Raw genomic sequence first — 108,191 nt, forward strand, 5'->3', positions numbered from 1 at the left:
GCCGAGTAGTAGAAGCTGTGCCAGACGGCCTCGCCCACGGGGATGCCGTCGATGAGCATCCGCGGGAAGAGGAGTGCGGCGAGCAGCGCCTCGATGACGAGGGCGCTGATGGCGACGGTCGCGAGCAGCGAGCCGATTTCCCCGAGCCGCACCGCCTGCCCCTCGGCGACCGGGCCGTGGTGCATGCGCAGCGGGTTGGTGTCGCTCGCGGCGATCAGCCGGGCACGCAGGCCGAGCTTGCGCGAGATGGCCAGGCCCAGGATGCTCGCCAGCGTCAGCACCCCGAGAGCACCGATCTGCACACCGATGTAGACGATGGTGTGGCCGAAGGCCGACCAGTGGGTGGCCATGTCGACGGTGGACAGGCCCGTCACGCAGATCACCGAGACCGCTGTGAAGAGGGCGTCGGCCAGCGGGGTCATCTTGCCGTCGGTGGCCGCGATCGGGAGCGAGAACAGGATCGTGAAGATCAGGATGAGCACCGCGAAGATCAGGATCGCGAAGCGCGAGGGCGAGTTCTCCGAGAACTCCCGCATGCCGTCGCGGATGCGACCCGCCAGAGTGGCACTCCGATTGAACGGATTGGGTCGTGCCGGGAGGGTACGGGCGCTCACCGCAGCAATGCTACTCGGCGGCCCGTGCCGCCAGCGGCGGGTTTGACGCGGATCCGGGCCCTGCCCACTACCCTGGTCGCATGGCCGACATCTTCTCCGTGATCGCTGACCCGACCCGGCGTCAGCTGCTGTCGCTGCTGCTGGAGCGGTACGTCTCCGCGGAGTCGGCCACCGCCTCCGGAGCCTCGGAGGGCGAGTACAGCGTCTCGGAGCTCGTCGGCCACCTCGAGCTGAGCCAGCCGACCGTGTCGAAGCACCTCAAGGTGCTGCGCGACGCCGGCCTCGTCGCCGTGCGCGAGGAGGGTCAGCACCGCTTCTACAAGATCGACGTCGCCCCGCTGGAGGACGTCGAGGACTGGCTGATCCCCTTCCTCTCCGCCGACTTCGACACCGCCGAGGAGGATGCCCTGTGGGACAACGCCTCCGACGCCGTGCGTTCGGCCGCGGCGACCTTCGGCCAGAACGTGGGGCGGCGGGCGGCGCAGACCTCGCACGCGGTCAAGTCGGTCACCGAAGACCTTGTCTCCAAGCTCCGCCGCTAGCCGTTCCCGCGGGGGCTCCCGGCGCACTATAGTTTCGCCATGACCACCTCCTCGTCCGAGCTCGGCGACGTGAAGTTCCTCACCGTCGCCGAAGTGGCCGAGATGATGCGGGTGTCGAAGATGACGGTCTACCGTCTCGTGCACGCCGGAGATCTGCCGGCCATCCGCTTCGGCCGCTCCTTCCGGGTGCCCGAGTCGGCGGTCGCCGTGGCCCTCAAGAACCACATCGCCGACACCGCCTGACGGCGACTGCTACACTTCTCCGAGGCTCTTTCTGCCCCTGGCCGCCGTTCTCGTGCGGTCATCCCCGAAACGTGTGAGGTCTGTGTGGGTTCTGTAATCAAGAAGCGACGCAAGCGCATGGCGAAGAAGAAGCACCGCAAGCTGCTTCGCAAGACTCGCCACCAGCGTCGCAACAAGAAGTAGCGCCGAGGCTTCCGCCTCGCCGTTGCGCGAGCAGAGCGTCAGACCTTCGGGCCTGGCGCTTTTTGCTTAGGCTGGCGCCATGCCCCTCTTCTGCGCCACCCTCGTCGTGCGCGACGCGGTCACGAAGCTCGACGCCCTGGCGATCGTGGCGCTGGCGGCGGATGCGGTGGTCACCGACGCGGGCACCATGCGACCCCGGGTGGTGCTGCCGGGCGGCGCCTGGGTCGAGGTCGAGATCCCGAAGTTCGGCGAGCCGCCGCCGCTCGCCCTCGACGTCTACTCGGAGCTCGGCGACGACCACGCGAAGATCGCCGCGCTGGCGCTGCTCACCCGCCTCGAGGAGCGGACGGCCTGGACGGTGAAGCCCGACTTCGTGCTCTGAGCGGGGCGTGATACCGTCTTCGTGGCTTGTCACTGCTCTCGCAGGCAACACCGCAGCTGTTCTCGACGTCGACGACAGCACGAGTGTCCCTAGGAGTGAATGTGTGCGAGGCGAAGCCATGATCGTGCGGCGGGTGCTGAACAACAGCGTGGTCGACGCGCTCGACGACTCCCTGCAGGAGGTCATCGTCTTCGGCCGGGGCATCGGCTTCGCGTCGAAGCCCGGCGACACGATCGACCAGTCGATGATCGAGAAGATCTTCCGGCTCGACGACGACGCCGCCAGCCGGCACTTCGCCTCGATCGTCGGCAGCGTGCCGGCCGACGTGCTCTCGGCCACCGCCGACCTCGTGACCCGGGCTCGCGCCGAGCTGACGGCGAAGATCAGCGACAGCCTCTACGCCTCGCTCGCCGACCACCTCTCCTTCGCCGTGCAGCGCGTGCGCTCAGGCGAGCAGTTCACGGTGCCGCTCGCCGTGGAGGTGCAGCGCTTCTACCCGAGCGAGTACGCCTTCGCCCGCAGCGCGGTGGCCGAGCTGAACAGCCGGCTCGGCATCGAGCTGCCACCCGAGGAGGCGACGAGCATCGCCCTGCACGTGATCAACGCGCAGGTGGGCGGAGCCGCCGACAGCGCGACACGCATGATGGAGCTCACCCGCTCGGTGCTCGACATCGTGCGCCTGCACTTCGGGCTCGACTACCGCGACGACGACCCGGCCTACCTCCGCTTCGTCACGCACGTGCGCTTCTTCGCCCAGCGGGTGCTGCTCGGCGAGTCGGTGCAGCGCGACGACGCAGAGCTGCTGCAGCTGCTGCGCACGCAGAAGCCGGCGGCGTTCGTGTCGGTCGACAAGGTCGACGCCTTCGTGATGCGCAGTCACGGCCACGCGATGAGCGCCTCGGAGAAGGTCTATCTCGGGCTGCACATCGCCAACTTCCTGTAGTCCGCACCACCCGTTCCACCCGTTCCATCCGTCCCACCGAAACCGAACAGTCACACCGAATCCGAAGCCGCGTCAGGGCAACCGCGTGAAGCCGGGATTCTCTATCGAGGAGAGTTCCATGAAGTACGAACGAGACGCCGCCGCGATCATCGCGGCGGTCGGCGGCGAGGAGAACATCTCCTCGCTGTACCACTGCGTCACCCGCCTGCGCTTCGGCCTGCGCGACAACGCGAAGGCCGACCAGGGCGCGCTGCAGGCCATCGCGCCCGTGATGGGCGTGAACGACGCCGGCACCCAGTACCAGGTGGTCATCGGCAACGACGTCCCCGACGTGTACCGCGCGATCGTCGCCGAGCTGCCGCGGCTGGCGCCCGCCGAGGGGGCCGACGGCGCGGGCCCGTCCGAGGCCGCCGACACCGTCGAGCCCACCGGCAACCCGGTCAAGCGCGCCTTCGCCCGCTTCCTCGACTTCATCTCGGGCACCTTCGCGCCCATCCTGCCCGCCATCGCCGGCGCCGGTCTGCTGAAGGGTGTGCTCGCCCTGATCAATGCCTTCGGCTGGGTCGACCCGCAGTCGCAGACGTTCCTGATCTTCTCGGCCATCGCCGACGCGGTGTTCTTCTTCCTGCCGGTGATCGTCGCGATCTCCGCCGCCCGCAAGCTCGGCGCCAACCCCTACGTCGCCGGCTCCCTCGGCGCCGTGCTGGTCTACCCGGCGCTGACCGCGCTGCTCGGAGCGGGCGATCCGGTCGGGCTGCTGGGCATCCCCGTCACGAACGTGTCGTACTCGTACTCGGTCATCCCGGTGCTGCTCGGCGTGTACCTGATGTCGTGGGTCGAGCGCGGGCTCACCCGCGTCATCCCGTCGTTCCTCAAGCTGACCGTCGTGCCCATGCTCACCCTCGTCGTGGTGGCCCCCATCACGCTCGTCGCGCTCGGACCCCTCGGCACCTTCGTCGGCAACGGCATCGCGGGCGGCATCAACTGGGCGCTCGACAACGGTGGGGCGCCGGCCGGCTTCGTGATCGGCGCGCTGCTGCCGCTGATCATCATGACGGGCATGCACTACGCGCTGGTGCCGTTCATCCTGCAGAACCTGGCCACGCTCGGCTTCGACAAGTTCCTGCCGCTGACCTACGTGCAGACCTTCGCCACCGCCGGCGCCGTGTTCGGCGTCTTCCTCCGCGCGAAGAACTCGCAGGTCAAGGCCCTCTCGCTCTCGACGACCTTCACGGCGCTGATGGGCGTCACCGAGCCGGCCCTGTACGGACTCGCGCTGCCGCTGCGCCGGCCCCTGATCGCCTCGATGGCCGGCGCCGGCGTGGGCGGAGCGATCTCGCTCGGCCTCGGCGTGAAGGCCTACGTGCTCGCCGGCAACGGCGGGCTCCCCGGGCTGCCGGGGCTCGTGGGCGAGACGTTCATCTGGGCGATCGTCGGCATCGCCGTGGCGTTCGTGGTGTCGACCGTGGTCGCGATGGTGCTGGGGGTCGACGAGTCGATCCTGGCGCGCACGGCCGAGACGGCGACGGGGGCGGCGAAGGCTGCGCCCGCCCAGGGTGCGGCGGGTGCGGTCACCGGTACCGCCGCCGGTGCCGCCGTGCCGGCCTCGACTGCTGCGGCTCCGGATGCCCGTCCCGCCGCCCTGGCCACGACGCCCGATGCCCGGCTGATCGGCGAGATCGTCTCGTCGCCGATGACCGGTGAGCTGGTGTCGCTCGACGACGTGCCCGACAGCACCTTCTCCAAGCGCCTGGTCGGTGACGGCACGGCGATCCGCCCGATGGTCGGCATCGTCGACTCCCCGGTCGACGGCGAGGTCGTGACGGTCTTCCCGACCAAGCACGCCATCGGCCTGCGCAGCGACTCGGGCATCGAGGTGCTGATCCACGTCGGGCTCGACACCGTCGCCCTGAAGGGCGAGGGCTTCCAGAGCCGGGTCGCCGCCGGCGACCGCGTGCACGTCGGCGACCGGCTGCTCGACTTCGACCTCGAGGCGATCAGCCGCACGAACGATCCACTGAGCGTGATCGTGATCACGAACTCCGGCGACTACGGCATCGACCCGGGCACGACGGGGCCGGTGCGGTCGGGCGACGCGCTGATCCGCGTCACGCCCGCCGCGACCGGCGAGCCGGTGGGCGCCACCGAGGGGGCCGTTCGATGAGCGCCGGGACCGCGCATCCGGAATCGGAGGCGACCGCGGGGATGACCACGACGCCGACCGCGACCGACCCGGCCCCGCACGGAGCGACCGGGCCGTTCCCCGAGGGGTTCCTCTGGGGGGTCGCCTTCGCCGCCAACCAGGTCGAGGGCGGCTTCGACGAGGGCGGCAAGGGCCTGTCGCAGGCCGACGTCATCCCGTTCCGCACCGCCCGCGACTACGTCGACATCAGCGCGCTGATGAAGGCGAGCGACGAGACCATCGCCGAAGCGGCGGCCACCCCCGGCGCGGCCGGCTACCCGAAGCGGTCGGGGAGCGACTTCTACCACCGCTGGGAGGGCGACGTCGAGCTCTTCGCCGAGCTCGGCCTCTCGGCGCTGCGGATGTCGATCGCCTGGTCGCGCATCTTCCCCACCGGGGTGGAGACCGAGCCGAACGAGGAGGGGCTGCTGTTCTACGAGCGCCTCTTCTCCCGGCTGCGCGAGCGCGGCATCGAGCCGGTGGTGACGATGTCGCACTACGAGATGCCGCTGCACCTCGTCACCGAGTACGGCGGCTGGACGAACCGGGCGGTGATCGGGCACTTCGAGCGGTACGCCCGCACGATCGTGACCCGCTTCCGCGGACTCGTGCACTACTGGCTGACCTTCAACGAGATCAACACGACCGTGATCGAGCCGTACACCGGGGGAGGGGTGATCGAGCGCGAGCCTGCTCCCGGCGTCGACCCGCGGCAGGCCTCCTACCAGGCGCTGCACCACCAGTTCGTGGCGAGCGCCCTGGCCGTGCGACTCGTGCACGAGCTCGATCCGGATGCGCGGGTCGGCTGCATGCTCGCCCGGATGGCGCACTACCCGGCGTCGAGCGACCCGGCCGACGTGGTGAAGGCGCAGTTCGACAACAACCTGAATCTGTTCCACACCGACGTGCAGGTGCGCGGACGCTACCCGGGCACCGTCCGCCGCTTCTGGCGGGATCAGGGCATCGACGTCGTCATGGAACCGGGCGACGAGGCGCTGCTGGCGGAGGGGACGGTGGACTTCCTCTCGTTCAGCTACTACATGAGCCTGGTGTCGTCGGTGTCGCTCGAGAAGTACGGAGCCACGGGCGGCAACCTGTTCTCCACGATCAAGAACCCGCACCTGCCCACCACGGAATGGGGCTGGCACTTCGACCCCGAGGGCCTGCGCTACGTGCTCGACGACCTGTGGGACCGGTACGGCATCCCGCTCTTCATCGTCGAGAACGGTCTGGGTGCGACCGACGTGCTGGAGGGCTCGGCGGCGGATGCGGCGGCCGGCACCCCGGACACCAGAGCCGTGCACGACCCCTACCGCGTTGACTACTTCGTGCAGCACCTCCGCCAGGTGCGGGAGGCGATCGCCGACGGCGTGGAGCTGCTCGGCTACACGGCGTGGGGCGGGCTCGACATCGTCAGCGCCTCGACCTCGCAGATGACGAAGCGGTACGGCGTCGTCTACGTCGACGCGGACGACCTGGGGAACGGGTCGTACGACCGCATACGGAAGGACAGCTTCTTCTGGTACCAGCGGCTGGTCGCGACGAACGGGGCGGTGCTCGACGAGGGCTGACGGTCGCATGTCGCGGGTCGCGGGTCGCGGCTCGCGCTCGGGTGGCGCTCGCGCTCGGGTGGCGCCCGGGTCGCACCGTGGGGGAGAGGGCGGAACGCCTAGGCTTGGGGCGTGGCCGCCGTCTCCCTCACCTTCATCGCCAAGCCGGGGTGTCATCTCTGCGACGACGCCCGTGCCGTAGTGCGCGAGGTCATCGGCTCGCTGGCCCCCGCGGTCGAGGTCGAGGTGACCGAGCTGTCGATCCTCGACAACCCGGCGCTGATGGACGAGTTCGCCGAGGAGATCCCGGTCGTGATGATCGAGGGTCGTGTCCACACCATCTGGCGGGTCGAGCCGGCCCGTCTCCGCACCGCCCTGCAGGAGGCCGCCTCATGATCCGACACGTCGTGGCCTGGAAGGTCGCCGCCACCGAGCCCGCGGAGGCCGCCGCGGCCGCCGCCGAGATCACCCGCCTGCTCGCATCGCTGACCTCGCTCGTGCCGTCGATCTCGTCGCTCACCGTCGGGCCGAACATGGCCTACTTCGAGTCGAACTGGGACGTGGTGCTGGTCGCCGACTTCGAGACGCTCGCCGACCTCGACGCGTACCAGGTGCATCCGTCGCACCAGGCCGTGGTGCCCCAGATCAAGGCGCTCGTCTCCCAGCGGGCGGCCGTCGACTTCGAGCTGTGAGCTCGGCGCCCTCGCCATCGCCGTTCGAGGTGCGCACCGAGCGACTGCTGCTGCGTCGCTGGCGTCCGGATGATCGGCCACCCTTCGCCGCGATGAACGCCGACCCCGAGGTGATGCGCTACTTCCCGGCGCCCCTCACGCAGTCCGAGAGCGACGCGCTCGCCGCACGCGCCGACGCCTCGTTCGCGGAGCGCGGCTACGGACTCTGGGCGCTCGAGCTGCGGGAGTCGGGGGAGTTCCTCGGCTTCACCGGCCTCGCGCCGATGCCCGATGGCTTCGGCGGGGTCGAGGTCGGCTGGCGCCTCGCGCGGCCGTTCTGGGGTGCGGGGTATGCGACCGAGGCGGCGCGGGCGAGCATCCGCTTCGCCTTCGACACGCTCGGGCTCGACGAGGTGAGCTCGGTGACTTCGGTGATCAACGAGCGCTCGCAGGCCGTCATGCGCCGGCTCGGCATGGTGCCGGTCGAGCATTTCGACAGCCCCCGTGTGCCGGCCGGCTCACCGCTGGTGCCGCACGTGCGCTACGCACTCGCGGCCCCGCGCCCTACGGCGTGAGCCGCGTCGGGCCGCGCGCTACGGCGTGAGCCGCTCCGGGCCGCGCCCTACGGCGTGAGCCGCGTCGGGCCGCGGAACAGGTAGACGACCTCGCGCAGGTTCGTCTGGTGCAGCATGAGCATCAGCACGCGCGACAGGCCCATGCCGAAACCGCCGTGCGGCGGCACGCCGTAGCGGAAGAAGTCGAGGTAGAAGCCGAGCTCCTCGGGGTCGAGCCCCTTCTCCTTCGCCTGCTCGATCAGCACCTCGACGCGGTGCTCGCGCTGCGCGCCGGTCGAGATCTCGACGCCGTTGTAGACGAGGTCGTAGCTGTTGGTGACGGTCTCGTCGCCCGCGTTCCGCATGTGGTAGAACGGGCGGATGCTCGCCGCGTAGTCGGTGAGGAAGACGAAGTCGTGGCCGTAGGTCTCCTTGACGTAGGCCGCGATCTGGCGCTCGCCCTCCGGGTCCATGTCGTCGTCCTCGCGGGGCACGACGTAGCCGCGGTCGGCCACGATCTGCTTCGCCTCGGCGAGCGGGATTCGCGGGAACGGCTGCGTCGGAACCTCGATGTCGACGTCGAAGAGGGCCTTGATCTCCTCGCCGTGCTTCTCCTTCACGGCGCGCAGGCCGGCGACCATGAGCTCCTCGTGGAGCTGCATGACGTCTTCGTGCGAGTCGATCCAGGAGATCTCGGCGTCGACGCTCGTGAACTCGGTGGCGTGACGGCTGGTGAAGCTGGGGTCGGCGCGGAACGCGGGCCCGACCTCGAAGACCTTGCCGAAGCCCGCGGGCTGCGCCATCTGCTTGAAGAACTGCGGGCTCTGCGAGAGGTAGGCCTTGGTCTCGAAGTACTCGACCTCGAACAGCTCGGCGCGCGACTCGCTGGCCGAGGCCATGAGCTTCGGGGTGTGGATCTCGATGAAGTCGTGCTCGACCCAGTAGGTGCGCCAGGCGTGCTCGAGCGTGGTCTGCACGCGGAAGACGAGGTTCTGCTCGGGGCGGCGCAGGTCGAGAAAGCGCCAGTCCATGCGCTTGTCGATGCCGGAGTCGGCCGCGATGGGCGTCTCGGGGATGGCGGCGGTGACGACCTCGAGGCTCGCGAGCTTGACCTCGATGCCGCCGAGCTTCACGCGCTCGTCATGCTTCAGCTCGCCCGTGACGGTGATGAATGAGCCCTGGGCGAGGCCCGAGATGGTCTCGGCGACCTCGACGGTGTCGTCGGTGCGCGGGTTCACGAGCTGCACGGCGCCGGACTCGTCGCGCAGGACGACGAACTGCACCTTCTTCTGATCGCGAACGGTGTCGACCCACCCGGAGACGGTCACGGGGCCGTCGTCGAGGGCGGAGAGGTTCTTGACGAGGGTGCGGGTTGAGGCGCTCACGGGTTCGGTCACGGTAGAGAAGTCTACCTGCGCCGCCGCGGCGCACGAGGGCCGGCGGCGGCGCAGGACCGAGCGGACCGGACTGCACGCCGGCGGGCTCGGACTGAGCGGCGGGACTGCACGCCCGGCTGCTCAGGGTCTGGGGCTGAGGTGCTGCGTCAGGCCTTGCGGGTGGGCACGCGGTGGTAGCCGTCGATGCCGATGGCACGGACGGTGGCGACGATGCCGGCGAGGGAGACGAGAGCGAATGCGGAGAGCGTGATGAGAGTCATGAGTAAGCCTTTCTGTCTCCTATTTCATCGCCAGAAACTGTTCAGCACAATCGCATAGTTCTACACGTCTCATGTAGCTCGCCTTCACAATCGATGAGCCGCTCGTTCTCGGCAAAAGCTCGGGTGGGGCGCTCGTAGACTTGACGGGTGCCCGCCCGCCAGATCCACCTCGTCCGCCACGGAGAAGTCTTCAACCCGACCGGCGTGCTCTACGGCCGCATCCCGGGCTTCGGACTCTCCGAGCTGGGGCACCGCATGGCCGCGGCGGCCGCGGCCGACATCGTGGCGCGCGACCGGCCGGTCGCCGCTCTGTACACCTCTCCTCTGCAGCGGGCACGCGAATCCGGTCGCCCCATCGCCGAGGCCCTGGGTCTCGAGCCCTCGATCGAAGACCGCATCATCGAACCCACGAACGCCTTCGAGGGCCGGCGCATGGAGGGCAAGGGCGGCGCGCTCCGCGACCCCCGCATGTGGCGCTTCCTCTGGAACCCGTGGCTGCCGGCCTGGGGCGAGCACTTCACCTCGATAGCGGGGCGGATGCGCGCGGCGATGACCGACGCGCACGCCGCCGCCGAGGCAGCCGGCGAGGCGGGCGACGTCGTGATGGTCAGCCACCAGCTCCCCATCTGGATGGCGCACCGCTCCATCGTGGGCGAATCCCTTCCGCACGACCCCCGCAAGCGCCGCTGCTCCCTCTCGAGCATCACCAGCTTCGAGCTGCACGACGGGAAGCTGGTCGAAGTCGGCTACAGCGATCCTGCGGCCGGGCTGCAGGCCGAGGCCACCGACGTGGGGGCGGTATGACGGTCACCCGCTCGCGCGCTCGCGTCGGCGTCGCCGCCGGGTTGGCGCTCGTCGCCCTGCTGCTGGCCGGATGCTCGAACGACCCCCTGGCCGAGCAGTACCTCGAGGGCAGCGGCAAGGGCTACATCTCGGGTGACGGCACCGTCACCGAGGTCGACGAGGCCGATCGCGGCGAGCCGATCGCGTTCGAGGGAACCGACGAGAACGGCGACCCCGTCAGCTCGGCCGACTACGCCGGCCAGGTGCTCGTTCTGAACTTCTGGTATGCCGGCTGCGCCCCGTGCCGCGCCGAGGCACCCGACCTCGAGAAGCTGAACACCGAGTACGCGGGCACCGGCGCCTCCTTCCTGGGCGTCAACGTGCGCGACCAGGCGGCCACCGCCCGCTCCTTCGCCGAGACCTACGGCGTCACCTACCCCTCCATCGTCGACACCGACGGAGCGCTGCAGTACGCCTTCGCCGGAACGGTGGCCCCGAACGCGGTGCCGACCACGCTCGTGCTCGACACCGAGGGCCGCGTGGCGGCGCGCATCCTGGGCCGGGTGAGCGAGCCGGCCATCCTGGACACGCTGATCAAGACGAGCCTCGGCACCCTGCCCGAGCCCGGTGCGACCTCGTCCCCGTCGCCCACCCCGGCTGCCGGCTGACGTGAACAATCCCTTCGCCGAGATCGTCCTGAGCGGACAGCTGCTGCTCGCCATCCCGATCGCCCTGCTCGCGGGGCTCGTGTCGTTCGCGTCGCCGTGCGTGCTGCCGCTCGTGCCGGGGTACCTCGGGTACGTGAGCGGTATCGCGGGCATCCCGTCGCCGGCGTCGGGTTCGACCTCGCAGGCCGAGGCGCGCAAGGCGGCGAAGGATGCCCGGCGGCGCATGCTCCTCGGCATCTCGCTCTTCGTGCTGGGCTTCTCGCTCGTCTTCCTCGCCTACTCCGCCGCGTTCGGGGCTCTCGGCACCTGGCTGTTCCGCTGGCAGGACCTGATCACCCGCATCATGGGCGTCGTCGTGATCGCGCTCGGACTCGTCTTCATCGGGCAGTTCAGCTTCCTGCAGCGCACGCTGAAGCCGGCGTTCCGCCCGGCGACCGGCCTCGCGGGCGCTCCGGTGCTCGGCATCGTGTTCGGCCTCGGCTGGACCCCGTGCATCGGCCCGACACTCGGAGCCATCCAGGCACTCAGCCTCACCAGCGGCTCGGCCTGGAACGGCCTGCTGCTCGGCTTCTTCTACTGCATCGGCCTCGGCGTGCCGTTCCTGCTGGTGGCCCTGGGGCTCAACTGGGTCACCGGGTCGGTCGCATTCCTCAAGCGGCACATCCGCACGATCAACATCGTCGGGGGCGTGCTGCTGGTCGTCATCGGCCTGCTGATGGTGACCGGGCTCTGGTCGCTGTGGATCTACGAGCTGCAGGCGGTGATCTCCGGTTTTGTCCCGTCCATCTGATCACATCGACTCTCCCGATCCTTCGCGGCGGACTCCGGCCGGCGGCTCCGGTTCCGGCTCCGACGACGTCGCGCTGCCGAAGCTCGGCTTCGTCGGATACCTGCGCTGGTTCTGGCGGCAGCTCACGAGCATGCGCACGGCGCTGTTCCTGCTGCTCCTGCTCGCCCTCGCGGCGGTACCGGGCTCCCTCGTGCCGCAGCGCGCCGCCGACCCGAACGGCGTCACCCAGTACTTCGTCGACAACCCCGACCTCGCGCCGGTGCTCGACAAGATCCAGGCCTTCGACGTCTACACCTCGGTCTGGTTCTCGTCGATCTACCTGCTGCTGTTCGTCTCGCTGATCGGCTGCATCATCCCGCGCACGAAGCACCACTTCGATGCGCTCCGCGCGAAGCCGCCCCGCACCCCGGCTCGGCTGTCGCGGCTGGCCGGGTTCACGACGCGCGAGGTGCCCGCGACCTCCGCCGCCTCCGTCGTCGACTCGGCTCGCACGCTGCTGAAGCGGCAGCGCTACCGCACCGTCGTGTTCACCGGCGTCGACCGGGCCTCGGGCCTCGAGACCGCTTCGGTGTCGGCCGAACGCGGCTACCTGCGTGAGACCGGCAACCTGGTGTTCCACTCGGCGCTCGTCGGCATCCTTCTGGCCGTGGGCATCGGCGGGGGATTCGGCTATCAGGGCCAGCGCGTGGTGGTCGAGGGCCAGACCTTCGTGAACACCCTGCTCGCCTACGACTCGTTCAACCCGGGCCGCTTCTTCAGCGACGGGGCCCTCTCGCCCTACCAGATCACCCTCGACTCCTTCTCGGCGACCTACGAGACGCAGTCGCTGAAGGCCTTCGGCCAGCCGCTCGACTACACGGCCGCCGTCACGACCACCGACGCCGACGGGTCGGTCTCCGACGCGGACATCAAGGTGAACGACCCGCTGAAGATCGGCGGCACCGACGTCTACCTGCTCGGGAACGGCTACGCCCCGACGATCACGGTGCGCAACCCCGCGGGCGACGTCGTGTTCACCGACTCGGTGCCGTTCCTGCCGCAGGATGCGAACCTCACCTCGCTCGGCGTGGTCAAGGTTCCGGATGGCCTGCCCGATCAGGTGGGAATGATCGGGTTCTTCTACCCGACCCAGTCCGAGGCGCAGTCCGGTGTCTACTTCTCGTCGTTCCCCGACCTGCAGTACCCGGTGCTGACGCTCAACGTCTACGACGGCGACCTCGGATTGAACGACGGCGTCCCGGCGTCCGTCTACTCGCTCGACACCGACACGATGAACCAGCTGACCGGCGGCGCCACCGGCGTCGACTCGATCGAGCTGAAGCCGGGCGACACCGCCGAGCTGCCGAACGGCCTCGGCACCGTCTCGCTCGACGGCGTCAAGCGCTTCGCCTCCTTCGACGTGCACCACGACGCGACGCAGGGCTGGGTGCTGCTGTTCGCGCTGCTCGTGCTGGCCGGGCTGCTCACGTCGCTGTTCATCCCGCGGCGGCGACTGTGGGTCAAGGCGACTGCGCGGGCCGACGGATCGGTGCACGTGGAGTACGCCGGGCTGGCGCGCGGGGACGACCCGCGACTGGTGGAGGCGGTGGCGGCGCTGGCCGACAAGCACGCCGGCAGCGCTCCGGCGGAAGCAGCTCCGTCCACAGGCTCGCCGACTCCCGGCACACCCCCCGATACCAAGGCTTAGGCTTCTACCGTGACGCAAACCCTCGACGAGATCTCGATCATCCTCATCTACTCGGCGATGGCCGTGTACGCGCTCGCGTTCATCGCGTTCGCGCTCGATCTCGCTCGCCGCTCGTCGACGGTGAAGTCGGCCGTCGGAGCCTCGGCCTCGGCCGTCTCGACCCCGGTGTCCGCCTCGGTCACGCCCGAGCTGGCGACGGTCGGCGGCTCATCCTCGTCCCGTCCAGTGCGTGGCGCGGGTGCCGACGACTCGGATGCGGGCCTCGTGTCGCTGGCCGGGGTCGACGCCGCCGGTCGCCGCTCGATCGCGCTGCGTCTCGGCGTCTCGTTCACGATCCTCGCCTTCGTCGTGCAGCTCGCCGGCGTCATCCTCCGCGGCGTCGCGGCCTCGCGGGTGCCGTGGGCGAACATGTACGAGTTCTCGATCACGGGAACGCTGCTGATCGTGGCTGTCTTCCTCGTGGTGCTGCTGCGCGAGGACCTGCGCTTCCTCGGCACCTTCGTCACCGGCCTCGTGCTCATCCTGCTCGGCGTCAGCGCCGTGAACTACTACGTCAGCGTCGCCCCGCTGCCGCCGGCGCTGCAGTCGGCGTGGCTCGTCATCCACGTGCTGGTGGCCATCCTCGGCACCGCGTTCTTCGCCCTGGGCGGAGCGCTGTCGGTCATCCAGCTGCTGCAGACCAAGGGCGACTCGGTCTCCCGCCTGGCCACCACGCTGCGCCTGCGCTTCCTCAAGACCCTGCCCGACGCCGAGACCCTCGAGCGTCTGGCCTACCGCGTCAACATCGTCGGCTTCGTCTTCTGGACCTTCACGCTCATCGCCGGCGCCATCTGGGCCGAGCGCGCCTGGGGCCGCTACTGGGGGTGGGACACTAAAGAGGTCTGGACCTTCATCATCTGGGTGATCTACGCCGGCTACATCCACGCCCGCGCGACCCGCGGCTGGCGCGGCTCCCGTTCGGCATGGCTCGCCATCGTCGGCTTCTCGGCCGTGCTCTTCAACTTCGGAGTGGTGAACGTCTTCTTCAAGGGTCTGCACGCGTACTCGGGCCTGTGATCGGCTGATCGACCCCCTGGCCCCATCGCCCCATCGCCCCATCGCCTCTGCGGTGGTCAGCGGGCGAGGTGGGCGTGGGTGCGGGTGACGCGATCGGCCCACCACTGCCGGCGAGCATCCGTCGCCCGGTGCTCGACGAGCAGCGCGGGGTCGACGCGGGGGCGCTCGACCGGGATCGTGCCGCCGCGGGGCACGAGGCTCTCGCCCGGCGGCACGACGTCGCCGGTGAACAGATCGACGGTGGCCAGGCCGCAGTCGTAGTCGAGCTCGGGCAGGGCGGCCGCGAGATGCGCCCCCATCGCGATGCCGACGGAGCTCTCCAGGGCCGACGAGACCACGGCCGGCAGGCCCGCCTCGGCGACGATCCTCAGTGCGCGGGCCACCCCGCCGAGGGGCTGCGCCTTGATCACGATGAGGTCGGCGGCGCCCGCCCGCGCCACTGCGATCGGATCCTCCGCCTTGCGCACGCTCTCGTCGGCGGCGATCGCGATGCCGAGCGACTCACCGACCCGCTCGCGGATCTCGACCAGCTCCTCGACGCTCGCGCACGGCTGCTCGACGTACTCGAGGTCGAACTCGGCCAGGCTGCGGATGGCGTGCTCCGCCTCGTCGACGTTCCAGCCGCCGTTCGCGTCGATGCGCACCCGCCCCTCGGCGCCCACGATCTCGCGGGCCCGGCGCACCCGCGCGACGTCGTCGTCGAGCGTCTGGCCGCGCTCGGCGACCTTGACCTTCACGGTGCGGCAGCCGTCGTACCGCGCCAGCACCCCCTCGACCTGCTCGGCGGCCACCGCCGGCAGCGTCGCATTGACGCGGATGCTCGTGCGCCCCGCCACGCCTGCCGGAACCTCGTTCCAGCCGAAGTCGACCGCCGCCCGCAGCCACGTGCCGGCCTCGGCGTCGCCGTACTCGGGGAAGGGGGAGAACTCGGTCCAGCCGCGGGGGCCCTCGAAGAGGGCGAGCTCGCGGACGGTCTGGCCGCGGAACCGCGTGTTCAGCGGGATCGCCACCACGTGCATCCGCTCGAGGAGGTCGTCGAGCTCGGGCAGGATCGGATCGTCCACGATGTCATCCACAGCACAATCCTCGACCCCGCACTCGTTCTCCACAAACGCTCACGCGTCCCGGTTCTCCACAATCGCACCGTCCGCGGAGCGGCGCGGGCTGAGCCGCGTAGCCTTGGAGCATGACCGACCAGAGCACCGTCTCCGACATCTTCGACCCGTCAGCGTGGGTCGTCGCCCCGGGTTCCGAGGGCTTCACCGACATCACCTACCACCTCGACACCGAGGGGCAGGTGGCGCGCATCGCCTTCGACCGGCCCGAGGTGCGCAACGCCTTCCGGCCGAAGACGGTCGACGAGCTCTACAGTGCCCTCGACGACGCCCGGCAGAACCCGCGGGTGGGCGTGGTGCTGCTCACCGGCAACGGGCCGAGCCCGCGTGACGGCGGCTGGGCGTTCTGCAGCGGCGGCGACCAGCGCATCCGCGGCCGCGACGGCTACAAGTACTCCGACGAGGAGACCGCGGCGGGTATCGACCCGGCGCGCGCGGGCCGCCTGCACATCCTCGAGGTGCAACGGCTCATCCGCTTCATGCCCAAGGTCGTCATCGCGGTCGTGCCGGGCTGGGCGGCGGGCGGCGGCCACTCGCTGCACGCGGTCTGCGACCTCACCATCGCCAGCGCGGAGCACGGTCGCTTCAAGCAGACCGACGCCGACGTCGGCTCCTTCGACGCCGGTTACGGCAGCGCCTACTACGCCCGGCAGATCGGGCAGAAGCTCGCCCGCGAGGTGTTCTTCCTGGCCGAGGAGTACAGCGCGCAGCGGGCCTACGAGATGGGCGCCGTGAACAAGGTCGTGCCGCACGCCGAGCTCGAGACCGAGGCCCTGGCCTGGGCCCGCATCATCCTCGGCAAGTCGCCGACGGCGATCCGCATGCTGAAGTACGCGTTCAACGCGGTCGACGACGGCCTGGTCGGCCAGCAGATCTTCGCGGGCGAGGCCACCCGCCTCGCCTACGGCAGCGACGAGGCGGTCGAGGGCCGCGACTCCTTCCTCGAGAAGCGGGCGCCCGACTGGTCGGCCTTCCCGTACCACTACTGATGCCGCCCCCACCCGAGGTCGTCCCCACGATCGCGGCCTCCGAGGTCGTGTCGTGACGCGGCGGCTCGAGGTCGTGGCCGGGCTGTCCGCCCCGGAGTTCTCCGCGCGGCTCCGCGAGGCGCTGTCGAACGACGGCCCGGCGCTGCTCCCGCGCGAGACCGGATCGGCGCCATCCGTCCCCTCGTCCGGTGCTGCGGCGTCGTCGTCGCTCTCGTCGTCCGGCCAGCCGGCAGCCGCAGAGGCGCCGCTCGGCGACGCGGGCGCCGTGGCCGCGGTTCCCCTGGCGGGGGAGGTACCCAAGGCCGTGGCGCTCGTGATCGAGACGTCGGGATCGACGGGGGTGCCCAAGCGCGTGGCGTTGAGTGCGGATGCACTTCTCGCCTCGGCGGCCGCGTCGGAGCAGGCGCTCGGCGGCCCGGGGCAGTGGCTCCTCGCGCTGCCGACCCACTACGTGGCCGGGGTGCAGGTGCTGGTGCGCTCGATCGCCGCCGGGTCGGAGCCGGTCGTGCATCCACCCGGTCACTTCTCGCCCGAGACCTTCGCCGCGCTCGCCCGACGCCTCGAGCTGCCGCTTCGCTTCAGCTCGCTGGTGCCGGCCCAGCTGGCCCGGCTCGTCGAGGCGGCCGAAGGTGATCGGGGCATCCGTCGGGCGGTCGCACGGTTCGACGCGATCCTCATCGGCGGTCAGGCGCTGCCCGATCCGCTGCGCGAGCGGGCGCTCGATCTCGGTTTCGCCGTCGTGCGCACCTACGGCGCGAGCGAGACCGCCGGCGGCTGCGTCTACGACGGACAGCCGATCGGCCGCACCCTCGTCCGCCTCCACGCGGGGGAGCTCGAGATCGCCGGCCCGTCGCTGGCCGAGGGCTACCTCGGCGACGACGAGCTCACGGCCGCCCGCTTCCACAGCGACGAGGGCCACCGCTGGTACCGCACCAGCGACGCCGGCACGGTCGTCGACGGCCTGGTGACGGTCACCGGCCGCCTCGACGACCTCATCATCTCGGGCGGCATCAAGGTCTCGCTCGGCCGGGTCGAACGCCTCGTGCAGTCCCAGCCGGGTCTCGAGCAGGCGGTCGTCGTCCCGCGAGACAGCGAACGCTGGGGCCAGGTCGGCGTCGTCGTGACCGAAGACCCCTCGACCGTGGCCCCGGTTGTCGAGCTCTCGGGACCGCGCCTCGACCGTCTCCGCGAGGCCGTCGTCGCCGAAGCCGGCCGAGCGGCCGCTCCCGCGGCCCTCGTCCACGTCCGCGCCCTGCCCCGCCTCTCCTCGGGCAAGCCCGACCGGGTCCTCATCGAACGCCTCGTCGCGGGCGGCGCCCCCGGCATCGCCCCGCCGAACCCCGATCCCCGCTCGGTGCCGAGTGGCGACGGGGCCCTTCCCGCCCCGCTCACAGACGACGCCGCGCCACGAGAATAGAATCAGCCCCGATGTCCAAGACGAAGAAGCGCCCCTCCGGCCACCCCGCCCGCTCCGCCGCGCCGCGAAGCGGCGCCCGCACCGCTCCAGGGCGCGCGCCCGCCGCCCGCCCGGCCGGCCGGCGATCGGCGGCGGGAGCGTGGATCGCCGGTGCGCGCATCCGCACGCTGACGCTCGGCGTCGCCCCGGTCGCAATCGGTACCGGGGCGGGCATGGTGGCGAGCGACTTCGACATCTCGAAGACCCTCGTCGCGCTCTGCCTGCTCGTCGCGATCTTCCTGCAGATCGGCGTCAACTACGCCAACGACTACTCCGACGGAGTGCGCGGCACCGACGACGTGCGCGTCGGGCCTCCCCGTCTCACGGGGTCCGGCCTCGTGCCGGCGAAGCGCGTGCTCGTGGTCGCCCTGGTCTTCTTCGGGCTGGCCGCGGCCTCCGGGCTGGCGATCGTCATCATCACCGGCCACTGGTGGCTGCTCGCCGTCGGTGCCGCCGCCATCGCCGCGGGCTGGTTCTACACCGGCGGCAAGCATCCCTACGGCTACTACGGTCTCGGCGAGATCTTCGTCTTCGCCTTCTTCGGCATCGTCGCGACGGCCGGCACGACCTTCATCCTCGCCGGCGACGTCAACTTCGAGGGCTGGGTCGGCGGAGTGGCCGCCGGGGCGATCGCGTGCGCGGTGCTGATGGCCAACAACATCCGCGACATCGACCAGGACCGACTCGTGAAGAAGCGCACGCTGGCGGTGCTGATCGGGCGCACGGCCTCGCGCATCCTGTACGTGTTCTGGCTGCTGGTGGCCTACGTGGTGCTGGCCTTCTTCGCGCTGATCTACCCCAAGGCGTGGCTGGTGTTCTTCACCCTGCTGCTGACTGTGCCGGCGACGATCATCATGTTCACCGCGCGCACACCCAAGGAGTACGTCACCGTGCTGAAGCTCACGAGCTTCTTCGGCCTGCTCTACGGCGTGGGCCTCGGGCTGTCGTTCGCCTACTGAGGGTTGATCGAGCCGCAGTGACTCACTGGGTGCGGCGGTCGGTGCCGTCGACGGCGCTGTCCTCGACGTCCTCGTCCTCGGTCGAGCCGGCCTTGCGGGCCGGAGCCGCACCGGGGTCGGAGGCGGGCGTCGGGCGGCCGGCCTGTCCGCGGTTCTGGCGCGCCTCGTAGAGCGAACGCGCGGCCTCTTCGCGCGGCTTCCGAAGGAAGATGATCGAGATGCAGAGCGAGATGATCGCGGCGATGACGGCGGCGATCCACGGCTCGATGCGCAGCAGGTAGAGGACGGTCAGCACGACGGCGAAGATCCCCACACGGATGAGGGTGTACACGAGCCACGTACGTCCAGGATTCACACCCCGAGTCTAGAACGGGCATCCTGACCGCCTGCCCGACAGCCCGCCGACCACCTGCCCCGACGCCCGCCGACCACCTGCCCCGACGCCCGCCGACCACCTGCCCGAGGCCCGCCGGCCAGCCGGCCGAACCCTCGCCGTGAGCCGCCCGGCCGACCCTGGGAATCCCACCCCCAGCGCACGACGAACACGCAGTCCGCTCCCGGATCCCGGGGGTACAGTTACGACATGGCTCGCGTACTCCTAGCCCTCGTCATCGTGGTCGTGGCATTCACCGTGTACGCCCTCGTCGACTGCCTGATGGTGCCGAAGTCGCGCGTGAAAGCTCTTCCCCGCATCGCCTGGGTCTTCATCATCATCCTGTTCACGCCGATCGGCGGCATCCTGTGGCTGGTCATCGGCCGCGGGCGCCGGTCTAACACACCACCCGTGCGGGCGATGGGGCCCGACGACGACCCCGACTTCCTCGGCACCATCCGCCCTGTTCGCGATCCCGACGACGACGAGCGCCTCCGCGACCTCGAGCGCCGCCTCGCCGAGACCGACGACGAGCAGGACAACCCCCGCGCCGAACGGTGACCCTCAGCCCCGCGGCGACCTTCGCCCACCGGCTCGTCGACGCCTTCATCGACCTCGGCGTGCGCCATGCGGTCGTCTCACCCGGATCCCGCTCGCAGGCCCTCGCCCTCGCCCTGGCCGACGCCGAGACCCGCGGGCGCATCACCCTCCACGTCCGCATCGACGAGCGAGTCGCCGCCTTCACCGCACTCGGCCTCGCCCGGGAGTCGGGCATGCCGGCGCTCGTCGTCACCACGTCGGGCACCGCGGTCGCGAACCTCCTCCCCGCCGTCGTCGAGGCGAGCCACTCGGGCGTACCGATGATCGTGCTGAGCGGCGACCGCCCCGCGCACCTCCGCGGCACCGGCTCGAACCAGACCACCTGGCAGCCCGGTCTCTTCGGCCGCTTCACCCGCCTCGAGCTCGACGTCCCGCCACCCACCCTCACCAGGCTGCCGGATGCCCGAGCCCTCGCCGCCCGCACCCTGTCGGCCGCCCGGCCCACCCCCGCGCCGGCCGTGCCCGCGGGTGGCGGGCACGCCCCCCGTCACGACGACTCAGGGCGGGCTGATGACGGATCGACGATGATCGGCGCCGGACCGGTGCACCTCAATCTGCAGTTCGTCGAACCGCTCTCGGGGGACGTGCTCCCGGAGGAGGCGACGGTCGAGGACGACCCGGCCACCGCATCCGTCGACCACCCGGGTGGCGCGGTCGCAGCTGGGGCGGCAGCGCCCCGCACCGTCCACCTCGACCGAGGCCCGCGCACCCTCGTCATCGCCGGGGCCGACGCCGGCGAGCGCGCCAACGCCTTCGCCCTGCACGCCGGCCTGCCCCTGATCGCGGAGGTGTCGAGCGGCGCCCGCTTCGGCCCGAACCTCGTCAGCGCCTACCGCACCCTGCTCGACCACCCCGACTTCGGCGGCCGGGTCGAACGTGCCGTCGTGTTCGGACACCCCACGCTCAGCCGTCAGGTGCCCGCCCTGCTCGCCCGTGACGACGTCGAGACGATCGTGGTGCGGGGTCACGGTGAGGCGGTGGTCCCGCATCCGGAGACCCTCGTCGTCGACGTGATCACCGCCGACCCCGACGACCGCAGCGACCGCGCAGCCCGGGCCTGGACGGGCCAGTGGGTCTTCGCGGGGCGCGAGCTGCTCGAGGAGCAGTCGGCGGCCGACGACGTCGCCGCGCCCCTGATCATGCCGGGCGGCTCGGCCGACGTGGCCGGCGCGCGGGAGTATGCGAAGGCCGAGCTCGCTGCGCTGCGTGCCCCGGTCACGCGCCGGTTCCTGGCCGACGCCGTCTGGCGGGCGACCTGGCCGCACGACCGGCTGGTGCTCGGGGCATCGAGGCTCATCCGCGAGGTCGACGCGGCGGTCGGCGGCAAGAAGATCGTCGTGCACGCGAACCGCGGCCTCGCCGGCATCGACGGCACCGTCTCCACCGCGATCGGCATCGCCCTAGCCGCGCAGACGGGCTCTGCTGCCGGCGGACGCACGGGCACGACCCGCGTGCTGCTCGGCGACGTCACCCTGCTGCACGACGCCGGCGGCCTGAACGTGCCGCCCGGAGAGCCGCGCCCCCGCGTGCAGCTCGTCGTCGGCAACGACGGCGGCGGCACCATCTTCGACGGCCTCGAGGTGGCCGGAACCGCGGCTCGCGACCCCTTCGACCGGGTGATGTTCACGCCCCAGAACGTCGATCTGGCCGCGCTGGCGCAGGCTTTCGGATGGTCGTACCGCACCGTCTCCACCCGGGGAGACCTCGACTCGGCCCTCGCGTCGCCCCCCGCGGGCTTCAGCCTGCTCGAGGTGCCGCTGCCGCGCTGAGCACCCGCTCCAGCGCGCTCGCTGATCCTCCTCGCGTCGCACCTCGGCGCGCGTCATCTCGTCCTGCACCATCGCGGCGACTCCGGATCTTCTCCACAGACCCGCCCCGGCGACCGCGCTGTCAGCCCCGCGAACTAGGCTCGACCCGTGACCGAAACCACCGCATCCGCAGCTCTCGAGACCCTCAGCCGGGTCTTCGGGTACGACTCGTTCCGAGGCGACCAGGCGGAGGTCATCGATCACGTCATCGGGGGCGGCGACGCCGTGGTGCTGATGCCCACGGGTGCGGGCAAGTCGCTCTGCTACCAGGTGCCGTCGCTCGTGCGGCACGGCACCGGCGTGGTCGTCTCGCCGCTCATCGCGCTCATGCACGACCAGGTCGAGGCCATGAAGGCCGTCGGTGTGAAGGCGGCGTTCCTCAACTCGACGCAGGACGCGAGCGAGCGCGCGGGGGTCGAGCGCGACTACCTCGCGGGCGACCTCGACCTGCTCTACGTCGCGCCCGAGCGGCTTTCGAGCGAGAGCACGAAGCGGTTCCTCGAGAGCGGCGACATCGCGCTGTTCGCGATCGACGAGGCGCACTGCGTGTCGCAGTGGGGGCACGACTTCCGGCCCGACTACCTCGCGCTGGCCGAGCTGGCCGAGCGCTGGCCCGACGTTCCACGCATCGCCCTCACGGCGACGGCCACCGAGGCCACCCACAAGGAGATCACGCAGCGGCTGTCGATGGGGCAGGCGAAGCACTTCGTGGCGAGCTTCGACCGGCCGAACATCCAGTACCGCATCGACCCCAAGGTCGAGGTGCGCAAGCAGCTGCTGTCGTTCATCCGTTCGGAGCACTCTGGCGACGCGGGCATCGTCTACGCGATGTCGCGCAACACCGTCGAGAAGACGGCGCAGTTCCTGGCGGCCAACGGTGTCGACGCGATGCCGTACCACGCGGGGCTCGACTCGCGGCTGAGGGCGCAGACGCAGGCGCGGTTCCTCCGCGACGAGGGCGTCGTGATCGTGGCCACCATCGCGTTCGGCATGGGCATCGACAAGCCCGACGTGCGCTTCGTGGCGCACATCGACCTGCCCAAGTCGGTCGAGGGGTACTACCAGGAGACCGGCCGTGCGGGCCGTGACGGATTGCCGTCGACCGCGTGGATGGCGTACGGGCTGAACGACGTCGTGCAGCAGCGGCGCATGATCGACGAGTCGCCGGGCGATCTCGCGCATCGGCGCCGGCTGTCGGCGCACCTCGACGCGATGCTCGCGCTCTGCGAGACCGTGAGCTGCCGCCGGCAGAACCTGCTGGGCTACTTCGGCCAGAAGAGCGAGCCCTGCGGCAACTGCGACACCTGCCTGACGCCACCCGAGTCGTGGGACGGCACGGTGGCGGCCCAGAAGCTGCTCTCCACCGTCGTGCGGCTCGACCGGGAGCGCAATCAGCGCTTCGGCGCGGGTCACCTGGTCGACATCCTGAGGGGCAAGCGCACCGAGCGGGTCGGGCAGTGGAAGCACGACGAGTTGAGCACCTGGGGCATCGGCACCGAGCTGAGCGAGCAGCAGTGGCGCGGGGTCGTGCGGCAGCTGCTGGCGCAGGGGCTGCTCGCGGTGAACGACGATGGCTACGGCACGCTCGTCATCACGGCCGACAGCGCGGCGGTGCTCTCGGGCTCGCGCACCGTGCAGCTGCGCAAGGAGCCGGAGCGCGTCGCGACCCGCGGCGGCTCGAGCTCGGGGTCGGGATCGTCGCGCGGCGGCAGCCGTTCGGCGGCGAAAGACGATCTCAACGAGGCCGACGCGGCGCTCTTCGAGGAGCTGCGCGCCTGGCGCGCGGCCACGGCGAAGCAGCAGGGCGTGCCGGCCTACGTGGTGTTCCACGACGCCACGCTCGCGACCATCGCCTCCCTGCGCCCCGGCACGGTCTCGGCCCTCGAGGGCGTCGCGGGCATCGGCGACCGCAAGCGCGAGTCGTACGGCGCGGGCCTCGTCGAGGTCGTCACGGCCGGCGCCTTCGACCCCTCGTCGCTCCCGGCCCCCGATTCCGACGGTGAGGCTGCTCCCTCCGCTGCGCCTGCGTCGACCGGCGCTCGTGGCTCGGGCGGCCGAGGCCGCACCGGCTCGGGTGGCGCGCGGCGCGACGGCAACCGTCGGCCCGGTGCCTCGCGCTTCACGGCCGCCGCCGAGCCCCCCTTCGACGACGTGCCGCCGTTCGACGACGTGCCACCCGACGCGATCTACGACGAGGCGCCCCCGTACGACGACGAGGACGCGCCACCGCTGTACCCCTGACCGACCAGCTCCGTCGTCATCGGGGTCTCGACGCCGATGGAGGTGGCGGTGGAGGTGGCGGTGGGGCGAGCGGTGATCGAGGCGGCAGACTCGGGGGATGACGTTTCCCGGGCCGACCGATATCGCCGCCGAGCTCGAGCAGGTGACCGCGCACTGGACGCCGCGGGTCGTGGGGCGGGTGAACGACCAGTACGTGAAGGTCGCGAAGCTGCTCGGCGAGCTCGTCTGGCACGCCCATGAGAACGAGGACGAGATGTTCCTCGTCGTGTCCGGGCAGCTCGTGATCCAGATCAAGGATGCCGAGGACGTCGAACTCGGCCCGGGCCAGTTCTTCGTGGTGCCACGCGGCGTCCGGCACAATCCGGTGGCGAAGGAGGAGGTGCACATCGTCCTGATCGAGACGGTCACCACCGCTCACACGGGCGACGTCACCGTGGAGGGCACCGTGCCCCTCGATCGTCAGCTGGGCGAGTTCCGCTAGTCGGGAATCTAGTCGGAGGTCGTGCCGTCGTCGGGGGTGGCCGGCAGCGCGAGGGATCGGTGTGCCTGCGCGAGGGCCTCGTCGAAGTCGGCCTCGGGGTCGGTGAGGAGGTGCGCCGTGGCGAGGGCGTGGGCGCGGACGTCGGGACGGGCATCCGTCGACGCGGTGTCGAGGGCCGGGCGGGACGGTTCGCCCAGGCGCTGGAACGACTGCGTCAGGCTCAGGCGGAGGTCGCGGTCACCGCGGCCGAGCTGAGACGCCAGAGCGGAGGCGAGGGCGGCCCGGTGCTCGTCGTCGGGCGCCAGGCCCGAGGCGGTGCGCCAGGCGTTGCGGGCGACGATGTCGTCGGCGTCCGTGAGGAGTGCGGTCGTGATCGCCGGGTACGTGCGGGGGTCGCCGACCTTCGACAGGGTGTGCAGCGCCTGACTGCGCGCCTGCGCGATGGGGGAGTCGAGCTCGGGGAGGAGCAGGTCGACCACGGTGTCGCGGTTGTGGCGGGTGAGCGCCCAGGTGAGCATGTCCCGCACGAAGAAGTCGGGTTCGACCCGGCACTGTCCGACCAGCACCCGCGCATAGGCGTCGGCCGGGCGGGTGCCTGCGGTCAGTGCGGCCTGCAGGCGGCTCGACGCATCCGGAGCGCTCAGGGCGAGGCGGAGGCGGGTGGTGGCGCCGGCCGCGTCCGTGTCGCTCATCCCCCGGACCTCCAACCAGACAGGCACGCCGATCGGCCCGCCATCGTCCAGCGTACGACGGCGGGCCGACCGAGCGGGAGGAGGTCAGCCCTTCAGCAGCAGCGTGTACACCTTCGCGATCCGACCGTCCCGTACGAAGCACGAGTCGACACCCCGCACCACCGGCGGCTGCCCCTCCGGCCCGAGGTTCCAGGCCAGGTACCCCATGTCGTGGTTGACGTAGATCGAGCCGGCCTCCGAGAAGACGAAGCCGGGGGCGCCTTCGAGCAGGGCGCCGGCCTTGGCGTCGAGGGCGTCCCAGCCCTCGACGACCTCGTCGGGGTCGAGGAACACCACGTCCTCGGTGTAGGTGCGCTCGATCGCCGCGCGGCGGAGCGCGGGGTCGCGCTGCCCGAAGACCTCGTGGAGGTTGGCCTTCATCAGGCTCTCGATCTGCTCGATGGGCTCGGGCTGTGCGTGCTGCTCGGTCATGGTCGTCTCATCTCATCTTTCTCGATAACGCGAATGGGTCAGGCAGGGCGAGGCTCACGGCCGCGACGCCGCCGGTCGGTCCAGTCGAACACGAGGTTCCGCTCCGCGATCCATCCGGCTGGGGGAGGCACATCTGCTCGGGGATCGCCGGGCGAGTGCGTTCTGGGGCGACGACTCCCGCTGAGCCGAGTCAGGCATTGCTGCTGCCGCGCTCGAAGGCGACGACGGGCGCGTCGAAGGGGCCGCTGATGGAGCAGAAGGTGGTGGTCTTCAGCTCGTCGCTGTCGGAGGACCACTCGACGTGCATCATCAGGGCGTTCGGGTCGTCGGACACGTCCGTGGTGATCTTCTCCTCGGCGATCGGGTTGGTGTCGGCGGGGTCGAACGGGGTGAAGGTGCCGGTCATGCCGGCGAGGTCGTCAGTCGCGTACTGCACGCAGGTCGCGTAGGCCGCCTCCAGGTCGTAGGACGCCGGGGCGGCCGGCGCGCTGGTCGGGGTGGCCGGCTCGCTGGTGGGAGCGGGGGTCGTGGACGTGGGGGTCGCTGTCGGTGCGGCCGTCCGGCTGGCGCTGGCCGTCGGCGACGGAGCCGGGGTCGACGTGCATCCCGCCAGGAGGATCGCCGAGGTCAGTACGGCAGCGGCGGCGGAAGCAGGGCGCGCAAGGCGGGGAAGTCTCATGCCCCGAGCGTACGACGACTCCTACTGATGCAGGTCGGCCTGGTAGACCTTGCGGAATGCGTCCTTGCGGGCGATCTTCCCGCCGCGGAACTCGTAGATGTCGCAGCCCCGGGTCGTCTGAGTCGTTCCGTCGGGGCCCGGGCCGGTGAACGACCAGGTGGCCGCCCCGCGCGGCCCGGCGATGATGGGGTTCTCCTCCTCGTGCCGCTCGTGTCCCGTGTCGAAGGCGAGCATAATCGCGAAGCCCTCACGCACCTGCTCCTTCCCCGACCAGGTCTGGCCGGGCTCAGGGCCGACGGATGCGCTATAGACGCAGTCGTCGGTGACGTGACTCATCAGCGCCTCGAGGTCGTGACGGGTCCAGGCATCGCTGAACGCCGCCAGCACCTCGGGCGTCATCTCACTCGTGCTGCGGTCGGTCGGAAGGGAATCAGTCATGAGTGAACTCTCTCATCGGCTCGTCAAGATGTCTCGCACGAGTTTGCGGGGCGCCCGCTCGCCCGTCCAGGTCCTCTTCCGGTCATGTCCGGAAGAGGACGCCCACCGTCGTTCAGGCGCGGCAGGTCAGAGAGGTGAACGAGGACTGGGAGGTCCCGCCGGACGCGACATAGCCCTCAGGCAGTGACGTGTCGGCCCGGAGCGTCCAGGGTGCGGTGATCGAGGTCGACAGCGTCGTGCTGATCGTCATCGTCATGCCGGCCGGAAGCCCGGCGGTGAGCACAATCAGGCGGGAGGTCTCCGTGAGGTAGTTCACGCTCGCGCTGCCGCGGTGACACCGACCTCGCCGATGGTCGTCGCGCCCGTGACGGCGACGGTGATCGTGGTGCGCGCGAGCAGGGGCACGGTCGGGCCGGCCGTGAGGAGGAACCCCGGGCCGCCGGATCCCGGCACACTGCAGGAGGGGGAGAGGCGGTACGCCCCCGCATCGAGCGAGGACGCGGCCGCCAGAGGGGCGGCGACAGCGAGCGCGACGACCGGGGCTCCCCAGACGGCGGCACGCACAACCGCCCGGCGACCCACGCTGACGTCCCCGAGGTGGGTGGCTGGTGCTCCGGTCATCGTGTTCTCTCTCACACAGCGGCGCGGTTCGACCTGCACACGTTACCGCCCGCCCGGTCCGAAATCGACAGTCGTAGTCGCCGGACGGCGAACCGAGCGGCATCCTGCAGGATCTGCGTGGCTGGCATCATCGAAGGCATGAGTGAATCCCCGGTCCAGCGAAACACCGTGAACGCCTTCGAGCTGGCCGGAGCGCCGAGTTTCGCGTCGATCGAGGTGCAGCGCATCACCATCGCCGCCGGTGTCCATCCGGGAGCGCACTGGCACAACGGGCCGGTTCTCGGTCTCATCGAGGCCGGGTCGGTGTTCTTCCAGGTGGGAGCCGAGCCCGAAGCGGTCCTGCGTGCCGGCGACACGTTCTATGAGCCCGGGTACGCGACGATCACGCGTTTCGACGCGACCGACGAGGGAGTCACCTTCCTCGCCTGGCTCCCGGTACCGAGTGGGATCGAGCCGGCGGTGACGATGGGCGAGCTCCCTCGCTGATCGACGATGCCGGTCGTCGAAAGTGAATCGGTAGCAGTCCCGGGATCCGGCCTCTCCACTGCGTCAGTCGCGCGTCAGCGGCCGTGTGTGCGCACGAACTCGGCGACGACCCGGGCGCACTCGTCGGGTGACTGGAACGTGGTGTCGACCTCCACGTCGTAGGAGACGCCGGTGTGGACGACGGATGCCTGCCGCCGCGCCATGCCGGCCACCCGGTCGCCGCGCGCGGCCTCGCGTGCCGCCGCGACCTCAGGATCGCATCGGACGCCGACACAGATCAGGGTCTCTGCGCCGAAGGCCGCGCGGAGGCGTCGCTGTCCGGCGCCCCCGGACAGCAGCACCTCATCGAGGATGAGGTGAGCTCCGGACTTGACCATCGAGCCCAGCCCGGAGTACCAGGCGTCCTCTAGCCGGGTGTACTCCTCGCTGAGCAGCACGGCGCCTTCTGCGTCGAAGCCGAAGCCGATGCCGGATCGCGGGCTGTCGCCGCGGCCGGGGAGGGCCTCGATGAAAGTGTCGACGCCGAACGTCAGCCAGATCCCGGGCAGGAGCTCCTGCAGGGCCCGGGCCACGGTCGACTTGCCCGAGCTCGACCCGCCGTTGAGCACGATCATCCGGGCGCTCGGTCTCGCTGGCATGCCTCGATCGTAGATCGTGCCTCAAGGTGGCTAGGACTTCTCAGCCGGGCGCGCGCCCTGCCTCAGTACTTGGCCAACTCGCGAACCTCGACCGAGCCGTAGAGCGGCGCCCGTCGCGCGGCCCGAACCGCCTCGTCGTGACTCGAGCAGTCGAGCAGGTAGTACCCGACGAGACCGGCCCGGGCCGGCGTCGTGCCGGCGGGGCCGTCCGGCGTGGAAGGGTCGGTCGTGATGGAAACGCCCCCACCGGCCTCGGCGAACTGCCCAGATGCGACGAAGATCCCGTCGTCCCGGAGTGACGCTCCGTAGTCGGCCCAGGCCGCGTAGTCCTCCGCCGAGCCGCCCCCCGCGTAGCTGCCGTCGGACCACATCATGAGCATGACCTTCATCGAACCTCCCGCGCGTCGTCCGACAACTGTCCCACCTGCCTGCGCTCTACGACAAGGTTGTGGTCGTCGCGACAAGGGGCGAGCGGCTATGATCCGCTGAGCACCTCGACTGTCATGCGGCGCAGGGCGAGGCGCGGCCCGAAGATCGCAGCCCACGCGAGCACGAACAAGGCCGCCGCAGCGAGAACCCTGATGAGCGGCATCGGCGATGGCGCGCCGGCGCGGGCACGATCGCGGTCCCGAGCCGGATCAGACGCGGCACGAACACCGGCGATGCGTCAGATGCCGGATGCGCGCCCGCCCGCCGCGCGAGACTCATGCAGACCAGTCCCGACGAAGGGATCCCAGTGGCCCTTGAAGATCACCAGCACGGAGAGGGAGGACGGACGATGGGTCTGTTCGGTCGCAAGAAGATGACGCCGCAGCCCGCGTCTCGTCGACCGATCCGGGTGGCGCGGTGGCCATCCACGTCGACTAGTGGTTGCAGCAGCCACTCGAGGAGGCGATGGAGCCCTGAACCTGCGGGCGGGTCAGGTGCGGGCGGCCAGGAGCTCCTGCATGTACTGGATCTCGCCCGACTGGGCGAAGACGATGGCCTTCGCCAGGGCGGTGACGAGCGGGTTCGTGGTGCGCGAGAGCGCGGCCTCGGCCATCTCGACGCCGCCCTGGTGGTGGGCGATCATCAGCTGGAGGAAGAGGGTCTCGGCCTCCACCCCGGTGAGGGAGGAGAGGCGGTCGAGGTCGGCGGAGGTCGCCATGCCCGGCATGGGCTCGCCGGGCACCATGGGGGCGGGGGTGCCGGCGGCGGTGTCGCCAGCGGCGGCGTCGCCTGTGGCGTCCGAGGCCGCGGTGGGGGAGGCCGCGCCGCCGTGGCCGTGGCCGTCGGAGCCGTCGAGGGTGGGCTGGAGCATCCACGTCATCTCGGGCTGGGTCGAGGCCTGGGGGAGGCCCCAGGCGTTCAGCCACGCGTACATCTGGCCCGACTGCTGCGCCTGCGAGGTCGCGATGTCGTAGGCCAGCGAGCGGATGGCCGGGTCGTCGCTCTGCTCGCGGATGATCAGGGCCATCTGCACGGCCTGGTCGTGGTGGGTCTGCATGTTCCGGGCGAAGCCGGCCTCGACGCCGGTGTCCGTGGGCGTCGCGGTGCGGGGGGCGGCGAGCCAGCCGGCCGAGAACGCCACGATCGCCACGAGCACCGCGGCCACGATCGCCGCGAGGGTGAGGCGGCCGCGAGAGGGGCGCCGAGCATCCGGAGCCGCGGTCGCGGGCGAGGAATCAGCGACCGAGGGATCAGCGAGCGAGGGATCAGCGACCGAGGAGTCAGCGGGCGAGGAGTCGGGCACCCCGCTCAGGCCACCTTGCCGGCTGCGTCGAGACCGCCGGTGCACGCGGCGCCGGGCTCGGGGGCGTCGTTCGAGCGCCAGAACTTCTGCACGAAGTCGCCGAGGCGCTCGTCGTCGACGCCGTCGAGGAAGACCTGGTTGCCCCAGGCGGAGGCGACGACGGGGGCGGCGATGCCCTCGTAGGGCGAGAGCACCACGTAGGTGTCGGGCAGCTTGGAGCGCAGGGTCTCGACGCCGGCCTCGTCGACGACGGCGGGGTCGTAGGTGACCCAGACGGCTCCGTGCTCGAGCGCGTGCACCGCGTTCTCGTTCGGCACCTGCTGGTCGTAGACGCCGCAGTTCAGCCAGACGGCGTTGTGGTCGCCGCCGGCCGGAGGGGTCTGGGCGTAGTCGACGGTGGTCGAGACGTGGTTCGAGGTGAGGTTGTCGTAGCTCTGGAGCTCGCCGATCGAGATCGACGCCGGGTCGACCTTGGGCTCGGCGCTCGTGACGACGAAGGTGATGACGAGACCGAGCGCGATCACACCGGCCGCGGCGCCGCCGAAGATGCCGATGCGGCGGTTGCGCTGCTGCTTCTTCTGCTGCGCGACCATCTGCGCGACCTTCTCGGCGCGGCGGGCTTCGCGCTCCTGCTTGACCGTGAGCTTCTTGGCCTGGTCTTTGGCCTTCGGGGGCACGGAGGAGGAGGAATCGGTGGGCACGGGTCTCATTTCGACGAACGGGAGCAGGGCAGGTTGAAGCGACAACCATTATGAGACTGCCGTAGCCACCTATGAAAACGCAGTGAGCAGGACGGCGCAACGAGCTCGATGGCGCCGTGCACAGAACCATAGCCCGCGCGGCATGCGATGCGTGCGAGCATCGGGGCATGTTCAAGACGATCGCCCGGGGCCTCGCCCGCCCCCTCGCCGGCGCGGTCTACCGGCCGACGGTGATCGGGCGGGAGCTCGTTCCCCGTGAGGGCGCCGTGCTGCTCGCGAGCAACCACCTCAGCTTCATGGACAGCGTGGTCATCACGGTCATCGCACCCCGCGACGTCCGCTTCCTCGCCAAAGAGGAGTACTTCACCGGAGCGGGCCTGAAGGGTCGCGTGTCGAAGACCTTCTTCGAGTCGATCGGGGCCATCCCCGTCGACCGCGAAAGCGCCACCGCGGCCCAGGACTCTCTCGAGCGCGGTCGCGAGGTGCTGGATTCGGGCGGCGCCTTCGCGATCTACCCCGAGGGCACCCGCTCGCGCGACGGCCGGCTCTACCGGGGGCGCACCGGGGTCGCCTGGCTAGGCCTGACCACCGGATGCCCGATCGTGCCGGTCGCGCTCAGCGGCACCGAGAACCTGCAACCCGACGGCGCTCGCGTTCCCCGGGTGACTCCGGTGACCATCCGCTTCGGCGAGCCGATCCAATCAGCGGGCTACGGCGAGGCGGGCTCGGCGCGGGCGCGGCGGAGGCTCACCGACGACGTGATGGCGGCCATCGCCGCGATGTCGGGGCAGGAGCTCGCGAACGCCTACAACGAGCCCCCCGCCTCGGGCGTGGTGGAGCGGGTGCGCCGGGCGATGCACCGCAACGACCCGGGCGGGGCGACGCCCGACTGACGCGGCGGGCGGACGGGCGGGAAGAAGGCGACCGAGCATGGCCCGCGTGACGCCCGCGAGCCGCAGCGCTGCCTGCCCGCCCGCCTACCAGCGCGTGCGTGCAGCCGGCCCCGGCGCGATCGTCACGTCCAGCGCCGCCACCGCCTGCCCCTCGCCGTCGACGAACGCGAGCGACACCGGCTCTTCGCCGGCGACCAGCACCGACGACGCCCCGCCCTCGTAGGGGTTGTACGCATCCCCCCACTGCACCATCGCCCCGATCACGACCGCGAGCCCCCGCCCCGCCTCGGTGAGGTGGTAGCTCGAGCGTTCGCGCGAACCCGGGGCCCGGTACGGCCGCTTCTCGAGCACGCCGCTGTCGACGAGCTTCGCCAGGCGCGCGCTCAGGATGTCGCTCGGGGCCCCCAGCGAGTCCTTGAACTCCGAGAAGCGGGTGAGCCCGCGGAAGGCGTCGCGCACGACGAGCAGCGACCACTTCTCGCCGACCACGTCGAGCGTGCGCACGATCTGGCACCGGGGCCCGTCGGCGGGCCGGCTCGCGGGGTCGCTCATGGCCACCATGGTACGTCCGGACCGCCTGTATTGGAAATTCCAACTCAGACCGCTACTGTGGCGGCATGACGAGAGCAGTGCGCTTCGGGCGCCGGGGGACGTTCTGGGCGGCAGCCGCGGTGCTGGCGCTGTGCCTGTGGTCGAGCGGGGCGGCCAGCGTGCTGTACCCGAGCTACGCCGCCGAGTGGTCGCTGCCGCCGGTGGTGACCACGTCGGTGTTCGGCGCCTATCCGGTGGCCCTGCTGATCGTGCTGCTCCTGTTCGGCGGCATCAGCGACGCGATCGGCCGTCGCCGCGCGATGCTGCTCGGCATCGCGCTGCTCGCCGTCGCCGCCCTCGTGTTCGCGGTCGCCCCGAACGTCGGCTGGCTCTTCGCCGGCCGCATCCTTCAGGGCGTCGGAACCGGCTTCGCGCTCGGTGCCGCCAGCGCAGCGCTCGTCGAGCACAACCCCTGGTCCAACCCCCGCCGGGCGAGCTCGATGACGACCGTCTCGACCTCCACCGGCCTGACCCTCGCGCTGGTGGTCTCGGGGCTCCTGGCGCAGTACGCCCCGCTTCCGCTCGTCCTCGGCTTCGTGGTGCTGTTCGTGCTGGCGCTCCTCGCCTTCGTGGCCGTGCTGCTGACCCCCGACGACCGTCCCACGGCGACGACGGGTCAGGATGCGCGGTCCGCCTTCCGCCCGCAGGCCCTCCGTCTGCCGCGGGGCATCGCCCTCGCCTTCGCCGCCGCGACGCTCTCCGTCGCCACCGCCTACAGCGTCGGCGCGATCTTCCTCTCGCTCGGCGCCCAGATGGCGCGCGAGCTGACCGGCACCACCGACCTGCTCGTGGTCGGCGCCCTGCTCGGCGTCTCCTCGGCGACCATCGGCGTGACGGCGCTGCTGCTCGGCAGGGTGCCCGCCGTGCCGGCGATCGTCATCGGCGGCATCGTCTCGCTGGCCGGCCTCGGCCTGATGGCGGCGGCCGCGTCGTCCGGATCTCTGCTGCTCTTCTTCGCCTGGTGCATCGTCGGCGGCATCGGTTACTCCTTCGCGTTCACGGGCGGTCTCGGGCTGGCGAACCGCGCGGCCCCCGCCTCGCACCGCGGCGCCGTGCTCTCGCTGCTCTACCTCTTCTCCTACCTGCTGCAGGCGCTCACCGCGATCGGCGCGGGTGCCGCGGCGACGGCGCTCGGCCTCGCGACCGCCGTCGACCTCGCAGCGCCCGCGCTCGCGGTGCTCGCCCTGGCGACGATCGTCCTGGCGCTCGTCGAGCGGATGCGCGACCGCCCGGCCACGCTCACCAACCCCGGCCCTTTGTCTGCCTCGGTGGGTGGATCCTGAGAACGACTGTGGGATGTCCACAGTGCGCCGTGCACCCCTTCGGCCCCCGTTTGTAGGCCCGTCACCGGCCGTTTCGCGCTCTCCTGCACTCCTCCTACCGTGGGATCAGCCACGACGACGAGGATGACGATGACGAACACGATCGAGAACACGCAGGGCTCCGAGCAGAAGCCCGACACCGACGCCGCCCGCATCGACAGCGAGCTCGACGCCTCGGCCCGGCTGCCCAGGCGCTCCACGGGCAGCGGTGTGGTCGTCGCCCGCACCGACGTCGAGTGGCTCGGCCGCTACCTGCTCGGCAGCTGGGCCGAGGTGCGTCTCGCCGCCCGCGAGCTGACCGCGCGCCCCGAGATGCAGCGCATCGAGGGCCAGAGCGTCGCCGAGCACCGCGAGCGCGTCTTCGGCCAGCTGAAGCTGCTGGTGGAGGACGGCCAGGTGCACCGCGCCTTCCCGAAGTCGGTCGGCGGCGAGGACGACCACGGCGGCAACATCGCCGGCTTCGAGGAGCTCGTCACGGCCGACCCGAGCCTGCAGATCAAGTCGGGCGTGCAGTGGGGCCTGTTCGGCGCCGCCGTGCTGCACCTCGGCACCGAGTACCACCACCGCACCTTCCTGCCCGGCATCATGAGCCTCGAGGTGCCCGGTGCCTTCGCCATGACCGAGACGGGGCACGGCTCCGACGTCGCCGCCATCGGCACCACCGCCACCTTCGACGAGGCCACAGGCGAGTTCGTGATCGACACGCCCTTCCGCGGGGCCTGGAAGGACTACCTCGGCAACGCCGCGAAGCACGGCATCGCCGCGGTGCTGTTCGCGCAGCTCATCACGAAGAACGTCAACCACGGTGTGCACGCCTTCTACGTGCCGCTCCGCGACGCGGCCACCGGCGAGTTCCTGCCCGGCATCGGCGGCGAGGACGACGGCCTGAAGGGCGGCCTGAACGGCATCGACAACGGTCGGCTGCACTTCGACGGCGTGCGCATCCCGCGCGCCAACCTGCTGAACCGCTACGGCGACGTCAGCGCCGAGGGCGAGTACTCCAGCAGCATCGCGAGCCCCGGCCGCCGCTTCTTCACCATGCTCGGCACCCTCGTGCAGGGCCGCGTCTCGCTGGACGGCGCCTCGGTGGCCGCCGCGAAGATCGCGCTCACGATCGCCGTCACCTACGGCAACGAGCGCCGCCAGTTCACCGCCGGCAGCGACACCGACGAGGAGGTGCTGCTCGACTACCAGCTGCACCAGAAGCGCCTGATGCCCAAGCTCGCCACCACCTACGCAGCGAGCTTCGCCCACGAGAAGCTGCTCACCAAGTTCGACGAGGTCTTCTCGGGCGTCGCCGACACCGACGAGGGCCGTCAGGACCTCGAGACCCTCGCCGCGGCGCTCAAGCCGCTCAGCACCTGGCACGCGCTCGACACCCTGCAGGAGGCGCGCGAGGCCTGCGGCGGCGCCGGCTTCCTCGCCGAGAACCGTCTCGTCGGGCTCCGTGCCGACCTCGACGTCTACGCCACCTTCGAGGGCGACAACCACGTGCTGCTGCAGCTGGTCGCCAAGCGCCTGCTGAGCGATTACGGCCGCCGCTTCGCCAAGGCCGACTTCGGGGTGCTCGCCCGCTACGTGGTGGAGCAGGCCGCCGGCCGCACGGTCAACGGCTCCGGTCTCCGATCGTTCGCGCAGACCGTCGCCGACTTCGGTTCCACCGCCCGCTCGGTGGGGCAGCTGCGGGAGTCGGCGGCCCAGCGCCAGCTGCTCACCGACCGCGTCGAGACGATGGTGGGCGAGGTCGCCGGCAAGCTCCGGCCCGCCGCCAAGCTGTCGAAGAAGGATGCGGCCGACCTGTTCAACCTGCACCAGTCCGAGATCATCGAAGCGGCCAGGGCACACGCCGAGCTGCTGCAGTGGGAGGCGTTCACCGAGGCGATCGAGGGGGCGGACGGCACGAGCCCCGAGGGCATGGACGACGGCACCCGCGTCGTGCTCACCTGGCTGCGCGACCTGTTCGGCCTGGGCCTCGTCGAGAAGCACCTCGCCTGGTACCTGATGAACGGCCGGCTCTCGCCGAGCCGCGCCCGCGCCGTCGGCCTCTACACCGAGCGGCTCTCGGCCCGGCTGCGCCCGCACGCGCAGGACCTGGTGAGCGCCTTCGGCTACGGCCCCGAGCACATCCGCGCCTCGATCGCGAGCGGGGCGGAGAAGGCCAGGCAGAGCGAGGCCCGCGAGTACTACAAGGCCGCACGGGCCGCCGGCACCCTCCCGGTGGAGGAGAAGAAGCAGGCGAAGGCGAAGTAGCTCGTACCCCGGTACCAGCCGCACGGCACCGGGGTCCGATGAGGGGCGGCACGGGCATCCGTAGCGTGGAGAACGGCGCAGAGAGCGCCCGAACCACGAGCACAGGAGCGCGAGAGCCCATGATCGAAGCCACCTCGTTGACCAAGCGCTACGGCCCCCGCACGGCCGTCGACGCCATCGACTTCACCGTGCGACCCGGGCAGGTGACGGGCTTCCTCGGCCCGAACGGCGCCGGCAAGTCCACCACCATGCGCATGATCGTCGGTCTCGACCGGCCGACCTCGGGACGGGTCACGGTGAACGGCCGCCCCTACGCCGAGCACCGCGCCCCGCTGCGGGAGGTCGGTGCGCTGCTCGACGCGAAGGCGGTGCACACCGGCCGCTCGGCCCGCAACCACCTGCGCGCCATCGCGGCCACCCACGGCATCCCGGTGCGCCGGGTCGACGAGGTGATCGGCCTCACCGGCCTCGAGAGCGTCGCCCGCAAGCGCGTCGGCGGCTTCTCGCTCGGCATGGGCCAGCGGCTCGGCATCGCGGCGGCCCTGCTCGGCGACCCGGCCACGCTCATCCTCGACGAGCCTGTGAACGGCCTCGACCCCGAGGGCGTGCTCTGGGTGCGCGGCTTCGCCCGGCAGCTCGCGGCCGAGGGCCGCACGGTGCTGCTGTCGAGCCACCTGATGAGCGAGATGGCCCTGACCGCCGACCACATCATCGTGCTCGGCAAGGGGCATGTCGTGGCGAATGCCCCGGTGTCCGAGATCCTCGGCTCCACCGGCGGCTTCGTGCGTGTGCGGAGCCCTCGCGTCGACGAGATCGCCCGCCGGCTCGGCCAGCCCGACGTCACGGTCACGAGCGTCGACGCCACCACCATCGAGGTGCGCGGTGCGCAGGCCGAGGTGATCGGCGACGTCGCGGCGGCCCTCGGGGTTCCGCTGCACGAACTCTCCCTGGTGCAGGGCTCGCTCGAGGACGCCTACCTCTCGCTCACCCGCGACGAGGTCGAGTACCGCACGGGCGGCGTGACCGGTGAGCCGGCCGGTGCCGCTTCCGGTGCAACCGCCGCTCCCGTCACCGAGGAGGTGGCCCGATGAGCGCCGCGACGACCGCTCCCGCCGCTGCACGGGTGACGCTCCAGCCGGTTCCGGATGCGCGGCTGCGCTTCACCGGACTCCTCCGCAGCGAGTGGATCAAGCTGACCACCCTGCGCTCCACCGTCTGGGCCTACGCCATCCTGATCGCCCTGCAGATCGGCATGGGCGTGCTGCTCGTGCTCACCCAGACCGGTGAGATGTCGGCGGCGGCCGGATCCGACGCCGCTGCCGCAGCTCAGGCGGCGGTGCAGGTGTCGACCCTCGGCATCCTCTTCAACCAGCTCGTGATCTCGGTGCTCGGCGTGCTCGTCATCACCGGGGAGTACGGCACCGGGCAGATCCGTTCGAGCCTGACCGCCGTGCCCAAGCGCCTTCCGGTGCTCTGGGCGAAGGCCCTGGTGTTCAGCGTCACGAGCTTCGTCGTCGGACTGGTCGCCGTGTTCGCCAGCTACGCCGTCACCTGGCCGATGCTGCAGGCGAACGGCGTCGAGAGCGACCTCGGCGACGTCGAGGTCTGGGGTCACCTCGTCGGCGCCGCCGGCTACCTCGCCCTGATCGGGCTGGTCGCCTTCTTCCTCGGTGCGCTGCTGCGGCACACCGCGGGCGGGATCGCCGCGGCCGTCGGGCTGCTGCTCGTTGTGCCCTCGGTGATCTCGTTCATCTCGGCCGACTGGGCATCCGTCCTCGCCGACTGGCTGCCGGGCTCGGTGGGCCAGACGCTGTTCTTCGGCGGCGGGGTCTTCGAGCCCTGGCAGGCGGTGCTGGTTATGCTCGGGTGGATCGCCCTGTTCGCAGTGCCCGCGGCGGTCCTGATGCGCCGGAGGGATGCCTGACAGTGGTGACGACGGGGCCCTCGGGCCCGGGCATCCGGTCCTCGGCGCCGGCGGTACCCCCGCCCGGCGCCGAGGACCTGCGGCTGCCCAAGCCGCCGGGCTTCATCCGCTCCTTCTTCAACCGGCACCCGTGGCTGCTCGACGGTCTGATCGCCGGAACCTACGCCGTGCCGATGGGCGTCTGGGCCCTCGCATCGGCCGTGGCCGTGCTGGTCGGCTCGCCGTTCGGCGACGACCCGGTGACGAGCAGCCCGCTCTTCCCGGCGCTGCTGCTCTACGGGGCGGCGGCCGTGGCGGTGGCGCTGCTGTTCCGGCGGCACGTCCCGGTGATCACGGCGGCGATCTGCATCGGCGCGATGCTGCTGCCCTCGCCCGACGGGCCGCAGCTCGACGTGTCGCCCGTGATGTTCGCGCTGTACGCCCTGGCCGTCTACCGGACGACCCGCTCGGCCTGGATCGGCACCGGCGTCGCCGCCGGCGTCGGGGTGCTCGCGACGGCGCTGCAGACCGGCGACCCGGTCTCGACGGTGGCCTTCGGCATCCTGATCGCATTCCTCTGCGTGATCTCGACCCTCGTGGGCATCACCTTCGGCAACCGGCGCCGGTACATCGACGCCCTGCTCGAGCGGGCCGCTCAGCTGGCCCGCGAGCGCGACCAGCGGGCCCAGCTCGCGGTGGCTTCGGAGCGGGCCCGCATCGCCCGGGAGATGCACGACATCGTGGCGCACAGCCTGACGGTGATCGTCGCCCTGAGCGACGGCGCCGAGGCGAGTCTCGCCCGCTCGGGCACCGCCCCGGCGTCGGCGCAGGAGGCCGTGCGCCAGACCGGCGTCACGGCCCGGAGGGCGCTCACCGACATGCGCCGCTCGCTCGGCGTGCTCGCCGACGACGAGAGCGGCCCGGGGATCGCCGGATCGTCGCCCGCCGCCCTCGCCCCGCAGCCCGGCGTCGCCGACCTGCCGGAGCTCATCGCCACCTTCCGCGCGGCCGGTCTCCCGGTGCGCTTCACGAGCATCGGCGAGCCGCCCGCCGACTCGGTGCTGCAGCTCACCGTCTATCGGGTGGTGCAGGAGGCCCTGACCAACGCGCTCCGCTACGCGATGGACGTCGACCGGGTCGACGTCGAGCTTCGCTACGACGTGACCGGCATCTCGATCACGGTGCTCGACGACGGCATCGACCCGGCGCGCGGGGCCGCCTCCGAAGGCTCGGGCCGCGGCCTGATCGGGGTGCGCGAACGCGTGCAGGTGCACGGCGGCACGGTCAGCGCCGGGCCGCTCGGCACCCGCGGCTGGCGCGTGGCGGCGCGGCTCGGCGATCCGGTGCCCGCGCCGCTACCTGTGCCAGCGCCGCAGCCCGTTCCCGTGCCGGATCCCGCGACCGCACCCACACCGCTCCCTCAGGAAGGCACCCCATGACCGACGCCCCCGCCCGCATCCGGGTGCTCCTCGTCGACGACCAGCAGCTCATCCGCCTCGGCATGCGCATGGTGATCGAGTCGTACGACGACCTCGAGGTCGTGGGCGAGGCCGGCGACGGCCGTGAGGCCATCGCCGCCACCGCCCGGCTCACCCCCGACGTCGTGCTGATGGACGTGCGGATGCCCGGCCTCGACGGCATCGAGGCCACCCGCGCGATCGTGGCGGCGAACCCCACCAGCCGCATCATCATCCTCACCACCTTCGACCTCGACGAGTACGCCTTCGCCGGGCTCTCCGCGGGCGCCAGCGGCTTCCTGCTGAAGGACGCCCAGCCGGCCGAGCTCGTCGCCGCCATCCGCGCCGTCTCGTCAGGAGACGCCGCCGTCTCGCCCCGGGTCACCCGCAAGCTGCTCGAACTGTTCGGCCCCCAGCTGCCGGCGGGTGGGGCGGATGCCCGCCCCGCCGCCCCCGCCCCGGGCAGCCCGGGCGCCGCTCCCGCGCTCCTCGCGACCCTCACCGAACGTGAGCACGAGGTGCTCGTCGCCATGGCGGAGGGCCTGACGAACTCGGAGATCGCGGCGCGCTTCTTCCTGTCGGAGTCGACGGTGAAGACCCACGTGGGGCGGGTGCTGATGAAGCTCGAGCTGCGCGACCGGGTGCAGGCCGTCATCTTCGCCTACGGGGCCGGGCTGGTCTGAGATGGGGCGGCCGCGCATCCGCTTCGGTTGTCGGCCGCTTCCCATGGGGCGGTCGACTCGCCCCGCTACGATCGGCCACGTGGTCCCTGCACTCCGTCTCCGCGCCTCGGCGGTCGCCCTCGTCGTGGTCACGGTGCTCGGGCTCAGCGCCTGCGCGACGGGCTCCGACGACGACGGCCCGGCAGCCGCTTCCGGCACCGGCACCGGTACGCCCAGCGCCACCGCGAGCCCGACGCCGAGCGCCACGGCCGAGGTGGACGCGGCGGCGCCGCCGAGCATCCGCCCGCTGCCCGCCGACCCGGTGTTCGACTACCAGCTCGGCGGCGCCTACGCGCCCTCGGTGGGCGTGAACGTCGTCGCCCGGGACAGCACGGCCGCCCCCGAGGCCGGGGTCTACAGCATCTGCTACGTCAACGGCTTCCAGAGCCAGCCGGGCGAGAACTGGCCCGAGGTGCTCGTGCTGCGCGACGACGAGGGCGAGCCGGTCGCCGACCCGGGCTGGCCCGACGAGACCATCTTCGACATCTCCACGCCCGACAACCGGGCGGCGCTCGCCGACCGGATCGCGGTGACGATCGCCGGCTGCGCGGGCAGCGGCTTCGACGCGGTCGAGTTCGACAACCTCGACTCGTACACGCGCTCCGACGGCGCCTTCGGGCTGGAGCAGGCGGTGCAGTTCGCCACGATGCTGGTCGGCATCGCGCACGCCAACGGCCTCGCCGCCGGCCAGAAGAACACGCCCGAGCTCGGCGCCCGCGGGCACACGCAGATCGGCTTCGACTTCGCCGTGGCCGAGGAGTGCCAGCGCTTCGCCGAGTGCGAGAGCTACACCGAGGTGTACGGCGACCAGGTGCTCGACATCGAGTACGCCGGTCACCTCAGCGGCAGCTGGGCCGAGGTCTGCGCCGATCCCTCCCGGCCCGCCGGCATCGTGCTGCGCGACCGGCCGCTCGCTCCGGCGGGGACGAAGGGTCACGTGTACGACCGCTGCTGACGCCGGGTCTTCACCGTCCGTTCACCTGCAGGTCGGCGCGCACCACCGCGAGGCGTTCGCGACGGCATGCAGGATGAGGCGCAGGCGGTGGGGCGTGCGGTTCCCGCGGAACGGGGCGGGCGTGAGAACGAGAAGCGGTGGGCGGGTATCCGGAACCGGCGGGGACTCGTCGCTCGTCGACACCATGCTGCTGTTCGACTGGAACGGCACCATCGTGATCGATTCCGACCACGCGCACGCGGCGCTGACGACCGTGCTCGCGCGGCGGGGTCTGCGCACTCTCGGCGAGGCGGAGTTCGCGCTGCGGTTCCGGCTGCCGCTCGGCGAGCTGCTGGAGCGGCTCGGGGTCGACCCGGCCGATCTCGCCGCGGCCGAGGAGGAGTGGACGACGGCGCTCGCCGAGTCGCGCACGCAGCTGCGGGGCGGGGCGGCCGAGTGCCTGCGAGCTCTCGCCGAGGCGGGGGCGTGGCTCGGCGTGGTGTCGGTGGCGTCGCCCTCGGCGGTGCGCTTCGACCAGCGGGCGCTGCAGGTGCCGCCGGTGTGGAACTCGGTCGACGCCGGCGTCGGCGACACCCTCGAGCTGCTGCTGCGGCACCGCGCGGTGCGCGAGCGGGCCTTCTTCGTCGGCGACGACCCCGACGACCTGCGCTGCGCCTCGGTGGCGGGCTACCTGCCGGTGGGGGTGACGGATGCTCCCGCCGACGCCCGGGCCCTGCGCGCCGCCGGAGCGCTGCACGTCATCGGCGACCTCGAGGAGCTGCCGGCGATCGTGGCGGGGACGCGATCACCCGAGCGGGTCCCGGCCGGGACCGTCGGGCGGCCGGCGCCGCAGGGTCAGCTGCTGAACGAGCCGTAGTCGAGCGAGTTCATCATGCCGATCGTGATGCTGAAGATCCAGACGGTCACGGCGATACCGATGATCAGGCTGAGGGCCAGCAGGCCGATCGACACCCACATCGGGGCGATGCCCCGGCCGGAGCGGCGACGCACGACGATCGAGCGGCCGATCGGGTAGACCGGCGCCGGGATGAACGCGAAGGCCCAGTGGAAGGGACGGTCGAACCCGCGGGCCAGAAGCCATTTGCGGTCGAAGAACGCGAGCACGACGCCGGCGCCGTAGATCAGCCAGCCGAACAGCGTCGCCGCCGACTGCGCCAGGAGCGCGCCGCCCGAGAGGCCGCCGGACATTCCGTAGCCGGTGCCGCCGCTCTGCATCTCGTAGCGCATCATGTCCTCGAAGCCGGTGAACGACAGGGGCAGCAGCAGGAGGCTGAGTGCGGGCAGCAGCGTGATGATCCAGATGAAGGGGCCGTAGACCGGCGTGCCGGGGTCGACGCGGCGCGGCTCGGTGCCCGCGTGCGAGCCGTAGGCGGGCGCGGCGGGGTAGGCGTACTGCCCGGCCGCCGGCTGCGGCGGGGCCGCCTGCTGCGCGGGCTGCACGTGGTCGCTCCAGCGCGAGCCGTCCCACCAGCGCAGGCCTCCCGACCCCGCCGGGTCGTCGTACCAGCCTGCTGCCGTGCCGCCCTGTCCATCCGTCTGGCTCACTGCGCCCCCTTCGTCACCCACAGCATAGAGGCCCCGCCAGAATGGACGGGTGCATCCCGGCTACCTGAACCACGCCAGCTACGGACCCCCGACACCGGAGGTCGAGGCGACGGTGCACGAGCTCCTCGCCGCCGCGATGCGGGGCGAACCCGCGGCGTCCCTCCACGCGGTCGGCGAGCGGGCGCGCGTCGCCGCGGCACGCCTCACAGGCTTCGACCCTGAGGGCGTCGCGCTCACCACGAGCACCTCGCAGGGCCTCATGACGGCGGCCGCGGGGCTCAGGGGCGAGGTGCTGCTGAGCCTCGACGAGTTCCCCGCGAACCTGTACCCCTGGCTCCGCGCCGAGCAGGCGGGGCGGATGCGCGTGCGGCCCATCCCGGGATCGGGCACCGGCACGCCCATCCCGGTCACCGCCGACCGCGTCGCCGCCGCCCTCACCCCGTCCACCCGGGTGCTGGCGGTGAGCGCCGTCGACTTCCGCACGGGCTACCGCGCCGATCTGCGGGCGCTCCGCGAGGCGATCGGCCCCGACCGGCTGCTCGTCGTCGACGGCATCCAGAACCTCGGCGCCGCCGCCAACGACTGGACGGCCGCCGACGTGCTGGCCGTCGGCGGCCAGAAGTGGCTGCGGGCCGGCTGGGGCACGGGCTTCCTCGCACTCTCGCCGCGTGGCCTCGAGGCAGTCGGCCCGGCGCTCGGCGGGTGGACCGGGGTCGAGGACCCTGCGGCCTACGACGGGCGCGAGCATCCGCTGCTGCCCGGCGCGGAGCGCTACTCGGTCACCAGCCTCTCGCCGTTCGCCACCGGCGCCTTCGCCACGGCGCTCGAGCTGTTCGAGGCGGCCGGCCCCGAGCGGGTGGCCGAGGGGGTACGGGCGGCGACGGAGAGCGTGATCGCGGGCATCGACGCCGCCGGCCTGACGCTGCTCTCGCCGCGGGCGCCCGAGGAGCGCGCGGGCATCGTGGTCGCCGGGCTGCCCGAGGAGCAGGCGGCCGGGCTGCACGCCCGGCTCGCGGACGCCGGGGTGACGACGACGCTGCACCCGGGCGGGCGCATCCGCTTCTCACCGCAGGCGGGCGCGGATGCCGAGACGCTCGACCGGCTGCCGGCACTGCTGCGCAGCTGATGCGGGTTGTGGGGGCGGTATTCTCGAAGGGGTTGGCGACGAGACGGGCAGTGGGCGGCAGGGCATGACGAGCAGCACCGAGATCACCCCCGCGCTCGACGACTCCGTGCGGGTCGCGGGCGGGGTCGTGCGCATCCTCGACCGGCGGGTGTTCCCCGAGACGGTGAGCTGGGTCGAGGCCGGTGACGCCGAGCAGGTGGCCGAGGCCATCCGCGCCATGGTCACGCAGAGCTCCGGCCCGCTGTTCGCGGCCTACGCCGGGCTCGAGCTGACGGCACTGCAGGTCGCGGGGCTGCCTCCTCAGGCGGCGCGCGAGCGGATGCGCGTGGCGGGGCTCGCGCTCGAGAGCGCCCGTCCGACCAACGGTCACCCCCGCGAGGCCGTGCACCGGGTGCTGGGCGACGTCGACGCGGCGCTGGCGGCGGCCCGCGCATCCGGAGCCGACGACGCCCGCGCCACCGCCGCCCTCGTCGAGGCCGCGGTCGAGAGCGCGCGGAGCGGGGCGCAGAGCTACCGCGACCGCAGCCGGCGGCTCGGCGTCGAGACGGCGGCGCTGCTGCCCGACGGGGCGCGCATCCTGACCCACTGCTGGATGGACACCTACCTGATCGAGTTCGTGCGAGCCTCCCGCGAGGCCGGCAAGCGCTTCGACTGGGTCGCAACCGAGACCCGCCCTTACCTGCAGGGCGCCCGGCTGACCGCGCACACCCTCGCGGAGTTCGGCGAGCACGTCACGCTGATCACCGACGGCATGGGCGCCGCCGCGCTGGCCCCGGGCTCGACCCTCGGGCCGATCGACGCGCTCGTCACCGCTGCCGACCGGGTCTCGCTCGACGGCAGCGTCGTGAACAAGGTGGGCACGCTCGGGCTCGCGGTCGCGGCGTCGGCGTTCGGGGTGCCGTTCTACGCGCTGGTGCAGGCTCCGGATGCCGAGGCGCCCACGGCCGCCGACATCGTGGTCGAGGAACGCGACCCCGCGGAGGTGCTGCACACCCTCGGGCGGCGCACGGCCTCGACGCTCGTGACCGACGCCTGGTATCCGGCGTTCGACGTGACGCCGGCGCGGTTCGTCAGCCGGATCGTGACCGACCGGGGGGCGTTCGAGCCCTCGCGGGTGGGGGAGTACTACGCGGGGGCGGCTCGGTGAGCGCCGCCTACGAGCTGCTCGTCGGGCGTGACGACGTGGTGGCGTACCTCGACGGGGCCGGGCTGCTCGGGCGGATCGCCGCCTCGGCCTCGGACGTGCGGGTCGACGAGGTCACCGCCGGCAACATGAACCGCGTGTTCATCGCCCGCGGCCCGCTCGGCAGCCTCGCCGTCAAGCAGGCGCCGCCGTGGGTGCAGGTCGTCGGGCCAGACTGGCCGGTCGACCCTGGCCGGATCGCCTCCGAGGCGCGCACCTACGAGCGGCTCGCCGAGCGGGTTCCCGAGTCGATCCCCCTGATCGTCGCCTTCGACCCCGAGCGCTACGTGCTCGTGATGGAGGACCTCAGCGCCCTCGACGTGCTGCGCGACGCCCTCGTGCGCCAGGTCGTCTCGGGCGCCGATGCGGTCGACGTCGACTACGCCGGCCTCGGCGAGGTGGTCGGCCGCTTCGTCGCCGAGCTCGCCGCCTCGACGACGGTCACGGCGCTCGGCCCGGCCGCCCACGCCGAGCTGGTCGAGACGGCCGCGAACCCCGAGCTCTGCCGCATGACGCTCGACGTCGTGCTCGACGAGCCCTACCGGCGGCACGAGCACAACCACTGGCACCCGGCTCTCGAGGAGCGGGTCGCCGCGCTCTACGACGACGAGCGGATGCGCGCGGCCGTCGCGAGCATCCGGCACGACTTCGAGACGCGGCACGAGGCGCTGATCCACGGCGACCTGCACACCGGGTCGGTGATGATCGGGCGGCCTTCCGGCGCTCAGCGGGTCGTGGTGTTCGACCCCGAGTTCAGCTTCGTGGGGCCGATCGGCATGGACCTCGGCCTGTTCTGGGCGAACCTCGAGCTCGCCGCGATCGCCGCCGATGCCGTGGGGCAGCCGGCGCTCGCCGCCGCCCGGCGCTCGGCGATCGACGCGAGCTGGGACGCGTTCGCCGAGGTGTGGGACGCGGCCGGTGCCTCGGCGCCGTCGCTCGCCGCGATCTCACGCGACGCCTGGCGCTTCGCCGGGGTCGAGGGGATGCGCCGGGCCGTCGGCTTCTCGCACGCCGCCGACATCGAATCGCTGCCCGGGGCCGTGCTGGGGGAGGCGTCGATCCGCCTCTTCGACGCGGCCCGGCATCATGTGCTCACCGGCGAGGCCCTGCCCGCATCCTGAACCGGGTGGGCGCGCGCCGCCCGCCGACCCCACCGCTCTGCCCGACCACCCCCGACGCGAAGGAACGACCGTGACCATCGAGAACCCGCCGGCTCCCACCCCCGACCCGCTGATGGTGACGGCACGCTGCCTCGTCGTCGACCTGGAGGGCACGACGAGCGCCGCCGGGTTCATCCTCGGCGACCTCTACGACTACGCCCGGCCCCGGCTCGCGGCGTGGATCGACGAGCACGCCGACGATGCGGCGATCGCCGAGGCGCGGGAGCAGGTCATCCGTGACGCCTCGCTGCCGGCCGATGCCACGACCGACGCCGTGGTCGCCGTGCTGCACGAGTGGATGGAGCAGGACGTCAAGGCCACGCCCCTGAAGACCATCCAGGGCCAGATCTGGGCCGAGGGCTTCGCGCGGGACGAGATCTCGTCGCACTTCTTCGACGACGTCATCCCGAAGCTGCGCGATTGGCACGAGCACGGCGTCGCGCTCGCGGTGTTCTCGTCGGGCTCGGTGGCCTCGCAGGTGCCGTGGTTCCGGCACTCGCCGGACGGCGACCTGACGCCTCTGATCACCGACTACTTCGACACGATCAAGGCCGGCCCGAAGAAGGAGGCCGCCTCGTACGACGCGATCGCCTCGGCGCTCGGCATCCCGGCGGAGGAGCTCGTGTTCTTCACCGACAACCCCGGCGAGATCGCGGCGGCGCTCGAGGCCGGCTGGCAGGTCGTGGCGTTCTCGCGCGAGGGGGAGCCGTTCTTCGAGGCGGACTTCGGCACCGCATCCGTCGTCACCTCGTTCGCCGACGTGGAGGTCGTGGCCCCGTGAGCGGAGCCTCGACGCACGGCGTCTCGGCCGGTTCGCTGAGGGCCGCCGGCGCCGCACTCGCCGCCGAGTCGGCCCGCTTCGCCGGCCTCGGCTGGATGCCCGGCACCGCCGGCAACCTCTCCGTGACGCTCGACCGCGACCCCCTGCGGCTCGCCGTCACCGCCTCGGGCCTCGACAAGGGCGAGCTCACGGCCTCGGACATCGTCGTCGTCGACGAGCACGGCGACTGGGCCGCCGACTCCTCCGCTCTGACCTCGTCGCTCGGGCTCGCCCGGAAGCCCTCCGCCGAGGCGGGGCTGCACGCCCGGATCGCCGCGGTGACCGGGGCGGGCGCCGGCATCCACGTGCATGCGCTCGCGGCCGTGCGCGCCGGCCACCGCTGGCCGGAGGGCGTCGAGCTCGAGGACCTCGAGATGCTGAAGGGCATCGGTCACTCCGCCCACGGCGAGCGCGTGATCATCCCGGTCGTCCAGAACCACCAGGACATGGGCGTGCTCGGCGACGACTTCGAGCGCGTCTACCGCCGGCCCGCCGACGGTGTCGCCGAGGTGCCGGCCCTGATCGTCGCCTCGCACGGCATCTACGCCTGGGGCGCCGACCTCCGCCAGGCCCGTTGGCACCTCGAGCTCACCGAGGCCCTCCTGCAGATCGCCCTCGCGACCCGCTGACCCGGCCCGCTGACCCGGCCCTTTGATCGGTCAGGGGCCGCCGAGCCAGTGGTCGATGCGGTGGTGGTCGGGGGAGAAGCCGTGGGCGACGCCCCAGAGCACGGCCTGGGTGCGGCTGGCCGCGCCGATGCGGCGGTAGATCTCGCGGATGTACGACTTGATCGTGTTGACGCTGAGGTAGGTGAGCGCGGCGACCTCGGCGTTGCTCTTGCCCTGCGTGATCAGGGCGAGGATCTCGGACTCGCGCTCGGTGAAGCCCTCGTGCCGGCCGGGCCAGTCGAGGCCGGGGGCGCTGCCGACCCGCTTGCTCGGGGGTTCGCTGACGACGCGTTCGCCCGCGTGCACCGCCTCGAGGGCGGCGACCAGCTCGCGCGCGGGCAGAGTCTTCGAGAGGTAGCCGTGGGTGCCCTGGGTGCGCGCGCTCTCGACGAGCTCGGGCTGGAAGTTCCAGGTGTAGACGACGACGCGGCTCGCCCGCGGGTTCCTGACGAGGGCGGCGAGCTCCTGCCGATCCGACTCGGGCTGGGCGAAGGAGTCGTAGAGCACGATGTCGACCTGGTCGCTGAGCTCGGCGTTCGCGTCGATCTCGCAGATGACGATGCGGTCGCGGTAGCGGTCGAACATGTGCGCGAGGCCCGTGAGCACGACGTCGTAGTCGTCGACGAGGGCCACGCGGATGGGCTGCTTCGTCGTCTCGGTCACGTTCTGAACCTACCCCCGCTGCGGGTTCGGAAGACCACCCCTAGGGGTGTCCCGGCCCACCTCCCAGGGTGGTTCGCTGAACGGAGTCGCTCAGAACCGGGCGCACGAACGAAGGAAGACATCATGCTCGGACTCATCATCAGCCTCCTCGTCATCGGCATCATCGCCGGTGCGCTCGCCCGCCTGATCGTCCCGGGACGACAGAACATCTCCATCCCGATGACCATCCTGCTGGGTGTCATCGGCTCGTTCGTCGGGGGCTTCCTCGGCTTCCTGATCTTCCAGCACGACCCGATGGACGGCTTCTTCCAGCCCGCCGGCATCATCGGCTCGGTCATCGGCGCCATCATCGTGCTGCTGATCTGGACCCGCTTCGCCGGGCGCAGCACCGCGCGCCGCTGAGCGCACGACCTGCCCGGCCGACGGCCCTCCCCTCCGGGGGAGGGCCGTCGGCGTTTCCGGCCATCGTATGAGGCCGGCCGACGCGGGATCCCGGCCGCGTGGTCAGTCCAGCTGGCGGGCGAGCGCGGCCGCCTCGTGCCGGTGGCCGACGAGCTCGTAACCGACGACCACCACGAACGGCGACAGTGTGATCAGGATGAGGCTCGTGCCCATCGACGCCCCGGCCGCCGCCGCCAGCACCGACGCCACGAGCAGGGCCACGGTTCCCGCGATCAGGCCGAAGTGGAACGGGTCGATCGCCTGCACCAGGTAGTCGTACAGCGCGAAGATCGTCAGGCACAGCACGAGCACCGGGATCGCGACCGTGAGCACCGCCCCGACGGTGCCGAGCTCGGCCTCGCCCTCCAGCTCGTAGGCGGCGACATGGAGGCCCGCCCCCGTGGCGGTGATCGCGGCGAACAGCAGCAGGTGCCCGTAGCCCCAGCCGAAGCCGCGGTTGCGGTGCTTGGCCAGGATGCGCCCGGCGGGCATCAGGAAGTACGACCACCAGACGCCGAACGTCAGCCCGATGCCCGCGGTGACTAGCAGCACGGCCTCCACCGTCCAGCCCTGGTGCTCGATCACGGCCGAGACCGCCGTGACCGTGCCGAACACGCCCTCGCCCAGCGCGATGATCGTCAGCAGTCCGTAGCGCTCGGCGATGTGGTGGGCGTGCCAGGGAGTGCCGCCCTCGTGCACCCGGCGCTCGGCGAGCCACGGCCCGACGAGCTCGACGGCCCACAGCACGAGTGCGATCACGATCGTCAGCGCTAGGGCGGTGTGGGCGATGGCGAGCGCCACCCAGCCCACCTGCGCGACGGTCACCCAGAGGGCGTAGGTGAGCGCGGTGCGGCGGCGCGCCGGGTCCTGCCGGGCGACCCGCAGCCACTGCGCGATCATCGCGACCCGCATCACCACGTAGCCGGCCACCAGCACGCCGTTGTCGAGGTAGTGGCCCTCGTCGATCGAGTGGAACAGCGGCGGGATGCCCAGGGTGAGCACCACGACGCCGATCATCTGCACGAGGGTGGTGAGCCGGTAGAACCAGTCGTCGGTGTCGTAGGCCGAGGCGAACCAGGAGAAGTTGATCCAGGCCCACCCGGTGGCGAACATGACGAAGGCGAAGCCCATGATCGCCGACCCGATGTGCCCCTCGGCGAGGTAGTGCGCGAGCCCGCTGCTCGCCTGGCTGAACGCCACCACGAAGGCGAGGTCGAAGAGCAGCTCGAGCGGCGTGGCGGCGCGGTGCGCCTCGGCCGGGTCGCGGCCGGTCATCCGTCGGAGGTGGTGCGCGAGGGTCCCCGTCATGCTCACGAGGACATGGTGGCAGATGGCGGGGCCGTCGCACTACTCGGGCGCGTCGCGCCGGCGGGGCGGGTCAGGCCTCCAGGCCGAAGGCCTCCGCTAGCACGCCGGCCGTGAAGGCGGCGTCGACCGGCAGCGACGCGCCGTCGAGCGAGCGGATGGGCGCCAGCAGGCGTCCGCTCGAGCAGAGCCAGGCCGCATCCGCGGTCGCCAGGTCGTCGGGCGTCAGCACGGCCTCTTCGGCCGTGAGGCCCCGGGCGCGCACGGTGTCGAAGAACGCGGCCTGCGTGGTGCCGGCGAGGATGCCGAGGTCGGTGCGCGGCGTGCGGAAGACGTCGCCGTGCCGTACGACCACGTTCGCCGTCGGGCCCTCCAGCAGCACACCGTCGGTCGAGACGAACACGACGTCGTCGGCGTCCCGGCGGGCGGCCTCGCGGAGCGCCGCCTTGTTCAGCGCGTAGGAGAGCGTCTTGGCGCCCTGCAGCAGCCACGGCGCGGTCTGCGCGATGTCGCTGCGGTAGCCGCGGTCGAGCAGCACGACCCGCACACCGTCGCGCCGGGCGGCCGTGTGGTCGGCGCCCGAGAGCACCTGCACCCACCCCGTCGGGCCGTCGATCGTGTGCGCCGGCGTCTCGACGCCTCGGCTGTGGAACAGCTTCACCAGCAGCTCCGGGGCGGGCTCGTGCGCGGCGAGGGCCGTCTGCACCGCCGCCTCGAAGGCCGCGAGGTCGGGCGCCGGCAGCTCGAGCAGCTCGGCCGAGTGCGCGAGCCGGGTGAGGTGGCGGGGCAGCTCGAGCGGCCGGCCGGCGACGACGCCGATCGACTCGAACACGCCGTCGCCGCGGGTCACCGCGAGGTCGGCCACGTTCACCTCGGCCTCCGCCTGGGGCACCGGCACCAGGGCGGCGGATGCGCGGCCGCCGCCCGGCAGGAACACCACCACGTCGTCGTTCGGCACGGTCGTCGCTTCGGTCATGGTGGGGGCTCCTCGTGTCGTGCGGGCCGCGCATCCGTTCGTCGGGCCCCTGACAGTCTCACCCACGACTACCGTTCAGCGGAGCAACGCAACAGGATGGTCGCATGAGAATCGACCTGAGTTCCACGACCGCCCTCGTCACCGGCAGCACCTCGGGCATCGGCTTCGCCATCGCCCAGGGGCTCGCCGCGGCCGGGGCCGACGTCGTCGTGAACGGGCGATCGGCGGAGCGGGTGGCGGAGGCGGTCGAGAGGCTGCGGAGCGAGCATCCGGACGCCACGATCTCCGGCGTCGACGCCGACATCGCGAGCGACGAGGGCACGGCGCGGCTGCTCGAGCGGGTGCCCGCGGTGGACGTGCTGGTGAACAACCTCGGCATCTTCGGGGAGGCGCCGGCGCTCGAGATCTCCGACGAGGAGTGGCGGCGGTACTTCGACACGAACGTGATGACGGCGGTGCGGCTGATCAGGCACTACCTGCCGGGCATGATCGAGAAGGGCTGGGGGCGGGTGCTCGACATCGCGAGCGACTCGGCGCTGGTGATCCCGGCCGAGATGATCCACTACGGGGTGTCGAAGACGGCGCTGCTGGCCGTGTCGCGCGGCTTCGCCAAGGCGGCGGCGGGCACCGGGGTGACGGTGAACTCGGTGATCGCGGGGCCGACGCACACCGGTGGTGTCGAGGACTTCGTCTACCAGCTCGTCTCGAAGGACCTCGACTGGGACGAGGCGCAGCGCGAGTTCATGCGCCTGCACCGGCCGCAGTCGCTGCTGCAGCGGCTGATCGAGCCGGTCGAGATCGCGAACCTCGTGGTGTACCTCGCGTCGCCGCTCGCCTCGGCGACGACGGGCGGCGCGGTGCGGGTCGACGGGGGCTACGTCGACTCGATCGTCCCCTAGGGGGGGCGGATGCGCGGGCGCGCCGGTCGCGCCCGCGGAGGTCTCGGTGCGGGGCGGGCGGGCGGCGGGTGCGCGGCAGCGCCGGTCGCGCCCGCGGAGGTCCCGGCGCGGATGGCCGCGGCTAGCGGGGGGTGCGGGCCGCGCGGAGGGACGCGAGTGACTCGGCGGCCAGGGCCTCGACGTCGGCGATGCCGTGGCGGGTCAGGGCGAGCGAGCGGCCGGCGTGCAGCACGCCGCGGGCCGCGCCCTCGCGCTCGGCGGGCGGCAGGGTCTCGATGTCGCTCGCCTTCGCGAAGCCCACGATGCGCCGGATGGCCTTCGCCGCCGCGAACACCGCCGCGTCGTCGCGGATGCCCGCCAGCAGCTGCTCGAGCACCTCGTCGCCCCACACCCGCGGGTCGAGCCGCTCGGGCCAGAGCGCTCGGTACTCGCGCTCGAAGGCGCCCCAGAGGCGGCCGGGGAGCGAGAGCACGAGCTCGGCGCGATCCGGTTCGCCGAGGGCCTCGGCGCGGGCCGCCGCGAGGATCAGGTTGGCCCAGAGAGCGCCGAGGTCGAACCCCGTCGGGCCCACGAAGCCGAACTCGCTGTCGAACGCGCGCACGGAGGCGCGAGCATCCGTCGCCCTGTCGAAGCCGCCCGCCGGCCGCACGAACACCGAGCCGGTGTGCAGGTCGCCGTGGATCAGCGACTGTGCGGTCGTCATGAAGCGGAACTTCGCCAGCCCCATCTCGCGCCGCAGCGCCCGGTCAGCCCGGAGCGCCGCCACGTCGGGCTCGTTCGCCGGCAGCACGCCGTTGTGGGGATGGTCGACGTACGGCTCGGTGAAGACGAGGTCTTCGGTGATCTGCGCGAGCTCGGGGTTCACGGCACGCGCGACGAGGGCCTTGTGCTCGAGCGGGTCGAGGCCGAGGGGCGAGGTCGCGAAGGCGGTGCGGGCCACGTAGGAACCGATCGCGTCGGCCGCGTACTCGTGCACCCGGCCGGCGTTCAGCTCGTTGCGCCAGACCCGGTGGTCGGACAGGTTCTCGATCGCCAGCACGAAGTGCTCGTGGTCGAAGTCGTAGAGGGCGGGCACGTGCTCGGCGTCGGCGCGCTGGTGCTCGCCCAGCACGGTGGCCTCGCGGGCGGAGCGCTCGCGGGTCATCGGCCACGACGGGTCGGTTCGCACGTGGGGCAGCGACTGCTTCAGGACGACGGATGCTCCGCCCGCGTCCTCGACGATGAAGACGAGGTTGAGGTTGCCGTCGCCGACCTCCCGCACCGACGCGATGCGGTCGGCGTCGATCACGGCGGCGAGGGCGCGGCGGCTCGCGAGGTAGGCGGCGACGGTGTCGGCGGTGAGCTGGGTGAAGTCGGTCATCGTGGTCCTGGTCATGCGGTGGGTTCGGGTGAAGGCGGTTAGGGCGGTCGGCTGGTGCTGGTGCTGGTGCTGGTGCGGAGGCGGGCGCCGGTTCAGGCTGAGCTGGTGGTGGAGCCGGCCGTGACGACGGTGCGGCGGCGGGAGAACGTGAAGCTGAACAGCAGGGCGACGAGGAGGACGATGCCCTTGCCGAAGTCCTGAGCGTAGTAGGGCAGGCCCGCCATGGTGAAGCCCGTCACCATCACCGCGATCAGCACGGCGCCGAGTGCGGTGCCCCAGGCGTTCGGCCGGCCGATGCCGAGCACGCTCACGCCCACCAGCGCGACCGCGACCGCGTCGAGCAGCAGCGAGTTGCCCGCCGTGACGTCGCCCTGTCCGATGCGGGCCGCGAGAAGCAGGCCGGCGACCGAGGCGAGCAGGCCGCAGCCCATGTACGCGGCGGTGCGGTACCACTGCACTCGGATGCCCGAGAGCCGCGCCGCCTCGGCGTTGGTGCCGACGGCGAAGAGCGCGCGGCCCCAGCGGGTGCGCTCGAGCAGGAACCAGAGCAGCACGGTGATGAGGAGGAACAGGATCACGGGGATCGGCACCGGGCCGATCGAGCCCCGGTCGAGCCAGAGGAAGTCGGCGGTGAACTTGCCGGGGGCGGTGGTGCCGTTCGAGAGGGTCATCTGCGACGAGATCGACTTGCCGTCGACGATGATCAGCTTGAGGCCGACGATGACGAACATCGTGGTGAGCGTCGCGAGCAGGTCGGGGATGCGCGCCACCACGATCAGGAACGCGTTCAGCGCCCCGATCAGCAGCCCGCAGACCAGCACGACCGAGACGGCGACGCCGCCGACCTGGTTCGCGATGACCATGGTCCAGGCCGCGATGGAGACGGCGAAGCCCGCCGAGGCGCCGACCGAGAGGTCGATGCCGCCGACGGTCATGGCGAGCATGACACCGAGGCCCGCGATCGCGGTGGGGGCGATGAACTTGAGCATGCCGAAGACATTGTCGACCGTGCGGAAGTTCGGTTCGGACACCACGAAGAACAGGATCAGCAGCGCCGTCACGGCGACGAAGCCCCACTTCACGACGACGCCCGAGACGCGCTCGGCCGTCGACCTGGTGCGTGCGGCCGGCCGGGTGGGCGGGGCCGTGGCGGTGCTGCTCATGAGGAAGTCCTTTCGGGGCGGGACTCGGGGGTGGAGGAAGTCGGGGTCGCGCCGGGGGAGGCGGCGTGAGTGGTGGCAGGGGCGGCCGCGGGACCGGAGGGGGCGGGGGCCGACGCGGTCTCGCCGAGGAAGGCGTGGATGATCGTGGGGCGGTCGACCGTGTCGGCGTAGCGGTCGAGTTCGATGCGGCCCGCGACGAGCACGACGATGCGGTCGGCCACCTCGAGGATCTCGTCGACGTCGCTCGAGAAGACGACCGCGGCGGCGCCGTCGGCGGCGATGGCCGCGAGGCGGGCGCCGATCTCGCGGCGGGCCGCGATGTCGACGCCGCGGAAGGGCTCGTCGAGCAGCGCGAGCTTGGGCGCCGCCGAGAGCCACCGGCCCACGACGACTTTCTGCTGGTTGCCGCCCGAGAGGTCGTCGATCAGCGCGTCGGGCCCGGCCGTGACCACCGAGAGCGTGTCGATCACCGTGTCGGCGCGCGAGCGCTCCGAGCGACGGCGGAGCAGGCCGAGCGCACTCGACTCGGCGAGGAACGGCAGCGTGATGTTCCGCAGCACCGACCAGCCCGGCAGGATGCCCTGCTTCTGCCGGTCCTCCGGCACCAGCACGACCCCTGCGCGGATCGCGTCGGAGGGCCGCTTCGGCGCGTACGGAGCGCCCTCGAGCGTGAGGGTGCCGGCGAGCGGCTGCGCCAAGCCGCCGAGCAGTTCGGCGAGCTCGGTCTTGCCGGCACCGATCAGGCCCAGGACGCCGAGCACCTCGCCGCGCCGGATCTCGAGGTCGATGGGCGGAGCGTCGGGAAGGGCGACGACGCCGTCGAGGCGGGCCACCGCATCCGTTCCCCGAGCGGCCGTGCCGCGGTCGTTCTCGAGTGCGGTCTGCCGGCCGAGCATGTCGTGCAGCAGCTCGTGCCAGGCGAAGGGCCGGGCCGAGACCGACTGCACCAGACCGTCGCGCAGCACGACGACGCGATCGGCCAGCGCCTCGATCTCACCGAAGCGGTGGGACACGTAGACGATCGACAGCCCCTGCGCCCGCAGCGCCCGCAGCACGCCGAACAGGCGCTCGGCCTCGGCGGCGGTGAGCGCCGAGGTGGGCTCGTCGAGGATGAGCAGCCGCGGTGTGCTGCGGAGCGCGCGCGCGAGCACGAGCAGCTGCGCGTCGGAGATGGGCAGCGTGGCCGCGTCGCGCTCGAGCACCGCGTCGCTCCAGTCGAGGCCGAGGGTGCCGAGGGCGGCCCGGGCGTCGGCGAGGGCCTGGCGGCGACGGCGCAGCGGATGCCTCGACGCCTGCGCGAGGTCGTCGAGCGTGAGGTTCTCGGCCACCGAGAGCCCGGGGACGATGCCGTCGGCGACCTTCTGGTGCACGGTCGAGATGCCCAGCTGCCTCGCCTGGACGGGCGAGGACAGGTGCACCACGTCGTCGCCGATGCGGATCTCGCCGCCGTAGCGGGCGTTCGCGCCCGAGAGCGCCTTGATGAGCGTCGACTTGCCGGCTCCGTTCGCGCCGAGCAGCGCGGTGATCTCACCGGCGCCGAAGGCGAGGTCGACGCCCTGCAGCACGACGTTCGAGCCGTACGCCACCGAAACGCCGCTGAGCGACACGACGGCGTCCGGAGCAGCCACGACGGGCAACGCCGCGGGAACCCCGACGGGGGACACGACGGCGTCGTGCCCCCCGGGGTGCTCAGAGCGGGAGTCGGTCATTCGGAGACCGCGGGCAGCCAATCCGCCACGACCACGTCGTCGAGTGCCAGCGAGGGCTCGGCGTCGCGCAGCTCCTTGACGTTCGTGACCTCGTTCTCGGCCAGGAAGTCCTGCGTGATGGTGATGGCGGGGAACTGCACGTCGGTCTCGTCGAGCTGGCCGGCGAGGCTGAGGGCGAGGGCGCGCACGACACCGGCGCCGACGGCGGCGGGGTCGGTGGCAGAGGTGGCGACCCAGGGGCTGCCGTCGGCGGTGATGACCTCGAGGTCGGCGTTGGAGATGTCGATGCCGTAGACCTTCACCGAGCTCTGCAGGTTGTTCTGGATGACCGCCTGCACGGCACCCTTCGTGATCTCGTCGTAGGGGGCGAAGATCGCCTTCACGTCGGGGTTCTGCTTGAGCGCCGCGTCGACGAGCGGGATGTTGTCGGTGGCGGTCGACTCGGAGACCTTGCCCGTCGAGAACACGACGTCGAGGTCGTTGTCGGCGACCACCTTGTCCCACACCTCGGCGCGGCGGTCGAGCGGGGCGAAGCCGGTGGCCGACACGTAGCCGACCTTCGCGCCCTGGCCGACGTCGGCGACGAGCTGCTTCAGCACGCCCTCGGCCATCGAGGCGTCGGACTGGCTGGTGGTGATGACGCCCTCGGTGTCGGTGAGCGCCAGGTCGTAGACGATGACGGGGATGCCCGCGTCGACGGCCTTCGTGATGAGCGGCTGGATGGTGTCGGTCTGGCCGTGATCGACGATGATCGCGTCGGGCTTGGCGGCGATGGCCTGCTCGAGGTCGCTGGCCTGCTTCGCGTTGTCGTTGCGGGCGTCGGTGACCTGGAGGTCGATGTTGGCGAACTCGGCCTGCGCGGCCGCTCCGGCGCCCCAGGCCTCGAAGAAGTCGCCGGCGCCGCTCTGGCGTACGAGGGCGACGGTGACCGGGTCGCCGTCGAAGGGCGAGGGCAGGGCGGCCGAGGCGGTGGGTGCGGCCGAGGAGTCGGCGGCGGTCTCGGACGAGGTGCTCGACTGCGCGCAGCCGGAGAGGACGAGGAGGCCGGCGGCGGCGAGGGCCGTGACGGCTGCGGCTCTCTGGAGAATGGCCATGGAGTGCTCCTTCGGGACGAGGAAGAGGGGTGCGGTGGGTGTGAGTGCAGCTCGATTCAAGACCTCGGGCGAGTGCCGCGACGAATCGTGTTGCGCTCTGTTACCGTTTCGCGCCTGTGCGACGGATGTGCAGGAGGAGACGCCCGGCGAGCGGGATTACGATGAGGGCATGACCCTGCTGACCGTGTGGAACGACACCGACCCCACCACGCCCGCGCTGCAGACGCGCGACTTCGACACCATCCACGAGGTGCTCGCCGGACTGAACGCCCGGTTCAGTCGCTGGGAGCTCAAGCAGCTCTCGGCGGAGCCCACCCAGGAGGAGGTGCTCGAGCTCTACCGCGACGAGATCGCCGGCGTGAACGCCGACCACGGCTACACCCTGGTCGACGTCGTCTCGATCACCCCCGCCGACACCGACGAGTACCGGGCGCAGGCCGCCGAGGCGCGTCAGAAGTTCCTCAGCGAGCACCAGCACGACGACGACGAGGACCGCTTCTTCGCCCGCGGCTCCGGCGTCTTCTACCTGCACGCGCAGGGCAAGGTGCACGCCGTGTTCTGCGAGGCGGGCGATCTGCTGTCGGTTCCGAAGGACACCACGCACTGGTTCGACATGGGCACGAACCCCGACTACGTCTCGGTGCGCTTCTTCCACGACGACGACGGCTGGGTCGGCCACTTCACCGGCAGCGACGTCGCCACGCACTTCGCCACCTACGACGAGCTGGCCTCCGTCCCCGCCTGACCTCAGGACTGGGTCGCGCCGAACGCCAGTCCCAGCAGATAGGTGACGGCCGCAGCACCGAACCCGATGGCGAGCTGCCGCACGGCCCGCCGCAGCGGTGGCCCACCCGAGAGCAGCCCGACCACGGCACCCGTGCCGAGCAGGGCGAGTCCGACGAGAACCGACGCGATGACGACGGCGACGATCCCCGAGAGCCCGAACAGGTAGGGCAGCACCGGGATGACCGCCCCCGACGCGAAGAAGCAGAACGACGACAGCGCGGCCTGCCAGGCGGTGCCGATCTCCTCGTGCTCGTCGCCGGCGGAGTCGGCTGAATCGGGAGCCACCGTCGGCGCCGTCACCCCCGCGTCCCCCACCCGCTGGATGCGGATCGCCGAGGTGGTCGTCGACAGCCCCCCGAACACGTCGGCGGCCTTCGCCGCGGCATCGGCCGAGCTCATGCCCCGCGCCCGGTAGACCAGCGCCAGCTCGTTCGCGTCGACGTCGAGCTTCGGCACCGCCGTGTGCGCGTCGGGGTCAGGAGTCGACGCGGCGAGCAGCTCCCGCTGCGACCGCACCGAGACGAACTCCCCGGCGCCCATCGACAGCGCGCCGGCCAGCAGTCCGGCGACGCCCGTGGCCAGCACGACCGTGCTCGAGACCCCGGTCGCGCCGATGCCGAGCACGAGGGCGAGGTTCGACACGAGTCCGTCGTTCGCGCCGAAGACCGCCGCGCGGAACGTGCCCGAGAGCCGGCTGCGACCTCGAGCCGCGAGACTGCGCACGACCTCGCCGTGGATGCGCTCGTCGGCCGCCATCGCCGCGGTCGCGTCGTCGTCGGTCTCGTACGGGGAGCGCGCCTCGGCCCGCTGCATCAGCGCGAGCACGAACACCGAACCGAAGCGGCGCGCGAACACGGCGAGCAGCCGGGTGCGGAAGTCGGCCCGGCGCGGCTTGCCGACGTCGTCGCCGAGCAGCTCGAGCCAGTGCTCCTCGTGCCGCCCCTCGGCGTCGGCGAGGGCGTCGAGGATCTCGCGCTCCGACCCGGTCTTCCGCTGCGCGAGCTCGCGGTACACGCGGGCCTCGGCCCGTTCGTCGGCGAGGTACTGACGCCAGCGGCGGAGTTCGGCCGGGCTCGGCGAGGCGGGGGAGGGCGTACTGATCACAGGCGACAAGTCTGGCAGCCGCGCGTCACCCTCCCCGCCCGATCACCGTCTTTCCCAGTATTTCGAGCCCCCGAAACGCCGAGCCGACATACCCGGCCGGGCGGATGCGCGACGCGCCCGCCGCGGCCGGTGCGCAGAGGCGCCGGGCTAGTCGTCCTCGTCGCGCAGATCGAGCGGGTCGGACTCGCCGACGGGCTCCGAGGCGTCGGTCGCGGCGTCCGGCCCGGGCGGGATGGTCGGGTCGGGCTGCGCCTCACCCTCCGTGTCGCCGTCGAGCCCCGACGGCAGCGCGGTTTCACCGGCGATGGCGCCCGTTCCGGCACCCTCGGGCAGCAGCTCGTCGGCGTCGCCCTGGCCGTAGTCGCGGCCCTCGCGGTCGTCCTCGGCCTCGGTCGGCCCGTCGGGCAGCACCGTCTCGCCGGCCACTGCGTCGTTCGTCACGGTCTCCTTGGCCATCGCGTCGGCCAGCACGGTGTCGCTCACCGTGTCGGAGTCGGGCAGCTGCGTCTCGGCGGGGGTCGTCTCGATGCCGTTCCCCTCCGACGCGACGCGGCCCGAGAAGCCCTCGTCGGCCAGGGCGCCTTCCGAGGAGCCCTCGGGCGTGATGCTGTCAGTCATGGTTCCGCTCCTTGCCGGGCGGCCGATCGCCGCCCCGAGCTTCCAGCCCACCACCCTGAGCGCCGACCGCAACCCCCACGACCGAGCTGCGACCGCAACCCCTAGCTGTACCCCGACGGCGTCGGGAAGAGGCCCTGCAGCGCGTGGTCGCCGACCTCCTGCGCCTTGTACGCCACGGGGTCGTGCAGCGTGATCGTGCGCGCGTTCCGCCAGAAGCGGTCGAAGCCGTACGACTCGCCGGTGGCCCGCGCCCCGGTCAGTTCGAACAGCCGCGACGTCACGTCGAGCACGGTCTTCGTCGAGACGACCTTGGCGGCCGCGATCTCCACGGCGACCTCGCCGCGCTCGGCGTCGGTGAGGGCCCAGCCGCGGTCGGCCGCCTCGACGAGGGCGTCCGTGGCGCGCCAGGTCAGGGCATCCGCCGCCCTCGTCTGCGCGGTCAGCTCGCCGATCAGCTCGCGGATGTACGGGTCGTCGACGGCCCGGTCGACCGCGGACGTCGACCACGGGCGGGTGCTCGTGGCGACGTACGAGGCGGCCGCGGCCAGCGCCCCTTCGGCCAGCCCCACGTGCAGGTGGTCGAGCGCCACCTGGAACAGCAGGATCGACAGCGAGGCGTAGGGCCGGTACGCCGCCCCGGCCTGCTCGCCGACACCCAGCACGTGCGAATCGGGCACGAAAGCGGCCTCGAACGACACCGAGCCCGAGGCGGAGAGCCGCTGGCCGATGTTCGCCCAGTCGTCGTGGTGCACGACCTCCGGCTGCCGGGCGTCGATCACGATGGCGAGCTTCTCGCCCGTGTCGACGCGGGTGGCCGAGGCGGTGATGCGGTCGGCCACCTGGGCGCCGGTGGCGAAGAACTTGCGCCCCGAGACGGTGAAGCCGCCGGCGGCCGGCGTGAGCTCGAGCCCGGCGTCCCTCGGGTTGCCGGCGCCGCCCCAGAACCAGTGGTTCGCGGCGAGCCCGCGCTGCAGGCCCTCGATGGCCGCGCGGTCCTCGTTCAGCTGCACCCGCCACGAGTTGACGTAGTGGTACGCGAACACGTGCCCGAGCCCGGCATCGGCACGGATGACCGGCCGCAGCGCCTCGAACACCGACCGCCAGCCCAGCCCGCCGCCGCCCAGCTCGGCCGGCACCAGCGCGGGCAGGGCGCCCGTGGCCCGCAGTCGCTCGACCTCGGCGAACGGTGCCGTGCCCTCGGCGTCCCGCTCGACCGCCACCGCGGCGAACTCGGACGCGAGAGTGCCGAACGCGTCGACCAGCGCGGGGGCGGAGGTGATGGTGCGGGGCGTCATCGCTGCTGCTGCTCCTGCCACGGCGACCGGTTCCACTGCCGCAGAACCTGGTTGCCGTGCTCGAAGCCGAGCACGCAGAGCGCCGCGGTGTCGAGCACGAGGTACTCGCCGGTGCTGATCGGCGCCCCGATCCAGGTGGCGGCGAGGGTGCGCAGGTAGTGGCCGTGCGAGAACAGCAGCACGTCCTCGCCGCGGTTGAGCGTGAGGTGGGCGCGGCGGATGATCGCCTGGTTGCGCCGCAGCAGGTCGGCCGCCTGCTCGCCGACGCCCTCCGGGGTCGGCTGCACGCCGTCGCGCCAGAGGTTCCAGTCGTCGCCGTAGGCCTCGGAGATCTGCGGGCTGGTCAGGCCCTCGTAGGCGCCGTAGTCCCACTCGACGAGATCGGCGTCGGTCTCCGCATCCGGGTAGCCGACGATCGCGGCCGTGTCGACGGCGCGCCGGCGGGGGCTCGAGAGCACGAGGCCGAAGCGGCGGCCGGCGAGCACGCGGCCCACCGCGGCCGCCTGCTCCTCGCCCCGGGCGGTGAGGGGGATGTCGGTGCGGCCCGTGTGACGACCGTCGAGGCTCCACTCCGTCTCTCCGTGCCGCACCAGGACGACCTGGGGAGCGGTGCCGCGCGCGGCGTGCTTGAAGGTCTCGCCCGCGTCGGGGTGGTCGGGCGGGAGGGCTGCGGGGTGGGTCATGGCAGGGGTCCTTCGACGTGAGGGCGGGCAAAGACGCCCCATCAAGGCTAGCGCCCGAAACATGGCCGCAATCCGGGCGGGGCATCATGGCGTCATGAGCGAAGCCAGCACCCTCCTGACCATCGTGAACGCCGTCGTCATCCCGCTGGCCGACGGGCCGGTGCTCGGTGGCGCGGCCACGGGCGGCGCGGGCGGTGCCGCGGCCGGGGCCGGCGGCACCGGCTGGTTCCGCGGCTGGCTCGCCGTCGGCGCCGACGGGCGCATCGAGGCGATGGGCGAGGGCGCCCTCCCGCCCGAGCGCGAGTCGATCGGCTCGGGCGAGGTGCTCGACGCGAAGGGGGCGTTCCTCGCACCCGGGTTCGTCTCGGCGCACAGCCACATCTTCACCAGCGGGATGCGCGGCATGACCCCGGGCGAACCGCTCTACGGCTGGGTCGGCGAGCAGAGCACCTTCATCGCCGGCGCCGACGAGGAGGACGTGTACTGGTTCACCCTGCACGGCTGCCTCGACTTCCTCGGCAACGGGGTGACGAGCGCCTACAACTTCACCGACTCCCGGGTCGTCGGCAAGTACGACGCCGAGACCGATCGCCGCGAGATCTACGCGATCCGCCCCGAGGGCTACCTGCACCGCCAGTTCGATGCGGCCCGGGATGCGGGGCTCCGCACGATGAACGCCATCCGGCTCGACAGCGAGTTCCAGCCGGCCGAGGAGGCCTTCGACGCCTTCGGCCGCGCCGTGCGGTACCTCGAGGCGTCGGTTCCGGCCGAGCTGTCGCTCGGAGCATCCGTCTTCGGAGCCGTGCAGTGGTCGGCGAGCGCCCAGGCCGCCCGCGACGAGGTGCGCGCCATGGACGAGCACGGGATCGGCAACCAGGCCCACTTCCTCGAGACGAGCGAGGCGCTGGATCAGCAGCGCGAGAAGTTCCGCTGGTACGAGGAGGCGGGGGCGCTGCGGCCCGGCTTCCTGTTCGGCCACTTCGTGCACCCCGACACCTACATGGCGCGGGTCGCCGCCCAGAAGGGCGCGGGCATGGTCTGGCAGCCCACGTCGAACGGGCGGCTCGGCTCGGGGGTCGCCGACATCCCGCGCTACCGCGAGCTCGGCATGCCGATCGGGGTGGGGCTCGACGACCAGTCCTGCACCGACGTCTCCGACCCGTTCCAGAACGTGCGGATCGGCGTCTACACGCAGCGGGCCGTCAACCAGGACGCGTCGGTGCTGATGCCCCGCGACATGCTCCGGATGCACACGCTGGGCTCGGCCGAGGCGCTCGGCGTCGCCGACCGCGTCGGCTCGCTCGAGGTCGGCAAGTTCGCCGACCTCCTCCTCGTCGACCCGTCGAGCCCCGACACCGGGCCCGTCTGGGACGTGCACGCGCACTACGCGTTCGCCTGCGGGCTGCGCAACCTCAAGCGCGTCTACGTCGGCGGGCAGCTCGTGTCGGAGGACGGCGTCAGCACGAATCCGCTCGCCGCGCGGGCCTCGGCCGAGCTGCATTCGCGGGTGCGGGAGGTGGCGGCGAGGTCGGTGTCGAGGAGCACCGAGCGACTGGCCTGGTAGCGACGGCTCCTGAGAACACGACGTATTTGCTGGACCCGGTACAAAAAGGGGGGATACGCTCCGAAAAAGGGAAAGGTCACCGCCATGTCTGACACCACTTCCGCCTCCGCCGGCTCCTCCGCCGACACCGACCCGTTCGCCGACTCCGCCGGCCCCGAGGGCCACTCGATCACCGACTGGACCGACCTCGGCCGCGAGATGTGGTCGTACCTGACCGGCCGCGGCGCCGCCGTGAACTACAGCTTCGTCGACATGACCGTCGAGGTCCCCCGCGACATCGGTCCGGACGCCCCGCGCGCCACCTGGAAGCTCAACGGCACCCTGCGGGTCACCACGAGCGACGACACCGCGGCCGGCTCCGACCCGCATCGCGGACGCTGAGCCGGAGACCCGGACGGCGACGGGCGCCGACATGGTGCGCCTCGACATCGACCTGACGTTCTCCGAGATCGAAGCGGACGGCGACGGCACGACCACGCCCTTCGAGGGCACGATCACGGCGTCGGGCACCGAGATCACGATCCACGTGAACGAGCCCGGGCGGCTGCCCGGGAACGGGCGGCGGAGCCTCGCCGACCTCACGACCGTCGCCGACGCGCTCGCGGCGCGGGGCGTCTCGCTCTGCCTGGAAGGGCCGGACGGTCCGATCGTGCACCTCGGCGACGTGAAGAACAGCCGGCTGCAGCGGCTCGTCACGCGCTCGCCGCACATCCGGCTCGGCGGCCTCCAGGCGCTCGCGCCGCTGCTCGTGCGCCGGAACGGCGACCAGGCGCTCACCTTCCCGCTGCCTCCGACGACACCGTTCCCGCTGCTGCCGACCGTGAACCGGGTGGTGCGACGCCGGGTCACGACGACGCACTACCTCCCCGGCTCCGGCCGGCCCCGCTTGATCTTCACCGTCGGCTCCGAGTACTGGGACGGGCGACCGCCCCGCGAGTTCGACCTGCTGCCCGGCCGCACGGTCATCGGCTCGGGGCCCGACGCCGACCTGCGGCTGCCGGGGCTCGCGCCCGTCCACGCCGAGATCCGGCACGAGGACGACGACGAGTACGTGCTCTACGACGTCGAGCCCACGGGCGGCGGCCACACCCGCGAGGCCGGCCCGGTGGGGGGCCGTCCGCCGCGCGGCCGCATCCTGCGCACCGGCGCCCGGGTCGAGCTCGGCGAGTGGCGGCTGGCCTACTTCCGGGAGGAGTTCGCCGACCACGGCCGCCCCTACGGCGGCCGGGTCGGGGGAGAGCTGTCGAAGCAGAAGAAGCAGCCTCCGCGTGGCGGGGCGTCGTCGGTGGCCGGGAGGGTGACCGATCCGAACTAGCGCGGTGCGGGCATCCGCTCTTCGCTACAGTCGTGCTGAGCCCGAGCCCGCCCCTCGACGGGGCGTGCCGGCCGGTGCGAAGGAGACCGCCATGCTGACCGACCTCGGCGAAGCCGAACTGGCCGAATACGAGAGCGTGCAGACCGCTCCCGACGACTTCGACGAGTTCTGGGACTCGACGCTCGCCGAGGCGCGGGCCGCCGGCGTCGGTGCCGGGCGGGAGGTCGTGCTCGAACGCGTGCCGACGGGGCTCGAGACCGTCGACGTCTACGACGTGACGTTCCCCGGCTTCGGCGGGCAGGGCATCAAGGCGTGGCTGCGGGTACCCGCGCGAGCCGAGGGGCCGCTGCCGGCCGTCGTGCAGTACGTCGGCTACGGGGGCGGACGCGGGCGGGCCTGGGAGAACCTGTTCTGGGCGAGCGCCGGCTTCGCGCACCTGCAGATGGACACCCGCGGCCAGGGCTCCACCTGGTCGGTGGGCGCCACGGGCGACCCCGACGGGTCGACGGGGCCGCAGATCCCGGGCGTGATGACCCGGGGCATCGAGAGCCGTGAGGGCTACTACTACCGCCGGCTGATGACGGATGCGGTGCTCGCCGTCGACGCCGCCCGAACCCTGCCGCAGGTCGACCCCGAGCGCATCGGCGTGGTCGGGGGCAGTCAGGGCGGCGGGCTGGCCCTGGCCGTCGCGGCCCTCGCCGAGGGCGTCACCGCCGGCGCCTTCACCACCCCGTTCCTCTGCGACTACCCGCGGGCCATCCGCATCACGGATGCGCACCCCTACAAGGAGATCGCCCAGTACCTGGCGGTGCACCGCGATCGCCTCGGCGAGGTGATGGAGACGCTGCGCTACTTCGACGGGGTGAACTTCGCCCGCCGGGCGCAGGTCCCCGCCTGGTTCTCGGCGGCGATGATGGACCCGATCACCCCGCCGTCGACGATCGCCGGCGCCCATCGGGCCTATGCCGGCGACAGCGCGCTGCACCTCTGGCCCTTCAACGGCCACGAGGCGGGCGGTCCCGACGAAGACGCCCTCGTGCTCGCCTTCCTCGCGTCGCACCTGCGCCGCTAGAGTTCGGATCATGCCCGTCGATCTCCGTCCGCTCGCCGAAGAAGGCCTCGCCGAGTTCATCGCGCGCAGCAACGCCGAGTACCGCCGCGAGCGCATCGAGTCCGGGGACAGCCCCGAGTACGCCGACGAGCGCGTGGCGTCGTCGAACGAGCAGTACTTCCCGGGCGGCGTGCCCGCCGAGGGGCAGCTCGTCTTCGAGGTGCTCGCCGACGGCGAGACCGATTCCGACCCCGAGGTGGTCGGGGTGCTCTGGCTCGGGGTGATCGACCCCGTGCGGCCGACCGAGTGGTGGGTGTTCGACGTCGAGATCGCCGAGGAGCACCGCGGGCACGGCTACGGCCGGGCCGCCATGCTGCTCGCTGAGCGCGTCGCCGCCGAGCACGGCGCCACGAAGCTCGGGCTGAACGTCTTCGGGCACAACACCGTCGCGCGCGGCCTGTACGACTCGCTGGGCTACGAGGTCACGGCGACGAACATGGCGAAGCCGCTGTGACGCAGAAGAGGGGGAGGCAGGGCATGCCGGCACACGCCGAACCGCCGCGCGGGCGGATCGAGGGGCCGTGGAGCTCGAGGCTGCGGGTGGGGGCGCCCGGCGCATCCGTCGATCTCGGCGACTTCGACACCGGAGCGACCCCCGGTGTGCTCGACAAGGACGACGGGGAGGCCAGCTTCCGCGGCACCGGCAAGTCGCTCGCACGGCTGCAGGAGCAGCTCTTCGCCGCGAGCACCGTGAGCGGTGGGGCGACGGCGCGCTCGGTGCTGCTCGTGCTGCAGGGCATGGACACCTCGGGCAAGGGCGGCGTGGTGAAGAAGGTGGCCGGCTCAGTCGACCCCCAGGGGGTCTGGCACCACGCCTTCAAGGCGCCGACGGAGGAGGAGCGGGCGCATCCGTTCCTCTGGCGCGTCGAGCGGCAGCTGCCGGCGCCCGGGCAGATCGGGGTGTGGGACAGGTCGCACTACGAGGACGTGCTGGTGCCGCGGGTGCGCGGCACGCTCTCGACCGCTGCGATCGACGACCGCTACGCGACCATCAACGCCTTCGAGCGGCAGCTCGTCGAGGCCGGCACGACGATCGTGAAGGTGTTCCTGCACCTCGGGTACGAGGAGCAGCGCAAGCGGCTGCTGCGCCGGCTCGACCGCGCCGACAAGCACTGGAAGTTCAGCCCCGGCGACGTCGACGACCGCGCGCACTGGCCGGCCTTCCAGGAGGCCTACGAGGCGGCGCTGTCGGCCACCAACACCGAGCCGGCGCCGTGGTTCGTGGTGCCGGCCGACCACAAGTGGTTCTCGGCGCTCGCCGTGCAGCAGCTGCTCGAGGAGGCGCTCACCGGGCTGCAGCTGCGATGGCCGACGGCGTCGTTCGACGTCGAGCGGGAGCGGGAGCGGCTGCTCGCGACCTGATCGACGCGGGTGGGCGCCTGCCGCTCGCGACCTGACCGGGTATCGTTCGAGAATGAGCCAGGGCCTGCGCCGCCGCATCGCCCTGCGCGACGGACGCGGGCTGGCCTACCGGGTCTACGGCGATCCGCACGGGTCGCTCGTGCTGAGCTGCCACGGTGGGCTGATGAGCGGCCTCGACGCCGCCACCGGGGACGCGGTCGCCCGCTCGCTCGGCATCGCCCTCGTCTCGCCCGACCGCCCGGGCATCGGCGGCAGTTCGCGGAGCCCCGGCCGGACCCCGCTCGCCTGGGCCCGGCAGGACGTCGCCGCCCTGCTGGAGCACCTCGCGTCGCCCGCCGGCGGATCCCTCGACACGGATCGCTTCGCGGTCACCGGCTGGTCGGAGGGTGGCCAGTACGCGCTCGCCGTGGCCCGCGCGTTCCCCGACCGGGTGTCGGCCGTCGCGGTCGTCGCGGGTGCGCTGCCACTCGCCGACCCGGCCGTGTTCGCCGAGCTCAACCGCACCGACAAGCGCGTCGCCGGGCTGTCGTTGCGGGCGCCGCTCCTGGCCGCCGTGGGCTTCGCGGCCACCCGGCGCATCGCCCGCGCCTTCCCTCGACTGACCGCCGAGGCCTCGGGCGCGGCCCTCGACGCGAGCGACACCCGGCTGCTCGCCCGCCACTCGTCCTGGTTCGCCCGCTGCGTCGCCGAGGGCGTCGCCGACCCGCTCGGGGCCGTCGACTCGTACCGCGCCTTCGTGGGGCCGTGGGGCTTCTCGCCCGCCGAGGTGCCGGTGCCGGTGGTGGTGCACCAGGGCTCGGCCGACCGCCTCATCCCGGCGGCGTGGGCCTCCCGCCTGGTCGACGAGCTCCCGGATGCCCGCCTGCGCCGCTATCCGTCCGAGGGCCACTTCATCGTGCTGAGCCGCCGCGCCGACGTCCTGGCGTCCCTCGTCACCCCCGTGTGACCGGCTCGGCCGGGGTGGGGACGCGGGGGCGGAGGCAGAGAGCCAGGAGGAGGGCGCCGACGACGGCGCAGCCGACGTAGACGAAGGAGAGGGGCACCTGGTCGCGGTCCGGCAGGCCGGCCGCCCCGGCCATCGTCGCGGCGACGACGAGGTAGCAGACGGCGCTGGTGAGGCCTCCGATCAGGCCCAGGTTGCGGTCGAAGAGGCCGAGGGCGAGGCCGTAGGCGAGCGGGCAGAGTGCGCCGCAGCCGACCATCACGAGCATGCCGCCGATGGTGATCAGCAGGATGTCGGGCCCGACCGTGAGACCGCTGACGAGCAGCACCGCGGTGCCGGCGACGAAGAAGGCGAACGCCGAGAAGCCGATCACCCGCGACGACAGCCGGGTCGCGAAGGCGCCGGTCGCGAGCTCGCCGCCCAGGTTGGCCGCGCCGATGACCAGCGCTATGGCGCCGTACTCGGGCGCCGACAGTCCGAGTGTCTTCTGGTAGATCAGCGGGGCGATGATGCCGAACAGCAGCTGGGCGCTGGCGAACACCGCGAACGCGAGCGTCAGGCCGACGAAGATCTTCTGCCGGAGAGTGCTGCCCAGCACCCGGACGATCGCCCTCGGCACGATCGGCTGGGCGTCGGCCGGGTCGAGCGTCTCGGGGAGCATCCGCCACACCACCAGCAGCGCGATGCCCGCGAGCACCGCGACGAGCACGAAGATGCCCCGCCAGGTCACGGCGTCCACGAGGAAGCCGCCGATCGCGGGCGCGATCACGGGGGCGAGGCCCCACGAGGCGCCGAGCAGGCCCGAGAGGGAGGTGAGCTTCGGGCCCCGGGTGGTGTCGGCGGCGACGGCGTAGACGAGGACCATGCACGCGCATCCGCCCACCCCCTGGAAGAAGCGCAGCACCAGCAGCACCGCGATGTCGTTCGCGAAGGCGATGCCGACGCTCGTCACGAGCAGCAGGGCGAGGCAGGTGAGCAGGGTCGGCCGGCGCCCCTTCGCGTCGGCGATCACGCCCACCGGGATGAGGCCGAGGCTCATGCCGAGCACGTAGACCGCCACCGAGGTCTGCACGAGCGACGACGTGGTGTCGAGCTCGGTGATCATCGTCGGGATGGCCGGCGTGTAGATGTCGATCGGCGCCTGGCTGAGCGGGATGACCCCCAGCAGGATCGCGACGAGCACCCGTCGGCTCGGCATACGAGGGCCCGACCGCTGGGGGCCGCGGCGCGTGGTGGTGCTGTCGGTCATCCGGTCTCCCCTGGTCGCTGCGGTCAGCCTAGGGGCGGGGGCGGTGGGCGGCCTGCCCCAGAAGGGGTGCAGCTCCCGACTCCTGATGGAAGGGTTCGGGCCGGGCGGGTGTTGACTCGAGGCATGGCACAGAAGACATGGTTCATCACCGGAGCGTCCCGCGGTTTCGGCCGCGAGTGGGCGCTCGCCGCCCTCGAGCGAGGGGACAGCGTGGCCGCGACCGCGCGCGACACCTTCACCCTCGCCGAGCTGGTCGACCGCTACGGCGACCGATTCCTCCCGCTGCAGCTCGACGTGAACGACCGCGAGGCCGACTTCGCCGCCGTCACCGAGGCGTACGACTACTTCGGACGCCTCGACGTCGTGATCAACAACGCCGGCTACGGACAGTTCGGCTTCATCGAGGAGCTCAGCGAGAAGGAGGTGCGCGACCAGTTCGAGACGAACGTGTTCGGCGCGTTCTGGATCACGCAGGCCGCCCTGCCGTATCTGCGCGAGCAGGGGTCGGGCCACATCATCCAGGTGTCGTCGATCGGCGGCATCTCGGCGTTCCCGAACATCGGCGTCTACAACGCGTCCAAGTGGGCGCTCGAGGGGTTCTCGCAGGCGCTGGCCCAGGAGGTCGCCCCGTTCGGCGTGCACGTCACGCTGGTGGAGCCGGGTGGGTTCAGCACCGACTGGGGCGGAGCATCCGCCAAGCACGCCGAGCCGCTCGAGGACTACGCCGCCGTGAAGGAGGCCGCCGCCGAGGCCCGCAAGTCGCGGGTCGCCTCGCCGGGTGATCCCACGGCGACGGGTGAGGCGATCCTGCGGATCGTCGACGCCGAGAAGCCGCCGCTGCGCGTGTTCTTCGGGCGCACCCCGATCGAGACGGCGAAGGCCGACTACGCGGGGCGCATCGCGGAGTGGGAGCAGTGGAACGACGTGTCGGTGCTGGCGCAGGGTTGAAGGCTCACTCCTGCGGGGCGGGCCTGAGTGCTCGGGCGATGTCGTCCTGCACCAGGTCGTAGTTGATCACCGTGGCCGCGGTGAGCCCTGACGCCGCGGCCACGATGACGAGTGCGCCCGCGTTCGCCGAGTTGCCCGCCACCCACACCCCGGGCACCGAGGTGAGGCCGGTGGGGTCGGATGCGGTCCACTCACCCATCGGGCCGGCGGCCGTCTCGGCACCCAGCTGTCTTAGCAGCTCGTCGTTCGGCACGAGCGCCCCGCCGGTGAAGACGACGTCGGCCTCGAGCGTGCTCCCGTCGTCGAGGGTGAGGCGGAGGGGTCGCTCCCGTGCTTCGTCGACGCGTTCGACGCGCACCACGTCGTTCTCTCCCACCCGGATGCCTCGAGCCGCGAAACCGCGCAACGTCTCGGTCCCGAGTTCGGCGGTCACGCGGCCGACGATCGTGACGTCGTCGCTCAGCTGGCGCATCAGCTCGGCCTGGTGGGACGCGCGGGCGGAGGCGGCGATCACCACCACGCGGGAGTCGCGCGCCTCCCAGCCGTCGCAGTAGGGGCAGGCGACGGCGCCGCGGCCCCACTGCTCCTGGAGGCCGTCGATCGGGGGGAGCTCGTCGCGGAGTCCGGTGGCGATGACGAGGCGGCGGGCCTTCAGCGTGCGGGTCTCGCTGCCGGCGGTCTCGACCGTAACCTGGAAGGCGCCCGCGCTCCCGGTCGCGCTCACGGCGCGGCCCTGGAGGATCGTGGCGCCGTAGCCGCCCACCTCCTCGCGGCCGATCCGCAGCAGCTTGGCCGGGTCGAAGCCGTCTCGGGTCAGGAAGCCGTGCATGTGGGCGGTGAAGCGGTTGCGGGGCTCTCCGGCGTCGACCACGACCACGCGGCGGCGGGAGCGGGCCAGCACCAGGGCGGCGTTCAGGCCGGCTGCTCCGCCGCCGACCACGATCACATCGAATTCGTTCTCATCCATGGTTCTACTGTCGTCGCGGGCAGCGCTTGCGGCAAACCAGATTGCTGATCCGGCAAGGCTGGGCCCATGTCGGAACCGAGCATTCATCAGCTGTTTCTGATAGAATCTCAGTATGAGTTCAGCTGCCCGCATCCTTGAGATGGCCGCCGGTGTCTGCGGCCGTTCCGGCGCGGGGCTGACGGGTCTCGGTGATGACGAGTTGCTCGAATTGATGGCCGCCTACGAGGTGCTCGGTCGTGCGGTGTCGGCGCAGCAGGTTCGGTTTGCGGGTGAGGTCGGGGTGCGGTCGCGTTCGGAGCTCGGCGACGAGGGCCTGAGCCGGTCGCAGAACTTCACGACACCCGTCGCGCTCGTCGCGAAGGTCACCGGCGCGTCAACGCGGGCGTGCAAGGCGCGGCTCGACCTCGGACGCACACTGCGGGGTGCGGTGCTGTTGGGTGGGGGCGAAGGGCCGGCACCGTTCCCGGTGGTCGCTCGCGTGCTCGATGAGGGCGTTCTCGGGGTCGAGGCGGCGGCGGCCATCGTGAAGCAGTGTGGGGTGCTCGCCGACCGTGGATGCTCCCCCGAGGTTGTGAGCCTCGCGGAGGAGACACTCGTCGACCAGACCATCTCGTGCCGACTGACAGCGGACGAGACCTTCCGGGCCGCCATTCACCTGCGCGAGGTGCTCGACCCCGATGGTGCTGAGCCGCGGGACGAGGTGCTGCAGATGCAGCGGTCGCTGACCATCGCCCAGGCACCGGATGGGATGTACCGGGGGACGTTCGCCCTCGGGCCCGAGCAGGGCGGGGTGTGGATGTCGAGCATCCGGGCGATGCAGAGCCCACGCGTGGCCGGGCCGCGTTTCGTCGACGAAGACGAGTACGTGATCGCGGATGGTCGCACGCAGGCGCAGAAGAACGCTGACACCGTCACTGAGCTGATCGCCCGCGCCGCTGGCGCCGAGGACATGCCCCGCATCAACGGGGCCATCGCCACGGTCAACGTGCACATGACGCTTGATGACCTTTTGGCGGGGCGGGGTGTCGGGTGGATCGACGGCATCGACCAGCCCGTCCCCGCCTCCACCGTTGCGCAGCTGCGGTGCTCATCCCCGGTCGCGGCGACGCTGTTCGGCGACAAGGGCGAGGTGCTCTACCACGGCAAGGCCAAGCGCCTTTTCACCGCGGCGCAGAACCGGGCACTCGCAGCCCGAGACGGCGGCTGCGTGTGGCCCAGCTGCGATCGGCCACCCTCGTTCTGCGAAACACATCACGCGAACGAGTGGGTCTCAGACGATCATCCGCCCGGCCGCACTGATATCGACAACGGGATTCTGCTCTGCCACTTCCACCACTCACATCTGCACAAGTCACCGTGGAAATTGACCATGCACGATGGGGTGCCTCACTTGATTCCGCCGAGGTGGGTCGACACGGAGCAGAAACCGATCCCGACCACTCGGCGTCGCACCATCCAGCGACCCGCCGCTTAGCCGGCCACCGCATCCGAGGGCAAGCGCGAAGCGCGCGGCAGTACACGGCTGCCGCGCGCTGACGCGCTTGCCCACGATGGTCATGGCTGAGTCGTCGAGGAGGACAGGGCCGGGCGGGCCACAGAGAGGGAGCTAGGCGACGCCGCCGAGGGCGCCGATCAGGCGCAGCTGGTTCTCGCGGTCGACGCCTTGGGCGTGGAACTTGCCGTCGGGCGTGAAGTAGGCCACGAGACCGTCGGGGTTCGGGTGGCCCCAGGTCCTGAGGTGCTTCTCGAGGTCCTTGACGTAGTAGCGGGCCTCGCCCTCGACGGTGCGCTTCTCGGTGTGCTCCGAGGCGTCGAGCTGCTGGGCGCTGGGGCGGGGGAGGTCGTCGTGATCGCTCATGCTGCGAGCCTAGAACCCGTCGGGGTGCGGCAGGATGGGAGCGTGGTCACCGAGTCGCAGGGCGCACGCATCGGCGCCCGGCTGCGTTCCGCGCGCACCGGGCGCGAGCTGACCCTGGCCGCGCTCTCGGCCGGCACCGGCATCTCCGCCAGCACCATCTCGCGCCTCGAGGCGGGCAAGCGGCAGCCGAACCTCGAGCTGCTCATCCCGCTGGCCGCAGCCCTCGAGGTGACCATCGACGAACTGGTGACGGATGCGGTGCCCGACCCGCGCATCCGGGGTCGTCACACCCACCGGCCGGGGGTCACCACCGAGCTGCTCTCCCGCGAGAACGCACCGATGCAGACCGTGCGGATGACGCTGCGGCCGAGCTCGGAAGAGGTCGCGCTGCGCACGCACGAGGGCTTCGAGTGGCTTTACGTGCTGAACGGGCGGCTGCGGCTGCTGCTCGGCGACCACGACCTGGTGCTCGCCGAGGGCGAGGCCGCGGAGTTCGCGACACGGGTGCCGCACTGGCTGGGAAGCGCCGACGACCAGCCCGTCGAGCTGATGTGCATCTTCAGCCGGGACGGGGAGCGCATCCACGTGCGGGCGCAGACCGAGCCCGACCGGCGCGCGGGACGCTGACGGCCTGCCTCACCGACGGGCTGGGGGCCGTTGTCAGCCGTGCGCCGTACGCTCGGGGGATGGAGCGAACGCGAGCGACAGAGGCGGCCGGGGTCGCCGGGGCCGGGGCGGCCGGCAGCGGTGAGCTGCGCTTCGAGGGCCGCATCGCGGGGTTCGGTAGCGCATCCGGAACCCGCGTCGTGATCGGCCTGTGGGAGCGCTCGCCGTTCGGCCGCTTCGCCGACGCCATGATCGAGAACGCCGCCGGCCACCGCACCCTGCTCGCGCCCTCGGAGGTGGTGGCGGCGTTCGTCTCCGAGACGTACGAGTTCGACGAGGTGCGGGTGGTGCCGGTGTCGTCGCGACGCATCTCGGGTGGCCTGGCCGTGCGGGCGGGCGACGACGGCTCGGCGCTGACGGCGCGCATCGCGGTGGGCGACGTGCCCCCGCTCGGACGGCTGCTGCGCTCGGTGCCGCGACGGCTCGCGACCGACGTGCGCTGGCTCAGGATGCTCGACCCCATCGCCTCACGCCTGGTGCCCGGTGTGCACACCGCCGGTTCGGCCGGGCACGGGCGTCGTGAGTTCTACGGGGTCACGACGATGCGGCGCATCGCCTGGGCCGAGGCGACGGTCGACGGCGAACCGCTCGGCGCCTTCGCGGCGCTCGACCCGCCCGTGCGCTTCGGCTTCGGATCGGCGCCGCCCGAGCCGCACCTGGTCGACCTCACGACGGTCATCCGTCTGCCGCGTCGCTGACCGGTCGCACCGGCGGCTCAGGCGGGGAGCTGCTCAGGCGGGGAGCCGTTCGGGCGGGGGAGCCGCTCAGGCGGGCGAGCCCGCGAAGACGTAGACCCAGGCCAGCTCGCCGGTGTCGAGGGGCAGTTGCACGCGCTCGTAGTCGTCGACCTCGTAGGCGTCGGCCGCGGCGAGCTCAGCGGGCGTGAGTTCGAAGACCGTGCCGGGCACGGGCGGGGCGGTGGGGTCGGGCACGAGCAGCGGATGCCGGTCCGAACCACTCGCGGCGATCACCGCCGGGTCGGAGATCGCCAGCCACTCCTGCGAGTATCCCACGATCGACGCGTCGCGGCCCTCGATCAGGCGGCCGAAGACGGCCTGCTGCACAGACTCCTGGCGGAGGGTGCCGTAGGAGAACAGCAGCTGCGCATCCGTCGCCCGTCCGGTCTCGTCGGTCATGCAGCGAGTGTACGGTGCACCGGCCGGGACGACCTCAGATGGTCGCGACCGAGCCCGCGTCGACGCGGTAGTTCGAGCCGTTCACGAACGAGGCGCGGTCGGAGCAGAGGAACGCGATCACCGCGGCTACCTCCTCCGGCTCGCCGCGGCGCTTCAGCTCGAGGTAGGGCCGCTCCTCGTCGAGGAACGACGAGATCGCCTCGTCGACCGAGCTGCCCTGCTGCTCGGCGCGCTTCTGCATCATCGCGTCGGTCATCGGCGTATGGATGAACGCGGGCGAGACCGCGTTCACGAGCAGCCCCTCCGTCGCGTAGCTGCGTGAGAGGCCCTTGGCGAGCGCGAGCACGCCGGCCTTGGCGGCGCAGTAGGGGAGCTCGTCGTCGTAGGGCTGCACCGCGTCCTCGCTCGCGGTCAGCACGATCCGCCCCCAGCCGCCTTTCCGCAGCGACGGCAGGAACGTGCGCACGAGTCGCACCGGCCCGAGCAGGTCGGTCTCGATGGTGCTCGTCCAGCCCTCGTCGTCGATCTCGTGGAACAGGCCCTGCGCCCCGGTGATGCCGGCGCACTGCACCAGGATGTCGATGTCGCCCACCGCATCCTTAACCCGCTCGTGCAGCGTCGCGAGGTCGTCGAGGCGCGTGATGTCGGCGGGGAACCCGTGCAGGGTCGCACCCTCGCGCGGAGCCGGGAGCTCGGCGAGGGCCCCCTCGAGCTTCGAGGGGTCGCGGTCGGTGACGACGACCGAGGCTCCCTCCTCCAGCAGCAGCTTCGCGGTGTGCCAACCGATGCCCGAGTCTGCACCGCTCACGAGGGCGGTCTTGCCGGAGATGCCGAGATCCATGCGGCCGACGCTACGCCGGGCCGCGCGGGCACGCACGGGGTGGGCGCTCAGGCTTTCGGCGGGTGGGCGGCCTACCGGGCCGGGCCCGATCGGGGTTCGATGAGAAGTGGATGCCCGAACACGGAAGGTGGCGCCATGCAGCAGGGAGTCACGCTCGACGGCCGGTCCGGGGGCGACGCCGCCCTCGACGCGCTGTTCGCGTCGGCGCTCGCGGCGGCGGGCCCTCAGGACGCCGGGCCACATGCGGCGGTCGAGTTCGCCCGGCGGCAGGGCGCGGATGCCCCGGCGCCTGGGCGGGGCCGCACGGCCCGATACCTCGAGACGTTGGCGACGCTGGGAGCGGCGGACGTGGCTCTGGCGAGGGTCGTCGAACCGCAGCTGGACGCACTGGCCATCCTCGCCGAGTGCCCCGACCCGATCGACCTCGTCGGCATCGGAGCCGACTCCGACAGCACCTGGGGTGTGTTCGCGGCCGAGGGCCCCGGGGTGCGGCTGACGGCGGTTCCGGATGCACGGGGCTGGACTCTGAGCGGCACGAAACCCTGGTGCTCCCTCGCCGGTGACCTGAGTCACGCGCTGGTGACGGCTCACGTCGAGCTGCCCGACGGCGCGAGCGAGCGGCGGTTGTTCGCGGTGGCGCTGCAGCGGGGTGGGGTCATCGTTCATCCGGAGGCCTGGGTCTCGCGGGGGATGCCGACGGTGCCGAGTGGCCCGGTCGACTTCGACGCCGTGCCGGCCGTGCCCGTGGGGGCGCCGGGGTGGTACCTGGAGCGGGACGGTTTCGAGTGGGGCGGCATCGGCGTGGCCGCGTGCTGGTTCGGTGGAGCGGTGGGTGTGGCGCGGCGCGTGCTCGACGCCGCCGGCCGCCGCGACGACGACCTCGGTGCGCTGCACGCCGGCCGTTGCGCGGCAGCTCTCTTCGCGGCCCGCTCCGTGCTCGCGGCGGCGGCGTCCCGCATCGACGCGGCCGGGATGGGGCGGGACGAGGCCCGGGAGCTGGCGCAGGGGGTGCGGAGCGTGGTGCGCGGGGCCTGCGAGACGGTGTTGCGCGAAGCGGCGCACGCGCTTGGGCCCGCGCCGCTCGCGCTCGACGCGGCCTACGCGGCACGGGTCGCCGACCTGGAGCTGTACCTGCTGCAGGATCACGGCGCCCGCGACGAGCTGCGCCTCGGCCGGATGCTCGTCGAGCGCGCACGACGGGAGGCCGGCGCGGTGGCGCCGGGGGTCGAGGGAGGGATCCGATGAGCGGCTTCACGCATCAGGACGAGGGCACCGCCGAACCGCGGTGGGCCGACGTCTTCGCCGAACGCGGCGGCGCGCTGCCCGAGATCAGCGTCGGCGAGCTGGCGGGGCTGGGGCACCTCGTGGTGGTGGCCGCGCATCCGGACGACGAGACGCTCGGCGCCGCCGGGTTGCTCGCCCGCGCCTACGCCGCCGGGGTGCGCACGACGGTGATCGTCGCGACCTCGGGGGAGGCGTCGCACCCCGCGTCGACGACGCATCGGCCCGAAGAGCTCGCCCGGCTGCGCGAGGAGGAGACCACCGCTGCCGTGGCGTCGATCGACCCCGGGGCGACGGTCGCGTTCCTTCGCGCACCGGACGGCCGGCTCGGCGAGCCCGAGCACCGCCAGGCGCTCACGGCCGCGCTGCTCGCCGCGGTGCACGGCAGCGGCACCGGCACGAACACCGGCACCGCCACCGGCACCGACACCGCCACCGACACCGACACCGGCAGCGGCCCCGCGGCTCCCGTCGCCGAGACCTGGTTCGTGGCCCCGTGGAGCGGCGACCGCCACCCCGACCACGAGGCCGCCGCCGACGCGGTGGCCGAGGCCGTGCGGCGGCTGGCCGACGAGGCGGGTGGGATGAGCATCCGGAGCCTGGCCTACCCCGTCTGGCTATGGCACTGGGGTGCGCCCGAGGGCGACGACCTGCCGTGGGACGCGCTCGTGCGCCTGCCGCTCGACGATGCGACGCTCGCGGCGAAGCGCGGCGTACTCGCCGTGCACCGCAGCCAGGTCGAGCCGCTGAGTGATGCGCCGGGGGACGAGGTGCTGCTGCATCCGGGCATGCTGGCGCACTTCGAGCGGCCGTTCGAGCTCTTCGTCGAGGTGCCGGCCGAGGCGGCCGCGCACGACGACACCGCAGCCCGCTACTTCGACGCCCTGCACGAGTCGACCGACGACCCGTGGGGCTTCGAGTCGCGCTGGTATGAGGAGCGGAAGCGGGCGATCCTGCTCGCGAGCCTGCCCGATCGCGAGTACCGGGAGGTGCTCGAGGTCGGCACGTCGACCGGGGTGCTCTCACGGGAGCTGGCGGGGCGCGCATCCGCTCGTTTCGTCGGGGTCGACGTCTCCGAGGTGGCTCTGGCACGTGCTGCCGAGCGCAACCGCGACCTGCCGCACGCCGCATTCGAGCGGATGACCGTGCCCGCCGAGTGGCCGGACGGAACCTTCGACCTCGTCGTCGTGTCCGAGGTCGGCTACTACCTCGACCCGGCGTCGCTGACCGCGCTGTTCGACCGGATCGCGGCCGCCCTCGCCCCCGCCGGCGCCCTCGTGCTCTGCCACTGGCGGCACACCATCGTCGACCGCGCGCTCACCGGTGACGACGTACACGCCGTGCTCGAGCGGCGACCCGAGTTCGTGCGGCTCGCCCGCCACCTGGAGGAGGACTTCGTGCTCGATGTCGTCGTGCGCCCACCGGCCGTCTCGATCGCTTCGCGGGAGGGGCTCGCATGATCGGGGCGATCGACGTGGTGATCCCGGCGCGGGACGAGGAGGAGTCGCTCGGCGAGTGCATCCGCGCGGTGCTGGCGAGCCGGAAGGCGCTGCTGCACCTCGACCCGACCCCGCTGGTGCGCTGCCGGGTGGTCGTCGTGCTGGACGCCTGCGTCGACAACTCGATCGACGTCGCCGAGTCGTTCGGCGACGCGGTGACCGTGCTCGAGTCGACCGCCGGCAACGTCGGGCAGGCCCGCGGCATCGGCGTGCGGCACGCCCTCGCGGGCTTCGACCGGCCCGACGAGCAGTGGATCTGCACCACCGACGCCGACACCGTCGTGCCCGCCGAGTGGCTGATCGACCACCTCTCGGTCGCGCAGTCGGGGGCCTACGTGGGGCTCGGCCGGGTGGAACCGCGCGGTGACACGCTCCCGCCCGAGGCGCTGGCCGCCTGGCACCGGGCGCACGACGACGAGGCGGTGCGGCACGTGTACGGCGCGAACCTCGGCGTGCGAGCGGACGCGTACCTGCGGGCGGGTGGGTTCCCGCCGATCCGGGTGGGCGAGGACGAGGAGCTGGTGCGCGCGATCGAGGGGCTCGAGTCGCACGGCGGCGAGCCGGCCGGCGGGCGCATCGCTACCGTAAACGGGGTCGCGGTGACGTCCGACCGCCTCGACGGGCGCACCTCGGGCGGCTTCGCGGGCTTCCTCCGCCGCCTCGTCGACTGACGGATCAGGCCGCCGACCAGCCGCCGTCGGAGGGGAGGATCGCGCCGTTGACGTTGACCCCGTCGTCCGAGAGCAGGAACGTGATCGACGCGGCCAGCGCGTCGGCCTCGACCGCGTCGGGCAGGATCGCCATGGCCTGACGCACCCGCTCCGCGCCGAGGGGCGACGCGAACCGCGCCTCGATGTTCGTGATCGTCGGGCCGGGCGCGACCGCGTTCGCGCGGATGCCCGACGGCCCGTACATGAACGCCGTCGACTTCGTCAGCCCCGCGACCGCGTGCTTCGAGGCCGTGTAGGCGGCACCGGCGGCCGAGCCGCGGAGGGCCGCCTCCGAGGCCACGTTCACGATCGAGCCCGCGCCGCGTGCGAGCATCGCGGGGATCACCGCGCGGGTCAGCTTCATCGTCCCGGTCACGTTGATCGCGAAGACCCGGTTCCAGACCTCGTCGGTGACCTCGCCGACGGGCGTCATGTCGTCCATGATCCCCGCGACGTTCGCGAGGCCGTCGATCCGTTCGCCCGCGGCTGACACGATCGCCGCGACGGCCTCGTCCGAGGTGATGTCGCCCGCGACCGGCGTGATGTCGGCCTCGGGCAGCGAGGCGGCGAAGTCGTCGAGCCGTTCGGCCGAGATGTCGACGGCGATCACGCGCCCGCCCTCCCGCGCGATCCGCGAGGCGGTGGCCCGGCCGATGCCCGAGCCGGCGCCCGTCACGATCACGGTCTGGCCGGCGAAGCGCCCGCCGTCGAGCCGCTCGACCCACTCCGGCCGCTCGACGGGCACGAGGCCCTCCTCGGTGCTGCCGAGGTCGCCGGCGCCACCGGCGCCACCCGAGTCCCCCGCCGTGCCAGAGCTTCCGGATGCTCCCGCGCCCCCGGCGGCACTCCCGGCCTCCCCCGAACCCGACCCGGCCGGCACCTCGCCGGCGGCGGCCCGCGCGACGAGCTGCTCCACGAGCTCCGCGGGGAACTGCCCCTTGCTCAGCAGGACCAGCCGCTTCAGCGCCAGGCGCCGCACCGGCCGCAGCGCGTCCGCGTCCTGCCCGCCCTGGGCAAGCAGCTCGCGCATGAGGGGGCCGCCGACCGGATGCTCGAGCCAGGTGGCGATCGAGGAGTCGGCGCTGAGGGGAGCGGAGGAGGACGGCATGGTGGTCTCGCTTTCTCGGGAGGTGACACGGTCGGGCAGAGCAGGCCGGCGGACGTCGTCGACGCTCCGGCGGGCGGGGCGCCTCAGGGCGAGGAACCGGACAACCTTGTCCGCTAGTAGGCTACACGTCGTGCCCACGGCTCCGAAACCCAATCGCGGCCCGAGTGCGGGGCCCGGCAACCGGCGGGCGCTCATCGCGGCGGCCCGCGAGATCTTCGCGGGAGACGGCTATGCGGCGCCCCTCAGCTCAGTGGCTCGTCGCGCCGGCGTCGGGCAGGGCAGCCTCTACCGCCACTTCCCCGATCGGGTGGCGCTCGCGATCGCGGTCTTCGACGAGAACATCACCGAGCTCGAGGCGCTGGCCGCGCATCCGGAGACCACCGTCGAGGCGCTGCTCGACGGCGTCGTGGCCCAGGCGCTGGTCTCGACGGCGATGATCGACATGATCCGCGCCGAGCGGGACGACGACCGGGTCGACCATCTGAGCGAGCGGATGCTGCGCGTCGTCGGCGAGGTCGTCACCCGCGAGCAGGCGGCCGGTCGGGTGCGGGCGGAGGTGTCGGCCGACGACGTGTTCCTCGTGGTGTCGATGCTGGCGGGGCTGCTCGCCACGACCCCGGAGGCGCAGCGGGCTGCCGCGGTCGCTCGCGCGCGCGAACTCCTGCGGCCGGGCCTCGACCAGCGCTGATCCGTGACCGTGACCGTGGCCCAGGCGGGCGCGGTGTGCGCGGCGGGTGCGGCGGCGCGTGAGCAGCGCCGAGGCGAAGGCCCAGGCCGCGTACCCGAACAGCGCCACCACCACGATCGGCACGATGAGAGCCCGCGCTTCGCCGTTGACCGCGGTGTTCACCCAGCCGAGCAGCGGAACGCTGTACCAGAGCACTCCCACGATCTGCACCTCGCGCACGGGCTGCTCGTCGACCGCGTCGTTGTTGTCGCCCTTGGTGCGGAAGGTCGTCGAGCCGTCGGTCGCGAAGGTCTTCTCGACCACGCGGTGGCTGACGACCCCCGGCTCGCCCGACTCGATCTGGTAGGTCACGACGTCCCCGAGCCGGATCTCGCCGACCGGCTCCGGCTTCACGATGATCAGCGTCCCGGGCGGCAGCCCCGGCTCCATCGACTGGGTCAGCACGGTCAGCGGCCGCCCGCCGACCGCCAGCGGCAGCAGGATCGTCACCACCGCCAGCCCCAGCACGAGCACGAGCAGCCCCGCGCTCAGCCCGACCCCGATCGCGTGCAGCATCCCGCGCTCGCGGGGCGGCACCTCGAGCACCCGCCGGCCGGTCATCGTGGCCGCTCCGGGTCGTTCCGACGGGACCGGGCGGCGCCGATCCGCAGGGACACGAGCAGGGCGCCGGCCACCGCCAGCGCCGCCCCCCAGAGCAGCGCGGCCAGCGGTGGAGCCGCCCCGGTGTCGGACAGCAGCCCGCCCGGACCCGAGGCCGGCCCGTCGGGCAGGCCCGGGATCGCGATCCCGGCGCCGCACGCGCCGGCGCCGGCCGCTTCGGCGGCCTCGTCGCGGAGGGACGCGGTGAAGTCGAGCGTGGCGCGCGCGTCGTGGCCGACCCGGTCGGGCGTCGCCGCCGAGAAGGAGAGCGAGACCGCGACGGCGACCCGTTCGCCGGGCTCCAGCACCGGACCGCGGAGGAGCACGGCGCAGTCGGCGGCGTCTCCGAAGGGCACCGCGCCGGCGTCCAGCGGGGGAATGGCGGCCGAGACCCGGAGGGCGTCGGCGAAGGCGGCGACGGTGGCCCGCGCATCCGTCGCATCGATGCGCAGCGTGGCCGGGACGGCGCCGTCGTTGCGCACCCAGAGCGTCTCGGTGACGACGTCGCCCGGCACGATCACGGGCGGCGCCGCGAACAACGGCTCGGCCGGGGCGTCGTCGTACCGGCTCCCGTCGACGCTCACCACGACGCCTCCGTCGTCGGCCGGGCCGGCCGCGATCGCACCGGGGGCTCCCATCGCAGCGAGCGCGGTCGCGCCCAGCGCGACCAGCACCGTCGCTGCCGTGACCGGCGCGGCCCTGGCGAGACGGCGGCGGCCCATGTCAGGCGACCTGCCGGCCGTCGATCGAGAGCGTGAACGCCGCGGGCGCCGCCCCGGCCGCGGACGCCGGGGCCGATGCCGGCAGTGTCACGCCGACGCAGACCCGCGCCGTCCCGCCCGGCACCACCCGCACCGCGAGATCGGTGGGTGTCGACGACGCGAACGTCCCCTGCCAGGCCGTCGGCACCGCCGGGCAGCTGCCGCTGCTGATCGCCGACACGTGAACGGTCAGGGCAGAGGAGAAGGTGGTCGCCGTCCCGGTCAGAGCGAGCCCCGCGACCCGCACCGACAGCGGCACCTGTCCCGAGTTGGTCACGACGGCGGAGCCCGAGACGGTCGCACCCGGGTAGAGCGGGGTCGTGGCGAGCGACAGGGCCGTGCTGACTCCGAGTTCGGCCGTGCCCGAGCGCACGACCGCGCCGGGGCTGGTGGCGGAGGAGTTCAGCAGCGCGAAGGTGCTGCCCGAGGCGACGGTGCCGAGCAGCACGGCACCGCCGGCGAGAGCGGTCGCGACGAGCATCCGCTTCACCGGGGAGGGTGACGCGGAGGGGCCACGGAGCGAGGATGGCCCCGGGCGACGCGCGCGAACGCGCCGCCCGGAGCCGTGGGGGGTCACGGGGTGACGGCGGGGGCGGTCTGCGACAGCGTGAGGGTGAGGTTGCTGAGGTTGACCGCGCCGAGCTTGGCCGCGTTCTCGGCGCCGGCGGTGTTCACGTTCGGGAACTTCAGCGCCACCGAGGCCGTGACGTTCTGGCTGACGCCCGCGGTGCCGGCGGTCACGGTGTACGTCGGGCCGGTGCCCGAGATGCCGGTGCCGGTCGCCGTCAGCGTGTTCGTGGCGCCCGCGTTCAGGTAGGCGGCCAGGGCGATGTCGGCGGTGTTGCCCGTGACGGCCGGGGCGATCGAGCCGGGCTGGATGCCGAGGGTCGCCACGAGGTTGTTGCCGACCGCGGTCACACTGAGGGTGTCGGTGTAGGTGAGGGTGTCGCCGGGCACGATGCGGTAGGTGGCGATGTTGACGACCGTGCCGTTCTGGTCGGTCCAGACACCGGGGCCGTCGGCGTTGGAGACCGAGAGGTTGCCGGCGGTGATCGTGCCGCCCGCGACCTGCGCGGTGGAGTTCCAGAAGGCGAAGGTCCCGGCCCCTCCGAGAAGGAGCACGACTCCGGCTGCTGCGGCGATTGCGCCCTTGGTGAGCTTGTTCATGAGGGGGAGATCCTTTCGCGCCGGTCCGTGCGGGCGCCTGGGGCGACAGGTGTCGCGTGGGTTGTGGCTCGAGTGTGACCAGCGGGGGCCGGCGTGGCCAAGGGCCTGGCGAGCGGATGTCGCACGGGTCATCGAAACTGTCGCCCACTGCACGGTGCCTCCGAATCGCTGGCCGCAGCGCGCAACCCGGCGTAGGCCTGATGGCATGAGAGCACTCACCTGGCAGGGAACGATGAAGGTCACCGTCGAAGACGTGGCCGACCCCCTTCTGATCGACGACACCGACGTGATCATCCGCGTCACCTCCACCGCGATCTGCGGCTCCGATCTGCACCTCTACGACGTGCTCGGGCCGTTCCTCGACAAGGGCGACATCCTCGGCCACGAGCCGATGGGCGTCGTCGAGCAGGTCGGCTCGGCGGTCACCCGGCTCGCGGTCGGCGACCGGGTGGTCATCCCGTTCGTGGTCGCCTGCGGCCACTGCTTCATGTGTCGGCAGGGCCTCACCACCCAGTGCGAGACCACCCAGAACAGGGCCACCGACACGGGCGCCTCGCTCTACGGCTACACCGAGCTGTACGGTTCGGTTCCCGGCGGCCAGGCCGAGCTGCTGCGCGTGCCGTTCGCCGACTTCAACGCGCAGAAGGTCGGCACGGAGCTGCCCGACGAGCGCTACCTGTTCCTGTCCGACATCCTGCCGACCGCCTGGCAGGGCGTCGAGTACGCCGAGCTGCCCGAGGGCGGCACGCTGGGCGTCATCGGCCTCGGCCCGGTCGGCCAGTTCGTCGCCCGCATCGCGCGGCACCGCGGCCACCGCGTGATCGCCGTCGAGCCCGTCGCCGAGCGCCGCGCCATGGCCGAGCGGCACGGCATCGAGACGCTCGACCTCACCGACGACGTGGTCGACCGGCTGCGCGAGCTGACAGACGGCCGCGGCCCCGACTCGATCGTCGACGCGGTGGGCATGGAGGCGCACGGCAACCCCGCGGCCTCGTTCGCGCAGTACGCGGTGGGCCTGCTCCCGGACGCGGTGGCCAAGAAGGCCATGCAGACCTTCGGCAGCGACCGGCTGGCCGCACTGCTGCTGGCCCTGGACGCGGTGCGGCGCGGTGGCACCGTCTCACTCTCGGGCGTCTACGCCGGAGCCGGCGACCCGCTGCCGTTCATGACCATGTTCGACAAGGGCATCACGCTGCGGATGGGCCAGTGCAACGTGCACCGGTGGCGCGACGACATCCTGCCCCTGGTCGAGGACCCGGCCGACCCGCTGGGCATCGACGACCTCGTGACGCACACGGTGTCGCTCGAGGAGGCGCCCGAGATGTACGAGCTGTTCAAGAACAAGCAGGACGGCTGCATCAAGGTCGTGCTGAAGCCGGGGCTGAAGGTCGCGGTCTAGAAGCTGGACGAGAAGCTGTAGAGGAACTGCACGAGCAGCCCGTAGCTGAACGATCCGATCACCGAGACGAGCGCGGCGGCGCCGAGCGCGATGCCCGCCGCCGCGAACGTCTTGGAGAGCCCGGGCCGGGTGATCGCGACGATGCCCAGCACGATCGCCGCGATCGCCAGCAGCCCCGACAGCACGCCGTTCACCGCCGAGACCGCGCCGAGGGCCTGTGCGTCGGCCGTCGTGATCACCGCGGCCTGGATGACGAGGAACAGCAGCCCGAGCAGCGAGATCGCGGCGCCGACCAGCAGGGACGCGAGCCCGAGCGGGTTGCGGCCGGGCTTCGCGGGGCGATAGTCGTGCGGCTGCGGCTGCGGCTGCGGCTGCGGCTCGCCCTGCGGCTGCCGGTACTCGGGCTGCCGGTACTCGTCGCTCACGAGCTGGTCTTCTTCAGCGCCTCGGGCTTGTGCACGGCCTCGCGGCCGCTCTTGTCGCTCTTCACGAGGTACTGCGGGTCGTCATCGGATGCCCGGACCGTCCGTCCCGCCGCCTCGGTGTCCGACGTGATCGACTTCTCGACCTCGCCGCTCGTGGTGGTGCCGTGGGTGGACCACTCGACGTGGTCGCCTTTCGAGAGTTTCTTCGCCATGGGCTGGACGGTACTCCCGTCGGGCCCCTCGCGCTCGAGCTTCACGAACACGACGCCCGCCACGATCAGTGCGCCGCCCATCAGCTGCAGCCAGGTCGGCACCTCGCCGAGCAGCAGCCAGGCGAAGAGCACCGCGAACAGCACCTCGACGAGCCCCACGAACGAGGCGACGCGGGAGCCGAGCCGGATGGCCCCGATGATGCCGGTGAGGTACGCGAACGCGGTGGCGACGAGAACGACCACGGCCATCGGCAGCATCCACGACACCTCGCCGACGAGCGGCATGTCGACCGGGGCGAACGAGAACGTGAACGGCACGAGGCCCACGGCACCGACACCGCCGAGTGCGACGCCGCCGAGCACGAGCCCGGCGCTGACGAGCGTGACCGGGGGGAGATCGCCCGTCGGCAGGGCGGCGATCAGGTAGTAGCCGGCGAGGCAGAGCGCGGCGCACAGCGCGAACACGACGCCGAGCACGTCGAGTCCGCCGGCGCCCGAGGGGTTGATCACCAGGGCGAGGCCGGCGATGCTGAGCACCGCGCCGACGATCGTCAGCAGCGCCGGCGGGATGCGCGTGCGCCCCCAGGCGAGCAGCACCAGCAGGATGGGCGCGGTGTATTCGATCAGCAGCGCGATGCCCACCGGCATGCGCGAGATGGCGGCGAAGTAGAACACCTGGGCGCCGATCACCGCGACGAGGCCGTAGGCCAGGACGAGGCGCCACGCCGCGAGGAGGAGACCCCAGCGGCCGCGCAGGGCGACGAGGGCGGCGGGCAGCAGCACGAGGCCTCCGGCGAAGGCGCGCACGGCCACCGCGGCGGCGGGGGACCAGCCCGCGTCGAGCAGCGGTTTGACGAAGGGGCCGCTCGTGCCGAAGGCGGCGGCCGCCGCGAGGGCGATGATCAGCCCCGAGGCGCGGTGTGTCGCGGGAGCGGGCATGTCGCGCATCCTCTCGTCGAGAACTCGATCGTCGGGGGTTCGGCCGTGTCAGGAGTGTCAGGGCTTACGCTAGTGACAGTAACCCCCGAGCTGTCAGGAGTCAACATGGTCTTTGCCTATGACACCGAAGCGACCCTCGCGTTCGCCTCGGCGCTGATCGACTCGACCGGGGGCATCTCGAACGGCAACCCCGAGGGCCTCGCCGACGTCGGCGACCTCGAGCGGATGCTCGACGAGCACGGCTACTCCGGACGGCGCGACCTCGATGCCGCCGAGCTCGACGAGGTGCGGGCGCTGAGGCCGGAGTTCCGGCGGTTCTGGGAGGTCTCGCGCGACGAGGCGGTGGGGCTGGTCAACGGCATCCTTCGTGACGCGAAGGCGCTGCCGCAGCTCGTGCGGCACGACGACTGGGACTGGCACCTGCACGCCACCGAGGCCGACGCGCCCCTGGCGACACGGATGCGCGTGGAGTTCGCCATGGCGTTCATCGACGTCATCCGCTCCGACGAGTTCGACCGGCTGCGGGTGTGCGAGGCGAGCGACTGCTCGGCGGTGCTGGTCGACCTGTCGCGCAACCGCTCGAAGCGGTACTGCGACATCGGGAACTGCGGGAACCGGATGAACGTGATCGCGTATCGGGCGCGGCAGGCTGCGGAGGGGTAGTCCGGTCCGCCGCGAGCCGGGCCGACTCGGCCCGGCGGGGCTATTGGGCTACTCGCTCGGCTGGGCGGGCTGGGCGGGCTGGGCCGGCTTGCCCGCCTCGCCGCTGTCCACGGTGTCGGCGGTCGGGCTGTCGAGCGTCACCGAGGTGCGGGGCGACAGACCGGGCGCCTGGGCGACGGGCACCGGGAGGCGCACGATGAGCGAGCCGGGGTCGACCCCGAAGCGGCCGCGGGTGGTCTCGCCGACGGGATCGCCGTCGAGCTCGGCCAGCACGGGTGCGTCGAGCTCGAACTCGAACTCGCGCCCCGGCCACTGCTTGAGCGAGGCCAAGCCGTTGCGGTTGCGGGTGGCGACGTCGATGGCCACTCCCACCCATCCGGCGACGATGTTCGGCTGCAGCATCACGAGCTCGAGGTCGCCGTCGTCGAGCACGGCGCCCGTCGCGATCTCGATGTTCGCCACGACCGAGCTGCAGTTGCAGGCGAGCACCATCAGGCACTTCGCGGGATCCTCGGTCTGGCCGTCGATCGTCAGCGTCGCCTCGAAGCCGCCCTTGAGGAGGGCGGGGGCGCCGGCGGCGACGTAGGCGCCCCAGCCGACCTTCTTCTTCAGCTCGTCGTCGGTCTTGTCCATGATCTCGGCGTCGAGGCCGACGCCGCCCATCACGACGAAGACGCGCTCCTCACCGTCGTCGAAGGTGGCGAGGCCGACGTCGATGGCGCGGTCCTGGCCGAGCAGGGCGATCTCGACGGCGTCCTCGAGCGACGTCAGCGGGATGCCGAGGTTCCGCGCGAGCAGGTTGCCCGTGCCGCTCGGCAGCAGGCCGTAGGGCACGGAGGTTCCGCGCAGCACCGCGGCCACCGCTCGCACGGTTCCGTCGCCGCCCATCGCGCACACCACGTCGGGCTCGGCCTCGAGCGCCGATTCCGCGGCGGCCGTGCCGGAGTCGTCGACGCTGGTCTCGAACCAGAGCGGCTCGTTCCAGCCCGCGCGCTGCGCGCCGGCGGCCGCGACCGCCTTCACGGCCTCGACGTCGTCGAACTTGCTCGGATTGATGACGACGGCGACAGTGCGCCGCCCGCTCTCTGCGCTCATCCCTGAACTCTAGGCCGTCGCCCCTCCCGCGCCACCCGCCCTGTCCGCCGACCGCCGCGCCCCGGGCCTGCGACGCCTCCCGGTTCAGAGGAGCTTGCGGAGGGTGCGGAGGTTTCGGGTGGTGGTCGTGGCGCGGTACTGCGCGCGGGCGAGGTGCTTGGCGAGCGGGGTGTCGGTGCTCGAGCCGCGGGGGCATCGCCAGTAGAGGACACCGTCGCCCGGCTCCGCCCGCTCGACACCGTCGGGCGCGAGGGTGGCCGCGAAGGCGGTGACGTCGGCGTGCACGTCGGGGGCGGAGGCGAAGACGACGTAGGGATGGGTGGCGTCGTCCTCGGGGAAGGGGTAGGCCGCGACGGCCGCCGCCAGGCGGTCGTGGGGGAGGAGGACGATCCACGCGTCGTAGCCGAAGCGGGTGCCGAGGGCCGCCTCGATGGTCGGTTTCAGGGTGAGGGCGTCGCGCGCATCCGTCGTCTCGAACACGACGTTGCCGGAGGCGAGCACCGTTCGCACGTCGGTGAAGCCGAGCGTGCGGAAGAGCTCGGCGAGCTCGGCGCTCTTCACCGTGATGCCGTTGACGTTCACCCCGCGCAGCAGCGCCACGAACCGAGTCATGCCCCGACGCTAGCGCAGCACCAGTGCGACCTGCTCGCGGATGTCGGCAGAGAGTGCGGCATCGCTCGCGGCGACGTTGAGCGGCGACGACAGCGTCACGAACATCGCCGCCGAGATCGTGCGGGCGAGCACCGCCGCGTCGTGGGCCGAACAGCCGGCGTCGCGTTCGAGGATCTCGACGAACGCCTCGTCGACCCGCGCGATCAGCTCGAGCCCGACCCGGTGGTGCGGCTCCTCGGGATCGCCGAAGACGAGCTCGCGCAAATAGGTGCGGCCGTTCTCCACCTGCCGCCGGTTGCAGGCGACGACCGGTTCGATCAGCGCCATGATCGCGTCGAGCGGTGAGCCGGCGCGGGGGGCGGCGGACAGCCCGGCCTCGATCGCCTCGGCGTAGTGCACGTTCTGCACGAGCAGCAGCAGCTCGGCCTTGGTCTTGGCGTAGAGGAAGAGCGTGCCCGTGCCGATGTCGGCCGCGTCGGCGATCTGCTGCGTCGTGACCTCGTCGATGCCGTGGCGGTCGAACAGCTCGGTGGCGGCAGCGGTGATGCGCTCGAGCTTCTGCTGCTTGTTGCGCTCGCGGCGGCCGGGAGGGGTGGCGGTCATCAGGTGGCGAGTCTACCGCACGCCCACTGTTGCTCATTTGCGATCGTACTCGAATATGAGTACGCTCATAAAAACGACGAGACGAGAGAAGACGATGAAGGCGTTCAGCATCGACCGGTACCAGGGCGAGATAAAAGCGACGGATGCACGCGAGCCCGTCCTGGGCGCCCGTGACGTCCTGGTGCGAGTGCGCGCCGCGGGCACCAACCAGCTCGACGTGAAGCTGGCGGGGGGCGAGTTCAAGGCCCTGCTGAAGTACGAGCTGCCGCTCGTCCTCGGTCACGACCTCGCCGGAACCGTCGAGGCGGTCGGCGCCGCGGTGACCCGCTTCGCCGTCGGCGACGACGTCTTCGCCCGCCCGGCCGACTTCCGCATCGGCACCTTCGCCGAGCGCATCGCCGTCGACGAGGCCGACATCGCACGGAAGCCCGCGACGCTGAGCATGGTCGAGGCCGCGGCGCTGCCGCTCGTCGCGCTCACGGCGTGGCAGGCCCTGGTCGAGAAGGCGGGGGTGAAGCCGGGCCAGAAGGTGCTGATCCACGGCGGCGCCGGCGGCTTCGGATCGATCGCCGTGCAGCTCGCGAAGCACCTCGGGGCGCACGTCGCCACGACGGCCAGCGGCTCGAACGCCGAGTGGCTGCGCGAGCTCGGCGCCGACGAGGTGATCGACTACCGCTCCCAGCGCTTCGACGAACTGCTCAGCGGCTACGACGTGGTGGTCGACAGCCTGGGTGGCGAGAACCTCGAGCGCTCGCTGCGCATCCTGAAGCCCGGCGGCATCGCCATCGGCCTCGCGGGCCCACCCGACCCCGACTTCGCTCGGCAGCTCGGCCTGAATCCGGCCGTGCGCCTGGCCGTCGGCGGTCTGAGCGCGAAGATCCGCCGGCAGGCGCGGCGGCTCGGGGTGCGCTACTCCTTCCTCTGGATGCGAGCGGATGGCGAGCAGCTCGCCGCGATCGCGGCGCTCGTCGACGCGGGTGCGCTGCATCCGGTGGTCGGCCGGGTCTTCCCGTTCGCCGAGACCCCGGCGGCGCTCGCCGCCCTCGGGCGCGGCGGCTTCCGCGGCAAGGTCGTCGTCGACCTCGCCGGGTGACGACGCTCGCACCCCACCTCACCCCACCACCCACCACACCCGAGGAGACCCCATGCCCACCCTCACCGGAGCCGTCGTGCTCGTCACCGGAGCCAACGGCGGAATCGGCTCGGCCTTCGTCGCCGAGGCCCTCGCCCGCGGAGCCGTCAAGGTCTACGCGACCGCCCGCACCCCGCGCCGCTGGGAGGACGACCGCGTCGTCCCGCTCGCTCTCGACATCACCGACCCCGCCTCGATCGCGGCCGCGGTCGAGAACGCCCCCGACGTGTCGGTGCTGATCAACAACGCCGGCATGCTGCCGCCGACGGCGAACTTCCTCGAGCTCTCGGCCGACGACCTGCGGGCGACGATGGAGACGAACTTCATCGCGCCGGTGCTCGTGGCGACGGCCTTCGCGCCGGTGCTGACCGCGCATCCGGAGTCGGTGCTCGTCGACATGCACTCGGTCGCCAGCTGGTACGCGTTCGGCGGCGTCTACAGCGCCTCGAAGGCGGCCCTCTGGTCGGCCACGAACTCGCTGCGACTCGAGCTCGCCCGGATGGGCACGCACGTGGTCGGGGTGCACGTCGGCTACGTCGACACGGCCATGGCCGCGCACGCCGACGGCCCGAAGCTGGCGCCGGCCGACCTGGCGGGCCAGGTCTTCGACGCCGTCGAGTCCGGCTCCTACGAGGTCATCGCCGACGAGCTCACCGCCTCGGTCAAGAGCGCCCTCAGCGCCCCCGTCGAGGCCCTCTACCCCGAACTGAAGGGCTGAGAGCTGAGAACCAAGCGCTGAAAGGCGGATGCGCGGCACCCCGTCCCCGAGGGGAGAGGTGCCGCGCATCCGGTGCAGCGGCAGAACCGCAGCGGCAGAACCGCGGGTCAGGCGGCGTGCTGGCGGCGGCGCTGGCGAACCAGGAGCAGCCCGCCGGCGGCGAGGAGCAGCGCGCCGAGCGTGAGGATCGGGGCGACGACTGCGCCCGTCGAGCCGAGCGCCGACGAGCCGGAGCCCGTGCCCGATCCCGAACCGGCCGAACCCGTGCCGCCCGAGCCGTCAGCGCCCGGGTCGCCCGCCGGAGCGGTCGGCGCCGGGGTGGGGCTCGGCGCCGGGTCGGCGCCCGCGGCGACCGTGAAGTCCACCGTGGCGGTCACGCCGCTCTGGCGGCCGCTGACCGTGAGCGAGTACGAGCCCTCCGCGGTCGGAGCCTCGAAGGAGAAGCGCGCCGCGCCGTTCACCGAGTCCTCGGAAGCGAGCTGCACCGCCGCCGACGTCGGGTCGAGCTGACGGTCGCCGCGGAAGCCGCTCGCATCGAGCACGAGCGAGTCACCGGGGGCGACGGTCGTCGCGTTCAGCGTGGCGGTCGCGCCGGCGCTGAAGCTCGCGGTGTCGCGGTTCAGGGTGAGTGCGTTCGCCATCGTGAAGAAGTTGTCCGTCTGGTCGGTGAGCCCGACGACCTGCGCCGCGCCCGGTCCGAACGCCGCGATGCGGAGCTGGGTTCCGGTGTGCTGCTGCGATCCGCCGGCCTCGGCCGTGCCGTAGGCGACCTTCATGGTGGAGCCGTCGGCCGTGGTGAGCGCGGTGCTCAGGGTCGCGGGCGGGGCGTCGTCGACGATCTGGCTCGAGTGGGCGTGGTCGGCGGTCACGATGACGAGCGTGTTGCCGTCGGCGCGGGCGAACTCGAGGGCCTTCTGCACGGCCTCGTCGAGGTCGATGGTCTCACCGATCTGGCCGCACGCGTCGGCCGCGTGGTCCTGCTTGTCGATCGAGGCGCCCTCGACCTGCAGGAAGAAGCCCTCGTCGCCGGTGTTCAGCAGACCGATCGACTTCTCGGTCAGCGAGGCGAGCGAGAGGCCGGTGTCGAGCCGGGCCGGGTTCGGCTGGCAGGTCACGGGAGCCTCGTCGCCGCCGCCGACGGTCGCCGTGGTGGGCGCGTAGCGGGTGGGGAAGTTGCCGGGGGTGAACAGGCCGAGCACGGGCTGGTTCTGGTCGGCGACCGAGAGGCCCTTGAGCCCGTCGACGTCGCCCACGACCTGGTAGCCGCGGTCGGTGGCCTGGTCGAAGAGCGTCTCGCCGTTCCACTGACCCGCCTTGGCGGTCTGCTCGAACGAGGCCGAGCCGCCGCCGAGGGTGAGGTCGGCGCGGGTGTCGAGCAGCTGCTCGCTGATCGAGCCGAGGCCGCCGTTGATCAGGGCGTCGTCGCCGCACACCTCGCTGTCGGGGCCGTAGCACTTGCGCGCGTCGACGTGCGCGACCTCGACTGCGGGAGTCGCATCCTGGATCTCGGCGGTCGACACGTTGCCCGTCTTCAGGCCGTTGGCCTTGGCGATCTCGATCAGGGTCTGCTGCGGGGTGCCGTCGATGTCGACCGAGATGGCGCCGTCGTAGGTCTTGGTGCCGGTCGACCAGGCCGAGCCGGTGGCGGCCGAGTCGGGCACGTAGTCGGGCAGGCCCTTCTCGTCGCCATCGTCGTGCAGCGAGTAGGTGGTGTACTGGCCGGTCAGGGGCAGCGCGTCGATTCCGGGCAGCTCGCCCGCGGCGCCGTAGGCGTAGTTGCGGGCGATGGTGATCTCGGAATCGCCCATGCCGTCGCCGATCAGCAGGATGACGTTCTTCGCCGGGCCGTCGACGATCGAGGCGCGCAGGTCGGCGGCCTTGTCGCCGCTGTTGCGCTGCGCTCCGCCGTTGACCGAGAGGTCGCCGTCGGCCGAGGCCGCGAACGCTGCGGCGGGCAGGCTGATGCTCGCCGCCGTGAGCAGCGCCGCCGCGGCGACGAGCGCCTTCCGGCGGGTGGGTGTGATGAAAGACATGGTGTTCCCCAGTGTTCAGTCCCGAAGGCGCCCGAGCGGGCGTCGAGGCCCAAGCTCATCGTCGCCCGGCCAACGCGGGGTGAACAGGGCCCGACTCGACGGTGAAGCGGCGATGGAGAGCGGATGCACCCCGAACGGGGGCGGCGTGCCGCCGCCTCAGCGCCGGAACGCCTTGCGCGCCAGCCAGTTGCCGAGCGCCTGCACCGCCTGCACGAAGACGATGATCACGAGCACCGCCGCCCACGTCACGACCGGCTCGAACTGGCGGTAACCGTACTGGATGGCGAAGGTGCCGAGCCCGCCGCCGCCCACGAGCCCCGCCACCGCCGACATGTCGGTCAGCGCCACGAGGATGAAGGTGTAGCCCAGGATGAGCGGCCCGAGCGCCTCGGGCAGTACGACGGTGCCGATGATCCGCAGCCGGCTCGCGCCCACCGAGCGCGCGGCCTCGATCACCCCGGGCTGCACCGTCATGAGGTTCTGCTCGACGATGCGGCTGATGCCGAAGGCGGCGGCCAGCGAGAGCGTGAAGATGATCGCCGAGTTGCCGATGCCGACGCCCACCACGAGCCGGGCGAGCGGCTGCGCGGCCGCCAGGAAGATGATGAACGGGATGGGCCGGAAGATGTTGACCAGGATGTTCAGCACGGCGAACACCGGTCGGTTCGGGTAGAGGCTGCCGGGCCTCGTCGTGTACAGCCCGAGCCCCAGCACCAGTCCGCCGAGCCCGCCGAAGACGAGGCTGAGGGCGACGATGTAGAGGGTCTCGTAGGTCGCGGTCGCGAGCTTGGGCAGCAGCGGGATGAGCTCATCCACGAGGGCCCCCGTTCGCCAGGCGGGTGATGCCGACCCCGTCGGGGAGCGAGGCGAGCGCCTGCTCGACCACCGCATCCGGCCCCGTGAGCGCCAGCGTGAGGTGCCCGAAGACGCGGCCCCGGATGTCGTTTACCCCGCCGTAGACGAGTTCGAAGCCGAGCCCGGCTCGCGAGAGCGCCGCGAACACCTCGGCCTGGGTCGGGGCGGCCGCCGCGGCCGACGTGCCCGACGAGCCCCCGTCGCTGAACGACAGCGTCACGAGCGCGCCCGGGTGCCGCACCCGCAGCACCGCCAGCTCCTCCTCAGTGGGCACCCCGCGCACCACCGTCGAGACGAACCGCCGCGACGACGCCTGCTGCGGATCGGAGAACACGTCGAACACGTCCCCCTGCTCGACGACCCGCCCGCCCTCCATCACGGCGACCTTGTCGGCGAGCGTCTGCACCACGTCCATCTCGTGCGTGATCACGATCATCGTCACGCCGAGCTCCTGGTTCACCCGCTTCAGCAACCCGAGCACCTCGTGCGTCGTCTCGGGGTCGAGGGCGCTGGTGGCCTCGTCGGCGAGCAGCAGCCGGGGGCTCGTCGCGAGCGCCCGGGCGATGCCCACCCGCTGCTTCTGCCCGCCCGAGAGCTGCTCGGGGTGGCTGTCCGCCTTGTCGGCGAGCCCCACGAACCCGAGCAGCTCGTCGACGCGGCGGGCGATCTCGGCGCGAGGAGTCCCCGCCACGCGGAGAGGGTAGGAGATGTTGCCGCGCACCGTCTTGGCGGTGAACAGGTTGAACTGCTGGAAGATCATCCCGATGCCGACCCGAAGCCGGCGCAGCTCCCGTTCGGGCAGCCCGTTGAGTTCGACACCGCCGACGGTGATGCTGCCGGAGGTCACGGTCTCGAGGCCGTTGACGAGCCGCACGAGGGTGCTCTTGCCGGCGCCGGAGTAGCCGACGATGCCGAAGACCTCCCCGGCCTCGATGGCGAGGTCGACGCCGTCGACGGCGGTCACCGGCGGCGCCCCCCGGGTGGCGGCCGGGAAGGTCTTGCGCACGTCGCGCAGGCTGACGAGGGGCATCCGGCGGATCAGCCCTCGTGCGCCTTCGTGTCGGCCTCGACCTCGGTGAGCGAGGCCTCCAGCTCCGAGACCGGGGTCTTCAGCAGCTCGGCGGTGCCGCCGGAGTTCTCGACCAGACCGTCGGTGACCGACGTGGTGTCCTGGAAGAGCTCCACCAGCTTGGCGTAGGTGGGGTCGTCCTTGTCCTCGGCGCGGGCGGCGAAGATGTTGACGTAGGGCAGGGCGTTCGGGTCGGACGGGTCGTCCTCGGCGATCGCGTCTGCCGCGGTGAGTCCGGCGTCCTGGATGAAGTCGTTGTTGATGATCGCCGCGGCGACGTCGGGCAGCGAGGTGGCGGTGAGCGCGGCGTCGAGCGTCGTGACCTTCACCTTCGAGGCGCTCTCGTCGACGTCGTCGAGCGTCGAGAAGATGCTGCCGCCGTCCTTCAGCTCCACGAGGCCCGCCGACTGGAGCACGAGCAGGCCGCGGGCGAGGTTGCTCTCGTCGTTCGGCACGGCGACGGTGTCGCCCTGCTGGATGGCGTCGACCGAGTCGTACTTCGTCGAGTAGAGACCGAGCGGGTAGATCGCGGTCGAGCCGATCGGAACCAGGTCCTCGTCGGCCGCGACGTTGTACTGCGCGAGGTAGACGATGTGCTGGAACTGGTTCAGGTCGAGCTCGCCCTCGCTGAGCGCCGGGTTGGGCTGCGCGTAGTCGGAGAAGTCGACGATCTCGACGGGGATGCCCGCGTCGGCCGCGGCCTCCTCGTAGGTCTCCCAGTAGGGGTCGCTCGCACCCACGACGCCGATGCGCACCGGGTCGGACGAGCCGCCGGCGGCGTCGGAGCTGCCGGCGCACGAGGCGAGCCCGAGGAGCAGGGGCAGGGTCGCGGCGGCGGCGGCGAGCTTCCGGGTCGAGGAAGCGGGTGCGGTGGACGTGCGTGCGGTGATGGGCATGGTGGTTCCTCTCGTGGTACGCCGTCGACGCTAGGACCGGACGCCCACCGCACGAAGCCGGCGCGTAACACGGCGGAACGCGGCGACACACTGTGTCGCCCGGCGTGCATCGCGCCGAGGCGTCTGCCTACTGTCGCCCCATGGCCACCTTCATCGACACGATCGTCGTCGGCGGCGGAGCCATGGGCTCGGCGGCCGCCTGGCAGCTCGCCGGCCGCGGCACCGAGGTCGCGCTGTTCGAGCGCTTCGACCCGGGCCACACCCACGGCGCCTCGCACGGTCGCTCCCGCAACTTCAACCTCGCCTACGCCGACCCGGTGCACCTCCGGATGCTCAGCGACTCCGCCCGGCTCTGGCGCGAGCTCGAGGCCGAGACGGGGCGCGCACTGCTGACCGAGACCGGGGTCGTCAGCCACGGGCACCACCCGGGCTTCGACGAGATGGCCCGGGTGCTGCCGAACTTCGGCTTCGAGGCCGAGATCGTGCCACCCGCCGAGGCGGAGGCGCGATGGCCGGGCATCCGCTTCGACCAGCGCGCGCTCGTGGTGCCGCAGGCCGGGCGGCTCGACGCCGACGGCGCGGTCGCGGCGCTGCAGCAGGCGGCGGCCGGCCGGGGCGCCGTCGTGACGCACCGCTCGCGGGTCACGCGCATCCGGGTGCTCGGCGACGATCGCGCCGCCGTCGAGGTGACGCCTCAGGATGCCCAGGGCGACCCGGCGGGCGACGCCGAGCTGTTCGAGTGCCGCCGCCTCGTCGTGACCCTCGGCGGCTGGACCACGCGCCTGCTCGGCCCCGTGCTCGTGCTGCCCCGCCTGACCGTCACCCGCGAGGAGCCGGCGCACTTCCGTCCCGTGGACGACACGGCGGTCTGGCCCGGCTTCAACCACGTCCCCGACCTGGGCGACGGCCGCTACGGCTACTGGCCGGCGCCGATCTACGGGGTGCAGACGCCGGGGGAGGGCATCAAGGTGGGCTGGCACGGCGCCGGCCCGATCACCGACCCCGATTCACCGGCCGCCCGCACCGACCGCCGCCGCTTCGCCCCGCTGCAGCACTACGTGCGCGAGTGGCTTCCCGGTGCCGATCCTTCCGACTTCGCCGAGATCAGCTGCACCTACACCTCGACCCGCGACTCGGCGTTCGTCATCGACCGCGTGGGCCCGGTGGCGGTGGGCGCCGGCTTCTCGGGGCACGGCTTCAAGTTCGTGCCGGTGGTGGGGCGGATGCTCGCCGACCTCACCGAGGGCATCCGCGCCCCCTCGATCTTCTCTCTCAAGCCCGCGCGGCGCTCGGGGCCGCAGCCGGCGCGGCGCTGACGGCGAGCAGCGTCTCGCCCGGGGCGACCGCGGGATCGCCGGCTGCCCGGGCCGTCTGAGCGACCAGGCCGAGCCGCTTCGCCAGCGCGACCGAGCGCGTGTTGCGCGCATCCGTCACCGCCGTCACCCGCTGCGCCCCGACGGTCGTCACCGCGAACTCGAGCAGGGCTGCCGCGGCCTCCGTGGCGTAGCCGCGGCCGCCGAGCGACGGATGCACGACCCAGCCCATCTCGACCGTGCGCGTCGAGGCGGCCACCGAGCGCAGGTGGAGCGAGACGTCGCCGATCACGTGGCCGTCGAGCTCGACCGCGAGGGCCAGGAAGTCGTCGGCCTGCCAGAGCCGGGTGTGCCGGGTGCGGTCGCGCAGGTGCCGCGCCGAGCGGCGGGCGTCGCGCTCCGGCCACGGCAGGAACTCGCGCACCGCGGGCTCGGACTGGAGGTCGAGCCAGTCGGCGGCATCCGCATCGGTGAAGCGGTGCGGGCGCAGCACCAGCCGCTCGGTGCGGAGCACGGGGGCGTCGACCGGATGCTCGATGCGCTCGCCGCGCAGGGCACGCGGGCGGTGCAGCCCCGCCGAGGCGAGGGCGTCCTTGACGGCGGGCAGCGGGTTCGACCAGACCGGAGTGCGGGGCCGGGTCGGGTGTCGGGCCGTGAGCTGGGTCATGCGGAGACCGTAGACGTCCCCCGCATGAGGGGGTCATGAGATCATTTGAGCTCCCTATGAAAAGGGTCGCTCGACTGGAGCCAGGCGTGGGCAGGGCGAACAATGGGGTGGTGACGACCCCTGCCCCCGACGACCTGCTCTCCTCGGGCCGCCGTCGCGCCGTGCTCGCCAAGCTGCCGCGGATGTACCGGGCCGACGGATCGCCCATCCGCGTGCTGCTCGTCGACGACGAGGCCGTGCTCACCAGTCTCGTCAGCCTCGCCCTCGGCTACGAGGGCTGGACGGTCGACATCGCCCACGACGGAGCGAGCGCACTGCAGGCCTACCGCGACGCGCGGCCCGACATCGTGGTGCTCGACATCATGCTGCCCGACACCGACGGCATCTCGCTGCTGCGCCAGCTGCGCGAGCTCGAGGGCGGCGCCCCCACCCTCTTCCTCACCGCGCGCGACTCGGTCGACGACCGCATCGTCGGCCTCACGGCCGGCGGCGACGACTACATGACCAAGCCGTTCAGCCTCGAGGAGCTCGTCGCGCGGCTGCGCGGTCTCCTCCGCCGCTCGATCACGACGACCTCCGAGGACGACTCGCACATCGTGGTCGGCGACCTCACCCTCGACGAGTCCAGCTACGAGGTGACCCGGGGCGGAGACAGCATCGCGCTGACCACCACGGAGTTCGAGCTGCTGCGGTACTTCATGCGCAACCCCCGCCGGGTGCTCTCGCGGGCGCAGATCCTCGACCGGGTGTGGAACTACGACTTCGCGGGCAAGGCCTCGATCGTCGACCTGTACGTGTCGTACCTGCGCAAGAAGATCGACGCCGACCGGCCGTCGATGATCCACACCGTGCGTGGCGTGGGTTACGTGCTCAGGCCCGTCGAGTGAACGGGGCGTCCGCCGCGGGCGATGAGACGGTCGGCCCCGTCACCTCGCGCGGCCGCCGCCCGTGGAGCATCAGCCGGCGGCTCGTGATCGGCACCGCCGCCGTCGTCGCCGCCGTGCTCGCGGCCGTCGGCATCCTCGGGGTCGTCACGCTCACGGCGTCGGTGACCACCGTGGTCGACTCCCAGCTGACGGGATCGATGTCGGCCCTGGACCACACGGTCGAACGGGTGCGCTACCCGAATGCGTCGGCGAGCGCATCCGGAGACCAGAAGCCGGTGAAGCCCTTCGTCGACTACGTCGGTCACGGGCCGGGCGGCTTCATCGCCCTCATCTCGAACGGTGCGGTGGAGGATTCCGCGATCTTCTCCGACTCCGACGCGGCTCCGCTCGACGACGCCGTGGTGCAGCAGCTCGAGTCGGCGACCTTCGACGTGGGCGAGCACCAGAACGTCGACCTCGACGGTCTCGGCTCGTACCGGGTGGCCACCGAGCTCGACAGCCGCGGCAATCTGCTCGTCGCGGGCGTCTCGTTGGCCACCGTGCAGTCGGCTGTGATGCAGGAGGCGATCACCATCGGCGTGCTCTCGCTGGTCGGCCTCGCCATCATCATCGTGGGCGTCGTGGTGGTGGTGCGGCTCGCGCTGCGCCCGCTCGGCCGGGTGGTGGCGACCGCCGCCGAGGTGGCGTCGATGCCGCTCGACCGCGGCGAGGTGGCCATCACGCCGCGCGTCGACGCGGCCGACACCGACCCGCGCACCGAGGTCGGCAAGGTCGGCGAGGCGCTGAACCACCTGCTCGCGCACGTCGACGACGCGCTCGCGGTGCGCGCCGAGACCGACAAGCGGATGCGCCGCTTCGTCACCGACGCCAGCCACGAGCTGCGCACCCCGCTGGCCGCGATCCAGGGCTACGCCGAGCTCACCCGGCAGGACGCCGCGTCGCTGCCCGAGATGACCGAGTACTCCCTCGCGCGCATCGAGTCGGAGGCGAAGCGGATGAACTCGCTCGTCAGCGACCTGCTCCTGCTCGCCCGCCTCGACGAGGGGCAGGACCTGCACCTCGACCGCGTCGACCTCGGCGAGATCGTCGTCAACGCGGTCAGCGACGCGGGGGCGTCCTGGCCCGGCCACTCCTGGTCGCTCTCGGTTCCGGATGAGCCGGTGCCCGTGCTGGGCGACCGGGAGCGGCTGCATCAGCTGGTGCTCAACCTGCTCTCGAACGCGGCCGTGCACACACCCGCGGGAACGCACGTGGCCACGGCGGTCGCGGTCGTCGAGGGGGCGGACGCGCATCCGTCGATCGAGCTCACCGTCACCGACGACGGCCCCGGCATCTCGGCCGAGCTGGTGCCCGAGCTGTTCGAGCGCTTCGCCCGCGGCGACTCCTCCCGCTCGCGCCGCTCGGGCAGCACGGGTCTCGGCCTCGCGATCGTCTCGTCGATCGTGGAGGCGCACGAGGGCTCGATCACGGTCGACTCCTCGCCCGCCGGCACGACGTTCAGGGTGCGCCTGGCGCCGGTGCTCCCCGTGCGCGGCGCGCTGGCCGACGCGGCGTCCTAGCTCGCGCGCGGCCGGCCGGCCGGCTGGTCGGCTGGCCGGCCGGCCGGCTGGTCGGCAAAGCCCTGCTCGGCGAGCCCCTGCTTGTCAACCCCCTGTCGCGCCCGGCGAAGCGGGGTGGGCTGGACGCATGCGAGCGATGACGTACCGGGGCCCGTACAAGGTGCGGGTCGAGGAGAAGGACAAGCCGCGGATCGAGCATCCGAACGACGCGATCGTGCGGGTGACGCTGGCCGCGATCTGTGGCTCGGATCTGCACCTGTATCACGGCATGATGCCCGACACGAGGATCGGCCACACCTTCGGCCACGAGTTCATCGGCGTCGTCGACGAGGTCGGCTCGTCGGTCGAGGGCCTCAAGGTCGGCGACCGGGTGATGGTGCCGTTCAACATCTACTGCGGCTCCTGCTGGTTCTGCGCCCGCGGCCTCTACTCCAACTGCCACAACGTCAATCCGAACGCCACCGCGATCGGCGGCATCTACGGCTACTCGCACTCCACGGGCGGCTACGACGGTGGGCAGGCCGAGTACGTTCGGGTGCCGTTCGCCGACGTCGGGCCGATGGTCATCCCGGACTGGCTGGCCGACGAGGACGCGCTGCTGCTCACCGATGCGTTCTCGACCGGCTACTTCGGTGCCCAGCTCGGCGACATCGTCGAGGGCGACACCGTCGTGGTGCTCGGTGCGGGCCCGGTGGGCCTCGCCGCCGCGCGCTCGGCCTGGCTGATGGGCGCCGGCCGCGTGATCTCGATCGACCAGCTCGACTACCGGCTCGAGAAGGCGGCCTCGTTCGCCTTCGCCGAGACCCGCAACTACACGCACTACGACGACATCGTGGTCGAGATGAAGAAGACCACGGGTGGCCTCGGCGCCGACGTGGTGATCGACGCGGTCGGCGCCGAGGCCGACGGCAACCTGGTTCAGCACGTCACGTCGGCGAAGCTGAAGCTGCAGGGCGGCTCGCCCGTCGCCCTCAACTGGGCGATCGACGGTGTGCGGAAGGGGGGAACGATCTCGGTGATGGGCGCGTACGGTCCGCTGTTCAGCGCCGTCAAGTTCGGCGACGCCATGAACAAGGGCCTGACGCTCCGGATGAACCAGGCGCCCGTGAAGCGGCAGTGGCCACGACTGCTGGAGCACATCCAGGCCGGGTACCTCAAACCGTCCGAGATGATCACCCACCGCATCCCGCTCGAGCACATCGCCGAGGGGTACCACATGTTCTCGTCGAAGCTCGACGGCTGCATCAAGACCGTCGTCGTGCCGGGTTCCTAAGGAGTTCCGATGCCGTACACCGCAGACAAGCCCGTCCCACCGCCCACCGCCGAGCAGCTGCGCGCCCGCGTGCCCGGCTGGGGCGCCGACCTCGACCCCGCCGACCGCCCGGCCTGGCCGAAGGAGCGCTTCGCCCCCGGCGTGAGCGGAGCGCACTGGGAGTATCCCGACGAGCAGCAGCCGCGCGAGGGCCGCGAGAAGAGCATCGAGCACCTGCAGCTCACGCCGGTGTTCGGCACCGCGCAACCGCTGCACGGGCTCTCCGGTGCCATCCGCCGCTACGCCTACGACCGCTTCAGCGAGGGCCGTGCCGCACACTGGCTGCTGCTCGTGGCCGGCGACCGCGTCGAGTCGACCGGCGCGCACCTGCGCTCGCTCGTCACCCTGCGCCCCGACAACCCCGTCACCGAGACGGGGTTGCTCTCGGAGCTGCACCGGCATCCGATCGCCTCGCGCCGCGGCCGCGTCGACGTGCGCCACCAGGTGCTCGACCCCGTGATCGTCGCGGGGCCGTGGCTCGTCGCGGGCGGGGTGGCATGGATGCTCGCCCGGCGCCTGCTCCGTCGCTGACCCCTTCACCCACCCTCGAAAGGAATCTCCTCAATGGATCTCGGAACCCTCGGCGGCTACCGCCTCCCCACCGCTCTGCAGAACGCCTACGGCGTCACCACCGCGCAGGAGCTCGCCGATCAGCTCGGCGTCACGAAGCGCCCGACGCCGGAGCTCGGCGGCGAGGCCGACGCGGCCTACCAGTCGCTCCGGCAGGGCGATCAGGGGCCGGCGCGGTCGCTGCTCGTCGAGAAGCTCGGCGTGAGCGAGGAGAAGGCCGACGAGGCGCTGGCGAAGCTTCCGTCGCTGACGTGAGTCGGACGGGCGACGCCGGCGCCTCGACCGCCGCCGGCTCCTCCGCCCCCGCTCGGCTCGACCTTCGTCGGGCCGAGCTGGAGCGTCACGCCGCCGTGCTGTTCGCCGCCGCGGCGCTGGTCATGGCGGTCATCTGCGGGTCGGTGATCGTCTCGGGCTGGTTCGCGGGCGTGCTCGTCGACAGCTGGGAGCGGCTGTTCTGGGCGGGGGCGCTGCTCGGTGGGCTGATGGTGGCGGTGTTCGCGGCGGCCGCCGTGCCCGGCGGGTCGGATGCGCGTCGCAGCGTTCTGCGGATCACGTGGCTGCTGCGGGCCGGGCTGCTGCTGTTCGTGCTGGCGCCGGCGCTGTGCATCGTGTCACTCGTGGGGGACTTCTACCGGCTGTGAGGGTCGGGAGCGGTCTCGGGCTGCTCGTTCTCGCGCTGCTCGTCGCGGTCGTCGGGCTGCTCGGCGTCGCGGTCGCGGCGTCCGAGTGCGGCCGGGCCGGCGCCGAGGCGCAGGGTGGCGAGGAAGCCGATGGCGAGGAACCCCGCCGCGGCGAAGGCCGAGTAGCGGGTGCCCTCCGAGAAGGCGGCTTTCGCATCCGTCGCCGCATCGGCCAGCGCCGGATCGTTCTCGAGCCCGGCGATCGCGGCCCCCGAGCTGTCGACGACCTGGCTGACGATCTGCTGCCGCTGGGCATCCGGCACCCCGCTGTCGGCGAGGCGCGCGTCGAGCTGCAGCGACGCGGTCGTGAACAGCACCGTGCCGAGCACGGCGATGCCGAGGGCCGAGCCGATCTGCCGGGCCGTGCTCTGCGTGCCCGAGCCCTGGCCGCTCTGCTCGACCGGAACGTCGCGCAGCACGACCCCCGTCAGCTGCGCTGTCGCGAGACCCACGCCGAAGCCGTAGACGAACAGGAACGGGATGAGCAGGCCCCACGCCGTGTCCGGACCGATCACCAGACCGAGCCCCGCGACGCCCACGATCTCGGCGGCCAGACCGACCCGCACGATCACCACGGCCCGGATGCGGTTGCCGAACGCCCCCGCGAAGCCCGACGCCACGAACGATCCCACGGCGAGCGCCACGAGGATGAACCCGGTCTGCAGCGCGTCGAAGCCGAGCACGTTCTGCAGCCAGAGCGGCAGCGAGAGGATGATGCCGAACTCGCCGAGCGACACGATCATCGCCGCCAGGTTGCCGTTGCGGAAGCTCGGGATGCGGAACAGGTCGAACGCGAGCATCGCGCTCTTCCCCTGCTTCTCGCGGGAGCGGCCCCACATCACGAAGCCGACGCCGCTCGCGACGGCCACCGCGAACGCGATCGGCACGGGGGAGAGGGCGAACGGCCACGTCCAGCCGCCGAGCTGCGGGGCCGTGTCGGTGAGCCACCAGCCGTAGGTGCGGCCCTCGATCAGGCCGAACACCAGGGTCGCGCTCGCGATCACCGAGAGCAGGGCGCCGACGACGTCGACGCGGCGCGGGGTTCCGGACGCGGTGAGCGGCTCCTTCGACTCGCGCACGAACACGAGCACCCCGACGATGATCACCACACCGAGCGGGATGTTGATGCCGAAGGCCCAGCGCCAGGAGAAGTAGGTGGTCAGCCAGCCGCCCAGCAGCGGCCCGACGGCGGTCATTCCGCCGATCGTGGAGCCCCAGACGGCGAAGGCCAGGGCGCGCTCGCGACCGCGGAAGGTGGCGTTGATCAGGGAGAGGGTCGTCGGGAGCACCATCGCCCCGCCGACGCCCTGGGCGACGCGGGCCGCGATCAGCAAATCGCCCGTCGCGGCGGTGGCGGCCAGGATGCTCGACGCCGCGAACACGGCGACACCGATGATGAGCATGCGGCGGCGGCCGAAGCGGTCGGCGAGGGTGCCGAAGACGAGCAGCAGGGCGGCGAAGACGAGGGTGTACGACTCCTGCACCCATTGCACCTGGGTCGACGTTATCCCCAGGTCGTCGATGATCGACGGGATCGCGACGTTGACGATGGTGGAATCGACGATGATCAGCGCCACGGCGACGCTGATGAAGACGAGGCCCGCCCAGCGGGCTCGGGAGGAGGGGGCGGTGGGTGCTCCGGGTGTGGGGCGCGCGGTCGTCATGCGCGGGTGCCGGTGAAGCCGGAGCGGGCGGTGCCACCGGTGCGGCTCGCGTCGGTGCGGTCGGGCCCGGTCGTGCTCGTGCTCGCGGTGCGGCCGAGGGCGAGGCGGATGACGACGGTGGCGACCACGAGCGAGATCGCCACGATGGCGGCGGTGGTGGCGACGGGCGCCGAGACGAGCTCGCCGGCGGTGCGCGAGACGGCGACCCAGGCGAGGCCCCAGGCGAGTGACGCCGTGGGCGAGAGGCGGCCTCGGCCGTACAGGGCGAGCGCGAGCCCTGCGAGGCCGGCGACCACCACGATCAGAATGCCCCAGGCGTCGGGCGCCCACCCGAAGCCGTCGAAGCCGACGGTCTGCAGGCCGGCGGTGAGGTTGGCGGCCGTGGCGATCGACACCCAGCCGAGGTAGAGACCGACGGTGCCATCGAGCACGATCGATTCGACGATGCCCTGCGGGCGGCGGCGCGTGCGCAGCACGAGCACGAAGGTGACGAGGAGGGCGACTAGGAGCACCACGATCACGACGCAACTGAGCCAGAGCAGTCCGGCCTGGACGCTGAGGATCCAGGCGGCGTTCAGCACGAGCGTCACGGCGATCGGATAGCCGAGCCGGCGATTGCGCTCCCGCGCGGCCTGCTTCGGCAGCGCCTGCCAGATCGCGTACGCGATCAGGCCGGCGTAGATGACCGACCAGATCGAGAAGGCCGGCCCGGCGGGCGCGATCAGCGTGGAGTCGGCGCTCAGTGCGCCCCCGGCGGCGCTCTGGATCGGCGTTCCTCCGGCAGCTCCCGACCCGACGAACGATCCGATGACGGCGAACACGGCGCTGGAGATGACGATGATCTGCCGCACCCGATCGGCTCTGCTCGGCTCGTTCATGATCTGCTCTCCTTGTTCCGTCGGGCTATTTCGCTAACAACCTTAGTAACTTTATTACCTAGGTGGTTTCTCCGCCACCTCACCGCCGGTCGCCGTGCCGGAGGGGGAGACTGAGAGGATGGCGCATCGGCAGCGGGTGAAGGCGGGGGAGGCCCGGTCGTCCGGGCAGGGCGGTCCGGGCGACGAGAAGACCTGCGCCGTCTGCGGGCGGCGGATGGAGTGGCGGGCCAAGTGGGCCGTGAACTGGTCCGAGGTGCGCTACTGCTCGGATGCGTGCCGGAAGCACGGCATCGGCGACGTCGACCGGCAGCTCGAGGCCACGATCCTGGAGCTGCTCGCCGCCCGGGCGGCGACCTCGACGATCTGCCCCTCCGACGCGGCGCGGGCGGTGGGCGAGGAGGACACCTGGCGCGACCTCATGGAGCCGGCCCGGCAAGCGGCTCGGCGGTTGGTCGCGGCGGGCGAGGTGGAGATCACGCAGGGCGGCTCGGTCGTGGATCCGTCCACGGCGAAGGGCCCGATCCGCATCCGTCGTCGTCGCGGGTCGGACCCGGGGCTCGACCGGAGCTAGCGGCCCTGGCGCTTGGGGTAGGGCTTGGGCTGGCCCTTGACGATAGGGGCGCGCCCCTTACCCTTCGAGGCCTTCGCCTTGCCGCCGGCCTTCCGCGTGGGGGCCGGGGCCTTCGCCACGCGACCGCGCGCCTCGGCGCGGAAGGCGAGCCCCGCAGCCGTCAACCGCACGCCCTCGTCGTCGGCGATGACCAGCTGCTCCTGGCGATCGGCCTCGAGGGCGGCGACGGACGCCTGGATGGTCGCCCGCGAGACGTGCTCGGCGTTCGCGGCGCGCGACCAGTCGCCCTCGTCGGCGACGGCGAGGAAGTGACGGAGCGCGCTGATGTCCACGGCCCCAGGCTACCGGGGTTCTCCGACGCGCCACGGTGCCCAGCGGTGGTCGCCGCGCTCGAGCCGCTCCCGTACCGGACCGGCGATCGCCGTGAAGGAGCCCGAACGGACGATGTCCGCGGTGCGGGTCGCGCTGTCGAGCACCCCGTCTCCGCCCAGCACCTCGGTCGTGAACTCCACCCCGTCGGGCGTCTCGCGCACCCGCTCCTGCACACGACCGGTGGCGGCGGCCTCGACGAAGGCTTCGAGCATCCGCACCCCGTCGTCGTCGGCGCCGAGACCGAAGAGCCCGCCGCCGAGTTCCACGCCGATCGAATCGGCCGGAGCGTCGCTCCTTGACCAGGACAGATGGGCGCCGGCCGCGTGCGGCGTGAAGCTGAGATTCGCCCCGGTCGAGGATCGCCCGATCACGCCGGCATCGCCCCAGTGCTGGTCGAGGTGGTCGGCGAGCGCAGCCAGCCGCACGCCGACCGGGTCGCCCGCCCGCCGCTCGGCGCGGTGGACGGCCTCGAGCCGCAACCGCTCCTGCGTCACGGCCTCGACGCTGCGCCGGTACTCGGGCAGGGCGGTGCCGTCGTCGGTCTCGAGGGTGACGCGGTACTCGTCGGGCCCCTGGGCCCGGGCGGCGACGGTATCGAGCGGATGCGCGTCGCGCTCGCCCTCGTCCCACTCGTGCACCCGGGGCTGACCGGGGCGCTCCCGTCGCCCGTACCGCACGGCCTCGATCGTGACGACCCGGCCCGGCACCTCCCACTGCGGAACGTCCTCGGGGGTCTGGCCGTGGTGCTCCTCGATGAACACCGGGACGTGCGGCACGGCCTCGGTCGCCGTCTCGGGTTCAGGCCGGGCGGCATGCAGGCGGAACGCCACCGTCGCCCCGACGGCGAAGGCCTCACCGCAGCACTCGTGCTCCCACCCCGGAACCACGGCCTCGATCAGCATGCGCCCACGCTAGCGCCTGTCCACGACGGCCGGCCGGTGCGCGCCGCGGACGCATACCCGCCGGCCCCGGCCGCCCTGGCCGGGCGGCGACCCCCTTGCCGCATCCGTCAGCCCCTCGTTCAATGGAGAGGACCGCCCACCATCGAAGGAGCCGCATGTCGGATCTCGACGACCCCACCCAGCGCCCTCAGACCCTGCAGGCCCCGCGCGGCGGCATCGACGCCACCGCCGTCGTCTCGATCGTCGCCGGGCTCGCGGCCATCGTCACGCTCGTGGCGGGCATCCCCACGTGGCTGCCGCTGATCCTCGCCTCGATCGGGCTGTTCATCGGGATGATCTCGGTGCTGCGCTCGCGCCCGTCGGCGGCGCGCTGGGTGAGCACCGTCGGCATCGCGGCGTCGGCGATCCCGTTCATCCTGATGTTCTTCTACATCACGACCTGACCCCGACCGCTTTTCGTCCACAGCCCCTTCAGCGGATGCGGCCGTCGGCTACCATGAACCCACTCCCGCCTCGGGAGTGCCGGGGAAGGGGAGTGATGAGCGCACGCAACCGCATCGGGCGAAGGCTCGCCGCGTCGCTCGTCGCCGCTGCCCTGGTGGTCGCCGGGCTGATCGCGCCGACGGTGCCGGCCCCGTCGGCCCAGGCTGCCGCGCTGCCCGGCTGGCTGCACACG

General features: G+C 72.1%; 119 protein-coding genes and 1 pseudogene (2 of these 120 running past the window's edge). 69 read left to right on the plus strand and 51 right to left on the minus strand.

Annotated elements, in window-relative coordinates; all coding sequences use genetic code 11:
* Nucleotides 1-536 carry the 5' portion of a TrkH family potassium uptake protein gene (locus BJ984_RS05855; RefSeq protein WP_179549338.1) on the minus strand. 880 nt of this gene lie to the left of the window's left edge, so only the first 536 of its 1,416 coding nucleotides appear in the window; it begins with the start codon at nt 534-536; its stop codon lies off the left edge, out of view.
* A gap of 158 nt (nt 537-694) precedes the next feature.
* Between BJ984_RS05855 and BJ984_RS05860 the strand changes: the two genes are divergently transcribed.
* The 10 genes from BJ984_RS05860 (at nt 695) to BJ984_RS05905 (ending at nt 7,885) form a co-directional block, all read left to right on the plus strand.
* Complete coding sequence (locus BJ984_RS05860) at nt 695-1,156, plus strand: ArsR/SmtB family transcription factor (protein WP_179547233.1); 462 nt, start codon at nt 695-697, stop codon at nt 1,154-1,156.
* A 39-nt stretch (nt 1,157-1,195) separates the two neighbouring features.
* The gene (locus BJ984_RS05865; protein WP_173183105.1) at nt 1,196-1,399 is read left to right on the plus strand and encodes a helix-turn-helix domain-containing protein; all 204 of its coding nucleotides are present in this window, start codon (nt 1,196-1,198) and stop codon (nt 1,397-1,399) included.
* A gap of 84 nt (nt 1,400-1,483) precedes the next feature.
* Nucleotides 1,484-1,582, plus strand: coding sequence for a 30S ribosomal protein bS22 (locus tag BJ984_RS05870; protein ID WP_003792170.1), 99 nt, complete (start codon nt 1,484-1,486; stop codon nt 1,580-1,582).
* Nucleotides 1,583-1,661: 79 nt separating this feature from the next.
* Nucleotides 1,662-1,964, plus strand: a complete 303-nt coding sequence (locus BJ984_RS05875) for a hypothetical protein (RefSeq protein ID WP_179547234.1) — start codon at nt 1,662-1,664, stop codon at nt 1,962-1,964.
* A gap of 103 nt (nt 1,965-2,067) precedes the next feature.
* Nucleotides 2,068-2,907, plus strand: coding sequence for a PRD domain-containing protein (locus BJ984_RS05880; protein WP_179547235.1), 840 nt, complete (start codon nt 2,068-2,070; stop codon nt 2,905-2,907).
* Between the two features lie 118 nt (nt 2,908-3,025).
* Nucleotides 3,026-5,071 carry a beta-glucoside-specific PTS transporter subunit IIABC gene (locus BJ984_RS05885; RefSeq protein ID WP_179547236.1) on the plus strand — a complete coding sequence of 682 codons (2,046 nt, stop codon included), beginning with the start codon at nt 3,026-3,028 and terminating at the stop codon, nt 5,069-5,071.
* A complete protein-coding gene (locus tag BJ984_RS05890; RefSeq protein ID WP_271206418.1) occupies nt 5,068-6,660 on the plus strand; it encodes a glycoside hydrolase family 1 protein in 1,593 nt (530 codons plus the stop codon). The genes BJ984_RS05885 and BJ984_RS05890 overlap by 4 nt, the downstream gene beginning before the upstream one ends.
* Nucleotides 6,661-6,771: 111 nt before the next feature.
* Complete coding sequence (locus BJ984_RS05895) at nt 6,772-7,035, plus strand: glutaredoxin family protein (protein ID WP_179547237.1); 264 nt, start codon at nt 6,772-6,774, stop codon at nt 7,033-7,035.
* A complete protein-coding gene (locus BJ984_RS05900) occupies nt 7,032-7,331 on the plus strand; it encodes a Dabb family protein (RefSeq protein ID WP_179547238.1) in 300 nt (99 codons plus the stop codon). Before BJ984_RS05895 ends, BJ984_RS05900 begins: the two co-directional genes overlap by 4 nt.
* Nucleotides 7,328-7,885: a GNAT family N-acetyltransferase gene (locus BJ984_RS05905; RefSeq protein ID WP_271206419.1), complete on the plus strand. Its 558-nt coding sequence runs from the start codon at nt 7,328-7,330 to the stop codon at nt 7,883-7,885. Before BJ984_RS05900 ends, BJ984_RS05905 begins: the two co-directional genes overlap by 4 nt.
* A gap of 47 nt (nt 7,886-7,932) precedes the next feature.
* Here BJ984_RS05905 and aspS read toward each other — a convergent pair whose 3' ends face one another.
* Entirely contained in the window at nt 7,933-9,261 is a 1,329-nt protein-coding gene (gene aspS / locus BJ984_RS05910; RefSeq protein WP_271206420.1) for an aspartate--tRNA(Asn) ligase, read from the minus strand.
* A 407-nt stretch (nt 9,262-9,668) separates the two neighbouring features.
* Here aspS and BJ984_RS05915 point away from each other — a divergent pair, with 407 nt between their 5' ends.
* Genes BJ984_RS05915 through ccsB form a run of 5 tightly spaced genes read left to right on the plus strand, consistent with a single transcriptional unit; the run spans nt 9,669 to nt 14,505 of the window.
* Nucleotides 9,669-10,325, plus strand: coding sequence for a histidine phosphatase family protein (locus tag BJ984_RS05915; RefSeq protein WP_179547239.1), 657 nt, complete (start codon nt 9,669-9,671; stop codon nt 10,323-10,325).
* On the plus strand, nt 10,322-10,972 hold the full coding sequence (locus tag BJ984_RS05920) for a TlpA family protein disulfide reductase (protein WP_179547240.1): 651 nt from the start codon (nt 10,322-10,324) through the stop codon (nt 10,970-10,972). Before BJ984_RS05915 ends, BJ984_RS05920 begins: the two co-directional genes overlap by 4 nt.
* A gap of 1 nt (nt 10,973) precedes the next feature.
* Entirely contained in the window at nt 10,974-11,762 is a 789-nt protein-coding gene (locus BJ984_RS05925; protein WP_271206421.1) for a cytochrome c biogenesis CcdA family protein, read from the plus strand.
* On the plus strand, nt 11,746-13,449 hold the full coding sequence (gene resB / locus BJ984_RS05930; RefSeq protein WP_179547241.1) for a cytochrome c biogenesis protein ResB: 1,704 nt from the start codon (nt 11,746-11,748) through the stop codon (nt 13,447-13,449). The genes BJ984_RS05925 and resB overlap by 17 nt, the downstream gene beginning before the upstream one ends.
* 9 nt (nt 13,450-13,458) lie before the next feature.
* Nucleotides 13,459-14,505, plus strand: a complete 1,047-nt coding sequence (ccsB, locus tag BJ984_RS05935) for a c-type cytochrome biogenesis protein CcsB (RefSeq protein ID WP_271206422.1) — start codon at nt 13,459-13,461, stop codon at nt 14,503-14,505.
* A 56-nt stretch (nt 14,506-14,561) separates the two neighbouring features.
* Here ccsB and BJ984_RS05940 read toward each other — a convergent pair whose 3' ends face one another.
* Entirely contained in the window at nt 14,562-15,557 is a 996-nt protein-coding gene (locus BJ984_RS05940) for an o-succinylbenzoate synthase (protein WP_179549344.1), read from the minus strand.
* Nucleotides 15,558-15,691: 134 nt separating this feature from the next.
* Between BJ984_RS05940 and BJ984_RS05945 the strand changes: the two genes are divergently transcribed.
* From BJ984_RS05945 to BJ984_RS05955, 3 genes are read left to right on the plus strand one after another with little or no spacing between them, the layout of a single operon-like run.
* Nucleotides 15,692-16,609, plus strand: a complete 918-nt coding sequence (locus BJ984_RS05945) for a 1,4-dihydroxy-2-naphthoyl-CoA synthase (RefSeq protein WP_179547242.1) — start codon at nt 15,692-15,694, stop codon at nt 16,607-16,609.
* Nucleotides 16,610-16,661: 52 nt separating this feature from the next.
* On the plus strand, nt 16,662-18,026 hold the full coding sequence (locus BJ984_RS05950) for an AMP-binding protein (RefSeq protein ID WP_271206423.1): 1,365 nt from the start codon (nt 16,662-16,664) through the stop codon (nt 18,024-18,026).
* An 11-nt stretch (nt 18,027-18,037) separates the two neighbouring features.
* Entirely contained in the window at nt 18,038-19,024 is a 987-nt protein-coding gene (locus BJ984_RS05955) for a 1,4-dihydroxy-2-naphthoate polyprenyltransferase (protein WP_179547243.1), read from the plus strand.
* A gap of 22 nt (nt 19,025-19,046) precedes the next feature.
* Here BJ984_RS05955 and BJ984_RS05960 read toward each other — a convergent pair whose 3' ends face one another.
* Nucleotides 19,047-19,379, minus strand: a complete 333-nt coding sequence (locus BJ984_RS05960) for a DUF4229 domain-containing protein (protein ID WP_179547244.1) — start codon at nt 19,377-19,379, stop codon at nt 19,047-19,049.
* Between the two features lie 228 nt (nt 19,380-19,607).
* On the opposite strand from BJ984_RS05960, the gene BJ984_RS05965 reads away from it, so the two are divergent.
* The 4 genes from BJ984_RS05965 to BJ984_RS05980 all read left to right on the plus strand — a co-directional run bounded on the left by BJ984_RS05965 (nt 19,608) and on the right by BJ984_RS05980 (nt 24,527).
* On the plus strand, nt 19,608-19,958 hold the full coding sequence (locus BJ984_RS05965; RefSeq protein ID WP_179547245.1) for a PLD nuclease N-terminal domain-containing protein: 351 nt from the start codon (nt 19,608-19,610) through the stop codon (nt 19,956-19,958).
* On the plus strand, nt 19,955-21,766 hold the full coding sequence (gene menD, locus BJ984_RS05970) for a 2-succinyl-5-enolpyruvyl-6-hydroxy-3-cyclohexene-1-carboxylate synthase (protein ID WP_179547246.1): 1,812 nt from the start codon (nt 19,955-19,957) through the stop codon (nt 21,764-21,766). Before BJ984_RS05965 ends, menD begins: the two co-directional genes overlap by 4 nt.
* A gap of 147 nt (nt 21,767-21,913) precedes the next feature.
* Nucleotides 21,914-24,046, plus strand: a complete 2,133-nt coding sequence (gene recQ / locus BJ984_RS05975) for a DNA helicase RecQ (RefSeq protein ID WP_179547247.1) — start codon at nt 21,914-21,916, stop codon at nt 24,044-24,046.
* Between the two features lie 97 nt (nt 24,047-24,143).
* Nucleotides 24,144-24,527 (plus strand): cupin domain-containing protein, encoded by a 384-nt coding sequence (locus BJ984_RS05980; RefSeq protein ID WP_179547248.1) that lies wholly within the window; start codon nt 24,144-24,146, stop codon nt 24,525-24,527.
* A gap of 8 nt (nt 24,528-24,535) precedes the next feature.
* Here the strand turns inward: BJ984_RS05980 and BJ984_RS05985 are convergent, their stop codons facing one another.
* The 6 genes from BJ984_RS05985 to BJ984_RS06010 all read right to left on the minus strand — a co-directional run bounded on the left by BJ984_RS05985 (nt 24,536) and on the right by BJ984_RS06010 (nt 27,428).
* On the minus strand, nt 24,536-25,219 hold the full coding sequence (locus BJ984_RS05985) for a HEAT repeat domain-containing protein (RefSeq protein WP_179547249.1): 684 nt from the start codon (nt 25,217-25,219) through the stop codon (nt 24,536-24,538).
* An 84-nt stretch (nt 25,220-25,303) separates the two neighbouring features.
* Nucleotides 25,304-25,690, minus strand: a complete 387-nt coding sequence (locus BJ984_RS05990; RefSeq protein ID WP_246306438.1) for a nuclear transport factor 2 family protein — start codon at nt 25,688-25,690, stop codon at nt 25,304-25,306.
* 190 nt (nt 25,691-25,880) lie between these two features.
* Entirely contained in the window at nt 25,881-26,369 is a 489-nt protein-coding gene (locus BJ984_RS05995; RefSeq protein WP_179547250.1) for a hypothetical protein, read from the minus strand.
* 21 nt (nt 26,370-26,390) lie between these two features.
* Nucleotides 26,391-26,807 carry a nuclear transport factor 2 family protein gene (locus BJ984_RS06000; RefSeq protein ID WP_179547251.1) on the minus strand — a complete coding sequence of 139 codons (417 nt, stop codon included), beginning with the start codon at nt 26,805-26,807 and terminating at the stop codon, nt 26,391-26,393.
* A gap of 112 nt (nt 26,808-26,919) precedes the next feature.
* Nucleotides 26,920-27,123 carry a hypothetical protein gene (locus tag BJ984_RS06005; protein ID WP_179547252.1) on the minus strand — a complete coding sequence of 68 codons (204 nt, stop codon included), beginning with the start codon at nt 27,121-27,123 and terminating at the stop codon, nt 26,920-26,922.
* On the minus strand, nt 27,120-27,428 hold the full coding sequence (locus BJ984_RS06010) for a hypothetical protein (RefSeq protein WP_179547253.1): 309 nt from the start codon (nt 27,426-27,428) through the stop codon (nt 27,120-27,122). The genes BJ984_RS06005 and BJ984_RS06010 overlap by 4 nt, the downstream gene beginning before the upstream one ends.
* 138 nt (nt 27,429-27,566) lie before the next feature.
* Here BJ984_RS06010 and BJ984_RS06015 point away from each other — a divergent pair, with 138 nt between their 5' ends.
* A complete protein-coding gene (locus BJ984_RS06015; RefSeq protein WP_179547254.1) occupies nt 27,567-27,914 on the plus strand; it encodes a cupin domain-containing protein in 348 nt (115 codons plus the stop codon).
* A 74-nt stretch (nt 27,915-27,988) separates the two neighbouring features.
* Here the strand turns inward: BJ984_RS06015 and BJ984_RS06020 are convergent, their stop codons facing one another.
* From BJ984_RS06020 to BJ984_RS06035, 4 genes are all read right to left on the minus strand, one after another.
* Nucleotides 27,989-28,552 (minus strand): chloramphenicol phosphotransferase CPT family protein, encoded by a 564-nt coding sequence (locus BJ984_RS06020; protein WP_246306439.1) that lies wholly within the window; start codon nt 28,550-28,552, stop codon nt 27,989-27,991.
* A gap of 62 nt (nt 28,553-28,614) precedes the next feature.
* Nucleotides 28,615-28,941, minus strand: a complete 327-nt coding sequence (locus BJ984_RS06025; protein WP_179547255.1) for a YciI family protein — start codon at nt 28,939-28,941, stop codon at nt 28,615-28,617.
* Between the two features lie 530 nt (nt 28,942-29,471).
* Nucleotides 29,472-30,284: a DUF305 domain-containing protein gene (locus tag BJ984_RS18915; protein ID WP_179547256.1), complete on the minus strand. Its 813-nt coding sequence runs from the start codon at nt 30,282-30,284 to the stop codon at nt 29,472-29,474.
* Nucleotides 30,285-30,289: 5 nt separating this feature from the next.
* On the minus strand, nt 30,290-30,994 hold the full coding sequence (locus BJ984_RS06035) for a DUF3105 domain-containing protein (RefSeq protein WP_179547257.1): 705 nt from the start codon (nt 30,992-30,994) through the stop codon (nt 30,290-30,292).
* Between the two features lie 158 nt (nt 30,995-31,152).
* Between BJ984_RS06035 and BJ984_RS06040 the strand changes: the two genes are divergently transcribed.
* Entirely contained in the window at nt 31,153-31,878 is a 726-nt protein-coding gene (locus BJ984_RS06040) for a lysophospholipid acyltransferase family protein (RefSeq protein ID WP_179547258.1), read from the plus strand.
* Between the two features lie 84 nt (nt 31,879-31,962).
* Here BJ984_RS06040 and BJ984_RS06045 read toward each other — a convergent pair whose 3' ends face one another.
* Entirely contained in the window at nt 31,963-32,430 is a 468-nt protein-coding gene (locus BJ984_RS06045) for a winged helix-turn-helix transcriptional regulator (RefSeq protein ID WP_179547259.1), read from the minus strand.
* Nucleotides 32,431-32,495: 65 nt separating this feature from the next.
* Between BJ984_RS06045 and BJ984_RS06050 the strand changes: the two genes are divergently transcribed.
* The 8 genes from BJ984_RS06050 to BJ984_RS06085 all read left to right on the plus strand — a co-directional run bounded on the left by BJ984_RS06050 (nt 32,496) and on the right by BJ984_RS06085 (nt 41,934).
* Complete coding sequence (locus BJ984_RS06050; RefSeq protein ID WP_218869978.1) at nt 32,496-33,752, plus strand: MFS transporter; 1,257 nt, start codon at nt 32,496-32,498, stop codon at nt 33,750-33,752.
* Nucleotides 33,753-33,881: 129 nt separating this feature from the next.
* On the plus strand, nt 33,882-36,041 hold the full coding sequence (locus tag BJ984_RS06055; protein ID WP_179547260.1) for an acyl-CoA dehydrogenase family protein: 2,160 nt from the start codon (nt 33,882-33,884) through the stop codon (nt 36,039-36,041).
* Nucleotides 36,042-36,160: 119 nt separating this feature from the next.
* Complete coding sequence (locus BJ984_RS06060; protein WP_179547261.1) at nt 36,161-37,132, plus strand: ABC transporter ATP-binding protein; 972 nt, start codon at nt 36,161-36,163, stop codon at nt 37,130-37,132.
* A complete protein-coding gene (locus BJ984_RS06065; protein WP_179547262.1) occupies nt 37,129-37,965 on the plus strand; it encodes an ABC transporter permease in 837 nt (278 codons plus the stop codon). The genes BJ984_RS06060 and BJ984_RS06065 overlap by 4 nt, the downstream gene beginning before the upstream one ends.
* A 5-nt stretch (nt 37,966-37,970) precedes the next feature.
* Nucleotides 37,971-39,383, plus strand: a complete 1,413-nt coding sequence (locus BJ984_RS06070) for a sensor histidine kinase (protein WP_338074430.1) — start codon at nt 37,971-37,973, stop codon at nt 39,381-39,383.
* Entirely contained in the window at nt 39,380-40,084 is a 705-nt protein-coding gene (locus BJ984_RS06075) for a response regulator (protein WP_179547263.1), read from the plus strand. Before BJ984_RS06070 ends, BJ984_RS06075 begins: the two co-directional genes overlap by 4 nt.
* 79 nt (nt 40,085-40,163) lie before the next feature.
* Entirely contained in the window at nt 40,164-41,078 is a 915-nt protein-coding gene (locus tag BJ984_RS06080) for an endo alpha-1,4 polygalactosaminidase (RefSeq protein ID WP_271206426.1), read from the plus strand.
* 121 nt (nt 41,079-41,199) lie between these two features.
* The gene (locus BJ984_RS06085) at nt 41,200-41,934 is read left to right on the plus strand and encodes an HAD family hydrolase (RefSeq protein WP_179547265.1); all 735 of its coding nucleotides are present in this window, start codon (nt 41,200-41,202) and stop codon (nt 41,932-41,934) included.
* On the opposite strand, the gene BJ984_RS06090 is transcribed toward BJ984_RS06085, so the two are convergent.
* Nucleotides 41,913-42,623, minus strand: a complete 711-nt coding sequence (locus BJ984_RS06090) for a DUF2510 domain-containing protein (protein WP_179547266.1) — start codon at nt 42,621-42,623, stop codon at nt 41,913-41,915. The genes BJ984_RS06085 and BJ984_RS06090 overlap by 22 nt on opposite strands.
* A gap of 49 nt (nt 42,624-42,672) precedes the next feature.
* On the opposite strand from BJ984_RS06090, the gene BJ984_RS06095 reads away from it, so the two are divergent.
* From BJ984_RS06095 to mtnB, 5 genes are all read left to right on the plus strand, one after another.
* Entirely contained in the window at nt 42,673-43,749 is a 1,077-nt protein-coding gene (locus BJ984_RS06095) for an aminotransferase class V-fold PLP-dependent enzyme (RefSeq protein ID WP_179547267.1), read from the plus strand.
* A 64-nt stretch (nt 43,750-43,813) separates the two neighbouring features.
* Nucleotides 43,814-44,896: a translation initiation factor eIF-2B alpha/beta/delta subunit family protein gene (locus BJ984_RS06100; RefSeq protein ID WP_179547268.1), complete on the plus strand. Its 1,083-nt coding sequence runs from the start codon at nt 43,814-43,816 to the stop codon at nt 44,894-44,896.
* Nucleotides 44,893-46,053: a phosphotransferase gene (locus BJ984_RS06105; protein WP_179547269.1), complete on the plus strand. Its 1,161-nt coding sequence runs from the start codon at nt 44,893-44,895 to the stop codon at nt 46,051-46,053. The genes BJ984_RS06100 and BJ984_RS06105 overlap by 4 nt, the downstream gene beginning before the upstream one ends.
* A 70-nt stretch (nt 46,054-46,123) precedes the next feature.
* Entirely contained in the window at nt 46,124-46,873 is a 750-nt protein-coding gene (mtnC, locus tag BJ984_RS06110) for an acireductone synthase (RefSeq protein WP_271206427.1), read from the plus strand.
* Entirely contained in the window at nt 46,870-47,541 is a 672-nt protein-coding gene (gene mtnB, locus BJ984_RS06115) for a methylthioribulose 1-phosphate dehydratase (RefSeq protein ID WP_271206428.1), read from the plus strand. Before mtnC ends, mtnB begins: the two co-directional genes overlap by 4 nt.
* Nucleotides 47,542-47,571: 30 nt before the next feature.
* Here mtnB and BJ984_RS06120 read toward each other — a convergent pair whose 3' ends face one another.
* Nucleotides 47,572-48,165 carry a response regulator transcription factor gene (locus BJ984_RS06120; protein WP_179549352.1) on the minus strand — a complete coding sequence of 198 codons (594 nt, stop codon included), beginning with the start codon at nt 48,163-48,165 and terminating at the stop codon, nt 47,572-47,574.
* Between the two features lie 201 nt (nt 48,166-48,366).
* Here BJ984_RS06120 and BJ984_RS06125 point away from each other — a divergent pair, with 201 nt between their 5' ends.
* Nucleotides 48,367-48,645, plus strand: a complete 279-nt coding sequence (locus BJ984_RS06125; protein ID WP_179547270.1) for a GlsB/YeaQ/YmgE family stress response membrane protein — start codon at nt 48,367-48,369, stop codon at nt 48,643-48,645.
* A gap of 102 nt (nt 48,646-48,747) precedes the next feature.
* On the opposite strand, the gene BJ984_RS06130 is transcribed toward BJ984_RS06125, so the two are convergent.
* Both BJ984_RS06130 and BJ984_RS06135 read right to left on the minus strand, forming a co-directional pair.
* On the minus strand, nt 48,748-49,992 hold the full coding sequence (locus tag BJ984_RS06130; protein ID WP_179549353.1) for a low temperature requirement protein A: 1,245 nt from the start codon (nt 49,990-49,992) through the stop codon (nt 48,748-48,750).
* 70 nt (nt 49,993-50,062) lie between these two features.
* On the minus strand, nt 50,063-50,965 hold the full coding sequence (locus tag BJ984_RS06135) for an aminotransferase class IV (RefSeq protein ID WP_179547271.1): 903 nt from the start codon (nt 50,963-50,965) through the stop codon (nt 50,063-50,065).
* Nucleotides 50,966-51,069: 104 nt separating this feature from the next.
* Between BJ984_RS06135 and BJ984_RS06140 the strand changes: the two genes are divergently transcribed.
* Complete coding sequence (locus tag BJ984_RS06140; RefSeq protein ID WP_179547272.1) at nt 51,070-51,864, plus strand: SDR family NAD(P)-dependent oxidoreductase; 795 nt, start codon at nt 51,070-51,072, stop codon at nt 51,862-51,864.
* A 121-nt stretch (nt 51,865-51,985) separates the two neighbouring features.
* On the opposite strand, the gene mtnK is transcribed toward BJ984_RS06140, so the two are convergent.
* From mtnK to BJ984_RS06160, 4 genes are all read right to left on the minus strand, one after another.
* On the minus strand, nt 51,986-53,239 hold the full coding sequence (mtnK, locus tag BJ984_RS06145; RefSeq protein ID WP_179547273.1) for an S-methyl-5-thioribose kinase: 1,254 nt from the start codon (nt 53,237-53,239) through the stop codon (nt 51,986-51,988).
* Nucleotides 53,240-53,316: 77 nt separating this feature from the next.
* Nucleotides 53,317-54,387 carry an ABC transporter permease gene (locus BJ984_RS06150; RefSeq protein WP_173183151.1) on the minus strand — a complete coding sequence of 357 codons (1,071 nt, stop codon included), beginning with the start codon at nt 54,385-54,387 and terminating at the stop codon, nt 53,317-53,319.
* Nucleotides 54,384-56,096 carry a sugar ABC transporter ATP-binding protein gene (locus BJ984_RS06155; protein ID WP_218869979.1) on the minus strand — a complete coding sequence of 571 codons (1,713 nt, stop codon included), beginning with the start codon at nt 56,094-56,096 and terminating at the stop codon, nt 54,384-54,386. Before BJ984_RS06155 ends, BJ984_RS06150 begins: the two co-directional genes overlap by 4 nt.
* Nucleotides 56,093-57,190, minus strand: a complete 1,098-nt coding sequence (locus BJ984_RS06160) for a substrate-binding domain-containing protein (RefSeq protein ID WP_179547274.1) — start codon at nt 57,188-57,190, stop codon at nt 56,093-56,095. Before BJ984_RS06160 ends, BJ984_RS06155 begins: the two co-directional genes overlap by 4 nt.
* 169 nt (nt 57,191-57,359) lie before the next feature.
* Here BJ984_RS06160 and BJ984_RS06165 point away from each other — a divergent pair, with 169 nt between their 5' ends.
* The gene (locus BJ984_RS06165) at nt 57,360-57,935 is read left to right on the plus strand and encodes a 1,2-dihydroxy-3-keto-5-methylthiopentene dioxygenase (RefSeq protein WP_179547275.1); all 576 of its coding nucleotides are present in this window, start codon (nt 57,360-57,362) and stop codon (nt 57,933-57,935) included.
* A gap of 2 nt (nt 57,936-57,937) precedes the next feature.
* Here the strand turns inward: BJ984_RS06165 and BJ984_RS06170 are convergent, their stop codons facing one another.
* The 4 genes from BJ984_RS06170 to BJ984_RS06185 form a co-directional block, all read right to left on the minus strand.
* Nucleotides 57,938-59,080, minus strand: coding sequence for a VIT1/CCC1 transporter family protein (locus tag BJ984_RS06170; protein ID WP_179547276.1), 1,143 nt, complete (start codon nt 59,078-59,080; stop codon nt 57,938-57,940).
* A 147-nt stretch (nt 59,081-59,227) separates the two neighbouring features.
* Nucleotides 59,228-59,698 carry a hypothetical protein gene (locus BJ984_RS06175; RefSeq protein WP_179547277.1) on the minus strand — a complete coding sequence of 157 codons (471 nt, stop codon included), beginning with the start codon at nt 59,696-59,698 and terminating at the stop codon, nt 59,228-59,230.
* A gap of 101 nt (nt 59,699-59,799) precedes the next feature.
* Entirely contained in the window at nt 59,800-60,993 is a 1,194-nt protein-coding gene (locus BJ984_RS06180) for an acyl-CoA dehydrogenase family protein (RefSeq protein ID WP_179547278.1), read from the minus strand.
* Nucleotides 60,990-61,676 carry a histidine phosphatase family protein gene (locus tag BJ984_RS06185; protein WP_179547279.1) on the minus strand — a complete coding sequence of 229 codons (687 nt, stop codon included), beginning with the start codon at nt 61,674-61,676 and terminating at the stop codon, nt 60,990-60,992. The genes BJ984_RS06180 and BJ984_RS06185 overlap by 4 nt, the downstream gene beginning before the upstream one ends.
* 94 nt (nt 61,677-61,770) lie before the next feature.
* Between BJ984_RS06185 and BJ984_RS06190 the strand changes: the two genes are divergently transcribed.
* From BJ984_RS06190 to BJ984_RS06220, 7 genes are all read left to right on the plus strand, one after another.
* Entirely contained in the window at nt 61,771-63,240 is a 1,470-nt protein-coding gene (locus BJ984_RS06190) for an amidohydrolase family protein (protein WP_179547280.1), read from the plus strand.
* An 84-nt stretch (nt 63,241-63,324) separates the two neighbouring features.
* Nucleotides 63,325-63,621, plus strand: coding sequence for a hypothetical protein (locus BJ984_RS06195; RefSeq protein WP_218869981.1), 297 nt, complete (start codon nt 63,325-63,327; stop codon nt 63,619-63,621).
* Nucleotides 63,622-63,652: 31 nt separating this feature from the next.
* On the plus strand, nt 63,653-64,555 hold the full coding sequence (locus BJ984_RS06200; protein ID WP_179547281.1) for an FHA domain-containing protein: 903 nt from the start codon (nt 63,653-63,655) through the stop codon (nt 64,553-64,555).
* A 91-nt stretch (nt 64,556-64,646) separates the two neighbouring features.
* Nucleotides 64,647-65,627 carry an acetylxylan esterase gene (locus BJ984_RS06205; protein ID WP_179547282.1) on the plus strand — a complete coding sequence of 327 codons (981 nt, stop codon included), beginning with the start codon at nt 64,647-64,649 and terminating at the stop codon, nt 65,625-65,627.
* A 10-nt stretch (nt 65,628-65,637) separates the two neighbouring features.
* On the plus strand, nt 65,638-66,120 hold the full coding sequence (locus tag BJ984_RS06210) for a GNAT family N-acetyltransferase (RefSeq protein ID WP_218869982.1): 483 nt from the start codon (nt 65,638-65,640) through the stop codon (nt 66,118-66,120).
* Between the two features lie 23 nt (nt 66,121-66,143).
* Nucleotides 66,144-67,028 (plus strand): PPK2 family polyphosphate kinase, encoded by an 885-nt coding sequence (locus tag BJ984_RS06215; protein WP_179547284.1) that lies wholly within the window; start codon nt 66,144-66,146, stop codon nt 67,026-67,028.
* Nucleotides 67,029-67,080: 52 nt separating this feature from the next.
* On the plus strand, nt 67,081-67,974 hold the full coding sequence (locus BJ984_RS06220; RefSeq protein ID WP_179547285.1) for an alpha/beta fold hydrolase: 894 nt from the start codon (nt 67,081-67,083) through the stop codon (nt 67,972-67,974).
* On the opposite strand, the gene BJ984_RS06225 is transcribed toward BJ984_RS06220, so the two are convergent.
* Nucleotides 67,961-69,220: a multidrug effflux MFS transporter gene (locus BJ984_RS06225; RefSeq protein ID WP_218869983.1), complete on the minus strand. Its 1,260-nt coding sequence runs from the start codon at nt 69,218-69,220 to the stop codon at nt 67,961-67,963. The two genes, BJ984_RS06220 and BJ984_RS06225, sit on opposite strands and share 14 nt — an antisense overlap.
* Nucleotides 69,221-69,343: 123 nt before the next feature.
* Here BJ984_RS06225 and BJ984_RS06230 point away from each other — a divergent pair, with 123 nt between their 5' ends.
* Nucleotides 69,344-70,168: an SDR family oxidoreductase gene (locus BJ984_RS06230; protein WP_179547286.1), complete on the plus strand. Its 825-nt coding sequence runs from the start codon at nt 69,344-69,346 to the stop codon at nt 70,166-70,168.
* Between the two features lie 4 nt (nt 70,169-70,172).
* Here BJ984_RS06230 and BJ984_RS06235 read toward each other — a convergent pair whose 3' ends face one another.
* A complete protein-coding gene (locus tag BJ984_RS06235) occupies nt 70,173-71,135 on the minus strand; it encodes an NAD(P)/FAD-dependent oxidoreductase (protein ID WP_179547287.1) in 963 nt (320 codons plus the stop codon).
* Nucleotides 71,136-71,247: 112 nt separating this feature from the next.
* Between BJ984_RS06235 and BJ984_RS06240 the strand changes: the two genes are divergently transcribed.
* Nucleotides 71,248-72,609 (plus strand): HNH endonuclease signature motif containing protein, encoded by a 1,362-nt coding sequence (locus tag BJ984_RS06240; RefSeq protein ID WP_179547288.1) that lies wholly within the window; start codon nt 71,248-71,250, stop codon nt 72,607-72,609.
* A 132-nt stretch (nt 72,610-72,741) separates the two neighbouring features.
* Here the strand turns inward: BJ984_RS06240 and BJ984_RS06245 are convergent, their stop codons facing one another.
* Entirely contained in the window at nt 72,742-72,993 is a 252-nt protein-coding gene (locus BJ984_RS06245; protein WP_179547289.1) for a hypothetical protein, read from the minus strand.
* A gap of 42 nt (nt 72,994-73,035) precedes the next feature.
* Here BJ984_RS06245 and BJ984_RS06250 point away from each other — a divergent pair, with 42 nt between their 5' ends.
* Together BJ984_RS06250 and BJ984_RS06255 are read left to right on the plus strand one after the other, a co-directional pair.
* Nucleotides 73,036-73,620 (plus strand): helix-turn-helix domain-containing protein, encoded by a 585-nt coding sequence (locus BJ984_RS06250; protein ID WP_179547290.1) that lies wholly within the window; start codon nt 73,036-73,038, stop codon nt 73,618-73,620.
* A gap of 59 nt (nt 73,621-73,679) precedes the next feature.
* A complete protein-coding gene (locus BJ984_RS06255; protein ID WP_246306440.1) occupies nt 73,680-74,357 on the plus strand; it encodes a hypothetical protein in 678 nt (225 codons plus the stop codon).
* Nucleotides 74,358-74,423: 66 nt separating this feature from the next.
* Here BJ984_RS06255 and BJ984_RS06260 read toward each other — a convergent pair whose 3' ends face one another.
* Both BJ984_RS06260 and BJ984_RS06265 read right to left on the minus strand, forming a co-directional pair.
* Nucleotides 74,424-74,795, minus strand: coding sequence for a gamma-glutamylcyclotransferase family protein (locus BJ984_RS06260; protein WP_179547291.1), 372 nt, complete (start codon nt 74,793-74,795; stop codon nt 74,424-74,426).
* A 34-nt stretch (nt 74,796-74,829) separates the two neighbouring features.
* A complete protein-coding gene (locus BJ984_RS06265) occupies nt 74,830-75,636 on the minus strand; it encodes an SDR family NAD(P)-dependent oxidoreductase (RefSeq protein ID WP_179547292.1) in 807 nt (268 codons plus the stop codon).
* 135 nt (nt 75,637-75,771) lie between these two features.
* On the opposite strand from BJ984_RS06265, the gene BJ984_RS06270 reads away from it, so the two are divergent.
* From BJ984_RS06270 to BJ984_RS06280, 3 genes are read left to right on the plus strand one after another with little or no spacing between them, the layout of a single operon-like run.
* Complete coding sequence (locus BJ984_RS06270) at nt 75,772-76,881, plus strand: acyl-CoA dehydrogenase family protein (RefSeq protein ID WP_179547293.1); 1,110 nt, start codon at nt 75,772-75,774, stop codon at nt 76,879-76,881.
* Complete coding sequence (locus tag BJ984_RS06275) at nt 76,878-78,377, plus strand: PIG-L family deacetylase (protein ID WP_179547294.1); 1,500 nt, start codon at nt 76,878-76,880, stop codon at nt 78,375-78,377. Before BJ984_RS06270 ends, BJ984_RS06275 begins: the two co-directional genes overlap by 4 nt.
* A complete protein-coding gene (locus BJ984_RS06280; RefSeq protein ID WP_179547295.1) occupies nt 78,374-79,087 on the plus strand; it encodes a glycosyltransferase family 2 protein in 714 nt (237 codons plus the stop codon). The genes BJ984_RS06275 and BJ984_RS06280 overlap by 4 nt, the downstream gene beginning before the upstream one ends.
* A 4-nt stretch (nt 79,088-79,091) precedes the next feature.
* Here BJ984_RS06280 and BJ984_RS06285 read toward each other — a convergent pair whose 3' ends face one another.
* A complete protein-coding gene (locus BJ984_RS06285) occupies nt 79,092-80,234 on the minus strand; it encodes an SDR family NAD(P)-dependent oxidoreductase (protein ID WP_246306441.1) in 1,143 nt (380 codons plus the stop codon).
* Here BJ984_RS06285 and BJ984_RS19175 point away from each other — a divergent pair.
* Nucleotides 80,233-80,922 carry a TetR family transcriptional regulator gene (locus BJ984_RS19175; protein WP_179549357.1) on the plus strand — a complete coding sequence of 230 codons (690 nt, stop codon included), beginning with the start codon at nt 80,233-80,235 and terminating at the stop codon, nt 80,920-80,922. The two genes, BJ984_RS06285 and BJ984_RS19175, sit on opposite strands and share 2 nt — an antisense overlap.
* Nucleotides 80,923-81,042: 120 nt before the next feature.
* Here the strand turns inward: BJ984_RS19175 and BJ984_RS19180 are convergent.
* The 4 genes and pseudogenes from BJ984_RS19180 to BJ984_RS06305 all read right to left on the minus strand — a co-directional run.
* Nucleotides 81,043-81,522 (minus strand): annotated as a pseudogene (locus tag BJ984_RS19180) (signal peptidase I); the annotation flags it as partial.
* Nucleotides 81,519-82,283 (minus strand): hypothetical protein, encoded by a 765-nt coding sequence (locus BJ984_RS06295; protein ID WP_179547296.1) that lies wholly within the window; start codon nt 82,281-82,283, stop codon nt 81,519-81,521. The pseudogene BJ984_RS19180 and the gene BJ984_RS06295, both read right to left, overlap by 4 nt.
* 1 nt (nt 82,284) lies before the next feature.
* Complete coding sequence (locus BJ984_RS06300; protein ID WP_179547297.1) at nt 82,285-82,803, minus strand: hypothetical protein; 519 nt, start codon at nt 82,801-82,803, stop codon at nt 82,285-82,287.
* Nucleotides 82,804-82,895: 92 nt separating this feature from the next.
* Nucleotides 82,896-83,489, minus strand: a complete 594-nt coding sequence (locus tag BJ984_RS06305; RefSeq protein ID WP_179547298.1) for an alternate-type signal peptide domain-containing protein — start codon at nt 83,487-83,489, stop codon at nt 82,896-82,898.
* A 205-nt stretch (nt 83,490-83,694) separates the two neighbouring features.
* Between BJ984_RS06305 and BJ984_RS06310 the strand changes: the two genes are divergently transcribed.
* Complete coding sequence (locus BJ984_RS06310; protein ID WP_179547299.1) at nt 83,695-84,888, plus strand: zinc-dependent alcohol dehydrogenase; 1,194 nt, start codon at nt 83,695-83,697, stop codon at nt 84,886-84,888.
* On the opposite strand, the gene BJ984_RS06315 is transcribed toward BJ984_RS06310, so the two are convergent.
* Nucleotides 84,885-85,313, minus strand: coding sequence for a hypothetical protein (locus BJ984_RS06315; protein ID WP_179547300.1), 429 nt, complete (start codon nt 85,311-85,313; stop codon nt 84,885-84,887). The genes BJ984_RS06310 and BJ984_RS06315 overlap by 4 nt on opposite strands.
* Nucleotides 85,310-86,464, minus strand: coding sequence for an HVA1 family protein (locus BJ984_RS06320; RefSeq protein WP_179547301.1), 1,155 nt, complete (start codon nt 86,462-86,464; stop codon nt 85,310-85,312). The genes BJ984_RS06315 and BJ984_RS06320 overlap by 4 nt, the downstream gene beginning before the upstream one ends.
* 105 nt (nt 86,465-86,569) lie before the next feature.
* Between BJ984_RS06320 and BJ984_RS06325 the strand changes: the two genes are divergently transcribed.
* Nucleotides 86,570-87,127, plus strand: coding sequence for a CGNR zinc finger domain-containing protein (locus BJ984_RS06325; RefSeq protein WP_179547302.1), 558 nt, complete (start codon nt 86,570-86,572; stop codon nt 87,125-87,127).
* Nucleotides 87,128-87,175: 48 nt separating this feature from the next.
* Here the strand turns inward: BJ984_RS06325 and BJ984_RS06330 are convergent, their stop codons facing one another.
* The 3 genes from BJ984_RS06330 to BJ984_RS06340 all read right to left on the minus strand — a co-directional run bounded on the left by BJ984_RS06330 (nt 87,176) and on the right by BJ984_RS06340 (nt 89,437).
* The gene (locus BJ984_RS06330; RefSeq protein ID WP_179547303.1) at nt 87,176-88,222 is read right to left on the minus strand and encodes a diacylglycerol/lipid kinase family protein; all 1,047 of its coding nucleotides are present in this window, start codon (nt 88,220-88,222) and stop codon (nt 87,176-87,178) included.
* An 84-nt stretch (nt 88,223-88,306) separates the two neighbouring features.
* Nucleotides 88,307-88,834: a DUF1697 domain-containing protein gene (locus BJ984_RS06335; protein WP_179547304.1), complete on the minus strand. Its 528-nt coding sequence runs from the start codon at nt 88,832-88,834 to the stop codon at nt 88,307-88,309.
* Nucleotides 88,835-88,843: 9 nt separating this feature from the next.
* The gene (locus BJ984_RS06340; protein ID WP_179547305.1) at nt 88,844-89,437 is read right to left on the minus strand and encodes a TetR/AcrR family transcriptional regulator; all 594 of its coding nucleotides are present in this window, start codon (nt 89,435-89,437) and stop codon (nt 88,844-88,846) included.
* A gap of 94 nt (nt 89,438-89,531) precedes the next feature.
* On the opposite strand from BJ984_RS06340, the gene BJ984_RS06345 reads away from it, so the two are divergent.
* Both BJ984_RS06345 and BJ984_RS06350 read left to right on the plus strand, forming a co-directional pair.
* Nucleotides 89,532-90,530 (plus strand): NADP-dependent oxidoreductase, encoded by a 999-nt coding sequence (locus BJ984_RS06345; protein ID WP_179547306.1) that lies wholly within the window; start codon nt 89,532-89,534, stop codon nt 90,528-90,530.
* A gap of 52 nt (nt 90,531-90,582) precedes the next feature.
* Entirely contained in the window at nt 90,583-91,287 is a 705-nt protein-coding gene (locus BJ984_RS06350; protein WP_179547307.1) for an SDR family oxidoreductase, read from the plus strand.
* A 107-nt stretch (nt 91,288-91,394) separates the two neighbouring features.
* On the opposite strand, the gene phoA is transcribed toward BJ984_RS06350, so the two are convergent.
* From phoA to BJ984_RS06370, 4 genes are all read right to left on the minus strand, one after another.
* Nucleotides 91,395-93,320, minus strand: coding sequence for an alkaline phosphatase (phoA, locus tag BJ984_RS06355; RefSeq protein ID WP_179547308.1), 1,926 nt, complete (start codon nt 93,318-93,320; stop codon nt 91,395-91,397).
* 156 nt (nt 93,321-93,476) lie between these two features.
* Nucleotides 93,477-94,136, minus strand: a complete 660-nt coding sequence (locus BJ984_RS06360; RefSeq protein ID WP_179547309.1) for a methionine ABC transporter permease — start codon at nt 94,134-94,136, stop codon at nt 93,477-93,479.
* Complete coding sequence (locus BJ984_RS06365) at nt 94,129-95,205, minus strand: methionine ABC transporter ATP-binding protein (protein ID WP_179547310.1); 1,077 nt, start codon at nt 95,203-95,205, stop codon at nt 94,129-94,131. The genes BJ984_RS06360 and BJ984_RS06365 overlap by 8 nt, the downstream gene beginning before the upstream one ends.
* Before the next feature lie 8 nt (nt 95,206-95,213).
* On the minus strand, nt 95,214-96,140 hold the full coding sequence (locus tag BJ984_RS06370) for a MetQ/NlpA family ABC transporter substrate-binding protein (protein WP_179547311.1): 927 nt from the start codon (nt 96,138-96,140) through the stop codon (nt 95,214-95,216).
* A 140-nt stretch (nt 96,141-96,280) separates the two neighbouring features.
* Here BJ984_RS06370 and BJ984_RS06375 point away from each other — a divergent pair, with 140 nt between their 5' ends.
* A complete protein-coding gene (locus BJ984_RS06375; RefSeq protein ID WP_179547312.1) occupies nt 96,281-97,456 on the plus strand; it encodes an FAD-dependent oxidoreductase in 1,176 nt (391 codons plus the stop codon).
* On the opposite strand, the gene BJ984_RS06380 is transcribed toward BJ984_RS06375, so the two are convergent.
* The gene (locus tag BJ984_RS06380) at nt 97,413-98,120 is read right to left on the minus strand and encodes a GNAT family N-acetyltransferase (RefSeq protein WP_179547313.1); all 708 of its coding nucleotides are present in this window, start codon (nt 98,118-98,120) and stop codon (nt 97,413-97,415) included. The two genes, BJ984_RS06375 and BJ984_RS06380, sit on opposite strands and share 44 nt — an antisense overlap.
* 182 nt (nt 98,121-98,302) lie before the next feature.
* Between BJ984_RS06380 and BJ984_RS06385 the strand changes: the two genes are divergently transcribed.
* The 6 genes from BJ984_RS06385 (at nt 98,303) to BJ984_RS06410 (ending at nt 103,089) form a co-directional block, all read left to right on the plus strand.
* Nucleotides 98,303-99,007 carry a response regulator transcription factor gene (locus BJ984_RS06385; RefSeq protein ID WP_179549358.1) on the plus strand — a complete coding sequence of 235 codons (705 nt, stop codon included), beginning with the start codon at nt 98,303-98,305 and terminating at the stop codon, nt 99,005-99,007.
* Nucleotides 99,004-100,566, plus strand: coding sequence for a sensor histidine kinase (locus BJ984_RS19045; protein ID WP_179547314.1), 1,563 nt, complete (start codon nt 99,004-99,006; stop codon nt 100,564-100,566). The genes BJ984_RS06385 and BJ984_RS19045 overlap by 4 nt, the downstream gene beginning before the upstream one ends.
* A gap of 127 nt (nt 100,567-100,693) precedes the next feature.
* Nucleotides 100,694-101,839, plus strand: coding sequence for a zinc-dependent alcohol dehydrogenase (locus tag BJ984_RS06395; RefSeq protein WP_179547315.1), 1,146 nt, complete (start codon nt 100,694-100,696; stop codon nt 101,837-101,839).
* Between the two features lie 9 nt (nt 101,840-101,848).
* Entirely contained in the window at nt 101,849-102,409 is a 561-nt protein-coding gene (locus tag BJ984_RS06400) for a hypothetical protein (protein WP_179547316.1), read from the plus strand.
* Nucleotides 102,410-102,442: 33 nt separating this feature from the next.
* A complete protein-coding gene (locus BJ984_RS06405; RefSeq protein WP_179547317.1) occupies nt 102,443-102,703 on the plus strand; it encodes a hypothetical protein in 261 nt (86 codons plus the stop codon).
* Complete coding sequence (locus BJ984_RS06410; RefSeq protein ID WP_179547318.1) at nt 102,700-103,089, plus strand: hypothetical protein; 390 nt, start codon at nt 102,700-102,702, stop codon at nt 103,087-103,089. The genes BJ984_RS06405 and BJ984_RS06410 overlap by 4 nt, the downstream gene beginning before the upstream one ends.
* Here the strand turns inward: BJ984_RS06410 and BJ984_RS06415 are convergent.
* Together BJ984_RS06415 and BJ984_RS06420 are read right to left on the minus strand one after the other, a co-directional pair.
* Complete coding sequence (locus BJ984_RS06415) at nt 103,077-104,792, minus strand: MFS transporter (RefSeq protein WP_179547319.1); 1,716 nt, start codon at nt 104,790-104,792, stop codon at nt 103,077-103,079. The two genes, BJ984_RS06410 and BJ984_RS06415, sit on opposite strands and share 13 nt — an antisense overlap.
* The gene (locus BJ984_RS06420) at nt 104,789-105,670 is read right to left on the minus strand and encodes a tryptophan-rich sensory protein (RefSeq protein WP_179547320.1); all 882 of its coding nucleotides are present in this window, start codon (nt 105,668-105,670) and stop codon (nt 104,789-104,791) included. Before BJ984_RS06420 ends, BJ984_RS06415 begins: the two co-directional genes overlap by 4 nt.
* Before the next feature lie 118 nt (nt 105,671-105,788).
* Here BJ984_RS06420 and BJ984_RS06425 point away from each other — a divergent pair, with 118 nt between their 5' ends.
* Nucleotides 105,789-106,241, plus strand: a complete 453-nt coding sequence (locus BJ984_RS06425; protein ID WP_179547321.1) for a DUF2256 and DUF3253 domain-containing protein — start codon at nt 105,789-105,791, stop codon at nt 106,239-106,241.
* On the opposite strand, the gene BJ984_RS06430 is transcribed toward BJ984_RS06425, so the two are convergent.
* Together BJ984_RS06430 and BJ984_RS06435 are read right to left on the minus strand one after the other, a co-directional pair.
* Entirely contained in the window at nt 106,238-106,573 is a 336-nt protein-coding gene (locus tag BJ984_RS06430) for a LysR family transcriptional regulator (protein ID WP_179547322.1), read from the minus strand. The genes BJ984_RS06425 and BJ984_RS06430 overlap by 4 nt on opposite strands.
* 9 nt (nt 106,574-106,582) lie before the next feature.
* Nucleotides 106,583-107,515 carry a DUF6578 domain-containing protein gene (locus BJ984_RS06435; RefSeq protein WP_179547323.1) on the minus strand — a complete coding sequence of 311 codons (933 nt, stop codon included), beginning with the start codon at nt 107,513-107,515 and terminating at the stop codon, nt 106,583-106,585.
* Nucleotides 107,516-107,670: 155 nt separating this feature from the next.
* On the opposite strand from BJ984_RS06435, the gene BJ984_RS06440 reads away from it, so the two are divergent.
* Both BJ984_RS06440 and BJ984_RS06445 read left to right on the plus strand, forming a co-directional pair.
* Nucleotides 107,671-107,958: a hypothetical protein gene (locus BJ984_RS06440; protein ID WP_179547324.1), complete on the plus strand. Its 288-nt coding sequence runs from the start codon at nt 107,671-107,673 to the stop codon at nt 107,956-107,958.
* Between the two features lie 95 nt (nt 107,959-108,053).
* Nucleotides 108,054-108,191: the start of a cellulase family glycosylhydrolase gene (locus BJ984_RS06445; protein ID WP_179547325.1), read on the plus strand. Its footprint extends 1,605 nt past the window's final position; only the first 138 of its 1,743 coding nucleotides appear in the window; it begins with the start codon at nt 108,054-108,056; its stop codon lies off the right edge, out of view.

This window comes from Herbiconiux flava, from assembly GCF_013409865.1.
Classification (GTDB): domain Bacteria; phylum Actinomycetota; class Actinomycetes; order Actinomycetales; family Microbacteriaceae; genus Herbiconiux; species Herbiconiux flava.

Excerpts from the sequence above, each read along its gene's own strand:
- BJ984_RS05860 (WP_179547233.1), top strand. The coding sequence starts at position 695 with ATGGCCGACATCTTCTCCGTGATCGCTGACCCGACCCGGCGTCAGCTG.
- BJ984_RS05865 (WP_173183105.1), top strand. The coding sequence starts at position 1,196 with ATGACCACCTCCTCGTCCGAGCTCGGCGACGTGAAGTTCCTCACCGTC.
- BJ984_RS05875 (WP_179547234.1), top strand. The coding sequence starts at position 1,662 with ATGCCCCTCTTCTGCGCCACCCTCGTCGTGCGCGACGCGGTCACGAAG.
- BJ984_RS05885 (WP_179547236.1), top strand. The coding sequence starts at position 3,026 with ATGAAGTACGAACGAGACGCCGCCGCGATCATCGCGGCGGTCGGCGGC.
- BJ984_RS05890 (WP_271206418.1), top strand. The coding sequence starts at position 5,068 with ATGAGCGCCGGGACCGCGCATCCGGAATCGGAGGCGACCGCGGGGATG.
- BJ984_RS05900 (WP_179547238.1), top strand. The coding sequence starts at position 7,032 with ATGATCCGACACGTCGTGGCCTGGAAGGTCGCCGCCACCGAGCCCGCG.
- BJ984_RS05920 (WP_179547240.1), top strand. The coding sequence starts at position 10,322 with ATGACGGTCACCCGCTCGCGCGCTCGCGTCGGCGTCGCCGCCGGGTTG.
- BJ984_RS05945 (WP_179547242.1), top strand. The coding sequence starts at position 15,692 with ATGACCGACCAGAGCACCGTCTCCGACATCTTCGACCCGTCAGCGTGG.
- BJ984_RS05955 (WP_179547243.1), top strand. The coding sequence starts at position 18,038 with ATGTCCAAGACGAAGAAGCGCCCCTCCGGCCACCCCGCCCGCTCCGCC.
- BJ984_RS05965 (WP_179547245.1), top strand. The coding sequence starts at position 19,608 with ATGGCTCGCGTACTCCTAGCCCTCGTCATCGTGGTCGTGGCATTCACC.
- BJ984_RS05980 (WP_179547248.1), top strand. The coding sequence starts at position 24,144 with ATGACGTTTCCCGGGCCGACCGATATCGCCGCCGAGCTCGAGCAGGTG.
- BJ984_RS05985 (WP_179547249.1), bottom strand. The coding sequence starts at position 25,219 with ATGAGCGACACGGACGCGGCCGGCGCCACCACCCGCCTCCGCCTCGCC.
- BJ984_RS05990 (WP_246306438.1), bottom strand. The coding sequence starts at position 25,690 with ATGACCGAGCAGCACGCACAGCCCGAGCCCATCGAGCAGATCGAGAGC.
- BJ984_RS05995 (WP_179547250.1), bottom strand. The coding sequence starts at position 26,369 with ATGAGACTTCCCCGCCTTGCGCGCCCTGCTTCCGCCGCCGCTGCCGTA.
- BJ984_RS06000 (WP_179547251.1), bottom strand. The coding sequence starts at position 26,807 with ATGACTGATTCCCTTCCGACCGACCGCAGCACGAGTGAGATGACGCCC.
- BJ984_RS06010 (WP_179547253.1), bottom strand. The coding sequence starts at position 27,428 with ATGACCGGAGCACCAGCCACCCACCTCGGGGACGTCAGCGTGGGTCGC.
- BJ984_RS06015 (WP_179547254.1), top strand. The coding sequence starts at position 27,567 with ATGAGTGAATCCCCGGTCCAGCGAAACACCGTGAACGCCTTCGAGCTG.
- BJ984_RS06020 (WP_246306439.1), bottom strand. The coding sequence starts at position 28,552 with ATGCCAGCGAGACCGAGCGCCCGGATGATCGTGCTCAACGGCGGGTCG.
- BJ984_RS06025 (WP_179547255.1), bottom strand. The coding sequence starts at position 28,941 with ATGAAGGTCATGCTCATGATGTGGTCCGACGGCAGCTACGCGGGGGGC.
- BJ984_RS06035 (WP_179547257.1), bottom strand. The coding sequence starts at position 30,994 with ATGAGACCCGTGCCCACCGATTCCTCCTCCTCCGTGCCCCCGAAGGCC.
- BJ984_RS06040 (WP_179547258.1), top strand. The coding sequence starts at position 31,153 with ATGTTCAAGACGATCGCCCGGGGCCTCGCCCGCCCCCTCGCCGGCGCG.
- BJ984_RS06045 (WP_179547259.1), bottom strand. The coding sequence starts at position 32,430 with ATGAGCGACCCCGCGAGCCGGCCCGCCGACGGGCCCCGGTGCCAGATC.
- BJ984_RS06050 (WP_218869978.1), top strand. The coding sequence starts at position 32,496 with ATGACGAGAGCAGTGCGCTTCGGGCGCCGGGGGACGTTCTGGGCGGCA.
- BJ984_RS06055 (WP_179547260.1), top strand. The coding sequence starts at position 33,882 with ATGACGAACACGATCGAGAACACGCAGGGCTCCGAGCAGAAGCCCGAC.
- BJ984_RS06060 (WP_179547261.1), top strand. The coding sequence starts at position 36,161 with ATGATCGAAGCCACCTCGTTGACCAAGCGCTACGGCCCCCGCACGGCC.
- BJ984_RS06065 (WP_179547262.1), top strand. The coding sequence starts at position 37,129 with ATGAGCGCCGCGACGACCGCTCCCGCCGCTGCACGGGTGACGCTCCAG.
- BJ984_RS06075 (WP_179547263.1), top strand. The coding sequence starts at position 39,380 with ATGACCGACGCCCCCGCCCGCATCCGGGTGCTCCTCGTCGACGACCAG.
- BJ984_RS06100 (WP_179547268.1), top strand. The coding sequence starts at position 43,814 with ATGACGAGCAGCACCGAGATCACCCCCGCGCTCGACGACTCCGTGCGG.
- BJ984_RS06120 (WP_179549352.1), bottom strand. The coding sequence starts at position 48,165 with ATGTTCGACCGCTACCGCGACCGCATCGTCATCTGCGAGATCGACGCG.
- BJ984_RS06125 (WP_179547270.1), top strand. The coding sequence starts at position 48,367 with ATGCTCGGACTCATCATCAGCCTCCTCGTCATCGGCATCATCGCCGGT.
- BJ984_RS06130 (WP_179549353.1), bottom strand. The coding sequence starts at position 49,992 with ATGACGGGGACCCTCGCGCACCACCTCCGACGGATGACCGGCCGCGAC.
- BJ984_RS06135 (WP_179547271.1), bottom strand. The coding sequence starts at position 50,965 with ATGACCGAAGCGACGACCGTGCCGAACGACGACGTGGTGGTGTTCCTG.
- BJ984_RS06140 (WP_179547272.1), top strand. The coding sequence starts at position 51,070 with ATGAGAATCGACCTGAGTTCCACGACCGCCCTCGTCACCGGCAGCACC.
- mtnK (WP_179547273.1), bottom strand. The coding sequence starts at position 53,239 with ATGACCAGGACCACGATGACCGACTTCACCCAGCTCACCGCCGACACC.
- BJ984_RS06150 (WP_173183151.1), bottom strand. The coding sequence starts at position 54,387 with ATGAGCAGCACCGCCACGGCCCCGCCCACCCGGCCGGCCGCACGCACC.
- BJ984_RS06155 (WP_218869979.1), bottom strand. The coding sequence starts at position 56,096 with ATGACCGACTCCCGCTCTGAGCACCCCGGGGGGCACGACGCCGTCGTG.
- BJ984_RS06160 (WP_179547274.1), bottom strand. The coding sequence starts at position 57,190 with ATGGCCATTCTCCAGAGAGCCGCAGCCGTCACGGCCCTCGCCGCCGCC.
- BJ984_RS06165 (WP_179547275.1), top strand. The coding sequence starts at position 57,360 with ATGACCCTGCTGACCGTGTGGAACGACACCGACCCCACCACGCCCGCG.
- BJ984_RS06175 (WP_179547277.1), bottom strand. The coding sequence starts at position 59,698 with ATGACTGACAGCATCACGCCCGAGGGCTCCTCGGAAGGCGCCCTGGCC.
- BJ984_RS06180 (WP_179547278.1), bottom strand. The coding sequence starts at position 60,993 with ATGACGCCCCGCACCATCACCTCCGCCCCCGCGCTGGTCGACGCGTTC.
- BJ984_RS06185 (WP_179547279.1), bottom strand. The coding sequence starts at position 61,676 with ATGACCCACCCCGCAGCCCTCCCGCCCGACCACCCCGACGCGGGCGAG.
- BJ984_RS06190 (WP_179547280.1), top strand. The coding sequence starts at position 61,771 with ATGAGCGAAGCCAGCACCCTCCTGACCATCGTGAACGCCGTCGTCATC.
- BJ984_RS06195 (WP_218869981.1), top strand. The coding sequence starts at position 63,325 with ATGTCTGACACCACTTCCGCCTCCGCCGGCTCCTCCGCCGACACCGAC.
- BJ984_RS06200 (WP_179547281.1), top strand. The coding sequence starts at position 63,653 with ATGGTGCGCCTCGACATCGACCTGACGTTCTCCGAGATCGAAGCGGAC.
- BJ984_RS06205 (WP_179547282.1), top strand. The coding sequence starts at position 64,647 with ATGCTGACCGACCTCGGCGAAGCCGAACTGGCCGAATACGAGAGCGTG.
- BJ984_RS06210 (WP_218869982.1), top strand. The coding sequence starts at position 65,638 with ATGCCCGTCGATCTCCGTCCGCTCGCCGAAGAAGGCCTCGCCGAGTTC.
- BJ984_RS06215 (WP_179547284.1), top strand. The coding sequence starts at position 66,144 with ATGCCGGCACACGCCGAACCGCCGCGCGGGCGGATCGAGGGGCCGTGG.
- BJ984_RS06220 (WP_179547285.1), top strand. The coding sequence starts at position 67,081 with ATGAGCCAGGGCCTGCGCCGCCGCATCGCCCTGCGCGACGGACGCGGG.
- BJ984_RS06225 (WP_218869983.1), bottom strand. The coding sequence starts at position 69,220 with ATGACCGACAGCACCACCACGCGCCGCGGCCCCCAGCGGTCGGGCCCT.
- BJ984_RS06230 (WP_179547286.1), top strand. The coding sequence starts at position 69,344 with ATGGCACAGAAGACATGGTTCATCACCGGAGCGTCCCGCGGTTTCGGC.
- BJ984_RS06235 (WP_179547287.1), bottom strand. The coding sequence starts at position 71,135 with ATGGATGAGAACGAATTCGATGTGATCGTGGTCGGCGGCGGAGCAGCC.
- BJ984_RS06240 (WP_179547288.1), top strand. The coding sequence starts at position 71,248 with ATGAGTTCAGCTGCCCGCATCCTTGAGATGGCCGCCGGTGTCTGCGGC.
- BJ984_RS06245 (WP_179547289.1), bottom strand. The coding sequence starts at position 72,993 with ATGAGCGATCACGACGACCTCCCCCGCCCCAGCGCCCAGCAGCTCGAC.
- BJ984_RS06255 (WP_246306440.1), top strand. The coding sequence starts at position 73,680 with ATGGAGCGAACGCGAGCGACAGAGGCGGCCGGGGTCGCCGGGGCCGGG.
- BJ984_RS06260 (WP_179547291.1), bottom strand. The coding sequence starts at position 74,795 with ATGACCGACGAGACCGGACGGGCGACGGATGCGCAGCTGCTGTTCTCC.
- BJ984_RS06265 (WP_179547292.1), bottom strand. The coding sequence starts at position 75,636 with ATGGATCTCGGCATCTCCGGCAAGACCGCCCTCGTGAGCGGTGCAGAC.
- BJ984_RS06270 (WP_179547293.1), top strand. The coding sequence starts at position 75,772 with ATGCAGCAGGGAGTCACGCTCGACGGCCGGTCCGGGGGCGACGCCGCC.
- BJ984_RS06275 (WP_179547294.1), top strand. The coding sequence starts at position 76,878 with ATGAGCGGCTTCACGCATCAGGACGAGGGCACCGCCGAACCGCGGTGG.
- BJ984_RS06280 (WP_179547295.1), top strand. The coding sequence starts at position 78,374 with ATGATCGGGGCGATCGACGTGGTGATCCCGGCGCGGGACGAGGAGGAG.
- BJ984_RS19175 (WP_179549357.1), top strand. The coding sequence starts at position 80,233 with ATGGTGGTCTCGCTTTCTCGGGAGGTGACACGGTCGGGCAGAGCAGGC.
- BJ984_RS06285 (WP_246306441.1), bottom strand. The coding sequence starts at position 80,234 with ATGCCGTCCTCCTCCGCTCCCCTCAGCGCCGACTCCTCGATCGCCACC.
- BJ984_RS06295 (WP_179547296.1), bottom strand. The coding sequence starts at position 82,283 with ATGGGCCGCCGCCGTCTCGCCAGGGCCGCGCCGGTCACGGCAGCGACG.
- BJ984_RS06300 (WP_179547297.1), bottom strand. The coding sequence starts at position 82,803 with ATGCTCGTCGCGACCGCTCTCGCCGGCGGTGCCGTGCTGCTCGGCACC.
- BJ984_RS06305 (WP_179547298.1), bottom strand. The coding sequence starts at position 83,489 with ATGAACAAGCTCACCAAGGGCGCAATCGCCGCAGCAGCCGGAGTCGTG.
- BJ984_RS06310 (WP_179547299.1), top strand. The coding sequence starts at position 83,695 with ATGAGAGCACTCACCTGGCAGGGAACGATGAAGGTCACCGTCGAAGAC.
- BJ984_RS06320 (WP_179547301.1), bottom strand. The coding sequence starts at position 86,464 with ATGCCCGCTCCCGCGACACACCGCGCCTCGGGGCTGATCATCGCCCTC.
- BJ984_RS06325 (WP_179547302.1), top strand. The coding sequence starts at position 86,570 with ATGGTCTTTGCCTATGACACCGAAGCGACCCTCGCGTTCGCCTCGGCG.
- BJ984_RS06330 (WP_179547303.1), bottom strand. The coding sequence starts at position 88,222 with ATGAGCGCAGAGAGCGGGCGGCGCACTGTCGCCGTCGTCATCAATCCG.
- BJ984_RS06335 (WP_179547304.1), bottom strand. The coding sequence starts at position 88,834 with ATGACTCGGTTCGTGGCGCTGCTGCGCGGGGTGAACGTCAACGGCATC.
- BJ984_RS06340 (WP_179547305.1), bottom strand. The coding sequence starts at position 89,437 with ATGACCGCCACCCCTCCCGGCCGCCGCGAGCGCAACAAGCAGCAGAAG.
- BJ984_RS06345 (WP_179547306.1), top strand. The coding sequence starts at position 89,532 with ATGAAGGCGTTCAGCATCGACCGGTACCAGGGCGAGATAAAAGCGACG.
- BJ984_RS06350 (WP_179547307.1), top strand. The coding sequence starts at position 90,583 with ATGCCCACCCTCACCGGAGCCGTCGTGCTCGTCACCGGAGCCAACGGC.
- phoA (WP_179547308.1), bottom strand. The coding sequence starts at position 93,320 with ATGTCTTTCATCACACCCACCCGCCGGAAGGCGCTCGTCGCCGCGGCG.
- BJ984_RS06365 (WP_179547310.1), bottom strand. The coding sequence starts at position 95,205 with ATGCCCCTCGTCAGCCTGCGCGACGTGCGCAAGACCTTCCCGGCCGCC.
- BJ984_RS06370 (WP_179547311.1), bottom strand. The coding sequence starts at position 96,140 with ATGCCCATCACCGCACGCACGTCCACCGCACCCGCTTCCTCGACCCGG.
- BJ984_RS06375 (WP_179547312.1), top strand. The coding sequence starts at position 96,281 with ATGGCCACCTTCATCGACACGATCGTCGTCGGCGGCGGAGCCATGGGC.
- BJ984_RS06380 (WP_179547313.1), bottom strand. The coding sequence starts at position 98,120 with ATGACCCAGCTCACGGCCCGACACCCGACCCGGCCCCGCACTCCGGTC.
- BJ984_RS06385 (WP_179549358.1), top strand. The coding sequence starts at position 98,303 with ATGTACCGGGCCGACGGATCGCCCATCCGCGTGCTGCTCGTCGACGAC.
- BJ984_RS06395 (WP_179547315.1), top strand. The coding sequence starts at position 100,694 with ATGCGAGCGATGACGTACCGGGGCCCGTACAAGGTGCGGGTCGAGGAG.
- BJ984_RS06400 (WP_179547316.1), top strand. The coding sequence starts at position 101,849 with ATGCCGTACACCGCAGACAAGCCCGTCCCACCGCCCACCGCCGAGCAG.
- BJ984_RS06405 (WP_179547317.1), top strand. The coding sequence starts at position 102,443 with ATGGATCTCGGAACCCTCGGCGGCTACCGCCTCCCCACCGCTCTGCAG.
- BJ984_RS06415 (WP_179547319.1), bottom strand. The coding sequence starts at position 104,792 with ATGACGACCGCGCGCCCCACACCCGGAGCACCCACCGCCCCCTCCTCC.
- BJ984_RS06420 (WP_179547320.1), bottom strand. The coding sequence starts at position 105,670 with ATGAACGAGCCGAGCAGAGCCGATCGGGTGCGGCAGATCATCGTCATC.
- BJ984_RS06425 (WP_179547321.1), top strand. The coding sequence starts at position 105,789 with ATGGCGCATCGGCAGCGGGTGAAGGCGGGGGAGGCCCGGTCGTCCGGG.
- BJ984_RS06435 (WP_179547323.1), bottom strand. The coding sequence starts at position 107,515 with ATGCTGATCGAGGCCGTGGTTCCGGGGTGGGAGCACGAGTGCTGCGGT.
- BJ984_RS06440 (WP_179547324.1), top strand. The coding sequence starts at position 107,671 with ATGTCGGATCTCGACGACCCCACCCAGCGCCCTCAGACCCTGCAGGCC.